Below are 107,996 nucleotides of genomic sequence, written 5' to 3' on the forward strand. Positions count from 1 at the left end.
TACTTGCTGATAGCCGTATGTGGGAAATGGGGACTGACCCCAAACAATTTATTTCCCTTATTGTTTTTGAGTAAAACCCCAGAAGGAAGCGGGAATGCAATCGGTTCGAATCACTCCTTTTCGCAAAGTTATACATTTTCCGAAACAAAATTCACAATGTTTTTGTCGAAAGTACAGCGTTTATAGCATTTCTTATCAAATTTCCCCGGAAATTTTTCCGAAAAAATAGCTAGAAAACGAATATCTAGGTTATAACTACACAAAATAACCCCGTATTTTATTTAACGGAGGTATACATTTTGAATCCAAATCAATCGAATCAACCAAACCCGAATCAAAGCCAGCAGCCAGCAGCAACTAACAGTCCCGAATTCATCCATCAAAACATGCAAACTGGTCAAGTACCTGCTCAACTCAACCATGGCGGTCATGAGATGTTTGATGTTCATGAAATGCTGAGTGGCATAGTTTCTACATTAAATCTATACACGATGTGCGGTGGTCACGTGCAGGATCCGGAATTAAAAACGATGCTGAACAGCCACTATCAGTATATTTCAAGAGAATACAATGCTTGTGTGCAGGCTTTTCAAACAGGAACAAATCCAGCTCACAAAACAGAGTCTTATATGATGAAGCAAGACAATGACTTTGTATACGGATTAAAGCCAGCGCAGCCTAAAAAACCGATTCAAAGCGTGACCGAATTAAATGATGAGTCTGTTTCATCCCTTATCCTAGGAACATTAAAGTCCAATGCATCTTTACGAGCGATGGCGACCTTAGAAGTTACCAATCCCGTTATGAGACGTGTTTTAGCAGACGGAATCCCGAACTGGATAGAGATGGCTTACGAGCTGTCAATCTGGCAAAATAAGCATCATTATTATCAAGTTCCACAGCTCAACCAACAAGATATGACGAGCATGCTGAACGCTTATGCCCCGTCACAACAGACACAACCACCGCTTCAATAACTCAATAATCATTGAAAACGAGCACCTTAAAAAGGGTGCTCGTTTTATATTGTCACGTAAACAGGGATATCATGAGTAGGAATAGAAATGTTCTTTAAAGTCGAAAGAACTCGACAAGGTGAAATGAATTTGCCATAGTAATGAGTGGACTTATTTTATGTATTGAAACTCCAGGGGGTTGGGCAATGAAAAAGGGAACGGACTGGCGATATCGAGTCTCAAACAAAGAAGCCATTATGGGTACTGTGCTCGCTATCTTAAACTTTATCTGGTGGTATGCGTTTGCTTACGGTCTAGGTGGACGTCCTGTTAAAGAGTACACATACATACTTGGATTTCCTGCATGGTTTTTTTACAGTTGTATTATAGGATTTATTGTTTTTACCGTTTTGGTATATATCATGGTGAAGTTCTTTTTCAAAGAAGTTCCGTTTGATACAGAAGATTCAGGGCCAAAAGAGGAGGGCGATGTTCGATGAACTGGGATGTGATCCTTCCTTTAGCGTTCTTTTTGATCCTTGTTTTTCTAGTTGGTATTTACACCTCTCGTCATATAAAAAGTGGACCTTCTTTTTTACAAGATTACTTTTTAGCAGGCAGAGAACTTGGCGGCTTTGTGCTCGCTATGACGATGGTGGCCACTTATGGTAGTGCTTCAAGCTTTATTGGAGGGCCAGGTGCTGCTTATCAATTAGGGCTTGGCTGGGTATTGCTCGCTATGGCGCAGCTTGTGACAGGTTATTTTACACTAGCCGTCCTCGGAAAAAAGTTTGCGATAGTGGCTCGTAAGATAAACGCAGTTACACTTATTGATTTTTTAAAAGCGCGTTATGAAAGCAAGTGGGTCGTCATATTGTCAGCGTTAAGCATTGTTATCTTCTTGTTTTCAGCGATGGCTGCCCAATGGGTGGGCGGAGGAAGGCTAATCGAGTCGTTCACCGGGTTATCCTATACAACAGCCCTATTTATCTTTTCGGGTTCTGTCCTCGTTTATGTTATCGCAGGTGGATTTCGAGCTGTCGTGATTACAGATGCGATCCAAGGCGTTGTCATGGTGATCGGGACGGTCATCATACTAGCAGGAACGATTATAGCAGGTGGCGGAATCGAAAACATTATGAGTGAGTTAAGAGCGGAAAACCCAAATCTCATTTCGCCGTTCGGATCTGATCAATCCCTTACACCTCTTTATGTTTCATCATTTTGGATTTTGGTTGGTGTGGGTGTCGTAGGATTGCCGCAGATCTCGGTTAGAGCGATGAGCTACCGAAACGCAAAAGCCATGCATCGAGCGATGATCATCGGAACATTCGTTGTGGGATTCATTATGTTAGGCATGCACTTAGCTGGTGTGTTTGGAAGAGTAGTCCTTCCTGGTATCGAGGTGCCGGATAAAGTAATGCCTTTATTGGCACTCGAGGTACTGCCAGGGTGGTTGGCAGGGATCGTTTTGGCTGCGCCGCTTGCTGCCGTTATGTCAACGGTTGACTCTGTGCTACTGCTCGTCAGCTCAGCAATTATAAAGGATGTTTATATCAATTACATCAAGCCAGATGCAGAAGAGCAATTTGTAAAAAAACTAAGCTTCGGTATCACAGCTGTAGTCGGATTAAGTGTGTTCGCGATGGCCATTCATCCGCCAGACTTGCTGATTTGGCTCAATCTCTTTGCATTCGGTGGATTAGAAGCAGCCTTCATTTGGCCAATTGTTATGGGGCTGTATTGGAAAAGAGGAAATGCCAACGGAGCGATCGCATCTATACTCGTCGGAGTTGGCTCTTATATGTATCTGCACCTGAACTATCCGAACCTATGGGGCATGCATACGGTTGTAATGCCAATCGTGCTATCCTTCTTTGCCTACATTGTGGGGAGTTTCACAAAGGGGGACAGACCCCAGACAAATACATTCTAAACGACATTGTCCACTGGAGGTGGACAATGTCGTTTTTCTTTTGTTCTCAAATGAAATTCTAAAAATGGGATTTAAAAAATTACCCAAATAAATACCTCCAATACAAAACCTATAATAGAATCTTTAAATAAAATCCTACTAAAATGAAAATTTAGTAATAACTTACTAAATACCCATTTACAGTGAATGGAGCTGGTGGTAATTTAGTATCAGAATATAATTAGATAGTGTGGAGCTGTGAAGGTTGTTCTGTATGTGGGCGCTTGGGACAACTGAAGCTAGTAGCGCAACCGACCGCTTTCTTTATGAGTTCTATATATAAAGGAAGGGGTATTTTGTTATGGAAATCTCTCGAAAAGAAAAATTCAGTGCAAAGAAAAAGGCAGGAAAGAAATGGCCTAAAATTGTTTTAGCATCCACTTTGGCATTAGGCGTGGGTTCAACATCTGCATTTGCTGCAAAGCCGGAACTTGCTGATTATCTCTACAACCAGATCGTTTCGTTCACTTATAAGCCAGAAATAGATCAAGCTCTTCAGGATGAAGAAAAGTCACTATTGAAGAATCTAAGCACAAGCATTGCTTCTATCTTCTCAGGTGCTAAACAAGAGCTAGAAGATGAGAAACAAAAGATTATCACAAACAAAAAGACTGAAATACAGTCCCACTACAACAGCGAAATGGCTGAAGTAACAAAGAAGAAAGAGGAAGCAATGGCGAAAAAGAAACAAGAAATGAATGATGCTGCTACTAAGTCAACCACTGACATAAAAGCTAACATTACAAACGAGATTGAAAAAGAGATTGAAAAAAACAAAAACACCAAATAAATTTCCAAGAGCGGAGTCTTCATTCTCCGCTCTTTTTCTTTTTCTGATATCCTAGAATATAGAAATAGATGAACGGAGAGAAATCTATGAAAAAACTATTTTTAGCACTTAGTATTATTTTTCTCGTGTATGCAACGGCTATGCTCATCCAAACGACCAACATGGACATGGGTTTGGCGGTTTTCTTCCTTTTAGGTGCGTTTCTTTTCATCATCTATTATCGACACAATACGGCTATGAAACTTTTTCAAACCTATAAAAAAACAACTGTGACAATTGTGGTGCTTTGCCTGCTTTTTGCCGCCACTCTAGAAACTCTTATTCTGACATCTGCTAATACTGACCCGGGGAAGGTCTCAGGAAAGATAGACTCCATCCTCGTTCTTGGCGGCGGGACAAAGAACAACCGACCTGGTGCTGTTCTTAAAGGAAGGCTGGATCAAGCGCTCGCTTATGCCGAGAACCATCCAAATGTTAACTTTATCGTGAGCGGCGGGCTTGGATTCGGAAAAACAACGAGTGAGGGCACGATCATGAAAAACTATTTAGTAGAGAATGGGATTGAGCCTGAACGCATACAGATTGAAGAAAAAGCCACCAGTACGTACGAAAATCTTTTATATACGAAGGAAATGATTGGTGCCGATCATCAATTGTTAGTCGTTACGAGTGATTTTCATCTTTTTCGAACAAAGATGATTGCAAAACGTGTTGGAATTGAAGCTGAGGGTCTTGGATCACCGCTCAGAATCTCATCAGTTCCTCAAGCGCACGTGCGGGAATATATGGCGATCATAAAGAGTTATTTTACCGACCGTTAAAGGAATGAGGCTAACGATTATGGATAAAAGTAAGTATCATTGCTGCGCGACATGTTTAAATTTCAAGCCGGAAAAAACGAGCCAAGGTATGCGTTATCACTGCGTACGTCTTGGTTTTGAGACAAAACCACAGTACCAGTTCAATTGCTGGGATCCGAAACCTCATGTGGTAGAGCTTATGAAGAAAGAAAAATAATATTGGAGTTATTTTACACAAATACCTTGCAATACAAGTTAGTTCTGCATATACTATTGGTATATCTTGTCATGCAAGGCATTCTTTTTTGTTCAATACCCTTGTAATACAAGGTAGTGAAAAGAGGTGCACCTATATGTCAAACACTCAAATGTTAAAAGGGATTCTCGATGGATGTCTGTTAGCTATTATCCAAGAAGGTGAAGTGTATGGCTACGAATTAGCTGAAAAGCTGGAGACTTACGGTTTTCAACAAACGAGTGAGGGAACCATCTATCCGCTATTAATTCGGATGCAAAAAGAAGAACTCGTAACCACAACGTTAAAGAAATCGACGGCAGGTCCAAGGCGAAAGTATTATTCACTTACGAAAAAAGGTGAAGAAGAGCTAGAGGCTTTTATTGAAAGATGGAGTCAGTTAAGCCGATCAGTGGATCAAATTTTGCAAAAGAAAGGAAGCGAAAAATGAATGCGCCAAAACATACGTTAACGGCAGAAAGTCAGGATTTTTTAGATAACTTAAGACTTTATTTATTCTCAAGTGGTAAAAAGGACGACGAGATTAATGAAATCGTAGAAGAATTAGAAGATCATCTGATGGAAGCGGAAAAGCGCGGCAAATCCGTTCAGCATATTGTCGGAAGCTCGCCAAAAGTATACATGAAGCAGCTATCAGAGGAGATGTCGTTTGATTTCAAATGGTTATCGTATTTTCCAGTGATCGTACTAGGGGTCTTTGCTTATGTGCTGTTAGGAGATGCCATCAGAGGCGGAGTGCAATATTCGCTTCTTCAAGTCATCGGATATCCTGTGGCATGCTTGCTTCTAACTCTGTTATATATGAAAACCTTCAAGTTCTTAGCTAGCCGAGAGCTTTCTAAAGTTAAAAACGGAGTAATTTTTTTCTTGTTAGGAAGTTTTCCATTCGCTCTCTTTTTAGGACTTTTGCTGGCAAACAAAGCATACAATACGCCATCAGTAATTGACCTAGGAACAACAGGAAATATTGTGGCAGCAATACTTGCAGCTGGAATTTTTATCGGAATCGCTTTATGGAGCAAAACGTGGTTTACGATTGTCATACCTGTCATTTTGTTTGTACCTGAATTTCTGATTGGTATGACTTCATTTGAAAAAGAAACGAAGGGAATCATGACGTTATCGATAATGGTTGTGGTGTTCGCAACTTACTACGCGTTCACAGTGAAAAAATCTAAGGAAACTTCATGATTTGAAATGAGAGCTGATTCCTTTTGATCAGCTTTTTTTGTGATGCAATTGCACTTGCATGTTTACCATCAAACACGCCACTTGCACTGAAAAAGCTTACAATGTTACATTGTGTAAGGCTTTACACAGCTAATTAGTGGAAATACTGTTGATAGATAAGGTGATCTTGAAACAGATCATCGAAATAGAAAGGATTTTTGATATGAATCTTCAAATTCCGATTGAAATAAAAGAAAAGCTGCAGAAAGAGGCGACGAAACGATTAGAAAACTTGCCGGATGTATATAAAGAATTGATTGGTGAGCGCGGCTACACAGCGCCTGACGCTTCACTTATAGAAGATGCTGTGATCGCACTGGCATTAGGAAAAAATGTCCTGTTAAAGGGACCGACTGGTTCGGGTAAAACGAAGCTAGCCGAGCTGCTTTCAAACGTGTTCGGACAGCCGCTTCATCAAGTGAACGCTTCTGTTGACTTAGACGCTGAAGCTCTTCTCGGCCACAAAACATTAAGCTACAACGAGGGAAAGCAAGAGATTGAGTTCATTCCAGGACCTGTAACGAAAGCGGCAATGAACGGACACTTTCTCTACATCGATGAGATCAACATCGCAAAACCAGAAACGCTCCCGATTCTAAACGGAATGCTCGATTACCGCCGTACGATTGCAAATCCGTTTACTGGTGAAGTGGTAAAAGCGCAGCCTGGATTCAATGTCATCGCTGCAATTAACGAAGGGTACATCGGAACGGTGCCGCTTAATGAGGCGTTAAAAAATCGCTTCGTTGTGATCGAAGTGCCTTATATTCAAGGTGATACATTAAAAGAAATGCTTAAAAACCAGTCTCAGCAAAAAGACGAAGACGTTCTCTCGAAGTTTGTCCAGCTTTCATCTGACCTTATCGGTCAGGCGAAAGCCGGCCATCTGTCCGAGGACGCCGCATCCATCCGCGCACTGCTAGATGCGGCCGACCTCTCCGTCTACTTGCCGGCGAAGCGCGCCATCCAGCGCGCTATCGCCGACAAGCTCGAAGATGCCCGCGAACGCGCCCTCGTTTCCAACGTGGCTGCGACACTGTTTGCGTAAGCTGGGAAATGGGGTCTGACCCCACACAATTTATTTCCCACGACGATTTTGGAGGTTTTCCCTAGATGAAATTCCTAATATTTGCGGATACAAAGATCGATTCTTTTGTTCACATGCAACTGATCGATCTTTCACGCTCACTCTCAAAAGTGGATAAAATGGATGTTTCGTTCTCGTACCACTCGTACCTTGAACGAAAAAGCGGCGTCACTCACGTCAGCCAATTCTGGAACCCATACCCGCGCGACATTCAGCTGGAAGGCTGGAAATCGGACGTGTATTTGCGCAGCTACGGAACGCAATTTCATACGGATGACCACGTGATTTGGAACACGCTTCAGCAGCTGAAATCCCATCCGCACCGGGAATTTCTCAAGCAGGTCCTTCTATTCGCGGAAGACTTCCGATTAGAACAGATCTGTACATATGACCGGCCGGGGATGATACATGCGTTTAAGCTGCGTAAAGAAACATTCCAGGTGCACTACAATCGGGAGTACCGAAAACATATTCAGCAAAAGCGTGAACTCGACGCGCTTTTTTGTCATATCATCCTTTTAGCCAATAAACGCTTTGTGACGGTGCCGCAAGAAACGCAAGCACTCTACCAAGAGCTGCGACCGCTGCTCACAAAACTAACGACAGCTCAATCAACACAAAACATTGCTGCAATTATCATCCAAATGGCTGAAATCATACAAGCATACACTGACCTGAAAGACATGAAAACCGCTTACCGCAGTTTCAGCGATCAGTCGAAACACACAGATACAACTCAAGAAAACGAACAGGATTTTGACGACCTAACACGCAACAACGAAACAAAAACGAAGAAAACAATTACTAAAGATGATGATTCCGAAAAGGATGAAGACGATCAAGAGAAAGAATCACACTCGTCCTGGCACGATGAAACATCTGACCCCCAGGATTCATTTTTACAAATGGATCTCGATCAAGGGACAAACACGGATTTATTAGGAGAAGGTGCGAGGGAGGCCGAAAGTGGAGATGCGGTGTTTGGATCGGTCCAAACGAGCGCGCAGTCGACGGACAATAACGACTTCAACACCGAAAACGAACACGAAGCCGAAACCGACAACAACCAAACTGGTTCCGACTCTGTCAACCATTTTCCATACGGGGAAGTAAACAAAAACGTAACCGAACACTTTGTTCCTGCAAAACAAGCATCACCAGACGAAATTGCGCAATACGATGAATACAACCAAGAAATTGCTCCGTTCGTCTCGCAGCTCAAACAAAACTTCTTAAAAACGATGGAGCACAAGCGAACAGCACCAAGAGAAGATCTGCATTTTGGAAGACTTGGGAAGAAGCTTACAAGACTAGCAACCGACAAGAACCCAAGACTTTTCCGAAAGAAACAAGAATCTCAGCATGAACTCGACACAACGTTCACGTTGCTCGTAGACTGTTCAGCGTCCATGTTCAACAAGATGGAAGAGACGCAAAAGGGTATCGTTCTTTTTCACGAAACGCTAAAAGCGCTCAGAATTCCGCATTCTGTCGTCGGTTTTTGGGAAGATGCTGCTGATGCTACAACGAACGACCAGCCGAACTACTTTCATGAGGTGATCTCCTACCGAAATTCACTTCATCAGTCAGGGGCATCCATCATCCAGCTCGAGCCGCAAGAAGACAATCGTGACGGCTATTCGATCCGGCGAATGGGTGAGGAGCTCACAAAACGGCTGGAGCAGCAAAAAATTCTGCTCGTTTTCTCAGACGGTGAGCCAGCTGCCTTTGATTACGAAACGCACGGTGTGCTCGATACGCACGAAGCGGTTACTCGAACTCGAAAACTCGGAATCGAAACGATCGGCATGTTTATAGCAAACGGAGAAATAACAGAGGAAGAAGAGAAGCTGATGCAGAACATTTACGGTCCGCAAAACGTTGTTGTACCAAGTGCTGCGGAACTTGTGGACTACCTCATGCCTGTACTGCGTAAATTGCTTTTTAAATCTTTATAAAACACCAAAAACGCCAGGGGCATCACAACCCCAGGCGTTTTTTTATGTATGTATTAATACTCTAGCAGCTTCAGCCAAGCAAAGATCACGCCAACAAACCCCGTGTAGCTAAAAATCCTGACAGACCACTCTGGTAAGGCTGTTCGAAGCAGGCTTGAGAATATGCCGACAATAATAAAAGCAGCCAGCAAAATATAAATTGAAATGATATCAAACGGAATCCGAAAAGACAGCCAGTGTTCCATCGCCAAACCTCCCCTAATATGGATAATATCGGTCAAAATGCCTTTACATTAAGAAAGAAATAAAAATTAGCACCCGAAATCCAGCATTCTAAACAGTTAAATCGGGCACCGGAACTAGGGCAAACGCATATTGTATGGTAGATATCAGGGTGTGAGGAGTGAATGGTTTGAACCAGCGTGTAGTAGACGTCATTTTAGCAGAAGCAGAAGAAGAATACTTAGCGAACAATAAGGACGGTGCAACGTTTGCAGCTGAACTCGCCTTACTTGCATCAACGCTAGTAACTGCCGGTGATTTCCTGGCAACTTTTAGTGCTGCCATCGCGCTAAAGCAAATCTACATCGATCAAGCGCAAGCTCAAAAAGATCAGCAAGAACAAGAAGCGCAGATGAAAGAAATCCAAGATCAGTTGACTGCACTCAAAAACGAAATCAAAATGCTAAGGGGGAAAAGGTAGCTTTACTTTTCCCTTTACTTTTTTCCTAACAATCAATCATACTCTTTCTTCTTCCACTCATCCTCAGGCATCTCAAACTCGTCGCTCGAGAAACGCTCCTCCTTGAACGGGTCACCGTACATATGAAACCCATTCTGCTCCCAAAAACCAGGCTGATCTTCCGCTAAAAATTCAAACTTTCGGATCCACTTTGCACTTTTCCAGAAATACAGATGAGGCACAATAAGACGAAGCGGGAAACCGTGCTTGTCTGTCAGCCGTTTACCTTCAAACGAGTGTGCGAGCAGTACATCGTCACGCAGCAGATCTTCAAGTGGCACATTCGTTGTATAATCGTAATCCGCGTGGACCATCACGTACTTCGCTTTCGGATCCACATTAAAGTGCTTCAGAAAGTCTGTAAACTTTACGCCCTCAAACGCATTGTCGAATCGTGACCATCTCGTTACACAATGAATATCGCGTACGACTGTCGTTTGCGGCATCTTCATGATGTCTTCAAAAGTAAATTCGACATGTTTCCCAACGAGTCCTTCTACAGATAACGACCATTTTTTCATGTCATAAACAGGCACGTCACCTTCATGCAAAATGGGAAACCGTTCCGTCATGACTTGTCCAGGCGGCAACCTGCCTTCAAGTTTTTCATCAACCTCAGGAACGCGCATCTTCTTTATGCGATCGGCTTTATTAAGACCCATAAATCACATCATCCTCTCTAATAAACTAAAAAACGCCCTCTTTTAAAAAAAGAGGACGAATGATTCCGTACAATCCTCTTATCTTTCAGTTTTGTAAACTGTTAGATGTAGCACCGTGCCTATAAAATAGGTGGTTGCCGGGCTTCATAGGGCTAAATCCCTCCGCCTGCTCGAAATAAGAGACCGAATAAATCGGCTGAAACGTTATAAAAGTTACACCTATTATGACATAGGGGCATGAAAAATCAATGACATTTCTTTAGATATTCCAAGATACAATACGACAATTCCGAAAATCGCTGTGCTGATCAAGAAAAAGTACACAATTTTTTCTTCTGCTTCTTTTTCGCTCTGTCTTTTTTCAACCTCAGTCGATTCGCTCTTGCCAGAACCTTGCGACGTTCGTTTCTTTTGCTTACCAAAACCAAACATAGGAACAACCTCCGCTCTTAACACGTTTCCTGTTAACAGTTTTTCATATAAAAGCGAATTTTAAACAAGATAGTTTTTGCAAAGCTTTGTTGCTCTTGGAAGTGTTGATTTTCGCTCCAGGCTGCTCGCTTTCCGCGGGGCAGGCGGTGAGCCACATTTGGACGTTTCACTCTTAAGTGTCTCACCTGCCCGCCTGTCCCGCAGGAGTCTCGCAGCCTTCCGCTCCAATCAACATATCAAAGAAGTAATTAGGACAAACCACCTTAAAAACCACATTCTTTTAGGATTTTAAACAAAAAACCCCTAGAAGTCTTATACAAAAGACTTCTAGAGGCTATGAAACAACTTTTCACAAATTATTGCTGTACGGCTTTTGCGGCATTAACACGGCCGTTTTGGAACAGCGTGCCTGTGCCTGTTACAGGATCTGCCGTATCTTCAAGCGCTGCACGGATTTGTGAAGCATTTTTACCTTGAGCGGCGAGAAGTCCAGCTACACCCGCAACAACAGGTGATGCCATGGAAGTACCTGAGAAACTCGCATACTGATTGTTTGGTGTTGTCGAATAGATGGCAACTCCAGGAGCAGCGATATCAACCCACGTACCAAAGTTAGAGAACGAAGCTTTTTGATCGTTTTGATCAGTAGCCGCTACCGCGATCGCGTTCGAATAGTAAGCAGGGTAGCTAGGAAGGGCTACACCAGAGTTGCCAGCCGCAGCTACAACAACGGAACCTTTATTCCAAGCATAGTTCACCGCATCTTGAAGCGTCTGCGTACCTACCGATCCACCAAGACTTAAGTTAATAACCTGCGAGCCTTGGTCAGCCGCATAACGGATGCCTTGTGCAACATCATCCAATGAACCGCTGCCTTCTGCGTCCAGCACGCGAACAGCTAGAATAGAAGCTTTAGGAGCGAGTCCTGCGATACCAACACCGTTATTCGTGTTCGCAGCTGCGATTCCGGCAACGTGAGTTCCATGTTCGTTCTCATCGATCGGGTCGTTGTCATCATCAACAAAGTCAGCACCCTTAATTACTTTTCCGGCTAGATCCGGGTGGTTATAGTCAACGCCTGTGTCAATCACGGCGATTTTTACAGATGACGCACTTTGCGTTGTGTCCCAAGCTTGCTCGGCACTAACTTTTTGAGGAGCGTATTGCTGCTTGTATGCAGGATCGTTCGGAACATAACTTGCATGAAACGTGGCATTTGGCTCAGCGTATTCAACCGAGTCAAGGTTCTCGAAATTCTTAACAGCTTCTGCCACACTGCCATCGACTTTTACAACGGTAAAGTCTTTCGTCACATCCACCACTTTACCGCCAAACTTTGAAACTGTATTTTCAACAGAGCTTGCAGCTGAAACAGAATCTTTAAAGTGTACGATAATTTCCTGAGATGCAGCTTCCTGCTTAGCTGAAGGTGTAAACGAAGCTTCCTTCACTCCTGACTCAGCAGCTGAAGCTGGAAGAGCCAAAGAGACGACTAGTGGTACTGATGCGGCAACTGCCACGAAACGCTTTAACATAAAAATCACTCCTCAGATGTATTTACCAAGCGACTTGGCTTTGGTTAGTAAGGAATTCAACAGCATTCTACAAAACCCTCTATTGTTATCTGAAAATAATTATAACTTACTACAACGCTGTCGAAAGCGAGACTTTTTATCTATGGTTAAAGCGTAACACGTGTAACCATTTTATTATCTTAAGATAAAGTTACGATAGTAAACATTACATAACAACTCTGTAAAGGAAGCGCAAATACGTGAACTGAAACAGAATAATGTGACACTTTGGAAAAATCATGTAAGCTTAAAAAGAAGTGTATATAAGGAGGAGGATAAAAAATGGCACGGTTACCTGAAGTGAATGTTGAAGGAACACCATTTAAAAAAGCCCTTGCTAATGCGCCGGGAATTCTTGATGCTTTTCAGCAAATGGACAAAGCACTGAACAACATCCTGGAACCAGAACTTATGGAAATGCTCCGCTTGCGTGCGGCCTCAAACAACGGCTGCGATTACTGACAAAGCATGGACTACGGGACTCTGGACGAGTCCACTCGACAAACAGCGATGAAACAAGGAAACTCTGAACTATCAGACCGCCAGCGGCTAGCTTTAGAACTTGCAGACCACATCATGGCTTATCATGGACAGCTGCCAGATGAACTTTACGGCCGATTAACTCAACATTTTACCCGCGAAGAAATCATTGCGCTCTTTTTCCAGATCGGAAGTAAAAACGGAGCAAACTGGTTTATTATCGCGATGGGAATAGAAAATAAATAAGGAATAAGAAAACGTCCAGAAATGAATCTGGACGTTTTTATGTATTATCTATGTTGATCTACAAGAATAGGATTTCCGTCTGGGTCTTCAATCGTGAAACTAGCGGGCCCTGTGCTCGTTTCATCGGCTTCCGTAAGCAGCTTTACTCCTTGTTCCTTAAGGTGCTTTTGAAGTTCGCGAATATCTGTAAACTCATCAAGGCTTTCGGCGTTTTGATTCCATCCTGGATTAAACGTTAGGATGTTCTTTTCAAACATGCCTTGGAAAAGACCGATTACACAACTTTCATTTTTCATGATCAGCCAGTTTTGAGTAATATCCCCGCCTAATGCTTCAAATCCCAGTGTTTCATAAAATGCTTTTGATTTGTGAATATCTTTTACATTTAAACTTACCGAAAATGCGCCTAGTTTCATAAGTCCTCCTATTGGAAAAAAGATACTTTAACTATAAATGTGAATTTCCACAAATACAATAAGAACGAAACTTTACCTGGAAAAAACCGTATTAGTCGAATAGAGGAGGTTGAACACAATGTATGAAATTCGGCCGAAACTTAAAATTCCTAAGACATTGCTCGAAAACATTCTTGATATAGTGGCGATTTGCTTGTTCATAGCATGTACCGGAAGTCTAATTATGCAATGGCCGTCCATCCCAGACACCGTTCCAACTCACTTTAACGCAGCGGGTGAACCAGACGGCTGGGGAAGTAAAATCAATCTTTGGATTTTACTCGTAATCGGATTGATGACATGGATTCTTCTTACGGTCGTTGAAAAATTTCCGCACATCTACAATTATTTTAATCTAACTCAAGAAAACGCAGAGAGACAATACAAAAATGCCCGTCTGATGCTGAATATGATTAAAAACGAGATGCTATTGTTCTTCGTTCTTATGAGCTGGGTGAGTACAGGAGTGGCACAAGGAGCTCAGGAGGGGCTTGGTGTATGGATTCTGCCGGTTTTTATTATCGGAATCACTGGAACGATCGCCCTTTTCATTGTAAGGTCGATAAAATTGAAGTAAGACAGGGGTGTGAACTCGATTTGTTGAGGGAATGCCTCTTTTTTTGTGATCCGTGTCCAGAGAGGATATTTTTCGATGAATGTATGTTTTAGATGTAGGTCACCTGAGAATTTCACGGTAACTTCAAATAATTTCACGGATAAAATATTTTAAACGATTTTCGACAAAAACCGCTAACTTTAGGATGCGCCACATTAAAAACGACCCAAAAAGGTAAAAATCACCTTCATGGGCCATCGGATTGGCTAACAAATCATTGATTACTGATCTTGATGATTGCGAGCACGCGCTTCATCAGGGCTTTCCATCTTAGCCGCGCCTGAATACTTCAAATCTTGATCACGGTCAGATTCAACGCGTCCAGACTCTCTCAGTTTCTTCTCTTGTCTGTCTTTTCCCATTCTAAAAACCTCCATTTCACAATGATTTTTCATAGTATGAGGAGTTATCCCAACTTTTATGTAAAATGATTGTTTATCCTGATATGGCGTACCCAAACGTTTATCTTTTAGAGAAAAGGGAATCCCCATACTACGAAAAAAATTATTTGAAGGAGGACTCAAAATGGAACAAAGTGTAAACACTAGAAACGGATATGAAAGCGGGTTGTACCAAGAAAATACGTATGGCACAGCTCAAACAGAACGAGTGGCAAACCCGCAAAACAGCAAACTTTTAAGAGGAATCATAGTCGGTGGGATCGTTGGCGGAGCACTTGCCTTAATCGACTACAATACGCGGACAAAAGTGAAAAACACAGCAGTAGGGCTGAAGGACAGTTCGAGCAAGATGATAACCGAAGTGAAACAAAACCCGGGTGAAGTGAAGGATCAGATGATCAGCCAGTTCAAGACTGCAACAACTACCTTAAAAGATGCGATCAGTGACGCGCAAGTTTTATACGAACGCCTCAATAAAGATGTATTTGGCAATATCAATACGTTAAAAGAAATCTCGAACGAGGTGCTCTCCACGGCAAAAGAAACAAAAGGGGAGATCGGCAGCATCAGTACAAAACTAAAAGAAGCGGGAACAGAACTAACGGAAAACCCGATCGGAAAAGATAATCTGCAAGATTATTCTTCTGGATCAAATCAAACCGCGTATACTACTGAAAACGATCAAAATGTGGTATCCGTTGGCGTGACATCTCAAAACAATCGTAAAAACCTTTAATACAACCAAAAAAACAGCTCTCTTGTTTTGTTCAAAACAAAAGGGCTGTTTTTGCGTATATATCGATTTAGCTTTTTACCACTTGACGAATATCATTTAGGCGAACAACTTGCTTTGCATCTTCAAAATGCTCGGTATAATTTTCTGTTACGGAAAAGTCCACAACAGCGGTGTTGGTCAACAATGAAGTAATTTCTCCTTTTAAGCCGTCGAACGTTTCAATAATGTCACCGATTTTAAATTCCATGCCTTTTCCTCCAACTATTTTATGTTTGTACTATTTTACCATAATTGTAGCATAATTTCCTTTTATTTTAAAAAACTTCTATTTGTTAAGCATTATATCGAAAACCCAAAATCATTACCATAAAAAGCGCTGTAATAAACCGCTTCCAAAATGATGCAATCGATAAACTTATCCCCCTATATATTGAGTTATCCAGAGGTTATCCACATTCGCTTTTAAAATAAACTTATCGTCAAATCTATCTATCCACTTATTTATCCACATTATCAACAATATCCACAGGTAAAATAAAACCGCCTTCTAAACTAAATGGTTAGAAGACGGTTTTTTACGGTCGCTATTTACTCGCTTTAAAACTTACAGCGTAATCTCGCTCACTTCACGGTCAACGATACGCGCACCTTTTTTGCTCGTATAATTTCCGCCTGATGAAGTGAAGATGTTTTGGGCGATTACGGTGTCCATCGCTGCGTTTACAGCTGCAGGATCAACCGGTTCAATTGGAGCATCCAAGCGGATGGTTACCGTTTTGTTTTCCTGGTTAAGAAACTGCAATTCAAGCACTTTGGCCATTGAAATCCCTCCTTTCTATTATATTTTCCTCACGACTCCTTCTTAAGAGTGAATCGCGAAGGAATCATTGCGGTTGATCATCAGAAGTGGATAAACTTGAAGTCCTGTCAACGCGCTTGCTACTGCATAAAGCTGGTCAGGGGTAGCAGAAGTCTTTACGTTTGCAAAGCTTTTATACTTCACCACCGGTTTCAAGTCTGCATCCAGACCTCCGTCAAACTCTAATCGCATCGAAGAACCAATCAAAGCTGCTGTTGCCATGTGCCTCACCTCCTTTCACATCATAAATTCCAGTGGATGAGTAAAAGGAGGCATGGTGGTAAAAATTTTTTTGAAGGTCTTTTGTTAATGCTTTGTTTAAAAAGCTCTTAACTAAAATAGTGCTGCTTTTAAGTAATTTTGGTCTTCCTCTTCGTTGACAAGTTGATAGGAGTGCAAGGTGCGAGACTCCTGGGGGACGAGTGGGACAGGTGAGACCCTTAAGGGCGCGTAGCGGCAAGAGGCTCACCGCCCGCCCCCCGGAAAGCGAGCAACCTGGAACGGAAATCAACCACTTCCAAAAACAACAGTAATTGCATAACAGCACTTATCCACAAACAGCTTTCTTTTACTCAAAAACAACACCCGATTTTTACGAAATTGAGCATTTCACACAAAAAATATGTAGATTTTCGTGATTTGACACCCATGCTGTGGATAACTTTTCAAAAGTTTCCCTGCAACTTTTATCTTTTTGCATACTTTTTGAGTCAACTTTTAAAGAGTGAGACTTTGTTTTACAAAACCACTCCAACCTATAGTGAGGGTACCGCGGAATTCCCAGAATGTGCGCACATTCCATAAGGAAGTATTCCCATGAAAAACATGCCCTTTGAAGAAGTAGCAGCCATGTTTGACCCTCTCATCAAGTCCCGGATCAAGCGGTATCATCTCACCACTCATTTTGATCAATACTATCAAGCTGGTTTACTCGGACTCTGGAAAGCTTACGAAACGTTTGATCCTGAAAAAGGGCAGTTCTCTTCCTACGCCTTTCTCCTTGTTCGAGGACGTATTTTACAAGAAATAAGAAAAGAAGCGATGCGGCTAGAAAAAGAGGTGAGCCATGATCCGCATGAGTCGCTGACGTTTCAGCATCTGACCTATCAAGATCACATCCCGTATTTAGAAGACGAAACGCTGAATCTATATCTAATGCACCTTACGGAAAATCAGCAGCGGTGGGTCATCCAGCGGATTTTTCACATGAAGAGTGAAGCCGAGATAGCGAATCAGTTTGGGGTTACGCTATACGCGGTGAAGTCTTGGAGGAAGGCTGCCATCAAGAAGCTTCGGACAGTTTTAATTACCCAATAAAATCAAACTTTCTTACTATGTGATTTGATGGATATAATTCTAGAATTAGGGTATAGTAGAAAACTGTGGGCGAAAAAATTCCTTTTTTACCCATAAAAGCCAATAGAGAAAGAAGCTGCTATTTTTTTAGAATAACAGTGTAATAAGTTGGTAGGACAAAGCTTATATATTTATTAAGAGGGGGACAACCAAACGATGGAAACACAAGTTAATCAGAGTACTGGAAACAAGAAACGACCGTTGATCATTGGGCTTGCGATCATTGCAGTGCTAGCGATCGGAGCAACTGCTTATGCCATGTTTATTGATCTATCTCCACGTGAATTGTACTTAAAATCAGAACTAAACACATTTAAAGCACTAAACGAATCTTTTGAAGACAGTTTTGGAGATGCACTTGCTCTTCAAGAGAAACAGCGTGAAGAAGCGTATAAGTCTGAAGCGCGCGTAGGTGTAGAAGTAGATCCTGCAATGTTTGGAGCAGGCGGAATGGAAGCGATGATGATCGGCTCTATTCTATCAAACAGTGAAATTAAAATGACAACACAGCACGACCCTAAAAAAGAAGAAGGATCTGCGGGTGTCTCGTTAACGATGAACAACACAGATCTAGTAAAAGCTGATTTTTACCAAAACAACAAGCAAACCGCAGTGAGTGTTCCTGCTGCATACGACAAGAACGTTTACTTTCCAAACAATCAGTTTGGCGACGTAATGCGTAAGTTCGACCCATCATACGAAGGCATGGAAAAGCTTGAAAACTTCTTTAAAGCGATCGAAGGCGACGTAAGCGAAGAAGCGCGTGACGAAGCGTTCCAAGAGTTTGCAAAAGTATATGCCGATAGCGTTAAAGATGAAAACGTAACAATGAAGGACGATGTTGACTTTAAAGGGGAGAAGCTTCGCGAACTAACGGTTTCTCTATCTGAAAAAGAAACAAAAACAATGCTTGTGAACTTTATTGAAAAGATTGAAAAAGACGACGAGATCCTAGATGCGATCGCTGAGCAAACAGCATTGCAAGGCGGACTTCAAACAGGCATGATGGCACCTACAGGCAACATGAGCAAAGAAGACGCAAAAAAAGAACTGAAAAAAGTTTTAGCTGATGCGAAAAAAGGGATTAACGATGATCTGCAAATCCCTGGCGGCATGAAGCAAGTTGTAATCATCGATGGAGACGATAAAGTAGTAAGCCGTGATCTTTCGATGAAAATTGGCGCTAACGGTGAAGAAGCGGTTCCGATGAACTACAAGTCTGAAAGCTGGACGAAGGGTGACGTAACGAACTCTTCTTGGGTTCTTAACGCAGGTCCAGAAGGCGAAACATTGCTTGTGGACGTGAAAATGGAAAGTGAACCAAAAGGCAAAGACGGCAAGAAACGCGACATTAAAGCGAAATTTGAAATGACGGAAAACGGTACAACAGAAGGAATTGGATTCCACATTAAAGGTGAAGGTACGGATAAAAAATCCAAGTGGACAGCAAACCTTGTCCCAGCTGGCGATGCACCAATGGAACTTCCGGATATGACGATCGAAATCGAGCATACAGGTGACCAGAATCTTGATAAAGATTATGCGAACCACGATTACAAAGTAACATTGACTGGCAACGACGCAACAATGGGCGACATCAACGTTGGACTGAACATCAAAACAAAAACAACGTTTGGTGAGAAGCTGAAGTTCCTTGAGTTATCAGAAGAAAAAGCAGTAAACGTTGCTGAGATGAGCGATGCTGAAATGATGGGCATGATGAGCGAAATTCAGCGTAACATCGAGCAGTTTGTAGGCGAAAACGCTTCAATGTTCCAAGGATTCTAAACTAGATTTATAATAAGAAGGACAGAGATAACTTCAAACAAAGTTGATCTTTGTCCTTTTTTTAAACTCATAAGGGGTATGTAGTGGAAGTGGGCTGCGCAAAAATTGTTGAGGATTGTAGACTCGTGGATATCTGGCCAAAACTTCTGGATTGAATGGCAAAATTCGTGGATAAACAGCCATAACTTCTGGATTAAGCACATGAATTTCTGGATTGAAACAGCAGAATACCCCGCAATGTATATGTTCTGACCAGTTTCGGGTATCGAAACTGAACAAATTTTTAAGCGAAAGGAACGACACTATGAGGCAAACGCTACTCATTGCCCATCTAACGGTAAAATGCTGGCTAAAGCAGCCGTTTCCGCTGTTTGCCATGATGCTGTTTCCGATCCTTTTGCTCGGAATCACGTATCTGGGACTAAAACCGCTGCTCGAAGATAAGCAGTGGGTCGAACCTTTTGCCGTCGCGATCGTGGATGAAGATAACACCTTTGAAACAAAACTGCTGATGAAGCAGTATGAAGAATCAGAAGAACTGCAAAACGTTCTTGTCTTTGAAAAAACAGATGCAGCGGCAGCAAGCGAGCGTTTAGCCGCGAACGAAATTGCAGGCGTGGTCATCGTGCCTGATGGTTTCACAAAGGGCATACGCCGTGGCAAGAACATTCCCGTTGCTGTGATCGGAAACCCAGAACGCCCTTTTCAAGCTGAACTGCTGAAGCAAGTGATGGTGTCTAACTCGAACTTGATTTCCTCTGCCCAAAGCGGAGCGAACGCAGCTTTTCACTATTTACGGAAGATGGGCTTAAGTTCTGAGGAATTCGCGAAATATCGCGACACCATCATTACCGATTTCACTCTTCAGGCTTTAAATCGAAACAAAATCTATGAAACCGAAACACTGAGCGAGTTCGGCGGTATCACGACGGTTGAGTTTTACAGTCTGTCAGGCGTGCTGATTTTGCTTTTAGTCGGCGGATTGTTCGGCATGAGCTTAACGGCAAGAAGTGAACAAACAGCGCTGCGAGAAAGACTAACGCTTCAAGGTGTAAGGTCGGGCGTCTTCTTTTTTAGCAACATTCTGTCCGTTTTCGCTCTGCTTGTCATCCAAAGTATTATTCTGATATCCCTTTTTTCCAGCGTGACCAAAACGTGGAGCCTGTCCGCGACAATCATCACTTTAGCCTACTGTATAGCGGTATCCTCCATTTTCGCACTCGTTCAAGAGCTTTTTCAGCGAAACGGAGCAAAGTGGGGCGCGGGTATCATACTCGTCGTAAGTATGGCTGCCACGAGCGGAAGTATTTTACCATTATCCTATCTGCCGGAAATGTGGCGCGGTGTAAGCTTTCTTAATGTGGTGCACCACGCGCACAGCGGTTTAGTAGAATCGCTCTTTGTCGGCGATGATTCTTGGATGCCGGTAATCGTGTTACTCAGTATTTCTGTCATGATTTGGGTGGCAGGGTTATTACTTATTACAATAAAGAAGAGGTTGCCATGGTCTGGACAATTGCCATTACACGTATAAAATTATTGCTTCAAAGTCCGTTGAGCTGGATCGGCTTGTTGATTCCCGTCCTCTTGCTGAGTTTTTTAAGCATGTCTGTTGAAAAGACGGCAAACGCAACAAAAATCCCTGTCGTCATCGTGGATGAGGATACAACAGAATACTCCAAAACCGTTATTGAAAGAGTGAGTAAAAATCCGGCGATTGCTGTAAGTATGGTTACCGACGACGAAGCCCGTCTACAAATCGAGACGCAAAAAGCGGCGATCGGTTTTCTTATACCAAAAGGATTCATGGATCAAATCCAGAAAAATGATGAAGACGGACTCGTGACCATGTGGCTCTCAACCGGAACCATTTCACACGGCTTAGTGCGCGAAATTTTTGCAAGCGAAGTGAAGCGTTTGTCGAGTAATTCGTATGGCGCGAACACAGTGTTAAAAACGTACGGAAAGAGCAAAAATCTCAATGCCGCAGAACAAGCATCCGTCTGGAAAGATGCTTGGGCGTTTAGCGACAAACATTGGGAGCCAAAACCGCTCATGACTGTTGACTACAAAGTCGGTGTCACAAGTGAAAAAGCCGAAGCAGCAGAGAGCGGATCACCTTCAATTTATATACCAGGAATGCTCGTCCTCTTAATGTTGTTCAGCTTTTTATGGAACAGCTGGCCGATCAAAGACCGTGATTCAGGCATGCTCTCAAGAGTCCCATATTCGGTGGGCCGATTTTCTGTGTATTGGATCAGCAATGCCCTCGGTGTGCTGATTTTACAGATTGTGCTTCTGGCCTTGTTATGTGGTTTTGGCTGGTGGAAAGGTGAACTCGAGGTAAACGGAGCGGTGATTTTGTCGCTCGTTGGTTACGTGCTGTTTTTAAACGCGGTGTCCCTGAGTTTCGCTTATTTTGTTCACGCCAACCGCACATGGCAGGCGATCACACTCTTTGTGGTACTTGCCACATCGCTTTTAAGCGGAACGTTTTTTCCAAGTGATGAACTTTCAAGCTTTTTAGAACGAGCCGCACAATGGACGCCTCAATATTGGGTCATATCATCACTGCACCAGGATACACTGCTGATACCACTTGTATTTGTCGGAATCAGCATCATCTTATACGGACTTTCAACCATAAAGGCAGGTGACAGCGCTTGATTGCAGCAGAAAATCTAACAAAGAAATTTGGCAAAAAAGAAGTTTTAAAGAATATCAATTTCTTGATCCAAAAAGGAGAAACCGTCGGCGTTGTAGGCCCGAACGGCGCTGGAAAGTCTACATTGCTCAGAATCATCGCAACCATCATGAACGCCACGAACGGAACGGTTAGGGTCGATGAATTGGATGTGAAAAAAGAGAAAAAGGCGATCCGTCAGAAGATCGGGTATGTACCACAAGGGATTGCCGTGTATCATGAGTTAACAACGCGAGAAAATTTAAGATTTTTTGGAAAGTTAGCGAAAAATTCATCTGAAGAAAGATGGATGAAGCGGTGTGAAGAATGGCGGCTTGCTGAGCATCTGGATAAAAAAGTGAAGCATCTGTCTGGCGGTAACCAGCGAAAACTTAACATCTTAATTGCGATGCTGCATGATCCCGAGATTTTGATTTTGGACGAACCAACAGTAGGTATCGATATCTCTGCGAAACAGGAGATCGTGAATGATTTGCGCGAGCTCGGAAGGGAAGGGAAGACCATCCTATATTCTAGCCACGACGCACAAGAGCTTGAAACATTATGCACCTCCTTTTTGATTTTAAAAGAAGGTGAACTGCTGTTTTACGGATCTAAACAAAAAGTACGGCAGTTTGGGTCGATTGCGCAATCTAAGAACTTTGCGGAGACGCTTGGGGAGATAGTAGGTTAATAATTTGGCAGAGGATTATTCTCATAAGTGAGAGTAATCCTTTTTTTATTTTAAAATATCAAATAAAGCTCATTCGACTTAATTTGACAAGATGGACAAATTTCCTATTTTCCGTAACTCAACCGTAAAACACAACCTCTTTTTTATATAGTAGGATAATAATAGATTACTTGGAAAATTAAAGGGGTTAGGGATAAATAATGAAAAAATGGATAGCAACATCAGTTTTAGGAGCAAGTTTATTATTGTCGCCGCTTCAGGCGTTTGCAAATATCGGAGATCAAACACTTCGTCCAACGATGACTCATTCAGATGTGAAAACATTACAATCAATATTGCGCGATAAAGGATACTTTACATATAGCGGTTCATATACATCGTATTATGGATCCTACACAAAGAGTGCCGTAGTAAGTTTTCAGCGTGCTAAGGGCTTAACAGCTGACGGTATCGCCGGCCGCAACACGTTTAACAAACTAGGAGTCTATAACGTTAACAACTCTTATTTAGTAGAATACGCAAAACGTTATCAAGGCACTCCTTACAAATGGGGCGGAACAACACCAGCTGGTTTTGACTGCTCAGGCTACATCAACTATGTATTTAAAAACTCACACAACATTACGCTCCCACGTACAGTAAAAGACATGTGGGCAAACACAGGATACAAGGTATCAACACAAGCGGTAGGAGACCTTGTATTCTTTGAAACGTACGAGCCAGGCGCATCCCATATGGGTATCTATATTGGGAACGGCAAGTTCATCCATGCCGGATCTTCAACAGGCGTAACAATCGCAGATATGAACAATTCATACTGGGGACCGCGTTATTACGGAACAAAGCGTTTATAAAAATTAAAAGAGGGTGACCCACATATGGTTGGGTCATCCTCTTTTTATGTTTATAATGAAAATTAGTAAACCAAATCTCTCTTTTTACTTCTATTATTTAATACTGTTTTTCTTTTGCCCTCGGTTATTGTTTGATCCGCGTCATAACTTAACTCTGAAAAGAAACAAAAGCGAGTAGCGGTATGTGGATATGACAACTGATTTAAATCAAGACCTGTTGCACGAAATACCTCTTGTATACAATCTAAAGCGACACTTTCTAAACCTTGATTGACTACTTCTTGCATATCTTCAAAGTCTGTCATTCGGGATATGGTTGTTCCGTTTCGGTAATAGGTAAACTTCACTCCAACTTGATTACTCATAAAAAATACCTCCGTCGTTAAAAAGTAAGTGTAAATTGCGATTACTACAGATAGACATGTTAATCATGGTGAATATTGTATAAAGTACGGGTTAGGTATTGTGCAAACGAATATTATACAAAAAATAAAAAAATTACTAATATTATTTCATTTAAACCCTAACAATGTAAATCTTCTTTATCTATTATCGGCTGTAATACAGTACTTTCCATTAAAAAGTAAGATATTTTTTAAAAAATCAACATAGGGATTGTTTTCAAATAAAAATATATCAGAGGAATTTTAGACTGGGGTCTCATTAAGGAGTCTGAAGCATTCAAACAAATAAAATAGTAGCCCAAATTATGGGCTACTATTTATTTTAACTAACAACCCCAGAACAAGATTCTTGCCCAAGGATCGTAGCAGCAATGATGCTTTTTCTTTTTAACTTTCTTGCACTTCAAGACCTTAGAGCTTGAAGAGGAAGAGGAGGATGAAGATGAAGAAGATTCGCACTTGTGATCATGCTTTTTCTCTTCTTTCTTCCAAGACTTCTTCTTCTCTTTCTTATACTTGCAGTGATCGAAGTTACCACACTTGTAACACATTAAACTTTCACCTCACAAATTGATACCGATTTCCTATCTGAATTCGGTTTCTTTATATCATATGTAGGTGGAGACAAGTTGCTTAGACGAATGATGGGGGTTTGAAAAAAATGGGGTCAGACCCGGGGTCTGACCCCAAACAAATACAAAAACTTAATAATGTTCTCTCCAGAAAAACACTTTATAAAGATCAGCCGCTTATGATCTAATTAAGTTAACATACAAATATTTACCAATTTTTATAGAGGTGGTGTTCACATGTTAGCAACGCAGTATAAAATCACGTTGCCTAGTAATTATGATATGAACATTATTAAAGAGAGAGTTAAAAATAATGGCTATAAAACGGATGGCTTTGATGATTTAACATTTAAATTGTATTTAATAACAGAAAAGGGAATCCATTCTAATTTACAAAACAGTTATTGCCCTTTGTACCTTTGGAATGGAAGTGATGGTTTAAATAAATTTTTATTCTCGGGTTTTTTTGACAATATTATTCAATCATTTGGATGGCAGCGAGTGAACGTTGGAATTCCGCTCATTGATACTACTTCCTCAAAATTTACAGAGTATAAATATCTTTTTCAGCTCACTAGAGACATACAACCTCAAGAAAGTCTAAATCACTTTAAAGACACAGTACAAGCAGAAGTCCCAACGATTGATCATACAGAGTACATCATTATTTATAATCCCGATCAGTGGAAGTATGATATATATTACTTTTTAAATGATGTTAGCTGCATAAAGGATATGAACGGAACCCTCTATAGCATCCTGCATATTTCTCAAGGCGATCTTTCTTCTTAGACGGATTGTTCGTACAAAAACCCCACAAAAAATAACGTGCGTTCACACGTTATTTTTTTGTTTACTATTTATTTTTTAGGTTCCTGAATGAACATGCCTTCCTTAGCAAAAGCGAAATGAATAGCGTGCTTCAGGTTTCTAAAGTATGTACTTTCTCCAATGGAGTATTGGTGCTTTGTTACTTCCATACTCAACTCTGGTGAGATACCTACTAACAACGTCTCCATACCAAACAACCGGGCAGAGGATACGAGCTTGTTCAGCATATCGACCATCTCGGAATCTATGGATTTTATACCAGTCAAATCCAGAATTACAAACTTAGCACGATGTTGAGGTAGAGAAGTAAGAGTGTGTTCTAACATATCTTTGGAACGCAATTCATTATATTTACCGATCAGCGGGATAACCACGATATTATCGGTTACTGGAATAATAGGCGAAGAAATCTCGCGGATAAGATCAGTTAACTCGCGCGTGCGATTTTCAACCATTGCCTCAAGCTTCATAATCTCATTTTGTTCTTCACGCTGAACAAGTTCACGAATATTATCTTTTGGCGTAATATTTGATTCTGTTATTCGTATTTTTAGAAAATCAGAGGTAAGATCATGATCTAACACTTCGTACCACATGTTCGTATCAAACAGACCTGTAAATACACCAGCCCAATGACCAGGTAAGAAACAGCCCATACGATTGCTGTTTTGTGCCTTCTTAACTTTTGTTTCCCACCCATTAGAGATGGTAATAACAGCTTCTTTCTTTTCCACATCTACATTTATAAACGTCTTCCCCCAGCCTGCAGTTGCGTATATGTTAGGCAATGATTCAAAAGACGTTTCGATATTAACCATTGATTTTTTATAAAAATCGCTTACGACAAGTCCAGTACGATATCCAGCCGTTTCAAAAACAAGATCAGCCGTTCCTTCGCCAGTAATCTCTTCAATTGAGTCCAGAAATACCTTGAACGCTGAATCAGTCCAAAACAGCAAGACGTCGGCGCCTTCAAATTTAAAAATACCTTTTTCTGTGTCCCAAAGAAAAGATGAACCATTAACATCAATACTTGTTTGAGATTTCAATAATTCATTCGGCGTCTGATTCATAAACAAATCCTCCATAGGCAAAAAAATAATAGACACTCTATTCCTTTTCCCTATTGAAATAATTCTCAAACTGATTTTCAAAAAAAATTTATTCATTCAAAGTTAAAGTATGTCCTATCAACTTAAGCGATGAGACATACTTTAACTAGTTAAAACCTATTTATTTACTAAACTTGTTTGATTAGACTTAATGGCATTAAAAAATGCATCAGCTATTGCTTGATATCCTTCAGCACTTAAGTGAATATCATTTGGATTTGGAAGATAGTTTACATAGTTTGCTTGCACAAGATGTGCGGTTGGGACAAATGTGACATTCATAAATGAAGCGATTACCTCTACAGATTGATTGTATTGTTGAAGGGCGTATAACAATGTTGGAACATATGGTGCGTATAAAGAGTTAGGGTGTGGAAATGGATTATAATACCCCATTACATATACTTTAGCTTTTGGATTTATAGTCTTTATAATCACTAATATCTTCGCAACATTATTTACAGTGTTTTTAATATCAGCATGGGTTATCTGTTGTCCTGCCTGCATTTTAGCAAGAACATCAATTGCTCCAATATCTATAGTAACAATATGTGCCTTTCGTAAAGCTTTTTTCATTGGATTGTGATTTGGGCGGGATGGATCTGTTAGATCTTGAATAACATCTGATGAGGTATAACCCGGAACGCCAAAATAGGAAGGGTTTACGTTGCCTTGTGACTTTAGCAACTCTGTTAAATAGTGAGGATATCCTGGTCCAATGCTTTTATAAGGAGTAATACCAGCTGCTAAAGAATCGCCTAATGATACGTAATTAATGGCACTTTGTTTGGATGAATTTGCTGAAACAGTTAGTGGGGTTAAAGAAAAAATTAGTAAGAAGAAGGAAAGAAAAAAAGCTAACGGTTTTTTAAACAGTTTCATGTACAACCTCCTCGTATAATGTTCTTTTATTAGAACTTTTAGTTCTTAATAAAGTATAGTATATAGGTATTAAAATGTAAACAAATGTTAAATTGTTTATGTAGGAGGGTGTAAATGCATTCGACTAAAAGAGAATAAGAAGCAAACAAGTAATAATAATAAATGTTCTGTTACTAATAATCACAACCATCTTTTTATATTGATTTATTTTTTCGACGTATCGTTCGCAACGTTTTTTCTCATTCTTGGAGTGTACAGGTTACTGAAGGGGAATTCTACTAAATGGGATACATTTGGAGCTTGATAGTAAGTCTTCTTATGTTTTTACAAGTTTACTTGCAGAGAAACACTGATCATCTTCTTCAATATGAATTTAAATGAGCGAACCCTTTTCATCGTTAGGTTTGAAAAACTACACTTGGAAATCCAACGTTAAATCTATTATGCTAGGTATTTCTTTTAGTATGATACTATCGGTCGGCACCTTTTTTATATCATTATCAAATATTAGTCAAACAAAAAAACCACCTATCCAGGTGGTTAGTTTTGTTTATTCTTCCATTTATTAAATTCCAAGAACTCTTTAAATTGCTCTTTACTCACACCAGATCCCATGGCTTCTTTTACTAAATCCGCCCATTCTTGGTCAAGGTTTTTCGTATCAACTTCTGGCTTTATCAAGTGATCAACTGAAATATTCAAAACATCTGCAATCTTTTCAAGAAGCTGAATAGACGGATTCTGTTGAATGTTTCGTTCAAGTGCACTTATGTACGATTTAGCTACCCCTGCTTTATCAGCTAAAGCAGTAATGGAGAGCCCTTTTTCAGTGCGATACTTTTTAACTCGTTCACCAATCATCATTTGTTATCCCCATTTTAAAAGTAATTTGCCTTTATTATATCTTTCTACAATAGGGAAGTAAATAAATTCTGAGTCCTACTTACTACTTAATTTCCTTGTAATTGATATTCACCCAATACTAATTGGGGATTCTTTAAAAAACTCATAATTTCTTCTTTAGTGAAACCTTGATCTCTCGCTTCTTTCATTAATTCAATCCACTCGTGATCTAACATAAAAGTATTCTCCACTAAAAAATCCCTCCAGAAAGTAAGTATTGTCCAGGTAACCCGGCGATCATAGCTCGAAAGCTTTAGATCCGTGGCTTTGCGCCCATTTCTTTCGAAGATGTTTGCCCTTGACTGAAGGATCATTAGGTATATGTCCCTAACACTAATTGATTATATACAAGAAAAAAAGAAAATGTTGTCAGAAAATGACTGTAACGGAAATGTAATATTAAATATTTTATAGCAACCCCATAAAACGATATAGAGGGATTTTTGTAAGGATTATTGAACAAGTATGTGAATGGTTTTATGATTTCTAACTAAATAATTGAGAGGATGATCGTACTTGAACAACAGTTTACCTATAAAATTGTCGAATCAACTCATTTTACCTGTCATTAATGCACCTATGTTTTTAGTATCAAGTCCAGATATGGTAATCGAAAGCTGCAAGAACGGTATTATAGGAACCTTCCCTTTATTGAATGCAAGAACCTCCGATCTTTTAGAGAATTGGATGAAGCATATTAAAGAGGAACTCGAGAAATCACAAACAGAAGATCCATCTGCTAAAATAGCACCTTGGGGAGTAAACTTAATCGTACACCGCACCAATAAGCGATTTGAAGAAGACTTAGCGCTCATTAAGAAGTATGAGCCACCTGTCGTAATTACGTCTCTAGGAAATCCCAGTGATGTAGCTAAAATTGTCCATGAATATGGAGGACTTGTATTTTCTGACGTAATCTCACTTGATCATGCTCGCAAGGCAGCAAAGACTGGAATCGACGGATTGATTCTAGTATGTAGCGGTGCTGGAGGCCATGGTGGTACGTTAAATCCATTTGCTTTTTTAAAGGCCGTAAAAGAATTCTGGGATGGATTGACGATTCTAGCTGGGGCGATTTCTACGGGTGAAGAAATCCTTGCAGCGAAGATTCTTGGAGCGGATCTCGTCTATATGGGCACCCGTTTTATTGCGACACAAGAATCATCTGCCAGCGAAGAATACCGACAGATGCTGATTGAATCTACGCTTGAAGATCTCGTTTATACCGACGCAATAAGCGGAATCAAAGGGAATTATCTGCTTCCATCACTCCAAAAAGCGGGATTCGATGTAGAGAACTTAATGAAACAAGATTCTATAGATCTTTCATTCTCTGAAACGAAAGCAAAGGCATGGAAAGATATCTGGTCTGCTGGACAGGGTGTAGGTAGCGTTAAGAAAATTTCAACTGTAAAAGAAGTAGTGGATGACTTGAAAAGTGAATATCAGAAGGCACTAGATTCTAAGGAAGCTATTAGCACAGCTACTTAAAGGATAGTCCTTTAGAACTAAATCCCCCAAATAAACTGTGGATAAACGTGGTTTTGGGGGATTTTGTTAATTTTCTTTTTTATAAAGCTCAAGATTGGTTTCTGTTTGTAAGCTGATATCATAATGAGTTTTCCAATCCTGTATAATTAGCATTTGCTGAGATTTCTCTTCATAATAGAACTTTGAAGAAGTCTTCTCTAGAAATGGTTTGCCAAGTTGGTTTACCCAATTTTCTACATAGGCTCTATCTAATGTTTTGAAACCAATGTAGCTTACTTTTCCTTTTTTTCCTGGTTCGCTAATTTCTAGATATAACTCGCTCTCTTCTGCAGCATTTTTAAAATTCCAACTCGCATAAACGGGTGAATGATAATCTTGGTCATTATAGTTGTCATAAGGTCCTAACGTTTGAAGAGCTTCTTCTAAAGTAACTCCAAGCGTAATGTTATTCACATAAAATAAATCATTTTTATTCGTTACATCTATGTTATTAAAAGGCGTTCTTTTTTTACCATATTGCTTCTCGAGATCTTCAATGGATTCTTTAGCTGTTTGGTTTACTTCTTCAATGTCTTCTTGTTCTGTCTTTTTATCTTGATTAGTTGAAGGTGTTTCTTCTGTTTCGTTTTCTTCAACGACTAGTTTATCCTCGGTATCTGGTTCTTTTACTTCATTTGTATTGAAAGTAATATCATCAATAACAAAAGAGGTTAATGTTTTTGTCTTGGTGTATATTTCTACTTCTATAGCGTCCTTAAACGTGTTTTCATCAACGATACCTAGTTCTACAGTGACTACTTTTTCGAATGAATAAGGTTCGTCAGGCTTTAAGAAATGATTAGGTGGAACATCAAGAGTTAAGCTCTTGGTACCTAAAGCATCAGCGACATCTTCATTCAATATGTTAACTTTCGCTTGAAAGGGCTCACTATTATAATCGGTAGTATTGTTAACGGTTCCCTTAATTGTAAGTTCGCGTGTGCTCGCCTCAAAAGTCAGCATGCTAGAAGCTTGGGTTAATTCCTGAGCATAACGGACTTCTGGTTTTTCAATTTCCGTCGCTGTTTCTGGCTTTAAATAGTTATCCATCAAATGGTATGAGGTAAAGATGACACCAGCGAATAGTGCAGCTGTAAGAAGTCTTGGAACAAAAGTGTTCTTTCGCTTTGTCGTTTTTCTCGTTGATTTGTCACGTATAGCGAGCAATATGTTTTGTTCATCTTTATTTGTAAAAACAGGAGTACTAGACATGTGTTCGTCCATTGTACGATTTAAGTTTTTTAGTTTATTTTCCATTATCGCTCACCTCCTAGTTGGATATAGTGATTCTGAAGCACTTTTCTTGCTCGGCTTAACCTCGTTTTCACTGTGGACTCATTCATAGAAAGCAGTTCGCAAATTTCACGTACAGAAAATTCCTTATAATAGTGCAGCAATATAACTTCTCTATACTTAAGTGGTAATGAAAGTACAGCAGTATACAGAAGTTGATCTTCGTTTTTTGAAATCATTCCTTCTTCAACAGAATGGGCACTCTCTTTTTGATTAATTGTGAATTTATCTGTAAAAGCAAGCTTCCGATAGCTCCAGCTTTTTAAAAAGTCTTTTGATTTATTGATAGCAATGGTGTAGATCCAGCTTCTAACAGAGGAATCTCCTCGGAATGTATCAAGTTTTGTATACAAGGAGAGATAAACTTCTTGTGTAATATCTTCAGCGTGCTGCCAATTCTTAACGAACGTGTAGACAAGACGCTTAATCTCTTCACCGTAACATTTCATTAAATAAACGATAGCGTCTTCTTTGGTCATGCCATCAATACTTATGGATTGCTTCAATTCTTCGCTTTTCACCTAGTGTCAGCCCTCCTTAAGTTGCGTATCCGTTAGTAAGACGAAGCAACCTCAACACAGGTTTCATATATAGGGGGTCTGACCCCAAACAAATACAAAAGTACTAAATTCGTCCATCAGGAAAGGACACGGTATTGCCGTGTCCTTTCCTGTAAATTTTTTATTGCTCCATATTTTCATTGGAAAGAGGAGAAGAGAAGAATAGAGCGAAAGTATAAGTATTATCTTTATGTTAAGAAACCGTGTAAACTGTAAGGAATTGATTACAACATATATATGTATCGAAATTTTGAGTGGAGGTGTTACCATGAATTTATTCTCATCCATTACCGAAGAAACTTTTAACTACTTAATACGTGATTATGGATTCTCTGAACCGGCCGATACAGATGGGAGCTGGAAGACAACCTTCTCTTATGTAAACGATCAACTGGAAATTGAGATTGAATTGAATTATAGAGATATGGATACTTTTATCTTCTTAAGAAGTTTAGAAGATAAACAGGATGAACCGTCTGTTCGCATGCAGTTAGAAGAAATTATTGACACTGAGCCAGTTAAAAGTAACGGCGATCAAACAACAATCGAGGAGTTTGAAGAAGCCATTATAAAAAAAGCTGCGCTGCTAAAACAAAATCTCCACCAGATCATGAAACAAAAAGAAAAGATATTTTAATAAGGACCAAAAAAGATAACTCCAGACGCGAGTTATCTTTTTATATATTTATGAAAAAGTAAGTGCTAATACGATTGAAATACTGAGATAACCAGCAAACATTAAGACCGCTAAGAAAGCTCCTTTTCCACTTGTACCACCGCGTTTGCGAAGTTCGTGCATCTTCTCCTCTTCACTAATGGAAAGCTGATTAACTTCTTGTATTTGTTTTTCTGCGTGTTTTCTATAAAACATATTTCCTGTAATACCTAAAGCCCCCGATAGACCATATCCCAAACCTCGATTGATGAACGTTCCATCAATACCAATTAATAAAGTAATAATGTCAATTGCTAAAAACCCAATAATAATGTAGACAACCGGCTTGAGCATTTTTCTGTATCCGAGCCAAAAAATGGTTAACAAACAAGCGGCCCAGTTCCAGCTGTTGTCTTTTTGCCATTTTCTTAAATAAAAGTCTTTCTTCTTTTCTCCAACAAATTCAGCGAGTTTAGATTCCTCACCAACATTAATCGTTCGGTCAGAGCTCGGTAAACTTGTGCCTGTTTGGGTGAATTGATTCAAGCCACATCTCTCCTTTCCATAATATTTAATGAACACCCCACTGAAGTCTAGCATCTCAACAGAGTAGAAACTAACCATTATATTCCATTTTCCGTGTATCTCTAAACCTAGTAAATGTCATTCATACAAAGTGTACTTTTTAAAGAATAGATTATTGACAGTAACTAATTGACCTGCTATATTAAAAACAAATTAGTTCTATTTAAAGAACAAAACAACTATAAAAAGAACAACACACGGTGTTTCTGTTTTTTTTTACCTAAAACGTTCTTTATAAAGAACATAACTTTTGTTGGATTGGAGTGATTAAAAATTCGTATCCTTTTATTGTTTATTTGCTCTTTATTAATCATTACTGGCGGCATCCATCAAGAGGAGAAAAGAATGGTTAAGAACAAAATCCAATCCCACAATGCAAGAATTTCAAATGTCGATACTCAACCAAAAACCATCATTCAGAGACCGCACCTGCAATCCCAACCGCATTCACAATTACAATCACAACCTAAGCCACGTCAAGGTCAATGGCAATTGATCTGGAACGATGAATTCGGAAATGAATTCTCCTTTAAGGATTGGAACCTTCAGGATTGGCCTTCTGATAAAAATGGTGAATGGCAATATTACACACCTGAAAATGTAAAAGTTAGTGCAGGAAACCTCGTAATAGAAAGTAAGAGAGAGAGGTTCAAGGGGAGAGAATACACTTCTGGCGCACTGACTACTGAAAATAAACTCGAATTCACTTATGGAAAGATAGATATACGAGCAAAACTTCCAAAAGGACAAGGAGTGTTCCCTGCATTCTGGTTAGTTAACTCTATGAACGGAACGTGGCTGCCAGAAATTGATATGATGGAGAATTTAGGAAATGCGCCGAACGAACTCTATTTTGTCGTTCACTGGCAGGATGCAAATGGAACGAAAAAGAGAGATTTCACACACTTTGTTAGTAAGGATGTAGATTTTTCAGAGGACTTCCACCTATACAGTCTCATATGGGAAAAAGATAGAATTGTTTGGTTAGTCGATCATCAAATCGTATTCCAAACAAAGCAATTTTCTCCCTCTACACCTTTATTCCTCTATTTAAATACAGCAATCGGTGGTAACTGGCCTGGACCACCAAGTCAATCAGAACAATATCCTAAAGAAATGCTAATTGATTATGTACGAGTCTATCAAAAACATGACGGGAGTGGACATTAATGCTGTTTACTTATATTTCATTGGGAATCTTCATGGCTTTTGTTGTATTTCAGTCCCTCTATATATTCATTCCACTATTCAAAAACGAGAGAAAAAAGTTAAAAGAAATCAACAAGAACTATACGTTTTCTGTCATTGTTCCTGCCTATAATGAGGAAAAGGTGATGCGGCATTGTTTGATCGGGTTTCTGTATTCAAAGTACCAACGTGCAGAGTTAATAATCGTAAATGACGGATCAACGGATAACACGCTGCACTATTTAAACAAACTATTAGCTTTTAAGATATGTAATAGAACAATAGACAAAAAGTTGAGTTATCAGTTTGTGAAAAATGTGTATCAATCGAGAAAGTTTCCAAATATCTATGTAATCGATAAAGTGAATGGCGGAAAAGCAGATGCGCTGAATGCCGGAATTGATTTTAGCAAAAACGAAATCGTAGTGACGTTAGATGCAGATAGTTATTTGGAAAAACATGCTTTAACTGAAATGAATGCAAAATTTCAAGAAGAAGACGTGATCGCGTGCGGAGGAAACGTGCTAATCGCGCAGGCATTTACAGGTGATTTTCAAAACCTGAAACCCACTTTTAAAATTAAAGGTGTTATTAAGTTTCAGTTTTTGCAGTATTTAACGGCATTTTATCTTCATAAGAGAGCACAAGCTTCCGTTGGTGCGATTACGGTTATTGCAGGAGCATTCGGTGCTTTTAGAAGAGGGACACTTTTTAATATAAACGGGTTCAGGAAAACAATCGGCGAGGATATGGATATCACACTCAAACTGCACAAATACATTAAAGAAACGAAAAGTAAGAAAAAAGTGGCGTTTGTGCCGACAGCTCTTTGTTACACAGAGTGTCCAAGCACGCTAAAGGATATGTTTAAACAAAGAGTGAGATGGCAGAAAGCTTTTATCGATTGTCTGGTGCATTATCGAACATGTTATTTTCATAAATTTTCGATTCGTTTTTCTCTTTTTTTCTTAGTCGATCAATTTATTATTGGCACATTAAATGCTTTTCCCTTTGTGATATCTCCCATCTTACTCATATACAACCAAAGTAATATGATCTTATTGTTTTTGCTTGGACTTGGGGCTGTATTTCTCTTTATGTATCAAAGCCTGACAACTTTATACGTCTCCTCCTTACATGGCATTAAATTTTCAAAGGCAGATCTTGCAAGAGTACTATTATTTCTTCCCTTTGAGATCTTTGTATATCGAATGATCAATCTTTCATTTGTCGTATACGGAACGGTATCTTACTTCTATAAATCACAATCGTGGGACAAGTTAGAGAGATCAGGAAATGTCGCATGGAATGGAGTGAAGAAAGCGTCATGAAGGAACTCATTTCTAAGTTTTCCGTTGCGTCAGGTTTTCTTATTCTACTGTGTGGTTTAGGATGGGGACTTGGGTTTGTTATCAATGAATATGAAATCCTTGCAAAAGAACACGAAGGGCTATTGCCTGCTAGTCAGCAAATTTCGTTAGAGAGCTGTGAAAATGGATCGGAAAGAAAGGTAAGGACTTTTGCTGTTGATGGACAAGCCGCGAGAGATATTCCCGTTTTAACGTATCACCGCATTATTGATGATAAGGACATTGAAGAGCGGCATTATATAAAAGGGGAATTAAACCCGATGATCGTTAAGAAAAGTGATTTTAAGAAACAGATGAACTATTTGAAAAAAGAAGGATATGTTACCTTAACGCTCAATGAACTATATTCTTTTTTATCAAACAAGATGCCCATTCCAGAGAAAAGTGTGGTCTTAACTTTTGATGATGGATATAAAGATAATTATGTGGAGGCTTATCCAATATTAAAAGAGTATGATTTTAGAGCAGTGAACTTCTTAATTACAGGTACAACTACGAACAGAGTCCACACATATACGCCTGAATATGTTCAATATTTTAGCGCGAAGGAGTTACGAAAAGGGTGTGATGTGTTTGAATATCAGAGCCACACATATAGTTACCACAAAAAAGAAAAAATCAGCGGAAGAGCTAACAAAACCCCTTATTTACTATCAAAGTCCAAAAATGAAGTAGCAAAAGATTTAAAAACGAGTGTCTTTCAACTAGGCGGCGAAAAATTAGGATTTGCTTATCCGTACGGTGAATATTCACCAGAAAGTATTGAGATCTTAAAAGGCGCTGGATTTAAAATGGCTTTCACAACTGAAGAAAGACTAGCTAGCAGCAAGGATCATCTTTTTGAAATCCCTCGATTCCAAATTTTCTCGAAAACGACATTTAAAGAATTTAAACAATATGTAAAGTGAATAACCAAAAGAGGTCGGAGGGGTAGTCATGATTGGTACGAGGATACGGAATCTAAGGATTGAAAAAGGGATGACCTTAACTGAACTTGCGGAAAAGGCTGGAATCGCGAAATCCTATCTCAGTAATATTGAAAGAGATCTTCAGAACAATCCTACTTTTGAATATATTAATAAGGTTGCAAAAGCTCTAGATATTGAACAGGAACGATTATTGATTGGTACGAAGTGTACTGCGGACAATGAAGAATCTCACAGTGATTTTGCTATTTTTAGAAAAGCAATAGTGCGCATGGATGATAGCCAATTAGAAGAGCTCATTGAATATATAGAATTTACGCTCTGGAAAAGAAAACAAATAAATTAAAGAAAACCCCACTGCTCTCTGCTCTTATAACATTTTACAATTCAAATGCGCCGTAAAGGGTTCCAATTTTCTAAAAAATATTGTAAAATAATTTGAAAATGAGGTTTCGTTTTATCGGAATTGGGGAAGGAGAGTATATTTGGGGATGAAACATATTACATCAGGGTTTGGGTTTGCGTTTATCTTCTTGGCCGGATTATTTGCTTTAGGATTGTATCAAACAGTGATGGTATGGGGGAATATTAATTTGTTCTTTGAACGAATTATGGGTCTGACTTCAACTTCATTTATTTCTTCCATACTTCTATTCTGGTCCATTACGAGTGCGTTCTGGATTCTTAGCTTGAAAGTGCTGGACATCGCACACAAAACTGAATTGTACAACACGAAGAATGCGATCTTTGGAATGTTGTTTTTGTTCTTTGCAGTTCCACTCGGAATTTGCGTACAAGTGTATCATGCGCTTAATATTAATGGAGGCGTAACAACACTCACTACTGCAATGTTCGTTATGACAATTGTGTCATTCATCATCGGATTTGTTTTTAAATTTAGAAAAACGGCGCGTTAAATCAAAGACTAATACTCCAAATGTGAGTATTAGTCTTTTTTTGTGTAAATACAAAGTAAAGATTTTGTGAATTTTTTATTACAAAACAGGTTGTAAAATTCTGATAATTTTGTATAATGGAAGTAATCGAATATGGACGGGAAGAGACCATGAGAAGAAACCCAATTTGTAATCCTTTCTTTTGAAAGGGTTTACATTGGTATTTCTTCTCTTTTTTCTTTGCCCGAAAATCGATCATAAATTTATAGGGGGTTGAACAATGAAAAGGTCTTTATCGATTTTTACTTCTTTAATTTTAATGATGAGTATACTCGTGCTCACGGCTTGTGCAGGAGATCAAGAGTCTGGAGATGGCGGTGGTAAAGGGAAGATTACGTTTTATTCTCCAGAAACACCTGATATGACAAAAGAACTTGGGCAAAAATTCGAGGAGCTGCATGGTGGCTCTGTTAACGTGCAATATGCGGGTACGAACGTACTTGTAAACCGTATGATGGCGGAAAAAGATAATCCACAAGGTGACGTTTGGTACGGCGGCGGAGGAATCCTTCCGTTTGAAGCAGCCGTCGACAAAGGCATTATCGGAAAATACATTCCTGACTTTGCAAAAGATTGGGATACAGTAGAAAACGGAATTAAAGTAAAGCATCAAGACGGCAAGTATGTAGGTGTGGAAGTATTCGTACTCGGTTTTGCTTATAACACGGATCTTGTAAAACCAGAAGAAGCACCAAAGACTTGGGATGATCTTCTTGATCCAAAATGGAAAGGCAAAATTCAGTTCTCCAATCCAGCGGCATCTGGTACAGCAACGCTTATGGTATTGAACCAAATGATGCAGCGCGGTGAGGCAGAAGGTTGGGACTACTTTAAAAAGTTAGTGGATCAAGCAAACTCTATGCCGGATTCAGGATCTGCTCCAACGAAAGCCGTATCTATGGGTGAAGCACACATTGGTGTTGGCTTCGACTTCATGGCATACGAGCAAAAAGCAAAAGGGGAGAGCGTTGATTTCGTTGTTCCTGATAAAACGCCTATCCTTGTTAACCCGGTTTCAATCGTTGAAGGCGGACCGAACCCTGAAGGCGGAAAAAAGCTGATCGATTTCTTGCTCTCTAAAGAAGGACAACAGATTTTAGCGAACTGGTACCATATCCCGATCAATCCAGATGTGGAATCCAAGACTCCTCTTACACTTGATAAAGTAAAATCTCATGCTGTCGATCTTGATATTGATTGGGTAAATGAGAACTACGACCGCGTAAGAAACGAGTGGAAAGAGAAATTTCAGTAATACACATTAGGGGTGGTAGAGAATGGGTTCAGTTAAAGTTTCACAACTAACAAAAGAGTTTTCTGGTGTTCATGCCTTGAAAAATGTAAACCTGGATATCCAAGAGGGCGAGTTCTTCGCTCTTCTTGGACCATCAGGTTGTGGAAAAACAACAACCATGAGATGTATCGCGGGCTTTGAGCAGCCAACTTCAGGAACCATTCAAATCGGAGAGGCAAAAGTCAACCATATTCCTCCGAACAAAAGAAACTGTGGGATGGTGTTCCAAAGCTATGCGCTATTTCCGCATATGAACGTATTTGAAAATGTCGCCTACAGCTTGAACATTAAACAATTAAATTCAAGCAACATCGCGGCAAAACTGCCAATCTACTTAAGACTTCTTAATAGAAAACTAGGAAGATATCCGAAACCAATTGAGCAAAAGGTAATGGAGATCCTTGAATATGTTGAACTGGATAAGCACGCAACGCGACTCACGAGTGAACTATCAGGCGGTCAGCAGCAGCGTGTGGCACTGGCAAGAGCGCTTGTCATGGAGCCGGCTGTACTTTTAATGGATGAACCGTTATCGAACCTGGATCAAAAGCTGCGTCACTCGATGCGTAACACGATCCGCCGCATTCAGCAAGATCTTGGGATCACAACGATTTTTGTAACACATGATCAAGAAGAAGCGATGAGTATGGCAGATCGAGTAGCCGTTATGGACAGCGGGGAAGTGAAGCAGATCGGAACACCGATTGAGCTCTACAGCAGGCCTTCTACACCATTCATTGCGAATTTTGTCGGTACGTCGAACGTGTTAAAAGGAACGGTTGTTGGTCAGGAGAATGGCTATTCTGTCGTAAAAGGACACGGCTTCCTTATCAAATCGACAAACCATGTCGATCAAAAAGAAGTGAACGTGATTGTTCGTCCAGAAAACATTAAAGCGTTCAAACCAGGAACGATCAGCTCTGACGAGTTAACCAACATTATTGAAGGAACAGTACTCGTTTCGACGTATCTTGGTTCAATTGTTCGGTACGACATTAAAGTAGAAGAATACCAGCTGGTGGTGGATACAACGTTTGTTCCAGGCGAGGCGATCCTGACAGAAGGAGAGAAGGTGCAGTTAACAATCGATCCTGAGAGGGTGTTGTTAATATGAAGAACCGTCTCAGGTCTTTTAACGGACTTACGCTTGTAAAAGTGTTGATCTATCTTTTCTTTGGAGTTTTCCTGCTGCTGCCGCTCGTTTCTGTATTCTTAGTCAGCTTCACCGGCCAGCCTATCAACTTGTTGGGTTCTATCACTGATCCTAACATTTTGAATTCAACTATTGAAAAGTTCAGTTCAGCCTCATTTGATAACTATGAAAAGATTTTTACGAACAAAACGTACTTTTCAGCTGTTCAAAATAGTTTAGAGCTCGCTATTTTAGTTTCTCTAATCGTTATCGTGATGTGTATTCCGATCGCATACGGAATTGCACGTACGACGATGCCGTTAAAAAAGACGATCGCAGCACTATGTACGATTCCACTTATCGTTCCGACGTTTATCTCGGCATACGCTATCATCATCATGTTTGGCCGCGCCGGCTGGGTGACGTATATCTACAACTCACTTGGCGGGGAAGGGATGCTGCTGAATCCTTACTCAATGGCGGGAATCGTGCTCGTTCAAGTGTTTTTCTTCTTTCCGTACGCACTTTGGCCGATGGTCGCAGCGTTTAAAGTGAGTGACATCTCGCTTGAGGAAGCATCACTGAACTTAGGTGCAAGAAACTGGTTCACGTTCATTTTCGTTACGTTTCCGCTCGCGATTCCTGGTGTGATTTCGAGTGCTCTCTTAATTTTCACCGTCTCGTTCTCAGACTTTGGTACACCGATTATCCTTGCACCAAAAGACCTAAACTTGCTGGTTGTTGAAGCGTACCGTGAAATTGCGGGATTCTTTAACTGGGGTGGAGCTGCAATTCTGACCGTCATCATGGTACTCGTTGCAGCGTTCTTCTTTTGGCTGCAGCACCTTTTTACAAAAGGAAAGAACTATGGCTCTGTTTCTGGTAAGCCGAAACAGCAGAAGCTTAACGATTCTAAAGGGTTAACGCGTACGCTATCGGTTTACTCGCTCGTACTTGTGATCATCCCTGTGCTTGCCATGTTATCCATAGTCCTGCAATCTCTTGCGACAACGTGGGGGAAAAATCCGCTTCCAAACGGATACACATTATCACACTATCAAACCATTTTCACGAGTTCGATGGGTAACATACAGAACTCCATTGTCCTCGCACTTGGAGCCTTAATTCTAAGTGTAATCATCGCGACATTTGTTTCGTATTTTGTAGTCAGACAGAATTCTTCTAAGCTTGATTTCATGACGTCCATTCCGCTTGTTGTACCAGGTATCGCGTTTGGTATTGCACTTATTCAAACGTTTAACACGGCACCACTTCACCTAACTGGAACGGCACTTCTGTTGATTGTTGCCTACACAATCAGAAGACTCCCTTACATGGTTCGTTCGACGATGGGTACGATGCGTGCCATTAAACAGGACATTGAAGAGGCAGCGGTTAACTTAGGGGCAACACCGTTAACAGCGGCGATTACAATCATCGGACCATTGATGCTGCCTGGAATTGCAGCGGGATCGATTCTTGTTTTTATCACCGTTATTAAAGAAACGAGTATATCTATATTATTAGCACCAGCAGACTGGGCACCGATGAGTTTAGCGATTTTCCAGAACATTTTGCGCGGTGAATATTACACGGCAGCGGCCATGTCGGTCGTTCTCGTAATCATCGTTTTAATTCTGCAAGCCATAGCAAACCGCATTTCAAAAAATCAACTATAAGATGGATGGTGGAGGAAGAACATTGACTAGAGGGTTTATTTTTGATTTGGATGGAACGGTGTATTTAGATGAAGAGATGATTGAGGGAGCGGCAGAAGCGATTGCCGCCCTCAAACAGCGGGGAGATAAGGTCGTTTTTTTAACAAACAAATCCATATCCACCCGCATGGACTATGTACAAAAACTTAGAAAACTAGGCATTGAGGTCGAGCTAGATGAAGTGATCAACTCCAACTTCATTACGGCAAAATTTTTAAAAGAAGCACTAGAAACTGGTGAAGCGGCACTCGTAATTGGAGAGCAGCCACTTATTGAAGAGCTGGCTGATGAAGGTATCCCGATGACGTATGACGCGAAACAAGCAAGGTTCGTCGTACTAGGATGGGACCGACAATTCAGCTATGAAAAAATCAATCTAGCTTTTCAAGCATGGCTAAACAAAGCGACCATTATCGCAACAAATCCTGACCGAACGTGTCCTGTGCTAGGAGGAGAAATCCCGGACTGCGGTGCCATGATCGGTGCACTTGAAGGTGTAACGGGTCAGCGAATTGAGTCCATTACAGGAAAACCTTCCAAATGGATGGCTGAGTATGTCGTTTCTCAAGTTTTAAAGCTAGATCCTTCTCAATGTTACATGGTCGGTGATAGGCTTGAGACCGATATCCGTATGGGAATTGAGAATGGTCTGCAATCTGTACTTGTTATGACAGGCGTTACGAATAAAGAAATGTTAACAAAATCTTTATACAAGCCGTCCTATGTTCTTGATAGTATTAAAGAGGTAGTAAATTTATAGATCAAATTTCCACATGCGCGGATCGCCAGAAGACACAGCGAGCGCGCCAGCTTCAAGTGCTAACAGAATATCCTCTTTTTCTTGAATAAGACCGCCAACGATTAGAGGAAGCTTGAGCTGGCGCGACAGCTGGTCAATCACTTTTGGCATCAAACCAGGCAGCACTTCTACCGCATCTGGCTTACACGAGCTGACCATTTCAATGCCTTTTTGAATGGCCGCACGATCGATTAAGAAAATTCGTTGAATGGTAATTAACCCTTCTTCTTTCGCATATTTAATCATGTTTATTTTTGTTGTAATAATGCCAGTTGGTTTCCAAACGTCCGCAATATATTTAACTGCACTTCTGGAATTGGACAAGCCCTCCATAAAGTCGAGATGAATGAAAATATACATACCTGCTTCACGCAATTGATTGATATAGTTTTCAACTGTCGAGATGTCCCCTGTTAAAAGAAAAGCGATGTTAGCTGAACTTTTAATCGCCTTATCAATATCTTTCTGATCCTTAATCGAAGCAATAATCTGTGATTCTACCATATTAACAAGTTCCATTTCTGTGCACACCTCGTTTGTATTTTTTGAATATTTATACGATTTCTCTATGAAAAGTTTACCATATGTTAGCAGAAATGCACGGTACTGATGACTTATTTAAATTCTTTTAAGGAGGTGATCTAGGTCTTTTTGCTCATTGTTTCACAAACTATTATTTCAGGAGGGTGTTTAATAACGTGAAAACTCATTCATTGCGTCATCTAGTTGTAACGTCTGCCTTAGCACTAAGTCTTGTGGTTCCACAAGTATCAAGTCCGGTAAAAGCGAATGACACGGTTATCGTAAACGAATCTTTTGATGGTATAAGTAACGGAGCTCTTCCGAATGGCTGGAAAGTGGTTGAAGGAGATGGGAAGGTGCAGGATGGAAAGCTTGTGTTGACTTCACCAGCAACGAACAAACCTGCACGTATAGTGGTACCCCTAGCTGATGATAATAACGGAAACTATGTGTTTGAAGCCGATATGACCTTTGTGTCTGCTGTCGAAAATTCACGGTGGGCATCGATCATGTATCGTGTGCAAAACGAAAACTATCCGTATTATCAGTTTGCGGTTAGACGCGGAATGACCGCGCTAAATGGACTGGAATTTGCGGAACGGACCGAAAAGAACGCCTGGAATGTTACCGAAACGAACTTTTATAGGGAGGACTTTCAGTACAATAAAAGCTATCGTCTAAAAGTAATTGCGAGCAAAAATCGTGTGCAGCAGTTTGTGAATGGAGAATTGGTAGTAGACACGGCTGGAGCATCAAAATGGCTGGATGGAGATATTGGTTTTCAAGCACAAGGTTCTACTGTTCAATACGATAATGTGAAGTTGACTTCATTCAACGGTGAACTGCCGCCGGTTCCGAGTTCAGGCGTCCTCCTGCCAGATGAACCACCAACAAATATGATCAACGCGCCGACTTTAATTGAAGGACCAAGAGTTGCGACTTACAATGATCAGACTGGATCTGCTTTATTAAAAGTTGAGTCTAGAGATGGGACTTTGTACGGAAACGATAAATTGTTAAAAGACCAGTTGAATAACCTTAAAACAAAAAAGATTCCAGTTTTACATATTGAACAGACTGGGATAGAAGAAGCTGTAGTTGCCGCTTTAAACGAGACGTCTACAACAGATGTGCAAGTCGTTTCAAGTAACACGGACATTATTAAAACGATTAAAGAGATAAACCCTAAGATTCGCGGTGGTCTTGTGTATGATAAAAGTGCACTAAACAAACATGACCTGCAGCAGATCGTGGAAGAAGTTCACGAAAGTGGAAGTAAGATGGTGATGATTCCGCTTAAGAACCTAACGGCGGATAACGTTTATTACCTGCATAACCGAATGGTTTCGGTTTGGGGTGTTGGCGGTGACACGATGGCTGATACGCATGAACTGCTTCATCTAGGTGTTGACGGAATAGTAACGAACCAGCCAGCTTATGCCGTTACCGCTTTTGGTCAGTATCCTGAAAGAACCATTATTCAACGTCCGATTGTTGCAGCTCACCGTGGTGTTCCATCACTTGCACCTGAGAATACGATGGTCGGCTACCGAATGGCCTATGATCTAGGGGCAGACCAGATTGAAACAGATGTTCAGATCACGAAGGACGGACATCTAGTCATTATGCATGATAATACAGTTGATCGAACGACGAACGGAACTGGAGCGGTTGATCAGTTAACGTTAGAAGAAATCCGTGCTTTGGATGCAGGGATTTATAAGGGAGAAGAATTTACTGGTGAAAAAGTACCGACTTTTAGAGAATTCTTACAAGAATTTAAAGGCAAAGATGTTGTGCTTTTAGTTGAACTAAAAGACCGTGGAATCGAACAGCAAGTAATCGATGAGATCAAGAGTGAAGGCATGATGGATCAAGTTTCGATGCAAAGTTTCTATCTCGACAGCATGCAGCTGATGAACGAGATAGCGCCAGAGCTGCCGATTGGGTATTTGTTTTCAGCTGCTGAGCCAAAAACGTTAGATGCAAAACTAAAGAACGCCAAAAAGATGGTGGACTATGGAACAAGGAATGATGTGACGTTGAATGCTAGCTATGGAACGGTATATGCAGAGTTCATTAAGTACATGCGTCAGCGTGGACAGATGAGCATGCACTGGACGTTCCGAGCAGAAGCACCATTCGTGGACAAGCTGAAGCAAGGGTTGATTGGACCGATCACAGACTATACACAATGGCTGACAGCATCACCGATTCAGTTGGAAACACCTTTAAAGAAGCTTAATCTGAATGTAGGGAAAACACATACGGTGAATGCGAAGGCGAAAGTGAGTTATCGTGTGGATCAGCGCGAAAATATTGAGACTGAGTTGTTCGTGGCAGATAATAATGGAGTAGTGCGCGTAAATGGGAACACAATTGAAGCTGTTGCACCAGGTAAAGCACAAGTTTTTGTTAAACATACGTTTGAAATGTTGGGCGAAGAATGGAATTTGGTCTCTGAGCCAATCGAAGTGACGGTAAAATAGCATAATAGTGAGGAGCTGTGCCTCTTAGTGAGGTTTTCAGCTCTTTTTTTATAGGTTTTTTATTATGAAAGTCAAAATTAGTACTTAACTGCGTGAGAACAGCAGCAACCTGTGCGCAACTAAGCTCGAAGTGCGGGCAACTTAGGCTCAACCGCGCGTGAAATTAATTCAACTACGTGAAAAACATGTAATCGTGCACGGATGTATAACAATGATAAGAACACTACCGTAAAATATAGCCCTCCTTCAAAGAGAAGGAGAGCTGAACTATTAACCATCTTTCACTCAAACCATACTCTTAATTATGATGTTCTGAACAATCAGAAGCACTCCATTCACTGACCAGTAAAAAGGCAGAATGGCAGGACTGCTAATAGACACCATAAAGATAACAATGGGGGATATAAGCATCATCCATTTCATGTTAATTGGACTACTTGTACTGGTCGTAAACTGACTACTCTTACCCTGAAAATAGTAGATAAACCCAGCTATCAAAGCTAAAACGATACTTGTCTCAGTAAAATTAAACATTAAAAAGTAATGATTTGAAACTTTAGCTAACTCGATAACCGCCCAATACATTCCCATCACAATTGGTAGCTGGATAAGCATAGGAAGGCACCCGGTAGAAAAAGGATTGATCTTATACTTCCCATAAAGTTGAACCATTTCCTCTTGATGCTTCTTTATTTCCTCAGGTTTTTTCCTATCTCTATATTTCTCTTTTAAGCCTTCTAACTCTGGCTTAATCAGCTCAAGTTTATGGTTGGTTTCTTTTTGTTGTTTAGCTTGCTTAATAAACAGTGGAAATAAAATGATCCGTAAACCCAATGTGATGGTGATTACTGCTAATCCATAACTGCCATTAAATAAATCTGCAACAACATGTAATAACTGACTGAAAGGAAATACAATGAACTCAAAAATACTCAAAATCTCGTCTCCTCCTCTTTTTTATTCGTTAGAGAAGGAGTGAACAATCTTCAAGATCATTGTTCGATGAGTATTTAATCTTAAGCTTTCGAAGGGTAAAAATGAAAATTCTTATATGTAAAACACGGCTGCGTAGTTTTATTACGATATTTGTAGTTACTTTAATACATTGACAAGAACACAAAGTTTTCTTGCCAACATAAGAAGTAACAGCAGGCAGCTGATAAATAGTTAAGAAAAGTAATAGAAGCGTAGAGATAAAAAAGTATTGTTCGAGTAATACATTCAATTCAGACATGTTTTTATCTCCTTGAAGGTTTTGAATGTAATACGATAATTATAAAAAAAAGTTCCAAATAAAAAAGGTAGCTATCCACAGCTACCCATTAAAGCTATAACATTTATGTTTTTGAGACAAACAGGTGTGAATTTCTGATGAATGCTTTTCCATTCACAACAACTAATTTTTCATTAAAATCATCGATATACCCTGAGTCAACGGTCATCTTTTCTTTCGAACAAACCACGTCCACTTTCACCATCAAATAACGGTGATTATTAAAATCATAATCACTTTGAATTGAACTGCCGGTTGGAATAATATACATCGACCGCGCTCCTTTAAAACAATCTAATGTAATCATATTATGGAAAATATTAACTGTAAAGAAATATTTATCTTATAGATCTCTTACATTACCTAATACTTCTACTCCATATCCCCTCATCAGTTGATTGGTTTCTTTGTCATAATACCAATCGATGCCCATTTCACTTTTATGATAGGGTTCACCTAAATCGTAAATATATTGTAATAAAGAATCAAAATTCAACACTGAAAATACCATGCGAATTTATAGTTCCATTAATCAGATGTTAGGTAAGTTGCTATCAAGCTATTGGTTTCATAAGGTTAAAGTTTCCTCGATTGATATCTCCAAAGTAATAACATTCCAAAAATAAGTTCTTAATAATGAACAACTTATATTTAATAAAATACAATATTGTATGTAAATGGAAGAAAATTAAAGATACTTAGTACAATTATACGATAAATAGAACAAAATCGTTTTAAATAAAGGTTTTTAACCTAGTAAAATCGTTCTATAATAACGGTGTAAGTGTTCTTTAAATAGAACAAATTTGTATCCTGATCCTTATGAAAAAGGAGGGAATCCACATTAGAGTGAAACGTCTACGCAAATTTAGAGATAAAAACTGGGTTTATGTTTTTAGTCTCAAAATCGGTCTTATCTTTTATACTTTTGCTTTCTCAATTTTATACCTAACAGGAAACACGGCTGCGTATTTTAATGATACTAAGAATGTGAATGGAGAAATTAAGGTAGGAATTTGGTGGGATCAAAGCTCACTATCTTTTATAGCAAAACAACAAACTGTGAATAAAGGCCAATGTATACCCGTTGTCACCACCATTAAAAATGGAGGAGACAGGGATATGCAAGGTTCGGTCAATTACGAAGTATGGTGGGCTGAAAAGGGAAACCCAAAAGATGGAATGAAGATCAGTGGTGGAGAAGTTAAAGCATTAAAAACAGGAGAAAGCTTTAACCTATCTTATTCCTCAAATAAAAACGGAAATTATAAATTTAAAGCATATCAAAGAACAGGTCATCCAGGTCAAGGCGAGCTTTGGAGTGATGAAATAAATCTGAATTGCACAGATTCAAAGGCGGTTGAAGAAGCAAAAGAAAATAAAAACAGTCCTGAAAAAGTAGAAGAGGTTAATAAAACCCCAGAGCAAGAACAGCAGCAGCAAATTGAACCTGTTACACCGGAGACAGCACCAGAAGCCACAGAACAGGCTCCTTCATCTCAAACGAGTGAAGTAAAAGAAGAGGAAAATCCAGAAAACACCACGACAACTGATCCAAACACACAAGAAACTTCAAATACACCAATAACGGAAGTAACCGAAACTACTTCAAATCCTCAGCCTATAGAACAAAATGAAACGCAAAAGGATGATTTGGAATGAAAATGATAATGGTGAAAAGATGGATTAGCAACATTGTCACTACAATATTGTTTCTCACGTTAATTTCTACTGCTTTTGTTGTGATTTCCTCAAAAGCTTCAGGTGGAGAACCTACTGTAATGGGTTATCAGCTAAAAACAGTTCTTTCTGGATCAATGGAACCTGGTATACAAACTGGATCAGTCATCGCAATAAAACCAGGTGAAGATCTAACACGTTTTCAAAAGGGTGATGTCATTACATTTAAAGAATCTGAGACAAAGTTAATTACTCACCGAGTGCATGAAGTCAGAGGAACTGGTGAAAGCACACAATATATTACAAAAGGCGACAACAATGATGCGGCTGATTTACAGCCAGTCCTAGCAGCTAATGTCGTAGGAGTGCATAACGGTTTTACAATTCCTTATATCGGTTACCTTCTAAATGCTGCGCAATCGCCAATGGGTTCTGCTTTACTGCTGATCTTACCAGGTGTTCTACTACTTCTATACTCTGCAGTTACAATCTGGAAAGCAATTAAAGAGGTTGAAGTAGCGAAAGAAACAACTACGACTTCCAATTAATGTTGTGATTGAAACTCCGTAATGATACTAAATCTTTACGGATTCAATATAAAAATGTACATACCCAAAAAAGGGTGAAAGGGAGGAAGTTTGATATGAGTTTAAAGAAGAAATTAGGTCTTGGGGTAGCTTCAGCAGCACTAGGTTTGTCGTTAGTTGGTGGGGGAACTTATGCGTACTTTAGTGATACAGCAACAACGAACAATACTTTTGCGGCTGGGACACTTGATTTAGCTGCAAATCCAACTAAAATATTTGATCTTGATAATCTTAAACCAGGAGATTCAATGTATCGAGAATTTGAACTTCAAAATAAAGGGACCTTAAACATCAAAAATGTAGTAATGAATACTTCATACACTATCAAAGATGCTAAGGGAGACAACAACGGTGCAGATTTAGGTGAACATATTAAAGTACATTTCATGCTTAACTGGGATAAAACTCCAATTGGTAATCCGGCAAAAGGACTCGTTGTTTGGGATACTACGTTAGCGGAATTGCAATCTATGTCTCCAAAGGCTGTAGAAGAAAAATTCGATAAGATCTTTGGGGATGATAGATGGGGAACAGAGGGCTTAGCTACAGGTACTAGCGATTGGCTTGGAGTGTATATGGAATTCGTTGATAACAAACAAGATCAAAATGTCTTCCAAGGCGATACATTAAAACTTAAGTGGGAGTTTACAGCAAATCAAACTGATGGCGAATTAAGATAACTAAAGTTTATTACAGAGAGGTGGGAACGCATTACTCCCACCTTTTTTTGATAAAAAGTACCTCTATGATAAAGATTGAGAGGTGAATCTATGAAACTTAACTCAAACAAATTTAAGTTGATTCTAATCTATAGCTGCATTATCCTTATTGCCACCTTCTTCATCCCGATCGGCAGCACCGGTGCAGACACCAGCACACCAGAAATCAAAATAGATACTCTACCAGAAAAAGTACTTTTTGATATTGATAACTTTAAACCTGGTGATTGGGCACCTCGTGAACTAACGATTCAGAACAATGGTAATCAGGACTTTTCTTATAACATTCAATCCAAGATGAAGTCGGGATCCGAGAAACTTTATAATCAATTTCAACTCAAAATAGAAGATAAGTCAGGTATGGTTTACCAAGGTGATCTAAAAGACTTCAAAGGACTTGATCCACGTCCTTTAGCTGCTTTTTCAGAAGAAAAATTAACCGTAACGGTTGAATTTCCATATATATCTGGAAACGAGTTTCAAGGATTAAATACGGAAGTTGAATTGATTCTCTATGCAGAAGGAAAGAACGAACCACCACCGCCAGATACGGAAAAACCTGATGAAGAAGATAATGATAGCACTCCACCTGGCAATGACAGCACCAATCCGCCTGAAAAAAACACGGGCACTCTTCCGCAAACAGGGGAAGACAATCCAATTTTCATTATTTTGTCTGGATTATTTATCTCGATGGCTGGTCTCGCATTATTGCTTGTAAAAAAGTCGATTCTACAAAACCCTTTTAAGAGAGTATAGGAATGAAGCGAACTGTTTTAAGGTTAACTACTAGTCACAATGAAAGTGTTCACAATTATTAGCTAGCTGTTGGACGGTATACTGCAGGGATAATGCAGATACCTCAATAGCTAGTTTATTTTTGTGCAATCAACTGTATACAAATCAGCGAATTACCAATCTATCACTCTCAAAATCGCAACATACAAAAAGACCTTCGTTCAGATGAACGAAGGTCTTTCTCATCCCAATTACTTACTGATCTTTATTAATCCAGCAGAGTTGTCTGATGCTTCTCCTAAGATTGTAAACTTTAGGCCATACTTCGGTAGAATCTTACCTGCGTCATCAATTTTGCCATCTTCTAACGCGCCGTTGTAGTCTTTGTTATCAATATACGTTACAGAGTCGTTGAATACTGGTACTCCGTTTTGAGATTTGTAATCAAAGATTCCGCGGCTTGGCGAATTGATATACCAGCTCGGTGTTTTATCAAATGAGAATGCTGCATCCGCAATTTGATAACGAGTAGAATCTTCAACCGTTGGCTTACCATCCTTCGTACCTACAATTGCTTTAGGGTGTGAGTCAACTACGCCGATAAATCCTTCACCAGGGTGAATACCTGTCCAGTTGTCGCCAAAGCTATCATCACCATACCATACAACCATTCCCGTGTTGTATTTAACGCCACGGCTTGATTGAAGTGCCATATCTGATCCTGCAGTATTTCTCCACTCGATGTAGTAGTAGTGTTTCGCATAAGAGATACCATCCGTTACTACTGCACCATCTAAAGTAAGAGATGGTGTTCCTTCAGCGCCATCAGAATAGACTTCTTGTCCATCTACTTTTAAGGAGAGATTATCAATAGCAACTCCATCTAAAGCTAAGCCGCCATCTGTTACATACTCAAATTCTAAAGAAATTTTTTGTCCTATAAAGTCTGATAGATCATGTGAGCGATCCACCCATTCGCCTTTAGATGACTCTGCTCTTGCGTCTCCATCAGTGTCATCATCACCAATTGTATCTAATACAACTTTTGTACCGTCTTCTTTAACAGCTTTGATATAGAAGTAATCGTAATCAAATTCTACGTCATAATAAGCTTTATAGTCAAAAGAAGCCGAAGTCGCGTTGGTCAAATCGAACTGAGGTGTCTTCATCGTTGTGTGAATCCCATCACCCTTAGTACTGTAATAATATTTGCTACCAAATGCAGGTTCAATTCCTTTTACCGGTTTGTCTGGTAAATTCACTTTTACAATTCCTGGATTCTTAGACTTCGTTACGGACTGATCAATTTTCACTAATTTTCCGGAAGAGTTAAGATCCTTTAAATCGATCTCCGTGATATTAGCCCAGTTTCCACCCATCACCTTTTGGAAATACTCCTTGTTTTGAGGTGAGAAACTTGTTGGCTCAGTACCTGCAATTTTTCCATTCCAGCTTCCGCCGCTCATGATGGACCAAGAAGCAACAGGTTCACCGTCACCAGAGTATATCGTGTCGTACTCATCTGGTAGACCTAGATCATGTCCGAATTCATGAGCAAATACGCCGACTGCTCCATCTTCTGGTTCAATCGTGTAATCAAATGCAGCCATTTGTCCGCCCCAATAAGGTACCTTCGCTGTAGTACCAGGAACTCGGTATGGAGCGTTTCCAACAACCCAGCGATGAGACCAAATTGCGTCATCTTTTAAGCGGCCACCACCCGCTTCTTGGCCTACACCTGCATGAATAACCATTAAATGATCTACCAATCCGTCTGGCTCGTTCATATTCCCGTCACCATCAAGATCATAGATATCTAGTTCATCAAAGTCTGCTAGATTTACGCCGCTAGCTGCAGCTGCGTTAAGAGCATCTTTTACAAAATCGCGAGGGCCTTTAGGTGTTAAGTTATCGTGTCCACCTGCTGGATTGTCATCCCCATACTCTTTAGCTGTTCCAGGGACTGTCAGCCATTCCGTAACGTGGCCGTCAACCGTGTAGCTTCCTCCAGATTGTTCTTCATAATATTGCTTAAAAGTTTTTACTTTAGAGCCATCGAACAACTCAAAGTCTTCATCGCCGAACAACATTTTCTCATAGTGTTCACGATTAAAGTCTTCAGAGTACATGTAACCAGGATCTTGATCAATATTATTATGTTTAAAGTCAGAGAACTCGGCTAAAAGCACGAGTACTTTATCTTCGCGAACTCCACCTTTATACCTCGCTGCCTTTGCAGGATCTACATTCATAAATCCGCTTCCAGACGTTAAAGTTTGCGTGTTGTTTAACTTTTTAGAAAGCTTTTCTTTTTGGTTGCTCAAAAATTCTTTTGATTGTTTGGAAATATCTTTTGCATGCTTCTCTTTTGTTTCGGTAGATACAGCTGGTCCCTTTTTGCTTTTGAGTTCAATGTACTTTTTAACAGCTTTTTCAGTTTGGGTTTTTGTAGCATTTTTAGCAATAATTCCTTGTTCTTTAAGCGCTTTTGCTAGACGATCTTGATCTACTAAGTGCATATCAATAGGTGCGGATTCTAAGATGGCGGATGTTTTTGAATAGGATTTTTCCAATGGCATTGCTTTACTCGTTGTGAAAGCAGATGGTGCTAGTAAACTCATAGAAATCCCCGTCAGCATTAAAGAAGTGCCGAGCTTTTTACTCCATTTTCCCATTTCTTCTCCTCCTGATTTTTCATTGTTTTAGACAACCGAAAAGCTATAAAAGTAACTGAACATCATCTCCTTATGTAAGTTCGATAAATAGAACAAACAGTTCTATAATTAGAATCATACGAAAATAGTAAACTTTTGTAAAGCTAAATTAAACAATTTAATAGAAAAGTAAAACTGTACGGTATATAGAACTCCGTCTATTGACTTTCGTTGAAATTTAAAAAATTTTGGATTCTTTTTTTATCATTTATTAAGTGTAAGAAGATAAATTGAATGTATTTTGTAGGATTTTGTCGACAAAATTAAGAACAATTTGTTCTTAATATTAGTTGACAGGTTTTAGGTGGTAGTGTAAATTGTTAATCAGAAAGTGCTTTATAACGAACAAAGGATGTGTTGGAATGAACAAAACGATTTTGAAAGTCATATCAAGCACAATCGTGTTCTGTATTCTGCTCAGTATTTGTTTTCTTTTATATATCACCTATCAAGCTAGTAAAAATCCAGATGAGATTCCTTCATTTTTTGGCTACAAACCTTTTACGGTTCTTTCAAATAGTATGCAGCCATCCTTTTCAGCCGGCGATATGGTCTTTGTAAAAAACAAACCAGCATCTGAAATTGCTGTAAATGATGTAATTACATTTAAAGAGGGAGATCGTAAATTAATTACTCATAGAGTAGTAGAGCAGACTGAACGAGGGTTCGTTACAAAAGGGGATAACAACAACGTAAATGATGATGAGATTGTTACTCCAGATGATGTAGTAGGAACGCACGTCTTCACCATTCCAAAGGCTGGTTATGTTTCTAAGTTTGTAAGCAGTCCGGTTGGAATAACACTTCTTATATTAGTACCGCTACTAGGATATTTACTTTTAGAAATCTATGATTTGATTTCAAAATTTTTACTGAGAAAAGAAAAAGCTAAAGCTTTATAAAATACTTTATTCATTTTAGGAGGTGGGGCTATTCAGTTAGTTGATAGGGGAGTGTTACATAGCTTGGATGAGAGAAAAAATAAAAACTAATTTATTGGAGGCAATAATAATGAGAGTAGCAAAGAAAGCATTTTTAGGAACAGCACTAGCTGGAGCATTGGTAGTATCTGCAGGATTTGGAACATACTCTTGGTTTACAGATGTAAAAACGGCTAATGGGACAATCGATAACGGGACATTAACACTTGGCATGGATACAGAGTTATTTAAACATACAAATTTTGCTCCTTCTCAAATGCTAGTAAGTGATTTCAAAAAAATAGATAACACAGGCAGCTTGGATCAAACCCTAAGAGCTTCCTACACACATTCAGTAGATAAGGCGTCAGTTAGGAAATATAAAGTTGGCTACCTGGCGGTTAAATATGCAGAAAGACCGAACGAAACGGTTTTAAAAGATATGGCAATCGCGTTCCAAAAAGGTTTTGATAAAGGTGAAACAAACCCAGTTGTACCAAATGGAAAGTCAAGAACAGCTGCAAGTTATGAAGTAGAGGGCGGCTTGTTATCAGCGGATGAAGCAAGCGCAATGAAAGCACAAGCTGCTAACCATGAAAAGACAATCCATTTTGGAGAAGGGAAGTTCTGGAAACTTAAAGATAACCAAAATATTGAAATCATGTTCTTTGTAAAACTTCTCGATAGTGCGGGCAATGAATATCAAGGTGCTCACTATGATGCAGAGTTTAAAGTAGAAGCGAAGCAAACAGATGATGGTGCTGAGTTTGGTCCAGCAGCTGGTACAGAAATGGAACCTGCAGCAGAAGCTAAATAGTTATAAAAAGCGGGCAGTCGATTTTGTCGGCTGCCTTTCATATAGCTTCAGATCAGTAATTGTTTTAAAGCAGGAGGTGCTATTTTGGAACAGGCCAGAAAACGAAAGAAGAAAAGACATATAATTATTTCTTTGATTATCATGAGCTATTGCTTACTCTGCATGGGTTCGAAGTATGATACGTTTGCTTGGTTTACCACACAATCTTATGCAGAAGGCAGAATTACGAACGCTATGACTGCCGATCTATTGAAAATTGATCTAGGCAAGGTCAAGTATCTGGAGAACTGTCAAGTGCAAAGCAGTCTGAAGATCACGAACATCTCTAACATCGATATACCAATTAAGCTAGATCTTTTGAGTGACAGCCAAAGTAATCATTCAAAATCAAAAGTTCTAAAACCTGGTCAATCGATCGTAAGTGCGACAAAGGATACAGATTATCTGCCTTCGTGTGAATCTACAGAAATTAAATACCATCTATTCGGTTTTCAGGGTTATGTGGATGAAGAGATTGTGATTCCGCTTGATTCAGCAAAAATGATTAAGCCAGTTGAACTGCCGCAAGAAGAAAAAGTTGAAGAAAACAAAACTGAAGACCAAAAGAATGAAGAAAAGCAGCAACCAGAAGTGAAAAAAGAAGAACCGGTACAGACTGAACAACCAGCAACACCTGAACAACCAGCAGCACCTGAACAAACGCAGCCAGAAACAAACACTCCCGCACCACCAGCAGAGTCAACACCCACACCACCCGTTGAAAGCCCAGCAACAACCAATCAAACAACCAATACAGAAAACAATCAACCTGCTGCTCCCACCACTCAAACGGTAGAACCACCTGCCACTGAGAGTAAAGAAGACGCTCAAAAAGATGCGTAATAGAAATGTATGTATTGATCATAACTATTTGGGAGTGGAGGTGTAGTTCTATGTATAAAAGGAAGAAGATTCAACGGATGATAGTTGGAATCATCTCCGTATTGATAATTGGAATCCTCTCTTTACAATCTGAAAAAATTTATTCTTTTAGTAATAGCAGTTATGGACTTGAACTAACACCTTCCGAATTTCATATGGAAAATATGCGTCCTGGTTATGTAGAGGACCATATACTAACTGTCAAAAACACAGGAAACCAGATTGTGAAATACACGGTAAAATCGATGTTCAAGTCAGGTGAAAAGCTTTTTAACGAACTCAATGTAACCGTAAAACACGAAAATACAGAATTATTTAAAGGCAGATTAAAGGATTTAAACATTGCACCAAAAGTCTTGCCAGCCAGCACCAATCATCCACTAACATTTTCAATAGGGTTACCTGGTGAAGCGGGAAATGAGTTTCAAGGATTAACCACATCTTTTGAAATCCAAGTTCAAGGTGAGGGAGAAGACCCACCTACTAATGGAGGAGATCCAGGAGAAGACGACGGCAATAACCCACCAGGAAGCAGCACACCTCCACAAAACGAAAACGGCACACCGACTAGCCCGCCAACGAACGACACAGGATCGCTTCCACAAACGGGTGAAGAGAATCCGATGTTCTTAATTCTATCAGGGGTGTTCATGTCAGTGGCTGGCTTAGTATTATTACTGATTAAAAAATCTATGTTAACGAACCCGTTTAGAAGAGGGTAAGTGATGAAGTGGCTTGCATACTTATTGATTATTATAGGGATTACGACTATGTCGTACCCAAAAGCCAAGAGTATGTACTACTCGTATCAAGAAAAACAACTGTTGGAGAACTGGGAATCTGCTTCGGCAGATTCCCTCATTCAACAAAGTTCACAGCAGCTCGATGATGTTTTCTCAGAAAAGAAACGTCCTAAGAATGATGAAAAACAAGACAAAGTTAAAAGCTCTATTATCGGTAAAATGACCATCAATAAAATCGACTTAACCATTCCAATCATGGAAGGCGCGTCAATGCAAAATTTAAAAGTGGCAGCAGGACACATGAACGGTACAGCGCCAATAGGTGAAACAGGGAACGCAGCCATTGCGGCCCATAGAAGTTATACGTACGGAAAACAATTTAACCGTCTACCAGAAGTTGAGTCTGGTGACCTGATTCAAGTTGAAACCACTCAAAAAATCCTAACTTACAAAATTACGGAAAAGCTGCTCGTTCTACCTACTGATCTTTCCGTTCTCAAAAACAACAAGAACGAAAGCATTCTTACGTTAATCACGTGTCATCCAATGAAAAATCCAACGCATCGCTATATCGTAAAAGCTGTCCTGTACAAAGAGGAGGTTTTATAGCAAAGGAAGTTGTTAACTGTGAACAAAAAAATAGGAAAACAAATTAAAAAATACCGTTTAAAAAAATATATAAGCTTATCAAAACTTGCCTCGATTGCAGGGATCTCAAAAAGTTATTTGAGCAGCATCGAGAATCATGAGACAAACCCATCTGCGAATATGATTCAGAAAATAGCTAAAGCACTGGAGGTTCCCGTGGAAAAATTACTATATAGTCAAGTGGATTCACTTGATGCTGAATGGGTTGAACTCGTCTCACAAGCAAAGGAGATGGGCATACACCAAGAAGACATTCGGGGATTTTTGGCATATGAAGCTTGGAAGCGTTCTGAAAAGGAAGGAGTTTAGACGTGATCCGATTAGGAAATGGTTTGTATGTTTGTCATCTCAACGGCCACGTATTGAAGATCGTGTACAAAGGAAACAATGAATGTGAAATCTATTTAGGCGACGAATTCCAGGGAAGAGCACCATTTGATTATGTCAAGAAGAAGCTGACTCTTATGGAGAAACGCTGGAACACTTCTAAGATCATGAAGTATCAATATAAAGAGTTTAACCCTACAATTGACCATATCATATAATGTCAGCCGATACTTTCATTAAGTATGGGCTTTTTTCTTTAATCAACAATTACATTAATGTTTATTAAACATAAGTTTAACATGCTTGGTGAAAAATTAGGTTTAAGTTACAGTAAAATGAATTATGAAAATGCCTTCTACATAATCATTTTGCGACCTTCGTGAGTATGTATTGTATCCGTTTTTCGTGATAATCTATTTTGTTTAACAACGTTGCTTTTAATTCGTGATCGATAGAACTCTTATAAAGAACTAAAAAGTACTTGAACATCATTCTATGGTATTTCATCTTAATCATAAGCAAATTGCACCCCGACAATAGACGTAATTTTAATATGAATATCGACGTATTTGTGGTTCGTCTAAATAGTTATTAAGAATTCATTTTATAAGAACAAGACTAGATCCTTTGTACCTGTAAAAAAGTTGATGAATGAATGATGTAGTTCTTTGTAACTATTAATTTTAATTATAGATGTTATATTACGGTACTTGTTCTTACATATTGTATATCTATTTCTTTTGAGGTTGTTTTCTCTTAAAATGCCACGTGTTTCCCACCACTACTAACTTTAGCTCGCAGAAAAAGTTTGCAGATCGAGTTCTGCAAACTTTATTTCTACAAGATTTTTGATACTTATCCGTTAACAACCTTACCACCATTAATATGAATCATCTGCCCTGATACATAAGAAGAATCCTCACTTGCTAAATACACATATGCTGGGGCAAGTTCTTCCGGCTGTCCTGGGCGACCCATCGGAGTATCTTTACCGAACTGCTCAACTTTATCCGCTGAAAACGTAGAAGGAATGAGCGGTGTCCAGATCGGGCCTGGTGCGATTCCGTTTACACGAATTCCTTTCTTCACAAGATTATTTGACAACGATCTCGTAAACGAAACAATCGCTCCTTTTGTAGAAGCGTAATCGATCAACTCTGGATGTCCTTGATATGCCGTGATTGATGCTGTATTGATGATGCTGCTTCCTTGCTTCAAATGGGGAAGTGCAGCCTTTGTTAAATGGAACATGCTGAAAATATTCGTACGGAACGTTTTCTCCAGTTGTTCGGCTGTAATATCCTCAAAGTTCTGCTGTGGATGTTGTTCGGCTGCGTTATTCACCAGAACGTCCAGTCCGCCAAACGAACCGACAACGTCTCGAACCGTTTGCTCACAGAACGACGCATCTCCAATATCGCCTCGAATCAGCAAGCACTTTACACCTTCTTGTTCGATCTGACTCTTCGTTTCTTCTGCGTCACCAGTCTCTTCTAAATAAACGATGGCGACATTTGCCCCTTCTTTTGCAAACGCGATAGCAGCGGCTTTTCCGATTCCGCTGTCACCACCTGTGATCAGCGTCGATTTACCTTTTAATTTTCCGCTTCCTTTATATCTTGGACTTTCTGATTGGGGTTTCGGTGTCATTTCTGATTCTACACCTGGCTGTTGGTTTTGATGCTGTGCGGGTTGACCTGTTGGATGACTTTGATTAGACATGTAATGAATCACTCCTTATTATTGTTTCATAACTCTTTTCTTCCCATCTCACATTGGAATAAACATCGTGGCATGCTTTAATTAAAAAAATTTCTCCGATGGCTCCTTTTCACTGCTTCCAGACATTTATAGGATGAGTCAATGAAAAGGGGGAAGAAAAGATGAGAGCAGGGAATATTTATCAGTTCAAACAGTTGAGTAAATTTCATAGTGTGGCTGAGTTTAACAGACATAAAGAGGTGTTTTTGCAAAGGCACCCTGATTTATTTACGCATTCAGAATTTATCGCATTCGAAGTTTTAAGTCAGTACTGTGTGGTAGTGCCAGGGGTGGCGAATGCGAAAATCGCGACGCTTGTATCCGCTTGCTCTGCCAAACAAGGAGGAATTTCACGAGCTACCTTCGTACGAATGCTGCGAAAAGCGAAGAATGCAGGAATGTTGAAAACGTATAAAACGTATCGATCAAGTGGAGGATTCAGTCATAATATTTTTGTTTTTCAACCATTTGATTTACCGTGTGATACGCAAATGACACAATGTGATAATCAGGAAACCGCTTGTGGCAGTAAGGGAGAAGGGGAACAATTGACTGAGGAAACTGAAAAGCTCTTTATAAATCTTAAAAATAAAGATCTAAACATACGTCAGGAAAAAGAGGTTCATACATTACACTATGATAATCTATATTCATCAAAAGACCTTGATTACACCTTCGTACCGAATACTGTGCCGAACATCTTTATACATACAGTAAAACCATTCTTTGATGGAGCGAATGAAATCTACACCTTCTGGCAAAAAGCACTTTTGGCTTATAAGAAGTTCAACTTCAATACACCTCTAGAACATATGACAACGATTGTGATCGAAGCATTCAAAACAACAGTCTTTTATTACAAACATCGCAATATCAAAACAACGTTCGTCCAATACTTTTATGGGACATTAACGGCAATGTTAAGTGCAGAAAAAAGAAGAGAGCATGCTCAATATAGCTCGAAACCGCGATACAATTGGCTAGATGTTTAGTGAATCGGACATTCACACGTGCAAAACAAAAAAGCTCTCTAAAGATGTTTCTCTCTAGTGAGCTTTGAAAGTCTATGAATCACGGGGCATTTTGCAATTCTCCTTGCGCTTTCTATCTTTATCCATAAAGAGTATGACGATGAATGCGAGGGCTGCAGTCGTGCTATGCATCCATACGAATTCCCATTCTCTTGTGACTATATGATAGATGGTAAGGAAAGTTCCTAGAAAACCAGTCGCGAACATTAAATAGGCCATTAGATCGGATGATGTTATCTTATCTCTCATCTTTATTACTCCTAATCGCTTCCATTACTAATTGGTTGAATTCTTCATCCGTAATCTGGTTCATGAGCTTTGCTCTCACTAATTCATCATATTTCGGTAATATTCTTAAACCTTCTGCTTCAATACTTGTCTTTGCTTGCTGCATCGCTTTGTCGATATTTTTCATTTCGATTTTTCACCGATTAAATCAATTTCTATTAGATCCCATGCTGTAATAATACCAAGTGGCTTTTCAAGTGGTGAACCTGTTTCTGTTACGATGACCGCTTCAAGTTTCTTATGATTTTGAAAAGCTTCTTCGTACATATCCTCTAGCTCAAAGATATCTATATTTCTGCCGACGAATGCCACGTTGTGCTCTTTTTCATAATTTTGAATGTTACATGCGGTATGTCCAGTTAAGGTAATCGTTTCGTTATGAATAGAAGAAGCAAGCCAGCTCGTTAGTCCATCTTCTGTAAGGAGAAATACGAATACACCATTTTCATAAACGGGAAGCTGGTTATAGGAAGACTGATGCATGAGTTGAATAACCTCTTCAATGGTTGTAGTAAGGTCAATCGTAGTAACAGACTTACTTGCAATGTTTGTAACTGATGGCGGCTTAATTAATAGGCCAGCAATTTTCTCGATCAGTTTAACAGCATCTTCGCTCGGTGTAGCGATATACGTTTTTACTTTGAGTTTTTCGTGAACCAATGCATTTCGCAGCTTGGCAAATTGTCTTAATTCGTAAAAGAAGTTCTGAATATAACGGTGTTTCTGACTAGTTTCGGTTAACAGCTTCATAAATGCATCATTATATTCATGCGGATTCATGCGCTTTAACACACCATGAATCTGGTTAAATGCAACTTCAAACCTTTCAGCCAAATGGTGTGTGAGTTCTTTTTCTTTATTCGTCATTCTTTTTCCCCCTCAACACTATTTATCGACAAGCCCTACCACATTTTCATTTATGTTAAATAAAAAAAGCCAGCTTCTATGCTGACTTTTTATTACTTCCATTTTTTCATTTTTTCTTTAAGATAATCTCGCACTTCTTCTGCTTCCGTGCGATCAATGCTTTGAAATTGACCATCGTGTTTAACGATAAAAAAGCTGTCACGTGGTTTTTTCTTTCCATATGTAAGTTCATAGCCGTTATCGACATTACACACAATCTTAAATGGAGAGCGGTAAAAAGGCTGCAAGTCAAGTGGACCGTTTACGATGGTTTCGAACTCTTTAAGATCATTATCAATTGAGACAATGGACGGTCGTTTAGATGGTTCAACCATTAACACCGATATTGTAGACAAAGCGGTTCCTCCTCATTTTATCCTACTATTATCATGGTATCATATCCCTGTAAAAATGGTAATGGGTGTAAAATGAGAGTTTTTGTCGAAATAGTTAAAAAATTATCATTTTGGCAGGAAAATATAAATTCTAAAATTCACCTTTTTTTATACAAGTTTCAACAAGATATGACACAGGATTATTACTTTAGAAAAGTATAACAAAAAACCAGGCCTTTACAAGACCTGGTTCCAATTACCTATTATTTCAAATATTCTTTTAATAGATTTTGAACTCTTTCTTTTTCTGTATCGTCAACGATTCCAAAGTAAGTACCGCTGATCATCTTACCTGAACTCTTAATTTCTGTGGATTGTATATTGTGGCGCGCGTTTTTGTAGTTCTTTTGAATATCTTTCATTTCCTGGAATGTCATGTTTGTCTTCACATTTTCGCTTAAGATATCAATGATGTTATCAAATTTAGTTATGGATGAAACACGTGCGCCTTTATCAATAATGGATGTAATCACTTGTCGCTGACGATCGTTACGACCTAAATCGCCTTTAGGATCTTGGTATCTCATTCTTGAATAGGCTAATGCTTCTTTTCCGTTAAGTTCTTGATAACCCTTGGGGAATGAATATCCACCGTCTGAAAAAGCAAAGGGGTTATTCACTTCAACGCCGCCAACAGCGTTCACAACGTCTCGAAAGGATTCCATATTTACTTTTACATAATAATCGATAGATGTATCCAGAAAGTTCTCGACTGTATCCATCGCCATCTGTGTTCCACCGAACGCATAAGCATGATTAATTTTATCGTCGATCCCTTTACCAATTATCTCAGTACGGGTGTCACGTGGAATGTTAAACATGAGCATTTTGTCTTCTTTTGGATTAACAGCAATAACCATCATCGTATCTGAACGTCCACTGTCACCTTCTCGCTCATCAACGCCTAAAAGCATGATGGAGATCGGCTTTAGATCTTCTTCGTTACCAGTCACAGTTGGTTTTGGTTGATCGGTTTCTACTTTTTCGTGCATTTCATTTACAGCATCTTTCGTAGAGTCATAAAGATAATACGCATACCCGCCGATACTAATAACAAATAGTCCTACTATAATCCCCAAAATCATCAAGAATTTCTTCATTTATAAAATCTCTTCTTTCTTATTAAAATAAATGACACTAAAAGGAGTATACCATGTGCTTGTTTGATTGAATAATCTAAATTTATATTTAAATTACAGAATGAAATAATTATGTTACTATAATGTTATGTTTCAACCAGGTTTTACAAAGTTTTATAATATAATCCCTAAATTTACAAATAAATGTGCTATAATACAGCGAAATTAAAAAACTATTAATACATAGATGGAGGCACTTATGGAAGAAACGATTTCACTAAAGGATATTGCCCATACTCTGCGAAAACGGATCATGCTCATTTCTCTAATAGCAGCAGTAGCTGTTGCAGTAAGTGGCATTATCTCATATTTCATTCTAACCCCGGTGTATCAAGCATCTACTCAAATTCTGGTCAATCAGAAAACAGGTCAACAACCAACGCTTGATGCTAACCAAATACGAACAAATGTAGACATTATTAACACATACAGCGTCATTATAAAAAGTCCTACCATCTTAGATAAAGTGGTTGAAAATTATAATCTGCAACAATCAACAGAGTCATTAATGGGTAAGATTACTGTTAACAGTGAACAAAACGCTCAAGTCTTTAATTTAACGATACAAGATGAAGACCCTGCACAAGCCGTATTAATTGCGAACGCCATCTCAGAGACGTTCAGCGAAGAAGTTCCCACTATTATGAACGTAGACAACGTAAAAGTTCTCTCTCCAGCTGTTCTAAAAGATAATCCATCACCGATTAAACCGAAACCACTGCTTAACATTGCCATCGCACTAGTTGTTGGAATAATGGCTGGAGTGGGGATCGCATTTTTACTTGAATACTTGGACAACACGATTAAGACGGAAGAAGATATTCAAACCGTGCTTCAGTTGCCAGTTTTGGGAGTTATACCGAAAATAATGGTTGAAGATGAAAAGGCTCCATTAAACAGAAAAGCTAGTAAACGGATGGGAAGTGAAACCCTTGAGTCGTAATCGCAAGTTAAGAAAAACCATTCAAGACTTAACCCAAAGAAGTTTAATTACTCATATTAATTCAAAGTCTCCAATTTCTGAACAATACCGTACGATTCGTACAAACATACAATTTGCATCAGTAGATAAAGAGCTTAAGACGTTAATGGTTACTTCGTCAGGTCCTGGGGAAGGGAAATCAACGACTGTCGCAAACTTAGCTATTGTACTAGCTCAACAAGGAAAGCGTGTATTGTTAATTGATGGAGATCTGCGTAAACCAACTGTTCATTATACGTTTAAAGTAAGCAACATTTATGGAGTAACAAATGTTCTGACTCGTCAAACGACACTTCGAGATGCAGTTGTTTCTACGAAGATTCCTGATGTGGATGTACTGCCAAGCGGACCCGTTCCTCCAAATCCTTCTGAATTAATAGATTCCAAATCTATGGATCATTTAATTGAAGAGGCGAGTGCATTGTACGATTATGTATTATTTGATACACCGCCGATTATGGCCGTAACGGATGCTCAGTTGCTGGCTCATCGTGTGGACGGTGTCATTCTTGTTATTTCGAGCGGAAAAACAGAGATTGAAGCTGCTATAAAGGCAAAGGAATTGTTGGAGCATGCAAATGCCAAAATTCTAGGCACAGTCTTAAATGCTAAAGAGATGAGAAAAGAAAAGTATTATTACTATTACGGTACTAACTAATAATTAAGCAACAAAATTCATGAATATTCGACAAAAAAAGACGGTTGTAAAATATGGTACCTATGGTAATATAACGTTAGATTTCCAAATTTGAGAAAATAGAACTAGTTTTTTAAAAAACTAGTTCTATAGATTGAAAACGGGTTAGGGGACTTGTCATGATTGATATACATAGTCACGTTTTACCAGGTATAGATGACGGCGCTGAAACGATAGAACAGGCCGTTGCAATGGCAAAAGTCGCTGTGGAAGAAGGAATAACCCATTTGTATGCTACCCCACATCATCGGAATGGAAGATATGAAAACGAAAGAAGTGCGATATTGGAACATGTGGCTCACTTAAATACAGAACTGCAGCAGAGAAAAATACCACTTCAGATCTTGCCCGGACAAGAGATTCGGATCTACAAAGAACTAATTGAGGACCTTGATCGGGATGTTTTCACTCCATTGCACCACGAGTTGAAATATTTACTTATAGAACTTCCTTCAAATCATGTCCCAGCATATGCCGCAGAAATTTTCTTTGAACTCAGTCTAAGAAACTACACACCTATCATTGTTCATCCTGAACGAAATAGCGAGATCATAGAAAATCCAGATATCCTTTATGAGTTTATTATCACTGGAGCGCTTACCCAAATAACCGCAAGTTCAATTGCAGGGAAATTTGGAAAGAAAATTATGAATTTCTCTAATGACCTGATAAACGCTAATATGGCACACTTTATCGCGTCTGATGCACATAACACAGATTCTAGAGGTTTTCATTTAGTGAAAGCTTATGAGCGTGTTCAAAAACAGTTTGGAATAGACATGAGATATTATTTGCAAGAAAACGCTGAGTTGGTCAGTCAAGGGAAGAGTATATTCACCCCTCAACCCTCATATATACGTAAAAAGAAATTCTTGGGAATCTTTTAAAAGGAGGACATACTTTGAAAAAAGTTAAAAAAGCCATCATTCCAGCTGCTGGATTAGGAACACGATTTTTGCCAGCAACAAAAGCCATGCCGAAAGAAATGCTGCCGATTGTAGATAAACCAACCATTCAATACATTGTGGAAGAGGCCATCGAATCGGGCATTGAAGATATTATTATTGTTACAGGTAAAGGCAAGCGTGCCATTGAAGATCACTTCGATCATGCGTTAGAGCTGGAACAAAATCTGTTTGAAAAAGGGAAATTAGACTTATTAGAAAAAGTAAGACACTCTTCAAAAATGGCTGATATACATTATATTCGTCAGAAAGAACCAAAAGGTTTGGGTCATGCGGTATTTTGTGCAAGAAAATTTATTGGAGATGAGCCTTTTGCCGTACTACTAGGAGACGATATCGTTCAGGCAGAAAAGCCTTGTCTAAAACAATTAATTGAGAAATATGAAGAGACTACTGCTTCTATTATCGGAGTACAACAAGTTCCGGAAGATCAAACACATCGTTATGGAATTATCGATCCACTAAGCAATTTTAATAATTTATATGGTGTGAAGAATTTCGTTGAAAAGCCTGCACATGGTACAGCGCCTTCTAATCTAGCTATTATGGGCCGTTATATCTTAACTCCAGAAATTTTTAGTTACCTAGAGAAACAGGAAACAGGTGCTGGGGGAGAAATACAGTTAACCGATGCGATTCAGCAACTGAACAAATTCCAAAGAGTATTTGCGTATGACTTTGAAGGAACGAGATATGACGTTGGTGAAAAATTAGGCTTTATTATGACGACTATTGAGTTTGCACTGAAAGATCAAGAGATCAGCAAACAACTGCTACCTGAACTTGAGCGTTTGTTAGAGCAAGTGAAAATATCCAATTAAGCTGTATGCTCATATAAAGCTTATCCAGAAGTTAAACAAAACAGAACAAGAGTTAACAAAAATTTAATACCCTAAGAAAAATGAACACATTTTCCTTAGGGATTTCTTTTGTAAAAATACAATGAAAAGAAGGGATTTCACTTGAGCTATCAAAAGCGAGTATCGATGCTGATTCTACTAGATTCGTTAATTGTATTGACGTCTATTTATGTAGGTTATTACACGCTTCATCCATACTTTAATATTTATAACTTTCCCATGCTTGTTATTAGCTCTATTGCACTCCTTGCTAGTCATCATTTATTTGCATTCAGATACCGTTTATATCAAAGGGCTTGGGAGTATGCAAGTGTAGGTGAAATGCTGGGAATCGTTCGTGCCGTTACGTTATCGATTCTTACGGCAGGAGTCATTCAACTTGTTGTGAGCGGCAATGTGTATGTAAGAGTGCTCGGAATCACATGGATGCTTCATGTAATTTTAATTGGAGGATCACGTTTCTCCTGGAGAATGTTTAGAGATAATTACATAAGTCCTCAGATCGAAAAGAAGAGAGCTTTAATTATTGGTGCAGGTTCTGCAGGTTCTATGCTTGTTCGTCAGTTGAAGAAGAGCAGCGACTCTGATTTATATCCAGTTGCTTTTGTAGATGATGATCCCAAAAAACAAAGACTTCAAATCTATGGAGTTACCGTATCTGGCAAAACGAAAGATATTCCAAAGTTAGTTGAAGAACTTAGCGTTGAAAAGATCATTATTGCGATTCCTTCGTTAAGTAAAAAAGAAATTCAAAAGATCTATCAAGAGTGCAGTAAAACTACAGCAACTACAAAGATTATGCCAATGATTGAAGACATTGTGTCTGGTAAAGTATCCGTTAATCAATTCCGTGAAGTTCAAGTAGAGGATCTACTAGGTAGAGACCCTGTACAGCTTGATATTGACAGTATATCAAAGACAGTGACAGGTAACACGATACTCGTAACAGGTGCTGGTGGATCAATTGGTTCAGAAATTTGTCGACAGGTGAGCAAATTCAAACCAAAAAAACTTCTATTATTAGGTCATGGTGAAAACTCCATCTATCAAATCGATATGGAACTTCGAAACAAACACGGTAAAGATTTAGAAATTATTCCTATTATTGCAGATATTCAAGACCGTGATCGTATCTTTGAAGTGATGAGTGTACATGCACCAGATGTTGTCTACCATGCGGCTGCACATAAACACGTTCCGTTAATGGAGTACAATCCGAAAGAAGCTGTAAAGAACAATGTAATCGGTACGAAAAACGTAGCTGAAGCAGCGGATATGTTTGGAGTAACGACCTTCGTACTCGTTTCATCTGATAAAGCCGTTAACCCTACAAATGTTATGGGATCAACAAAACGAATCGCAGAGATGGTTATTCAAAATTTGGACAAGCAAAGCCAGACAAACTTTGTCGCTGTGAGATTCGGAAACGTGTTAGGAAGTAGAGGTTCTGTTATACCACTCTTTAAAAATCAGATTCAAAATGGTGGACCAGTAACCGTTACTCATCCTGATATGACCCGTTACTTCATGACAATTCCAGAAGCATCACGACTCGTTATGCAAGCGGGTGCGTTAGCTCGAGGTGGAGAAATTTTCGTTCTAGATATGGGTGAACCGGTTAAGATCGTAGACTTGGCTAAGAACCTTATTCAACTGTCAGGTTATAACCTTGATGAGATCGGGATTAAGTATGCTGGTATTCGCCCTGGTGAGAAGATGTATGAAGAGCTTCTTGGAGAGAATGAAGTGCATAAAAAAGAGGTTTTTCCTAAGATTTTTATTGGGAAGACTGTGGAGTTTGACTTTGATAGAGTGTCTAATTTAATTGAAAATCATCACTCATTTGCTGCTCATTATTTATCGGATTATGTTTTAGAGTTAGCGAATAAGAAAGAACAATTGCTAGTGAAGAATGTTAACTAAGAGTTAACACGAAGTTAATAAGTTAGAGGGGTCCCTTTTATTAAGGGCCCCGCTTCTATGTTAAAAGGTACGAGGAAAGTGGCTTCGAGCTAAAAATAAATGCTGAAAATCTTGGTATGTAGTAAAAGTTGTTTGATTGAATGGTATATATAATAGTAGAAACTCGGTTTTGTAATGAATTTTCGTGTTTACTTATTAAAAATAAATGCATTATTAGTGGTTTAGTAGTTGGTTGGAAACAATTATTTTTAATCAAGTCCTAATCTACTAAAGCATTAACCTTACTTAGGAAGGAAGACTTGAAGATGGCAACTACAAAAGTAAACGATAGAATCTTTCTTTCATCACCACATATGAGTGATGAGGGTTATGAAATGCAATATGTACAAGAAGCATTTGATACAAACTGGATTGCTCCCCTTGGTGAAAACGTAAATGGATTTGAAGAAGAATTAGCTGAAAAGGTTGGATCAAAGTCTGCTGCTGCACTTTCTTCAGGAACAGCTGCTATACATTTAGCATTAAGAGCATCCGGCGTTGGAGAAGGAGATATTGTTTTTTGCCCAACACTTACTTTTTCTGCAACTGCAAATCCAATCATCTATCAAAGTGCTATACCTGTTTTTATTGATAGCGATTATAAAACGTGGAATATGTGTCCGAAAGCTTTGGAAGAAGCGTTTAAAAAATATCCAGAAGTGAAAGCAGTTATTGTTGTTCATTTATATGGTTTGTCTGCAGATATGGACAAAATTATGGAGATCTGTAAGAAACATGATGTAATGGTTATTGAAGATGCTGCTGAGTCTTTGGGTACTTACTATAAAGGTAAACATACTGGAACTTTCGGTGACTATGGTATCTTCTCTTTTAATGGGAACAAGATTATTACTACTTCAGGTGGTGGAATGCTTGTTTCTGATAATGAAGAACGAATTGCCAAGGCGAGATTTTGGGCAACTCAATCCCGAGATCAAGCAAGACATTATCAACATAGTGAATTAGGATTTAATTATCGGATGAGTAATGTGGTTGCTGGGATTGGTAGAGGGCAGCTTAAAGTGTTAGATAAAAGAGTTGCCAAGAAGAACTACATTTTTAATTTCTATAAAAGGGAGCTCGGAGGGCTTGAAGGCATTGAATTCATGCCTAGCAATGAATGGGATGAACCAAATTATTGGTTAAGCTCGATAACTATTTCTGGTAAAGTGAGACCTATTGATATATTTGATGCATTGGAAGCTGAGAATATCGAGTCAAGACCAGTATGGAAGCCGATGCATATGCAGCCATTCTTTGAAAAATACCACTTTGTTGGTGAGGGTGTTTCGGAGAAATTGTTTGAGAATGGTGTTTGTTTGCCGTCGGATACGAAAATGACGGATGAGGACTTAGAGAGAGTTGTTAAGACTATTAAAGGGTTGTGGTTAGAGTAATGAACAATCCAAAAGATGGTATTTATAGAAGATTTGTAAAAAGACCGATGGATTTCATGCTTTCATTAATCGCCATTACTGTTCTTAGTCCAGTACTTCTAGTAATTGCAATTCTTGTTAGAATGAAATTAGGTAGCCCTGTTCTATTCAAGCAAAAGAGACCTGGGCTTAATGAAGAAATTTTTCTGATGTATAAGTTTCGGACTATGACGGACGAAAAAGATGAGCATGGTGAGTTACTTCCGGACAGTGTGAGATTAACGAAGTTTGGAAAGTTTCTGCGTTCTACATCATTGGATGAACTTCCGGAGCTTTTTAATATTCTTAAAGGAGATATGTCAATTATTGGTCCTAGGCCCTTATTGATACAGTATCTGCTCCTTTATAATGAACATCAAAAACGACGACATGATGTTCGGCCGGGGTTGTCTGGATTGGCTCAGGTGAGTGGTAGGAATGCTATTAGTTGGGAAGAGAAGTTTGATTTGGATTGTTATTATGTTGACAATGTTAGCTTTAGAGGGGACTGGAAGATCATACTTCTTACTATTAAAAAGTCTGTAATTAGAGAAGGTATTAATTCAGAAACTGCAGCAACTATGGAAGCATTTATGGGAAATAAAGAAACGGAGGATTAAATTATGAAAGATATAATAATTATTGGTGCGGGTGGATTTGGACGTGAGGTAGCCTGGTTGATTGAAGATATTAATAAGGATAACCCAGAGTGGAATATATTAGGCTTTGCAGATGACAACAAAGAAATTCATGGAACAGAAATGAATGGCTATGAAGTATTAGGTGATATTGAATGGCTGAAATCTCAAGAGTTGAATGTGGTTTGTGCAATTGGAGATCCAATTACTAAAAAAAGAACAATCGAAAGGTTAAAAGACAGTAATATCTCTTTTCCTGTTCTTATTCATCCAAGCGTTATTTACTCTGACAGAGTGTCGTTTGGGGAAGGGTCTATTATTTGTGCAGCAAACATTATAACAACTGATATTAAAATTGGTAATCATGTAATAATTAATTTAGACTGTACAATCGGACATGACGCGATTTTAGGGGACTACACGACAGTTCTTCCAAGTGTGAATGTCTCTGGTTTCGTAGTCACTGATGAATCTGTAAGTGTTGGTACAGGATCTGCCATTATTCAGGGAGTGAAAATCGGGAGAAATACTGTTGTTGGTGCTGGTTCTGTAGTCGTTAAGGATTTACCTGATAACTGTACAGCTGTTGGGGCTCCTGCAAAGCCGATAAAGTTTAACAATTAATGAAGGGGTTTAAAGACATGATAGCTGTAATTGGATCAGGAACAATGGGCAAAGGGATAGCGATAGAATTGGCTAGAAACGATCTGGATGTATTACTAATCTCTATTGGTCGTAACTTAGAGGCTACAGAATTAAAAACTGAAATTTTAAAAGTTGCAGAAAGATTTAAAGTCGAAAATGTTGAAGAGGTTGCAGGTAGGATAGGTATAGCAGATAATTTTGAACAATTACGCCATTGTAATTTAATTATTGAAGCTATGGCAGAAGATTTAACTCTTAAAAGAGAGATCATACAAAAAGCTTGTATGTACACTGGAACACTATCGACCATATTTGCTACAAATACTTCTTCCTTATCTATAGCTTCAATATTTGAAGGCATCGTTCCACTTCAAAAAGTTGTGGGATTACATTTCTTTAATCCAGTTCAAGTAATGAAGCTCGTCGAGATTTCATACTTGGAAGAAACAGAGGATATAGTGATCTCCTACGTTAAAAAGCTTGTTACCACAATTAATAAGGAGTACGTATTAGTAAAGAACTCACCTGGGTTCATTGTAAACCGTTTATTAATACCCATGATTAACGAAGCCGTAAAGATTGTGGAAGAAGGAATAGCCACCCCTGAAGATGTTGATAATGCAATGAAATTAGGTGCGAATTTTCCAATTGGTCCATTGAAATTATCAGATTTAATTGGAAATGATATTACATTATCAATTTTAAAAGAATTTCAAAGTTCTACTACTAACCTCCATATTTCAGGTATTCTAGAAGAATTAGTAACAGAAAGGAAATTGGGAAGAAAAACAAAAGAGGGATTTTATTCTTATAAATAACTTTAACTCTTCCAGTACCCAAGAATTTTATGAAAACCAAACTACTAATAATTAGAGTTGGCCACGGCAAAGTAGTTAAAAGTTTTGTTTGAAATTCATTGCGAGCCACTTAGAAGGCACGATCAAAGTTGGAAAAGGAATAATGTTATGTATCTTACTTGTAGTAAATAATTAAATATATAATTAACCGGTGCAAAATGGGTGCAGGTTCTGTTGTGGTCAAAGGTATAACGGTTCTTGGAATTCATGTTGGTACTCCAGCAAATAGCAGACGGGAGAGTTAAAACTGAAAATATTATATGTTACAACTATATCAAATACAATAAACGCATTTTTAATTCCCCATATAAAAATGTTAGTTGAACAAGGGCATCAGGTTGATGTTGCTTTTAATAAAGTTCAAGAAGTGAAAAGGGAAATTGTTGAGTTAGGCTGTAAAGTCTATAATATTGAATTTCAACGTTCTCCCTTGAGTAGAAAAAATATCTCTGCATATAAGCAGATTAAAAGTCTAATTATAAATCAAAAATATGATTTGGTTCATTCACACACACCTATAGCCTCGGCTTGTGTCAGGTTAGCCTGTCGAAAAAAGAAGGACATAAAAGTGGTTTATACTGCTCATGGATTTCATTTTTACAAAGGAGCACCACTACCGAATTGGGTGTTATACTATCCAGTTGAAAAGTGGTTATCTAAGCATACAGATATTTTAATTACGATCAATAAGGAAGATTATGCAAGAGCAAAGGCTTCATTTAAATCTAAAACAGTGAAATATGTTCCTGGCGTGGGGCTTGATATTAAAAAGATTCAAGACGTTATTATAGAAAAAAGTGCAAAACGTAAAGATTTGGGGATTCCCGATGACGCATTCTTAGCCCTTTCTGTCGGAGAACTTAATAAAAATAAAAACCATGAAACGGTAATTAAGGCGATTGCTAAACTAAATGATCCAAAAGTATATTATTTAATCTGTGGGCAAGGTCCGTTGGAGGATTATTTGAGGAAATTAATCTTAGAATTAGGATTGAACAATCAGGTGAAATTGTTAGGTTTTCGAAAAGATATTATTGAACTTTGTAAAGTTGCGGACATATTTGTTTTTCCTTCTTTTAGAGAAGGATTGTCAGTTGCATTAATGGAAACTATGGCTTGCGGGCTGCCGGTGGTGTGTTCGGATATAAGAGGGAATCGGGATTTAATTATAGATGGGCAGGGTGGATACCTTGTAAAACCAGATGTTGAAGAAGAATTTATAAATGCTCTTCAGAAGGTGTTTAGTAATAATTCCTTGCAAAGTACTTTTGGGGATTTTAATAAACAATCGATGAAGAAGTATGGGCTAAAAAGTGTGACAAAGGAAATGAAGAAAATATATTTTGAGGTGAAATGTTGAAGAGTTACTTAATGACATTAGTAAAATTTTTTAAGCCGCTATACTCAATGTATTATACGATAGGTTCATTTAGTCTAAATATACTTAAGTTGTTTGTGAAATCAGACGATCATGTTATTCTTTTTATTAGTTTTGGAGGTAAGAAGTTTGATGATAGTCCTAGAGTGATTTACGAAGGGATGATTAATGACAGTCGCTTTGATAAGTATGATTTAGTATGGGCTTTTCATCATCCCGAAAATTTTAAAATCCCTAGGGGAAAGAAAATTAAGACGGATTCAATTAAATATTTTATTACGGCGTTAAAAGCACGTTGCTGGATTTCTAATTCAACAGTAGAACGTGGATTAAGTTTTAAAGGAAAGAAGACATTTTATTTTAATACTTGGCACGGCACACCAATTAAGAAAATGGGAGAAGATATTTCCATTGAAAATAAATCTTTTGGGTCAAGCGCCAAATGGAATGTAGACATGATGACTTCACAAAGTAAATATGAGGCAGATATTTTTTCAAGGGTTTTTAATATAGATAGGGATAAATTTTTGGTGTGTGGGTTACCAAGAAATGATAGTTTAGCTAATGTTACTATAAAGGCAAAACATGATATGATGCGAAAAATTGGGTTGCCAATGGATAAAAAGGTAATCTTATATGCACCAACATTTCGAGAATACGAAAGAGATAAGAAGCTTAATTGTGTTTTAGCGCCTCCAATTAATTTCGAGAAATGGAAAAAGGAGATTGGTGATGAATACATTATTTTACTTCGAGCCCATTATGAGGTTGCACAAGTTCTAAATCTAAATGCAAATGATGGGTTTGTATATGATGTATCAAATTATTCAGTTTTAAACGATTTAATGATTGCAGCAGATATTTTAATTTCGGATTATTCTAGTATTCTTTTTGATTATTCTATATTAGATAGACCTATGATTTGTTTCACATACGATTATGAGAAATACATGCATAACAGAGGATTGTATTTTGATATTCGAAAAGAAATTTTAGGAGGATCTAACTCCGAAGAAGAAATATTAGATTTAATTAATAACTTACCTTTTGAAAAGGCAAGTGATTTAGTGAGGAACTTTCGAAGAAAGTATGTTGAAAGTTATGGAAATGCAACGAAATATTCATTAGATGCAATATTTAAAAGTATAAATTAGAATTGAGGTTTTGGGATGAAAAGGGTTATTACTTATGGGACTTTTGATTTGCTTCACTATGGTCATATAAACTTATTAAGGCGTGCTAAGGCTTTAGGTGATTATCTAATAGTAGCACTATCATCAGATGAATTTAATAATGGACAAAAAGGAAAAAGAACTTATTTTACTTACGAAGAAAGAAAAAAGTTATTAGAAGCTATTAGATATGTTGATTTAGTGATACCCGAGATAAATTGGGAGCAAAAAGTAAAAGATGTTCAAGAATATAAGATTGATGTATTTGTAATGGGTGATGATTGGAAGGGGAAGTTTGATTTTATTAAAGATTATTGTGAAGTGGTTTACTTGGAACGTACTCCAGAGATTTCTACAACAAAAATAAAAAGTGATTTATTCGCAAGCCACATAGGTTAGTATTAAAAAATTAAAATAGTAATATACTAGGGACTATTTATGTTGTTATTTTATAAAGGATTTATCCCCTATGACGATGATTTAAATTTTTGCTATGGAGTGTAAGGATTATAATCGAATCCCAGATATGCTCAAATTAGGATTAGGGGTAAGATAAAACTTAACAGCTTATAAAATAACTTAAAAAAGATTTTCAAGAGAATTAAAAAACTACAATAGTGTTAATATTCGTTATATAAACATAGATACTTTTTTGATAAAAAATAATAACTTCTCGGTATTATTATAATTTATAAAAAAAAATGAATGTTTTAAAACTGGGGGATGTCTGTGAAACTATTATTTAGCTATACAGGACCGCTTATTAAAGATAGGGATGGTAATTATTATAGCAGGACTATAACTGATGAATTGTTATCTCGTTATGGCGTCATTGCTGATGAAATAACTATGTTAACTCGTGTAAGAGTAGTTTCAAATAAGGAAGAATTGAGAAAGTACTCAAAGATAAATAATAAGAACTTTTCTGTAATTGAATGTCCTAACCTAGCCTCATTAAAAGGGCTCCTTTTTAATATAAACGTAGCAAAGCGAATTATAGTTAAAGCGGTATATGAAGCAGAGAAAGTAATAATACGTTTGCCATGCATTATGGGAAGTATAGTAGCAAATGAGGCGAAAAGGCAAAAAAAGCAGTATCTTATTGAAGTAGTAGGATGCCCTTGGGATTCTTTATGGAATCATAGTAACAAAGGTAAGATAATTGCTCCCTATTTATGGAGAAATACTAGAAAGGTTATTAATAAAGCACCCTATGTTTTATATGTAACAAACGAGTTTTTACAACGGCGATATCCATCCAAAGGAAAAACAATGGGGTGTTCTGATGTGGTTATACCAACAACTAAAATAGAGGTACTAGAACAACGCTTAACTAAAATTAAAAAAAAAACTTTTAATTCGCCAATTATACTTGGAACAACAGCCGCGTTAGATGTTCGTTATAAAGGGCAAGAGTATGTCATAGCAGCTATTGCAAAGTTAAATAAAGCAGGGAAAAATTATGAATACCACTTAGCTGGTGGAGGAAGTAAAAGTTATCTAGAATCTATGGCAATGAAATTTGGTATCTCTGATAAAGTCAAATTTTTAGGATCTTTACCACACGAACAAGTATTTGATTATTTGGATAATATTGACATTTATATTCAACCAAGTAAAACAGAAGGTTTGCCTAGGGCATTAATTGAGGCAATGAGTAGAGGTTGTCCTACTCTTGGGTCTTCAACAGGGGGAATTCCTGAGTTAGTCAATGAAAAGTTTTTATTCAATATTGGATCAGTTGATGAAATTACTAGGTTACTTGAAGAAATGGATAGTGAGATGACGGAGGAAGTTAACCGTAGTTTTGAAACGGCAAAAAAATATGATAAAAATCTTCTACAAGAGATGAGAAATACATTTTATGAAGATTTTATTAAGGCTCTGGGGATAATAAATGATTAAAGTTTTACATTGTGTAAATGGAATGAATCGTGGAGGTTTAGAAACATTCATAATGAATGTTTACCGTAATATTGATAGATCTAAGATACAATTTGATTTTTTAGTTCATACAGATAAAAAGTGTGACTTTGATGATGAGATTATTGCTCTTGGGGGAAAGATTATTAAAATACCCACCAGAAAATATGGCTTTCTAGCAAATCGTAAAGTATTAGAAGAATTTTTCAATGAATATAAAGATTATAAAATTATACATCAGCATTTAAGTTCACTTAGTTATATCGTACCATTAAAGACTGCTAAAAGACATAGTGTCCCTGTGCGCATTGTTCATAGTCACAGTACTCGAGAGGGAGGTAGTTTTCTCCACAATTTTATCCATAAATGGAATCGAGTTTTTATTAATTCATATGCTACTCACTATTTTAGCTGTTCTGATCTTGCAAGCAAATGGATGTTCAATAAGCAAGTTCTTAATTCAAATTCCTATAGAATAATAAATAATGGTATTCAAACATCCATTTTTTCATTTAACAAAGAAAAAAGAAATATGGTTAGAGATAACTTAGGGTTGGATGAGAAGTTTGTTGTAGGACATGTAGGTCGGCTTACTTACCCTAAAAATCATGAATTTCTTATTGATATCTTCAATGAATACTTAAAAACAGAACCCAATTCAGTGTTACTTTTAGTGGGTGATGGAGAATTAAGAAGTCAAATAGAGAAAAAGATAAAGGACTTAAACCTAGAAAATAAAGTAATATTAACTGGCAAGCGAGATGATATTTCAGAATTACTCCAAGCTATGGATGTCTTTATATTTCCTTCCCACTTTGAAGGATTGCCTGTTACTTTAGTAGAAGCACAAGCATCAGGATTACCATGTATAGTGTCAGACAATGTAACAAAACAGGTTAAAATTACAGACAATATAGCCTATGTTAAATTAGATAATACAATATCTACTTGGATTGAAACCATTTTTGAATTTAAAAAAAGGCATATTAGAAGAGATAGAAGTGAGTATATTATTAAAGCAAGATTTGATATAGAAACGATTGCACAAGATTTACAGGATTTTTATTTGAACTGTTCCCATAGTAAAATGTAGCTGAAGGGTTAGTATAATATATGAAATATCAAATAAGTAAAAGAAATTATTTTGCAGTAATTATTCAATTATTCTTTATAATTATAGTTGGTCTATTATGTGGGAGTTTAATAATAACCAATAAATATATCTTTTCACTTAGTGGAGATATCTATTTCTTTAGTGTTTTGGGAATTTTCTCATATGTTTTGGCATGTGTTTTATGGAAAAGAACTACCGGTGTATTATATTCTCCTTATATTATGTTTTTGACCTCATTTGTTATATTTCAATTTGGACAAGCAATTTTGTTCGTGTTTGGACTAGAATATGAAAGATATAATCTTTTTAATCTTTATAGACCTGAAGATATCTTAAAAGCCATAATTTATACTCTTTTGAGTATCTCAATGTTTAATTTAGGAGCATTACTTACTAATTTAAAAAAGAAATTATTTGATAAAGAAAATGTATCAAGAGCTAAGCAAGTGGCAACCATTAGTGCAATGAAACAAGTTGGGCTTTTTCTGGTAACTATTACAGCCCCATTAACAATTTATTTTAGTATTTATCGTGCTGTTATGGCACTTAAATATGGGTATGGAATTATATATAGTTATAACTTTGGAACCAATGATGTTACACAACTACTTGAGTCTTTATTCTTACCAAGCATGTATATGTTTATAATAGCTAATACTTCAAATAAGAAATTGTGCAAATTACTTTGTTTAATATTATGCCTATATGCACTATTAACATTATTAACTGGTTCGAGAACTATATTTATTATGATTATTTTAAGTGTTTTGTGGTTATGGAACATATTAATTAACCCTTTTAAAGTGAAAAGTATATTAGGGCTATTAATCTTTGGATTTTTTTTGGTAATCTTAATCCCTTCAATAGCTGAATTGAGAAGTATGGATAATAAATCGATTAGCAACTATTTTGATGCTTTTAGTAACAGTACTAAGGAAAATCCCGTCGTTAAAACTGTTGGTGAATTAGGGGGATCGATGGGTGTATTATTAATGATTAAGCAGTTTATGCCAGAGGCTGTATCTTTTCAATTTGGACAATCATATTTTTTTGCTATATTTTCATTGATTCCAAATTTCTTTAATTTTATGGGTCCAATTCATCCAAGTAGAGAACATGCAATGTTAGATCTTTGGTTACAAAATTATCTGGGGTTATCATACGGTCCTGGGTTTTCAATGGTTGCTGAGAGCTACTATAATTTTGGCTGGGGTGGTATATTCTTGTTTGTTTTTTGGGGGTTTCTTTTTGGGAAAATATTGGGTTATAAAAAATATGAAAATCTCATAAACCATCCACTTAAACTATTTATAATTATATCAGTTATTTCTACTTGTTTTACTCTGCCGAGAATTCATACCTTACTTTTTGTTAGAACAATTATTTATTATGTATTAATTCCTTGCTTAATTATTATCTTGGTAAGGAATAATAAGCTAAATAAAAAACTTAGAAAAAAATCACTTTATTAGTTTTATATTTTACACGTATCTGTTATTACTATTTGCTAACTTCTGAATATTTGATAATGAATAAGACTTCCAGATATGACTCTCTAATGCAATCATAAATTAATAGAGATGTAGTTGAATTTATAGATATTTTCTTTTATCACAAATAGATATAAGGACGGGATATGATTGTGTAACTATATTATTGAATTTAAATACAAAAGTAGTTTTAACGCTGGTTCTAAAGCAAGAGATGATGTTAATTACTTTTTAAAAGATAGGGGTTTTGAATTATTAGAGATCACCTTAGCAAATAATAAAATTAAAAAGCTTTATCAACTATTAACTTTAAAATCGAAAATAAAATCAATAAAAAATGACAGTACTGTGTTGATTCAGTATCCATATAACAATAATAATTTATATCTACAATCAATTTTAAAAGTTCTTAAATTAAAGAATGTGAAAACTATTTGTTTAATTCATGATTTATATAGTTTGCGGTTTAATAAAGGAAAAACAATAGTATCAAAGGAGATAAATATATTAAATAAATTTGATGTTGTAATTGCTCATAACGATTATATGAGTAAATGGTTATATAGTAGTGGACTTAAAAAAACAATAATTAATCTAGAATTATTTGATTACCAAACAGAAGATTTTCAAATTGACTCAAAGGTATTTGACAAGAATTGCATAGCCATAGCAGGTAATTTAGTCAAGGAAAAGAGTGGTTTTATTTATAAATTTAATAAACAGAATTTAGGTGAAACAAAAATAAATTTATACGGAAATGGGTTTGAAACTAAAAATAGTATTGAAAACATTTCTTACTTCGGTCCAAAACCTCCTAGTAAACTACCCGAAGAAATAAAGGGTGGATTTGGATTGATTTGGGATGGTCCTGAATTGAATGAGTGTGTAGGGCATTATGGAGAATATATGAAGTATAATAATCCACATAAATTATCACTTTATATAGCGGCTGGTTTGCCTGTCATAGTTTGGGATAAAGCTGCTATTGCAGAATTTGTTAGAAAAAATAAAATAGGAATTGTTGTAGATTCGATTAACCAGTTGGATAGTATTGTAAATAGAATTGACCAAGACAGTTATACAAACTTACAAAAAAATGTTCTGAAAATTAAAAGCAGAGTTAATGAAGGATATTATATAAAGAAAGCTGTTACTAAAAGCTTTGATTTCTTTAAGGATAAAAATCAAAAATAAAATTTCGGAATCAGACGATTTAGAATTTTATTGGGGGAAATATATAATGACTTATGATTATTTAATTGTTGGCGCAGGTTTATTTGGTAGTACATTTGCTTGCGAAGCTGCCAAACGAGGAAAAAGAGTAAAAGTGATTGATAGACGGGATCATATCGCAGGAAATATTTATACAGAAAATATTGAAGGTATGAATGTACACAAATACGGTGCACATATTTTTCATACAAATAATAAAGGAATATGGGAGTATGTTAATCAATTTGCTGAATTTAATCGTTATACAAATAGTCCGGTAGCAAACTTTAAAGGTGAAATTTATAACATGCCTTTTAACATGAATACTTTTAATAAATTATGGGGTGTAGTAACACCAGATGAAGCCAAAGCTAAAATTGAGGAACAGAGGAAAGCAGCAAATATCGATAACCCAATTAATTTAGAAGAACAGGCTATATCCTTAATTGGTACTGACATTTATAAGAAATTAGTAAAGGGTTATACTGAAAAACAGTGGGGGCGTAAAGCTACAGAATTACCCGCATTTATTATCAAAAGATTACCAGTTCGTTTTACCTATGATAATAATTATTTTAATGACAGATATCAGGGGATTCCGATAGGTGGATATACGCAGATTGTTGAAAAAATGCTATCGAGTGATTTGATAGATATAGAACTAAACGTGGATTTTTTTGATAAAAAAGGTGAATATTTAAAAGAGTTTCCTAAAATTATTTATACTGGTATGATTGATCGTTTTTTTGATTTTCAATATGGAGAATTAGAATACAGAAGTTTAGAATTTGAAACTACTGTATTAAATCAAGAAAATTATCAAGGAAATGCGGTTGTGAATTATACAGATGCCGAAACACCTTATACTAGAATTATTGAACATAAACACTTTGAGTATGGTAACCAACCGAAGACAATTATCACAAAGGAGTATCCTAAAAACTGGAATTTAGGTGATGAACCTTATTATCCGATGAATGATAAAAAGAACAACGAAATTTTTAATAAGTATCAGGAACTGGCCAATCAGGTTTCGAATGTAATCTTCGGAGGCAGACTGGGAATGTATAAATACTATGACATGCACCAAGTCATTGGGGCCGCTTTATTAGTTGTTGAGAAAGAATTTAATTAGAATTCAGGAATTTACTTATGAGTATTGCTAAAAACTACTTTTATAATTTGCTTTATCAAATGGTAACGTTGATACTACCATTAATAACTATACCCTATATATCTAGAGTTTTAGGAACTGAAGGAGTAGGGATTAATGCTTACACTAACTCAATTATACAATATTTTATTCTAATGGGCACAATAGGTATTACTCTATATGGAAACAAAGAGATTGCTTATGTTCGAGATGATAAAGTTAAACTAAGCAGAACATTTTGGGGAATATTTTACTTAAAGTGCATAACAACGTTTATTTCGTATGTACTCTTTATGTTATTTTTAATTGTTGTTGGTGAGTATCATTTTATTTTTTTACTCCAATCAGTTTTTATTATAGCTGCGGTTGTCGATATTTCATGGTTATTTATGGGGCTTGAGGATTTTAAAAAAACAGTAATGAGAAACTTATTTGTAAAAATAATAGGTGTAATTTGCATATTCTTGTTTGTTAAGACTTCAAATGATTTATGGAAATATGTACTTATACTATCTATGTCTCAATTACTTGGACATTTATCACTTTGGTTTTACCTACCTAAAACAGTAAATAAAATTAAATTAAAATGGCAAGATATAAAAAGACACTTAATTCCATCTCTTGCTTTGTTTATTCCGCAATTTGCTATTCAATTATATATTATTTTAAATAAAACAATGCTAGGAATATTATCCAACTTAAACGAAGTGGGACTTTTTGATAATGCTGACAAAATCGTCAAAATAGTTTTAGCAATTGTAACAGCATTGGGTATTGTTATGTTACCGCGTATATCAAATACGTTTGCTAGAGGGGAAATAGAGCAAGTTAAGAATTATATATATAATTCATTCGATTTTGCAACTTATTTATCGGTTCCATTAATGTTTGGGCTTGGTAGTATTGCTTTAGAGTTTGCCCCATGGTTTTTTGGTCCAGAGTTTACAAAAACGGGTATTTTAATATGTATAATTAGTCCGATTATTGTTTTAATAGCATGGAGTAATGTGTTAGGGCAACAATTTTTAATGCCAGTAGGTAGAATTAAGGGCTATACTGTTTCTGTTATTGTAGGAGCAGTGGTGAACTTTACATTTAATTTATTATTAATTGGTCGTTTCCACTCTATTGGTGCTGCTATAGCAACCCTAATTGCTGAATTTTCTGTTACCTCAGTTCAGTTATATTATGTGCGTCAAGATTTACAAATAAAAAAATTATTACACTCAACTTGGAAATATTTAATTTCAGGTATAATAATGTACTTAATTGTACGTTATATTGGAGTAGCTTTAGATGGTGGAGTCAAATCTATAGTTATTCAAATTATTGGTGGTATTATATCTTACTTTGTCCTTTTGTTCCTATTAAAATCTGATTTAAATAAAAAGTTGTTTGGGGTAGGATTAATGTATTTACTAAAAGTAATACGTCGTTAGAAGTAAATATGAGGGTTGAGGTAATCAATATATAATGAAAATCCTAGTAACGAGCGGTGCGGGATATATAAGATTACATACATGTGTAGTATTTATTGGAAGCAGAACAAGAAAGCACGGGGATGGTTCTGAACCTAAATAGACACTAGGATTTTAGGCTGCCTCAGAGGCATGCGTCCGGTATTGTACCGGGTTCATGCCTTTTAATTTCGCTTTAATTTTTTATGATTATAGAAGTGGATGTAATCCTCAAGTTCTCGTTTACAGGACGTTATTGGGAGTGGCTTCACCATTGTATAGATCAATGACAGGGGAAAAATATAACTTCGCCATGCAAGTGGATTTCCTTCACACCCGTTACCCATTTCTCATGGGGCTTTGAAGCATAGAATCCCAACTAGCAGCCCAGCCAACATCTTTAAGATACCATCCGTTAGATGAACCTCCTACAATAGCATTAATTACAGGTAAAAATTACAGAATAAATTTATTCCTAATTGCTTAGTCAGATTAGGAATAGTAATATTGCTGCTTCCTGACTTAAAGGTTTCTCAGTTGAATCTTGAGCTATTTTTTTTCATGTCTTTTTGTTTATAGTTGTATGAATAGCTTTTACTGTAGCAATAGCAACTGTTTTTTCTTCAAGTGAATTTGTACCGGAAGCAGCTAAAATTCCTAAGATAAACTTTTTATCTTCTTCCGTTTTGCATTCATATCCATACTCAACTTCTTTCCCATAAAAAAGAACTCACCAATTTTGGAGAGTCTATTTGTTGCGCATAATGATCCGATTAATCATTACTCGGAAAGGTCTTTAATTTTTTTCGCAGGAACACCTGCATAAACGCCGTTAGCCTCGCAATCTTTGCTGACTACTGCACCTGCAGCTACAATGCAACCTTTACCTACAGTCACCCCAGGTAAAATCGTAGAATTTGCTCCAATCCAACACCCATCCTCCAAAACAATTGGCATGTATTTGTTTTCCCCTGCTCGTTTATCTGAGCTTCCGACTTCATGAGTAATTGTACAAATAAGGGTATTCATGCCAATATAACATTTCTTTCCGATGGTAATTGTCCCACCTTCAAAATACGATGAGTATAATTTTGAAAAGGAATTAACCAATGATCCCTCTCCAACGCTTATTTTATTGGAATTGAAATAACAATGCCTTTTAATCTCGGTGGTATTGATGTTTAACCCAACAATTCTATAAATATATTTACGCATAATACCCGGAATCCAGAATTGAGGAGCAATAACGTTTGTAACAAAATCAAATACCAATCTTTTTAAGTAATTACTCATAAATCCCATCCTTGCTAATGATATATCGCAAATATATCATGGAATTAAAAGGAAAGAAATGAGCAATTTCACATGAACACTCTAAAAATACCTGCATTGCAGCAGTCTGCACGTGTGCAAAAGCTCCTCCGGTAGACCTTTAACGGAAGCATGGGGACGTTTCTCGCGCTTCTTTAAATATAGTTCTATGAAATTCCCTAGAGTTTCCCACCCTGGCTGTTGTATGTATGTCAAGGTACTTACCAGGTTAAGCTACCATATTTACCAAAATACTTAAAAATCATTGGACAAAGTCACTTTGTATTTAATTTGAAATGAACATATCATTGTTTTGGAAGTAACGTTTATCAATATTGTTCCAATAAGTATCTTTCACGAAGGTCTTATGAGAAATGATCTTTCGAAAAGCTTCCTCCGCTAAAGGTTGATTGGGATTAAAGTGATAACCTTCTTTGAGATAAGCTATTAAATCTTTAATGTTTTGTTGCGTTAATTTACTTGTTTGCCTAGTAGCTAAAGAAAATAAAAATAATTTTATTTCATCATCTAATGGAGAAGAGTAAATGTGATTAAAGAGTTTTTCTCTTCCTAGAGATTTTGCGATCCGCTCGTATTGCGTTAAATTAGGGTTAAGCACATATTTAGTTAATACGGATACATCAACCTGTAATCGTTGTGCCAATTTAACTAAATTCCATTTTGAGTGGTGTAGGATGTAAAGGAGATAGTTGTTTATTACTTTCCAGTATTTATCACCATCTAATAATAAATAGTTTAAGGTTCGAATAAAACGATTCATTTTGTTATTATTAGGATAATGATAAGCCTTGCATTTTAACTTTTTGTTAGGGTTTACCATGAGGGTACTAAAAAAATATTTAATCTGTCCACAGACAAAATACTGACCATCCATCTCCTCTACTTTAATATAGGAACCTGTAATACTGAGTTTGTGATAGTTCTCTAATGCTGATTTTTTAGTTAACTTGTAGTCGAAGTCGTATTTAATATCTGACATTTTAATTTAAGGAAAATATATGACTGCCATAAAATCATCCTGTAGGTATTTTGACCTATGTTATGTGAAGAGAAGTTTGTCTAATTCCCAGAAATAATATATGAACAAGTTTTTTTTGTTAAAGGTAGCACTGGGGAAGGTTCTCGTGCTTCTTTTTTCATTCTTTAAACGTGTTGTACTGATATAATTAATTGGCTAAGAGTAGTCGTTAAGGAAGTTTAATATAAACAAACTTTCCTATTTAAGTGGTATAATTTAACAGATGAATTATATTATAGGAGATGAAGATTAATGACGGCTATAATTGGTTATTTGTTTGAAGGTGGGGTTTTTGTTGCCGCAGATACAAGAAGGATATTTGAAGTAGATAGAAATAAATATAGAACTGAAGTTAGTAAAAAATTCGAGGGAATTATTACAAGGAAAATTCATAAACTAACTGATAATATTGCTATAGCAATAGCAGGAAATGCAAGTGAGTTTGGTCCCTTACAAGAACTTCAATGGTTGATAACAAATGATATGGATAAGGATACAATTAAAAGTTTAATAACAAAAGTTTTTCAGAAGTACTCTAGCGCAAATACCATTAACCAAATGCTTCTTTTTGGGATGAATGATGGTAACAGTTTTATGGTACATATCGATGAGTATCTAACAATGACTGAAATGAGTAGTAAATCTATAAAGGGTATTCCTGAAGAATCATTTGAGCTTATTGCAAAACACAAAAGTAGTGGTAGTGCATATATGGGGATTCTTAGATTAGATATTTGGGCAAAAATTAGTTTTAACGAAATCATAAATAATCTTCTTCCTGAATTGGCTGTTAAATTGCAAGGTATTCAAGATCCAGAAATGACAAAATCATCAGTAGCATATCCAATTGATATGGCGCTAATTAGAAATGACGGAAAAGGTTTTACATGGAGAGGAATCAATAATCAAGAAAATAGTGAGGATGTTTATGATCAATTTAAAATAGGAGTAGACATGGACTTAGAGGATGATGATGATAAAATATTTAGAATCTGAGGAAACTAGCACATGAAAACAACGACGTAAAATCCCTAATAACAAGGGTGTAAAAATTCACCGATAATAACGGATAATTTTCTCAAAAACAACTTGGAGTGTAGAGAGATAATGATTAAGGATGGGGAATTTTTTATGATTACAGAGTATCACTCAGAGAAGCACGGGGACGGTTCTCGAGCTACCTTCATATGCACGTTTACTCGATTAATTAGGACAATATGAAAAACATTGCATCTATTCATACATTTATAATCTCTAGGTCAAGGAGATTATAAATGTATTTTTTTATTTAGTTAATTACCATTTTATACAAAATTAATGATAAAATAGGCTTAATTCTTATTAAAGTTAAGGGGGAGATTTTCATAATGTTAAAGGATTTAAGCAAAGATTTACAAATGAAACTAAACAGCTACCTTCCCGAGAAAGTAGAAACACAACTTAATGAGGAGTATAAGGGTCTGATAGAGAAGAAAAAGGAAAAAGGAAATTTTATTCAGAAATATATAACGGGTAAAACTGCAATTATCATAGTATTTGTGTTTATTTTAATAATGATTTTATTTATTTTCTTTCAAAGAGAATTTATGGGGGATAATGGTCCTGTTGGTGATTTTATTAATGGAGTAACTACACCTGTAATTAGCTTAGGAGCATTGATAGCTGCTGTTCTTGCTTATAATTCACAGCAAAAACAATTACGGGAACAAAAGATACAAATCGATAAACAACGCATTGAAACTCAATTTTTCCAGCTTATTAATTTACATAACGAAATTGTAAATAGCATGCAATGTAATTTTGTAGATAAAGACCCATCAGATTCTAATTTATCATTAGCCCAAGGGCGGTCTTATTTTAGAGAAGTATACAAAAAACTTATGGATTTATTTAATGAATTCAGAGATAAACCAGAAAAGAACAGGTATTATTTGATCATACAGCAAATTGACAATGAGGAACATGATCAGTTATATCACTATTTCCGTAACATGTACCAGCTCTTTCGGATCATAGATAAAAATAATGGTTTGTTGGATGAAAAAGAACAAGAAGATTACATCAGTATCATTGATGCACAGCTAACTTATTTTGAGAAGCAGCTTCTATATTTTAATACGAGATACTTTGGTTCTGATGGCTTTTATGGAATACTTGAGAAGTATAAATTCTTTAGAGAATATGGAAGTGAAAAAGAAGGATCATCAGTTTTAAGTAAATTTAAAGATGATGCAAACATACGCTTTAAAGATAAAGATAAAGATAAAGATGAAGATAAAGAATCATCTTCCGAAGTATTGTTAAGTACCTGATCATTTTGAGGTGGGAAAAGTGGATAAATGTATGAAAGAAAACGTGAATTATCAAAGTGAATTATCAACATATGATCTGCTCAATGATCGCCTCAAATTAACTCTTGCTTTTAGCAAAAGATATCAAATGTCTACAGCTATATGTTATTTAAGGATGCATTTACCTTCTGTATTAGCAGACAATAAAGAGACTGAGATTGAAACTGCTCTTAGTTGCATTATAGTAACTAGATTAAAACGTTCTTTAAGAGATATTGATACGGTTATTCGTCTAAATCGAACTGATTATTTCTTAGCTATAGCTGACATTACAGAGGCTGATTGTAAAATTATATGTGAAAGAATTATGAATTCTATATCGGACACATACACCATTGAGTTTAACCAATTTAACATAAGCTGTAATCTGGGAGTATGTATGTATCCATATGGATCAGAGGACATTCAAGAACTCCAGAGTTTCTCCAAAACCCAGATGTATGAGGCTGAAATAATGGGTGAGAATGTATTCTCAATCTATAAAGGGAAGTTGAACGAAACAGCCTATCGAAGAGTAATGATCGAAAACGATTTGCCTTATGCACTTCGAAAAAAACAAATGGAAATCGTATATCAGCCGCAATACCATTTGAACGAACAGAGAGTGGTTGGAATAGAATCACTTATACGCTGGAACCATCCAATATTAGGAGTAATACCGCCGAATGAATTTATTCAGGATGCAGATAATGCAGGTGTGTTAAAGGATGTGTTTTTTTGGCTGTTAGATGAAGCATGCAAGAATATTGCCAATGATAATACATATAGCAACATTAAGTACTCCGTTAATTTGTCAGTCAATCAGTTATTATTAGATGGTTTTGTAAAAAAAGTTTCCCAAGTTCTTCTTAAACATAAAGTCTCAGCCAATAAGATCACCTTAGAATTAACGGAGGAAAATGAGATTTACAAAGACATGTTTAAGCGGGTAAGCAAAACATTATCAGATTTAAAAGAAAAAGGCTTTACCATAGCGCTTGACGATTTTGGAAATGGTTATTTCTCATTTTATAATTTTACAAATCTTCCGATAGACAGTATCAAACTAGACAGGAATTTGGTATTAAGTTTGATTAAAAATAAGCACCATAAAAACGTCATTGCACCCATTATCATGATGGCCCATAACTTAAAATTTCAAGTCATCATAGAAGGCATTGAAGATATCGATCAGTTGGAGGATTGGAGAAAAATGAAGGTTGATGTCATTCAAGGTTATTTTATAAGTAAACCCGTTCCATTCTCCAAACTACAAAAAGCTATAAATGATGCTGAAAAGAGATTATCTTACAAAAATATAACCTAAACAAAAGTCGGATTTTTCTGGCTTTTTTGCAAGTAGGTCGAATTACGAATAACCCTTCTTTTCCCATATCGTTAAGAATAAACTCAATAAGAGGAGTTATTTGGAGGAGGTGAATTCTATGATAGTAGATGAATTTATTCAAAACCACCGTTATTTTTCTACCTATCAGAATGGAACGTATACTCTGAAACAAGTAATCCATGAAGGAAAGGGTCTAAATTTTTCAATTGTTCTTAACGTGAATGTACCTAAAAATAATAAAAAGATTTTTGTTGCAGGTAAAATAGAAGGAAATGATGGATCTCTATTCATCCCTTTAGACGATCGTAGTCCACGGCCCAAATGGATAGAAAAACTGGTAAAGACCATAAATGAAGGAATAGCAGAAGTTCATTTTCTTCAATGGGATGCAGCAAAGTTTGTAAAAGATATTCCTTATTATAATTGGGAGCAACAGAGAAAAATTAGGGATGAAAAGGAATCAAAGATTAACAAGGAAATTACTTGGATTCTTTCTTCGATGGACGGTGACGAAGTAGCAAGCCAGCACTTGCATGCAGAAAGGTTTAAAGAGACTGTTCATTTTTTAGGGTTATTAGTGGATGCTTCATGTATTAAGCTGCCGACTGAAATAACAGATCATCTTGACCTCTTAAAAGAGAAAGGATTTCAGAATCAATTATGGAGTTCAGTAAAAACGAGTGTTCAGAATCAAGTTTGTGATGAACATTTAAAGGATATGTTTTTTGCTATATTCGCTGAAATCATTTGTGAATTCGATAGTGAAAAATTAAAGTTTATCACGAATGTACATAAATGGAACCATGATACCTTTAAGGCGATTAAGTCACACCAAAACCAAATTCGTACGGCATGTCCTGTGCCTGATAGGCACCGTTTCTTGGAAAAAGTTACTTTAGCAGCCCGAAAACGCATAATCGAAGACGATAAACAACCCTTGGAAGATCGAATCTATCTAGTGATGGATACCTATCAAAAAAGAGAAATAACGCTAGAAACCGTTCATCGTTACCTTTACTCCTGTGGAATCTATTCATCACCAGAAGCAGTTATTGAAAGAAGTTTAGAGGAGAAATTCAACAAGTGAAGCGCGGGAAGCGCGGGGGACGGTTCTCGCGCTTCTTTTTTTAATTCTTTTAAGATTTTTAAATCTAACTAATGGATGATTTTCTAGTGGCAGCATGGAACAGTTCAATAGCTGGACAGATGATAGTTAATAGGTTCTAGGTCTCTTACTATTTTGTAATGATAGTTTCAATTTTGGTTTCTCAAAGATTCTTTACTAACCAGTTCAATGATTCTAGCAAGATTAAGCTGGTATATCAAAATTAAGCTAATTACTTACTGTAATATACTTAACAGAATTTTTCCGATTTTTACTGGATTATGTTAGCAAAATGTTAGCATCATTTTAGTAAGACTCTAGAGGTGAATACTGGTTTGAAGAGTAATTCTATGGATGTGATACTACTCGAAAATTGCTTCTTCAAAATCATCATCGTATTTTGAATGATTACTCCTTAAATTAATCATATAATATTCTGTTCTCCATTTTTTAAAGGTTAACAACCTTGATGGTGCTTGTGATGATTCCTTAGTATTTAGCCCTGATAATATTAGATTATCTACTGTAAAAAATATTCTTTGATTAAAATCTATACTATCTTTATGTTGCACATAACCAAATAAAATAAATTTATAGTTTAATTCTTCAATATTTCGAAATGAAGCTAAGGGCTTACTCCTAAATTTATTAAAATCAATTACATAGTTTAAAGAATCACTAAAATTGAAATTACTTTTGGTGTTTTGTGATTTATACTTAATTATTAGTTTTTTATCTATTTTTTCTTCTAATAAAATATTCCCTCTAGTTGGATTCAAAGGATCGAAAAAATCCAGTCTGATTTTTTTTATGATAACTTCAAAATTATTTATTGGATTACCGTGACCTAGTTTAATAAATAAATTAAATATATTCTCTTTACTTTGTTGCTCTTTATCTAACTCTATAGAAAAATCTAACTCATTTGCTATTAATGGAGTTATTGGGATACCATTTTTATTTTCTACATCATAAAAGTTGTTAGGTTCTTGTAATCGATCATCAACTTTTTTTATTGAGTTAAGATCTTTTATGATATTTGCAAAATAAAATAATATAGAATTCGCAACGGACAAAATTAATAAAATACATATAATATTAAAGTTTAAATCCGATAAAAAACTCCAAATACTATTAAAATTTAATTTAGACAAACTATATTTTGGCCAATAATTTAGCACAAAGATTGTAGTCCAAGTCAAAATAACAAACCATATCGTTACCTGTGCTATAAATATAATTCGTCCTATGTAATTAGTTCCTGGATTGAAGGCAACTGAGTAGTTATTAATTAACCTACGTAATTCATTCGCTATTGCCACGTTATCCGATTTAAACTTATGTTTAGTATCAACCATTTCCCAGTACAATTCTCTACATCGTTGGATATTATGTTGTGTGTTGAGTGATATGAAAATAGCGATTAATCCCATTAATGAAAGTATAGCTGCAGTGATAGCTAAACTCTCAGGGAAAATATTAGAAAAATTTAATTCAGTCATCTCTAAGATAAAATTATTTTTTTCTTTAAAATAATTCAATAGGACCCATATCGATAATATTATGTTTATGTATATAAGAACAAAGAAAAAAAGTTTTAAAGATTGGAGTTTATTTTTCACTTATTCATCTTCCTTTTTGTGGGCAGAGATTTTTTTGATTATATCAGTATAATAATTATCTTTATGTGAATCGAAAGCATTTACGTAAACAACATTTTCTGAATCATCCATTATAATATTTTGTTCAATACTATCTTTTTTTACAGCCAACTCTTTCAGTGATTCTTCACTTTCTTTAATATCTATTAATGTTTTTTCACCCATATTAATTAAACAATGTGGGATCGCATTCATTCTAATAGGCTCACAACCCCATCCTTCAATAAATCCCTCAATCTGTGACAATTGGTAATAACAAGGTTCTTCATAATCATCATCGAGAAGATAGTAAGCAGGTGATACACAAAAGTCCATAGTTCTTACTGGCCTATTACTTTTATTATAACCGTCTCTATTAGCAATCCATATTAGATATTCATTATTACTTATTGATTCCATTGAAGAATTATTTATTTCTTTTTGAATAATTGCAATTATACTATCTCGAGCAGTTCTTATATCACCAAATGCTTTTTTTAGTACCTCTTTATCAAAACAATAACCTTGTGCAATTGATTCAATTAATCTAATATCAACTTTATCCAAATTAACTTTATTAATCACTTTGAGCTCTCCCTAAAAATAATAATCAACTAAATAATATTTTTAAAATTATTTAAACTACCATATCCAAATAAAACTCACCCTTAACTATTTCGGTTCAGTTTTTACCCCCTGACTAAGGTGTAAAATTCAAATTAAAGTTTAATATGAATCTATTAATATGAATCTATATGAAATACTTTATAATTATACCATTTTTTAGAAAAAAGGCATTTCCGTAAATGGCTAAAAGTTATAATTAATGAAGTGTTGCAGGCTAGGTATCAGCTATAATTGTAAGGGAATTTTAATTAATAGTATGGAAGAATGAGGATAAGTTTTCGTGCTTCTTTTTAAATTATATACAGGAAGTCCACTAATCAAGAAGGAAGGTTGAAGCGAGAATTTACACATATTGCACGCACGGGGACGTTTCTTCCGCTTCTCTTTCAAAGTTTAGGATCAATTTTGTTTAAACTGATATTAACGGCATGATGCAAGGATATTAAGGAATACGGCTAATTTTGTGTTTATGTCGTAATAGTGGAAACAGCAGAACCGTCCCTGTGCTCCCCTTTTTAAATTCTTATATGACTTCTAAACTAACTATTTGACGATATTCTAGTGGCAGCATGTACTGTTTAAAAGCTGGACTGCAGGAGAAGGGGCAGTGAAAATGCAGCAATGGAGCTTTCTTTAGTGAATTGGCAAAACATTTTCATCGTTTAGAAGACAGCCAGATTGAAATTGGGGAGACAGAGGCTCTTATGCAATCCGAGAAAAATACAGGACCTAAATGGTAGGAGAGGTAAAATGCTAAAACGAGGTTTGAGTCTGTTGCTACTACTATTCATTTTGCAGGGGTGTAATGGTATGTCACAGGAAGAAGAGCAGGAAATTGTACAGAAAGCCACGCATTCAGCTAGAGCATACTTTCAAGAAGAAATGGGATGGGATGTTGTGATTGAGAATCATAAGTTCACTTCCCACAAAAATGGAACTGAAGTCTTCCTCTATGGCCACCAAGAAGGGGACAAAGAAAATAAGATAGAAGCGATGGTTGATTTTTCGAAGGATTATGAAGTGGAGTCTGTAGGGTTTGATAAAGAGTAGGAGAAGTTGAGGGGGAGGTTACACAAGGAATAGGGGCCGGTGTAACGTATTATACCGTCCACTTATTCATCGTTACTGTCTCCTTAAAAAGTCAGTAAAAATAAAAATTAATTAATAAAAAAAGCTGAAAGAACACGTGGTGTTATATGTTGCAGAAAATCTCATAATTAGGCAGTGTTTAGAAGGTTCAACCGAAACTTTTTATCTATTTGAGCGTATAAAATAAATACAAGCTATTAACGATTTATACCTGAAAAGATAGAAGGTTTTTTTATGACACGAAAGAATAAAATAGCAAAGATCTTTTTATGGGGTATCTTATTATCCCTTCCCATATGGTTGATTGTCACCTTAGTCATCGTCACCATTTGGATTATATTTTAAGGGAAGCACGGGGACGTTCCTCGCACTTCCTTTTTTGATGTGACTTGCTCGTAATGGAATTATTTGTTTAACAAATAACGTCAGAAGAACAATCCCATTGCTTTTTAATTTGATATCTATCTGGAATAATTGAGGCAATTCAAGCCATTTTCTTTAGTTAAGGTAAGTTTAGTTCCACCTTTTAAGTGCGGCCTCAGCTTCGTTCGCACAAACTCACGAGTAATACCAGTCTCGTAAACAACTGAATTCCTAATACAATTTCACGTTGCGTTAGGAATGCTTGAACTTCAACTTGAGAGAAATAATATTTATTAAATAAAATTAAAAAAATAGAGATGAGTACCCCATATACTTGTGGACCTCTCTATTTCTTTAACGCATTTCTCCACCTAACAACTTCAGAACATTATCTTCAAATCCTACAATATAACTTACTTCATAATAAGAGGTTCTTTCACTTTCATTTACATATTCTTGTGCTTCTAATGATATATCTACTTGGAATGTGCCGTCACCGTTTTCGTGAAATGAATAATCTGTAATAATAGAACTAAGGGTAAACTCATAGCCTGCTGCAAATTCCTCTAGAGAAGGAGTAGTAGTTTTCCAGTTACCTCCAATAAGATTGTAAGCTTGTTCATAATCACCACTATTTACGTAATCGTAATATGTGTAAACGGTGGCTACTGCTTCATCTGCTGTTAATCCCTCTGCATATGGACCTTCTTCATAATAATCTTCTTCATAAGGTTCTTCTTCAGAATATTCTTCTTCAATATCATAACCTTCATCAGTACCATACTCTTGGCTATAATCTTCATCACTGTCTTCATCATCATAATCCTCTGTAAGGTCACCTTCATAGATTGGAACTTCATAATTATAATCTACTTCGTTATCTGAAAGTTCCATCGGATGTTCAGACCACTTATTTAGTGTTGGTAGTACGGTATAAATCGGAATGCTGAAACCGATATTCTCATTTACATATTTAACAGAGTTTATTCCAAGAACTGCCCCGTCTATGCTGCTTACAATTGGTCCACCACTGTTCCCAGGTGATATCGGAGCTGTGATTTGATACATATTTTCATATACAAAAGGATCTAAGGTAAATAAGCGATCTAAACCACTGATGATACCAATCGTAACTGTGTTCTGTAATCCAAGAGGACTGCCTAATGCCACCACATCGTCACCAAGTTCGGATTTAGTTGACTTCATTTTAAGTGGAGGTTTATCTGCTAATTCAGGTACACGTACTAAGGCAATGTCGGTTTTGTCACTTCGGCCAATGACTTTCCCTTGATAAGTTTGTTCATTACTCATCCTTATCGTTACGTTCACTTCATAACCCACTACATGGGCGTTCGTTACAATGTCCCCTTGTTGGTTATAAAGAAACCCCGATCCCAATCCATTTGAAGTCTCAATTTGCACTACCTTATCCTGGGTGGCTTTAATGATTTCTTTTAAGTTCTTTTTATTAGGTACTTCAGCAGGGACTTTTACTTCCTTTGTAATGATTTCCGTTTTAGTTTCTGTAGAAGTCGGTAGTGCTTGCTGTGAAGGCATAAAAGTATATAAAAGGTAAGCGAGACCCATGCCTAACACAAGCACGGTCATCACAAGCAGTGCGGGTAAAAGGGCTTTTTTCATTGTAGATATTCACCTCAAGTTAAAACTTCCATATTTTTATATCGGTTGAGATAAATGGATTTTGTAGTTAGATTCGCAAAGTTTGTACTGAACTTAATCAGCTGTTAACTTTATTACATATATATCCAATTTAATAATAAAGGATGATGAATAGTATGAAAATATCTTCCTGGAATATTTGTCAAGGAGGCAGCCAGCAGCGACTTCCCAAAATCAGACAGAAAACTGATTCGGGGAATTCCTTATTATATTTTTAAGGATATTAATAGTAAAAACCTCCCAGCAACATCGTTCATTTGATGTTGTTTTTTTGCTTTTTATGGGTATATATCAAGTGTTAGGAAATAATATCTAAATTTACAATAAAATAGAATGTGTTATTGAATGTATTCTCACCAACCAGGGAGGTTACTACATATGTTACACACAAAAAAGATGGGTATGATTACAGCTTCTCTTCTAGGCATCATGCTACTCGGGGGCTGTATGAAAGGGGAAGCGGAAAAAGTGAAAAAGGAAGCGAATCCACTAGTAAGTGTCGAGGATTATACAGGCGAAGGATATGACTTGCCAAATGGAAAAGAAAACGACAAGATTGCTGAAGCTAATCGGGATAAAATCATTTCATCGACGGAGAAATTCTTTTTAAATACATACAAAACAGAAGTAAAAGTACATAACATTGTGGGCAACAAAGATGGAGCTACTGTATTTGTAGAGTCTATAAATGAACCACGTTTTCATACGTTTGCTGTAATCCCGATTGATAATAAAGGCAAAGTACGCCCGGAAGGCATCTGGACAGAAGAAGGGCAAGTCGAATTATCAATTAAAAGTGGTCTGTATGGAATGATTTATCAGGAGCAGCTAAAAACGCTTGATACGTATCTAGAAGAGTTCCTAAAAGAATACCCCGTTGTCGGAAAACAAAAAGAAGCCATTCAAAAAACTTCTTCAACGGGGTTTACGACACCTTACTATTACATTTCTATAGCAGGGGAAAGTCTAGATGGTCTTTATGAGGAATATATGAAAGATCCTCAAAAAACAAAAGAAGATTGGCAAGCTGAAGCGAAAAACCTTATGTCACGCCCGGAAGACTTCTTAATCACAATTCAATTATTTATGAAAGATAAAGATGCAAATCCTGATCAAAAGCTTTTTAATCAATTAGTATCTGATATTGAAAGGATGAAGGGTTTATCGCCTGGTTCTTACAGCGTATTTCTTAACGATAACACCATCAATAAAGGCAGTGCCAACAATACAAAGGAAAATAAACTTGAACTCAATTATCCTAATGAAATTATAAAGCCTTAAGGATAGGAGGTTTACAGGATTCATGATCAAGACCAAAACAAAAATAAAAACAGTTACTGATCAAGACTTAGTAGAGATTTCGGGATTTCACGCATACCAAGAATATGAAATAAACCAAGTTGTTCAAGTCAATGGAAATTCGTATCGAGTGTTAGATGTGAAAGAATCAGAAGTAAATGGTTTAAATGCTCTAACACTTGCCTCAAACGACTCAAAAGAAATTATTGTCGCTTACACTGGTACCGACACGGGTGATAAGAACGATTTAAAAACCGATCTTCAGCTGTTAAGTGATAGGGTGCCTGTACAAGTTGAAGCAGCACGTGAGTATTTTGATGATATGGAAAAAAAGTTTGGCAAAATCTCATATGTCTGCGGCAACTCGCTTGGTGGTGGAAACGCGAATGCAGTTGGTGTGGCGAACCCAGATGTCAAAACGGTCACGCTTAAACCCGCCATGCTTCCGGAGGGTGTTGTGGATTACGATAAAGAGTACACAAACATTACAAACTATTTTGGACGATATGACGTTTTGACTAGTTTGGAAACAGGTTTAATGCTCGGGCATCGCATACCCGGAAAACAAATCGAGATCAATCATGGAATTCCAAATGCTTTGCATTTTGTAAACAATCACACAGGATACATCGGTAAGGATGAAACGAGTAAGCTGGTTTATGTGATCGGAGAACCTGGACAGCCTGGTTTTGGTAAGATTTATTTTGATGAGGCGGACTCCAGCGTTGTGTCGAGCATTTGGACTGGACATTCTCTTCACACAGGAAGTTCCGAGCGGATTGATCTGAATACCGAGAACATGTTCAAGCTTTCCAAGTCTTTAGACAGTTATATAGGCAGTCGTATGGCCCACGTTCATTCGTATTTACAGAATTCTGCAGAAATCGTTGAATATGAAGGAAGCCGTTATTATGAGCGGCTTCATACTCTGCAAGAACACTTCCGTGATATGTTTGAGGAGGCTGCACAGAATCCTCTATTTGTTGGTATTACGAGGACGGGCAACATTATTAAAGCAGAAATATATCATCTTATTACACTATTAGATACCGCTGAATCAAGAGCCCAATCGTTAAATTATTTTTTGAATTCTCCACCTGCTGAGCTCGTAGAATTTGTATTCCATCAAGATATAAACGTAGAATCGCTTTTTGGTGATGCTAGAAACTTTCTCTATAGCCTTCGCTCAAATGTTGAAGACTTAACCGATCTATTGCCAAGTCTGATATCGCAAAAAATACCGGAACTCTTTGAAGGTGGAACAGATCATTTTACCGATGCCGTTGTCGGTGAGTTTATGGCTCATTACAAAATACTGAGCAAGAACAATCTAACGGTTAAAAAGCACATGGAATCCTATAGCACAGATGTTACGGCAACTGCAGAGAATTTTAAAGAGAGAGATCGGCTGTTGGCAAGCGGCATTTCAACGGGTGTGCCGCAGTCGATTCTTATACCGAATTTCGGCTCAGCAGAAAATTATAAACTTCTAGATTCTCCTTATTTAAAAATGGGGATGAAAATGCTCGATATGCAACTCGAACTAGCCATTGCAGCCTTCGGAGATGTCACGCATAAAGCTTTGCTTCCGCTACTCGTTACACTCGAAGGAATCACCTCCGTTTTGGAAGGAATATTAGAGGGAATATCCCATGCGATTAATGGTGCCGTGTTCGTCGTTCTAAACGGCAGCTTACCCGTTAAGTTTGCTGGTATGTTCACGGATTTTGATGATAAGCTTCGTGCCATGGTAAACGACGCTCTCGAACCCATTGAAGAACTAGCTGACACCTTAGAAGGTCTCAGGCGCGGACTCGACAACCTCATTGTTTTCTTTCCTGTCCTCATCCAAAAATTTAAACCATACCTGAAGTCCGCACTGTTCAGTCAATCCAACTATTTCAATATCTACCTTTATAACACTGCGGCAACAGGAATCCTTGAAGAGATGGATCTACTTTTCAAAGACATTGTATTTCAGCTGACCCACAACAAAGGACTCGCCATTGATGCCTTAAGTGACATTTCTCAACATGTAAAAAACAATTTACTCATGATGCATGAGCAGACAGAACGGGGGACGTTTGGATAGATTCTAAGATATTTTTATTGCTTTGCTGTTGCTTTTAACAAGAAATAAGAAAATATGGTGATTACATTAGAAAAGAAAAATCGCAAATGAAATATACTTTCAAGTCTGGAAGTCTATGCTAGAGGAAGAAACCGTTAAACACTAAAGATTTTGTTTGCATAGAAATTTGATTTACAATATGAATTCAACAAAAAAGAAGGGCTTGAATAATCAAGTGGAATGACAGTGACAAAACGAATAATAGTTTGTTATATCTTAATAGAAAGCATCCTGCAATTTGAGCAGGATGCTTAATTAAAACTAACTAATTAATTTTTGTTTAGCTTTTATAAATTCTTCTTCTGAAATTATTCCTTTATCTTTTAACGAAACAAGCTCAGTCAATTCTTTGGTTAAAGAGGGTGTATGGTTAATAGGTTGAGAAGTTAATATTTGCTCGTCTTGTTTGAAATTCTTAATGATGTTTAAAGCTCTAACGGCTTTATTATATCGTTCCTGATAATATACGTCATGTCTATCTTTTGCAAATTCAGCTGCCAAACTAAAATGATAGTAAACAGAAAATGAACTTTCTTCGTTTTTACCAATAATATTTAAGACTAGACTTTTAATTTTCTGTGTACTCCCTGAAAAAGTAGTCTCTACTAATTCTACATCAATAATATCTTCACAATCGATTATACCTGTTTTCAAATCTGTTTTCCCATGAATATAACTGCAATATGCAATCTTTTTTAAGTTAGCATCTAGCGTTAACTCCTGACAATTTGAATCATTGGTATAATAACTGCCTGAAAAATTATATCTATCTTTATATTCCATAAAACCCATTTGGGTTAAATGATTGTAAAATTCATATTTTTTATCAAATAGTTCATCATTATTTTTATCTAGTTGTTCAGCTACTTTTTTCTTTCTTACAACAATAATAGTGATAATAATACCTAATAAAATAAGCCATTTCATCTTGTAAAACCCCTGTCTTTTTCTTTTACTTCGTACATCCGGATAGCTTAAAGTAGTTACTTGCATATACTCCCTAAAATCTAAATTATTTTATAAAGTATTCTATTAGCTCTGGGACAGGAGTTTGATCATTTGTCCCAGTGCTCTTTATATCTGAATCATTCAAAATAGTATACAAGTCATCAGCGGTAACTGAAATATCAGGATTTGATTGAATTAATTCATCAAGGTACATTAATTGATCTCTAGGACTCATCTCCAAGTAATCTTTATAACTTAAGTTCACGAAATTTATATTACTGCCAGAAGAATTACTATTTTCGGTATTAGAAGAGTTAATATGCCCTTCGTCAACATCTGCTTCGTCGTCTTTTGTATATACCCAACCATGAGATGCGATGGTCTTACTTCGTTGGTAATTAAATAACTGGGCTAAATAAAAATAATCGTACTCTTTGCCACTTTCATCAATTTGAAATCCTACCGCGGAACTTTCTACATCTTCTTCAGTTAGATTAGGAAAGACCAATGTGGATTTTACATCTAAGTTAGGATCGATTAGATAAATATGAGGCACATCATCTGATTCGTATCTAGAATCTGTGATGGCATAGAAATAACCTTGTCCAGCATGAACCGTTTTTAAACCATATGTTTCTAGTTCAATAAACTTGTCGTTTGCTCCATCATATAAAGGTTCACCAGAAGGCGCTGATAGCTGAACGATTGAACCGAAATTACCTTCATTTTTTTCTACATACCATTTTTCATTTTCTAAATCGATAAATACAATACCATCACTTATCTTATGCTTGTCAATTATTTGAATAGATTTATTAGGTAGGGTTTGTTCTGAAAGAAGTGGCTCAATTCTATATTGGTTATCGTCTTTGATAACAGCCACTTTTCCAATTGTTGATTCTACTACTTGTATGTAATTCTTATTTTCTAATCTTTTTATAACTTTTAGATCTGATAATTTTCCATCCTTGATTTCTATCTCTTCAATAATCAGTATGCTAGAGGGTTCTACATTGCTATCACCCCGTGTGGTCCTTTGAGGAATTCGAATGTTCACATATCTATAAATTTTATTTCCTTCTAAAAAAGTTGAAGCTCCAGCTAAATCATCCTCACTATAAGAACCAAATCCATTATCTGCACTTAAATGTCCAACATATGTTTCAATTTCAGGAAACGTTACTTCTAGTGTCTTTAATTCGTTATTATCTGAGTTATGTACGGTTAATTGTCTTATGGTATGGTTTGGTTCTTCCACATCACTAGGTTGATCATAGTGCAGATAATACTTATAATCTTTAGCCACCGATACATCTAATAAAGAATTACTTTCAAAATTCTCTATGTCATCTGATACTTTGAGCTGATCGTGATTATTATCTAGTGGGATAAAGTCGTATCCCGTCCCGAATTTTTTAATATGTACTTCATTTGTTTTTTGTACATTACTTTTTTTAGAATCTTTTGATGATGTTTTACTAGCTACTTTAGGTTCGTTTTCGTTAGAAGTTGTTTCGGAATCTTCTTTTCCGCAAGCCGTTAAAAGTAAAAGAAATACAATAGTAATTATAGGTAAAAAATGTTTCAAAGTTATTCTCCTTTTTATGTGTACTAAGAGTGCTAACAATCTTCTCCTTTCAAAGCAACTCGCTCTCAATGTCATGTCGATTATAATACTATAGACGCAGGTAATTTGGAATATATTAATGTTTTTGGGAATAAGAGTAAATATATTTGTATCTGCTAAAGCTGTACCCTGAGCTACTCCAACCCTTAAAATTCATTTTTCTACACTAATACAACAGCTGCAACTGAATAGTCATGGTTGAATACAATTCTCTAATTAAGATGATTTGTTTTAACATAAGATCCTTTATTTCTGTCTGTACTTTTATCCTTTTATTTATCGGCTATAGCATTAATTTCTTACAGGGTTTTTCTACAATTTTGATGAAAATGCCGACAAAAAAATTCAATTAATAGTTAATCAAAGTGTACAAGTATAAGTCATGTTATTCACTGGATGATCTTAATAGCTGTGTTTATTGCTTATTTTTTTTTTTTTAAAATAGATACTCTACTCTTGAACATTTAAACATTCCGAAGATGGCATAATAAAAATTATAATTTTTCCAAAAAACTACGTGGCTTTTTTATTTAAATGGTATTTTTTATTCTTGACTTGCATAGCAATGTCATATGTCTTTCTTACTAAAAAATGTGTTTGAAATTTAGGTAAAAAGTCTTTTTGAAAAGAACTGGGTATGGTATAAATGTTATATTGGTAAAAAATGATAAAGGAGGTGAAATATGAAAGTTTGTTCGGGGTGTCATAAAAAAAATGATGATGTGAAGTTTTGTGTTTTTTGCGGAACTGCTCTTAGTAATGATCTTCCAATAAGTGGTATAAATGATTCTGAAGAAATGGTTCGAAATGATATTTCTATAGTTAAGGATAAGAGGAACTATAAAAAGATCGTAATATGGGTTCTTACTGTTATGTTGCTAACTGTCAGTATTTTCTTTATAGGCAAAAGAATGTATGATCCACATAAAGTTGTAAAAGAGATTGAACAAGCATACATAGAACGTGACGCTACTAAATTATCCAGTTATTTTAAGGTTCCAGAAAATACTGAGAATAAAGATTTAATCCTAATGATAAATCTATATGGTTGGGATAAATTCGAAAGTTTATTAAATGAAGGTATTAATTCTCTTGTTGAATCAAACTCAAATAGTAAAGTTATCACGGATAGTGTAGGACTCGGATTTATTACCCTCCAGAAAGAACCGAAAGTCTTTGGAGTTTTCCAAAATGTGAAAGTAAATATTAATCCTGTTGAGTTTTATGTAGTAGCACCTTATAAGGGTACCCAAATTGTGATAAATGACCATGAAATCATTACGGATGATGCAAATAAACCAAAACTAGCAGGACTATTCTTGCCTGGAGAATATAATCTTAGTGCGTTGTATAAAAGTCAAATGGGAGATTTTAAAGTAGAGTATCCATTTTCCATAAAGCCAGATCATTCCAGCCCTTTTGAAATTCAATTTGCGGAAACCTCTGTTGCTGTTAATTCAGATATAACTGATGCGACATTATTTGTTAATAATGAATCTACTGGACGGTCCATTGAAGAAATTCAGTATCTTTCTCCAGTTCCAGAAAACAGCAATATTGAAGTGTATGCTGAATTTAAAGATACAGATGGAACGGTTTATAAATCTTCAGTTGAGAAGCTTAATGGTAGTCAAGTGTATCTAAGCTTCGATGACTATAAAAATAAGCAGCAATCTTTAGAATTACATGAGGAAAGAACAACACAGTTAGTGAATCAATTCCGTCTTGATTATTTAGATGCAATTACTGCTGCAGATTTTAATTATGTTTCATCGTATTTTGAAGAAGGATCACCTATCTATAAGGAATATAAGAAGTTTGTTGAAGATCACTCTAAAATAAAGGAATACTCTTATGATTTTTTAGAAAATGATATAACATCCTTTATACAAATAAGTGAAAAAGATTTTGAAATCGAAACTTTTGAAACATTTAATTATAGTTCGGTGACAGATGGTAAGTATTATTATGAGAGAAAAAAGAAATATTCAATTACATTGGATAACAATCAATATTTTGTAACTAAAATTGAGAATTTAGATTCTAAAAAAACAAAACAAGAATAACGAGGTGGATGGGTTGAGGCAAATACATGGTGTTGTACTTTCTGAAGGCGAGACAGTAATTCGGGAATATGAAGCTTCCTATATAGAAAACCCTAAGACAGAAGGATATTTGGTTGCTACAAATCGACGATTAATATTTACAGGTAGTTCAAAAAGTATGATGGGAAATAGTTTACTTGTTCGAGAAACTAAGGTGGATCAAGTTACTGGAGTAATATCCCAACTATCACGAGGTAAGAATATAGGTCAAATTATTTTTGGAGCTATCTTATCTTTAGTAGGATTATTTACCGTGTTTAATGGTGATGGCTTCGGATTTATATCACTCTTTGCACTGATAATTTTAGCATGGGGACTTCATACATTATATAAGGCTTTTACCCAATCTGGCGTTCAGATGTATCTAGGTATACAAACTAGTGGCCAATCAAGTAGCGCAATTCAAGTTGCTGTTGAAGCAAAAAGTGGAATTCTTAGCAGATTCGGACTTGGTGGCGATACGGCTTGGTTATCTGTGGCAGCATCTGGCCCAGGGCGTCATACAGAACAAATGATTAGAGAAGTCGGAGCATTAGTTCAAGATATACAAGTAATGGGCGATTTAGCAATTGATAAATGGGTAGGTCAGCCAATGAAAAATTCTCCTGTGAGCATTCCAGTATCAACAGAAGAAATGGGAGCGCAACTGACTAACACTTTTAGTAAAATTAAAGATACAGCAACGGCTGCTAGCCATAAGATTAGCCAACAGGTTCAGGAAAAGAAAGAAAGTTCACAAAATAGAATACAAGACGAATCAACGACATGTGAATGTGGATCTACAATTTCATTAGGCGCTGCGTTTTGTGGTGAGTGTGGTTCTTCTGTAAAGAAGAATGCAGCTGAAGCTAATTACTTTGGGTAAATTCATAGTTTATAAAAATATACACTAAAACCCAACTTTAATTTTTGGGTAGACAATGGGGCTATCGAGTCATAATGACTTATAAGGTAGCTCCATTATTAATATACTACTAATTTTAGAAGCTGGTAGTACAGGATGGAAGATTAAAAAACTGGCAAAAGATTAATTAAAATATGAGGAGTACTTACGATGAGTTATCTTCGAAATAGTTTAATAGAGGGGCAACTTTTAGCAGAACTTAAACCTAGTGAAGTGAAATGGTATGGTAAATCTAAAGTTGGAATTAAGGGTAATAACAACACAGGAATCGTCATACATAACCAGCTTTTGGCACGCCATATACTGTGTATGGGTTCAATAGGAAGTGGTAAATCTGTCACTCTTTATCACATTATTGACGCGATTAGAAAAAGTGCAAATAGAGACGATGTATTTATCTTTTTTGATGCAAAAGGTGATTATTTAAATAATTTTTATCATTCAGGGGACTATGTTATTTCAAATGAGATAAATCCCCCCGAGGGAACTGTATACTGGAATATTTATGAAGATATATTAGCAACTACGCCTGAAAAGAGAGATGAAACCATTAGAGAAATAGCTACTACACTTTTTAAAGAGGACATTGAAGGATCAAGTGCACCTGTTTTTGCTACTGGTGCTCGAGATTTATTTGCCGCTATATTAAGCAGTCAAGTTCGTAATATTGAACTTAAGGGTGAATATTGGAATCACCAAAAATTAGTAGAGTGGCTTCAAAAAGCAACGGATACATCAGTTCGAATTCTCTTGAAAGAATATGAGGATTTAAAATGGGTACGTAACTATATTAGCAAAGAAAGTAGTACCTCCTCCAAACAAAGCTTTTTTATGCATCTGTATCAAAATATCTTTAATATTTTTTCAGGTGCATTCGCAAAATCAGGGGATTTCTCGATAAAAAGATCCATTAATCAAAAAAATGGAAAAGCAATTTTTTTAGAGTATGATATATCAAATGGAAATAATTTGAATCCTGTTTATACATTGATGCTAGACTTAGCTATGAAGGAAGTTTTAGGGCGATCGGAATCAGAAAGTAAAGGGAACATCTACTTTATACTTGATGAGTTTCCTTTAATCCCAAAATTGAATTATATGGACAATGCACTTAATTTTGGACGGTCACTTGGTGTAAAAGTAATAGCAGGTATACAAAATGTTAGTCAAGTAGAGAACACCTATGGTCCATCATTAGGTTCGAGTATAATAACTGGATTCGGTACTGTTTTTGCTTTTAGATTATTTGATGCAGCTAGCCGATCATTGGTCGTAAATAGGCATGGAAGAAATAAAAAATTGATAAGTATAGGTTCTTCTAACGCAAGTAAAGGTGTGCAGGATATGATAACCGATGGGAATGTTATAGAAGATTGGGATTTGACTAGTTTGAAAATAGGCGAATGTATTGTATCACCTTTTAATGGTGAACCGTTCTTGTTTCACCCTATAAATTATTAAGGCGTTGTTATTCAAAAGGCCAAATAAGGACAACACCTTATTTGGTTTCTTTTTAAACTATTATGCTAAATAGGTAGGTGTCTAAAATGACAAATGAAATAAACTTAATAGCTTGTGGTCGTAATTTAGGAAAAATAATAAAGGAAAATGAAGATTACTTTGCAATAGGGTCTTCCGATTATCTTGAATTTTTAAATATTGATGAATACAAACAATGGGATAATCTAATGGATTCAGAAAATACGGAAAATTGGAAAAAACAGTATCTAAAAACCCGTAATAAAAAGGAATTAGAAACTGGAATAGAATTTCTAATTTCGAAAGGACTGGCTTTTGATAAAGACGATAAGAGTGTTTATGATAATTTAATCGTATCGAGAAATGGTCAAGCGATTGGTTTATTAGAGGGGCAAACATATGGAGTTAGAAGAGTACATAAAGAAAAAAATATTCTAATGACTAAGGAACAGTACTTAATTTGGATATCAGCTACGGGTACAACTTCATTAACTCAAGTATTAGAAAATATAAGAAAGTTTTTAAATTGTAGTCAAAGTTTTGCTGAAGAAAGGTTATGGGAAAATGTAAAGGTTTTTTTAAAAACAAGGCTCTGGATAATGGAAAAATATTCAAAAACTTTACCTGAACTAAATGAATTAAATCAAGAGAATCTGATAAATAACAATAATCTAGCATTAAATTCTGTATTCATGCCAGTTGGTCAAACGGCTGGATATATAGAAGAAAATAATATACTTCACGAAGGCTTCTATATTTCAATTAATAATAATTATGTAAGAATAACTGCTCTTCAACATTTAGTTTGGTCAGCTATAGGGAAATCCAAAATCATATTAAAAGACCTATGTGCATTTTTAGAAAAGGATCAAAAAGAATTAGTTAAAGAAGTTATTAATCCACTATTAGAAAAGCAGCTAATAATTTTTAACGAGTTAGAAAATTATAAAGACTCCCTTCGTTTTTTGAGGAGAGGTATAGCCTTGAAAAAAGTAGAAGATAATTACTACTTTACGACTTTATCTTCTGATAAACCAGTTGGACTTCCTGATATATGTTTTATAGTGTGGTCTTTATTAGATCAAAACAATAGCTTCCAAGATATTGTAACATTAGTGGTTGAAAATAGCGGAGCATCTTTTAAAGAAACAGAAGTTATTGTAAAAGACGCTATCTTTCACTTATTACAAAATGATTTAATCTCAATATTGTTTTTAGAGGACCTGTGAAATGTGGGGAAAACGAGTTTTAGATATTAACTTTAATAGCAAAGCTATGAAAACAGGCTTTTGGATTGCAGGTTTAGGTGTAGGAATTTTAACAGGTGGAAACCCAGGAGCGGCCATAGCAGTTGCTGGATTAAGGAATGCCGGTGTTAAATTACAAGAGGATATTAGAAGACTCGAACCGAGAAGTGGACTTGACTTTTTATCAAAATCATTTCAGACAATGTCTTGGGCTGGTTGGAAAAAAGAAATGAACGAAGTGGGTACTCTTGCAAAAGATGAAATTATAAAAGGATTATCTGGGGATACTCTGGCAGGTCTAAAAGATGCAAAAGAAGGTTTAGATATTTTATTTGAAAAGGAATTAGAAAAAGAAAGTGAAGAAAATAAATTAGAATCTGAAGAGGATCTGCAAGAAGAGCAAGAGGAACGAGAAGATAAAAATGATGAAAAAGATGAAGATAAAGAAGACGAAACTAACGAAGAAGCTGAAGACGGAGAAGGCCAGGAAAAAGATGAAGTTCGTAATGAAGATGAAGAGGATGAGGTAGACGAAGATCGCGAAGTAGATGAGGCAGACGAAGATCGCGAAGTAGATGAAGCAGACGGGGAAGAAGAAAATCGCGATGAAGTAGATGAAGAAGAGGAAGACGAAGAGAACAAAGAAGCCGAAGAAGACGAAGATGACAAAGAGGACGAAGAGGGCGAAGATCGCGAAGAAGAAGACGAAGAGGACGAAGAAGACGAAGAAGACGAAGAGGACGAAGAAGACGAAGAAGACGAAGAAGATGAAGAGGACGAAGAAGACGAAGAAGACGAAGAGGACGAAGAAGACGAAGAGGACGAAGAAGACGAAGAAGACGAAGA

Annotated in this window: 110 protein-coding genes, 2 pseudogenes and 3 riboswitches; of the genes and pseudogenes, 75 read left to right on the forward strand and 37 right to left on the reverse strand. The window is 36.9% G+C overall.

Annotated elements, in window-relative coordinates:
• The first annotated feature begins 386 nt into the window (after positions 1–386).
• The 9 genes from P8610_RS12205 (at position 387) to P8610_RS12245 (ending at position 9,052) form a co-directional block, all read left to right on the forward strand.
• A complete protein-coding gene (locus P8610_RS12205) occupies positions 387–977 on the forward strand; it encodes a spore coat protein (protein WP_394604705.1) in 591 nt (196 codons plus the stop codon).
• Between the two features lie 185 nt (positions 978–1,162).
• On the forward strand, positions 1,163–1,456 hold the full coding sequence (locus P8610_RS12210) for a YhdT family protein (RefSeq protein ID WP_394604600.1): 294 nt from the start codon (positions 1,163–1,165) through the stop codon (positions 1,454–1,456).
• Positions 1,453–2,892 carry a sodium/pantothenate symporter gene (panF, locus tag P8610_RS12215; RefSeq protein WP_394604601.1) on the forward strand — a complete coding sequence of 480 codons (1,440 nt, stop codon included), beginning with the start codon at positions 1,453–1,455 and terminating at the stop codon, positions 2,890–2,892. The genes P8610_RS12210 and panF overlap by 4 nt, the downstream gene beginning before the upstream one ends.
• Before the next feature lie 222 nt (positions 2,893–3,114).
• Positions 3,115–3,197, forward strand: a riboswitch (cyclic di-GMP riboswitch).
• 35 nt (positions 3,198–3,232) lie between these two features.
• A complete protein-coding gene (locus tag P8610_RS12220) occupies positions 3,233–3,721 on the forward strand; it encodes a hypothetical protein (protein WP_394604602.1) in 489 nt (162 codons plus the stop codon).
• Positions 3,722–3,807: 86 nt separating this feature from the next.
• A complete protein-coding gene (locus tag P8610_RS12225; RefSeq protein WP_394604603.1) occupies positions 3,808–4,542 on the forward strand; it encodes a YdcF family protein in 735 nt (244 codons plus the stop codon).
• Between the two features lie 332 nt (positions 4,543–4,874).
• Positions 4,875–5,207: a PadR family transcriptional regulator gene (locus tag P8610_RS12230; protein ID WP_394604604.1), complete on the forward strand. Its 333-nt coding sequence runs from the start codon at positions 4,875–4,877 to the stop codon at positions 5,205–5,207.
• Complete coding sequence (locus P8610_RS12235) at positions 5,204–5,968, forward strand: HAAS domain-containing protein (RefSeq protein WP_394604605.1); 765 nt, start codon at positions 5,204–5,206, stop codon at positions 5,966–5,968. The genes P8610_RS12230 and P8610_RS12235 overlap by 4 nt, the downstream gene beginning before the upstream one ends.
• Positions 5,969–6,170: 202 nt before the next feature.
• Entirely contained in the window at positions 6,171–7,055 is an 885-nt protein-coding gene (locus P8610_RS12240) for an ATP-binding protein (RefSeq protein ID WP_394604606.1), read from the forward strand.
• Between the two features lie 65 nt (positions 7,056–7,120).
• On the forward strand, positions 7,121–9,052 hold the full coding sequence (locus P8610_RS12245) for a vWA domain-containing protein (protein ID WP_394604607.1): 1,932 nt from the start codon (positions 7,121–7,123) through the stop codon (positions 9,050–9,052).
• Positions 9,053–9,105: 53 nt separating this feature from the next.
• Here P8610_RS12245 and P8610_RS12250 read toward each other — a convergent pair whose 3' ends face one another.
• Positions 9,106–9,297: a hypothetical protein gene (locus P8610_RS12250; protein ID WP_394604608.1), complete on the reverse strand. Its 192-nt coding sequence runs from the start codon at positions 9,295–9,297 to the stop codon at positions 9,106–9,108.
• Positions 9,298–9,464: 167 nt separating this feature from the next.
• Here P8610_RS12250 and P8610_RS12255 point away from each other — a divergent pair, with 167 nt between their 5' ends.
• A complete protein-coding gene (locus P8610_RS12255; protein ID WP_289494140.1) occupies positions 9,465–9,755 on the forward strand; it encodes a hypothetical protein in 291 nt (96 codons plus the stop codon).
• Positions 9,756–9,787: 32 nt separating this feature from the next.
• Here P8610_RS12255 and P8610_RS12260 read toward each other — a convergent pair whose 3' ends face one another.
• The 4 genes from P8610_RS12260 to P8610_RS12275 form a co-directional block, all read right to left on the reverse strand.
• A complete protein-coding gene (locus P8610_RS12260) occupies positions 9,788–10,456 on the reverse strand; it encodes a sulfite oxidase-like oxidoreductase (RefSeq protein ID WP_394604609.1) in 669 nt (222 codons plus the stop codon).
• Between the two features lie 75 nt (positions 10,457–10,531).
• A riboswitch (SAM riboswitch) is annotated at positions 10,532–10,638 on the reverse strand.
• Between the two features lie 40 nt (positions 10,639–10,678).
• Positions 10,679–10,888 carry a hypothetical protein gene (locus P8610_RS12265; protein ID WP_289494143.1) on the reverse strand — a complete coding sequence of 70 codons (210 nt, stop codon included), beginning with the start codon at positions 10,886–10,888 and terminating at the stop codon, positions 10,679–10,681.
• 32 nt (positions 10,889–10,920) lie between these two features.
• Positions 10,921–11,073: a hypothetical protein gene (locus P8610_RS12270; protein ID WP_394604610.1), complete on the reverse strand. Its 153-nt coding sequence runs from the start codon at positions 11,071–11,073 to the stop codon at positions 10,921–10,923.
• A gap of 171 nt (positions 11,074–11,244) precedes the next feature.
• Complete coding sequence (locus P8610_RS12275; protein ID WP_394604611.1) at positions 11,245–12,423, reverse strand: S8 family peptidase; 1,179 nt, start codon at positions 12,421–12,423, stop codon at positions 11,245–11,247.
• Between the two features lie 321 nt (positions 12,424–12,744).
• Between P8610_RS12275 and P8610_RS12280 the strand changes: the two genes are divergently transcribed.
• Complete coding sequence (locus tag P8610_RS12280) at positions 12,745–12,924, forward strand: hypothetical protein (protein ID WP_394604612.1); 180 nt, start codon at positions 12,745–12,747, stop codon at positions 12,922–12,924.
• A 6-nt stretch (positions 12,925–12,930) separates the two neighbouring features.
• On the forward strand, positions 12,931–13,188 hold the full coding sequence (locus P8610_RS12285) for a carboxymuconolactone decarboxylase family protein (RefSeq protein WP_394604613.1): 258 nt from the start codon (positions 12,931–12,933) through the stop codon (positions 13,186–13,188).
• A 44-nt stretch (positions 13,189–13,232) separates the two neighbouring features.
• Here the strand turns inward: P8610_RS12285 and P8610_RS12290 are convergent, their stop codons facing one another.
• Entirely contained in the window at positions 13,233–13,604 is a 372-nt protein-coding gene (locus P8610_RS12290; RefSeq protein ID WP_394604614.1) for a VOC family protein, read from the reverse strand.
• Positions 13,605–13,722: 118 nt separating this feature from the next.
• Between P8610_RS12290 and P8610_RS12295 the strand changes: the two genes are divergently transcribed.
• Positions 13,723–14,220, forward strand: a complete 498-nt coding sequence (locus P8610_RS12295) for a DUF1648 domain-containing protein (protein ID WP_394604615.1) — start codon at positions 13,723–13,725, stop codon at positions 14,218–14,220.
• Between the two features lie 260 nt (positions 14,221–14,480).
• On the opposite strand, the gene P8610_RS12300 is transcribed toward P8610_RS12295, so the two are convergent.
• On the reverse strand, positions 14,481–14,621 hold the full coding sequence (locus P8610_RS12300; protein WP_289494150.1) for a YpzI family protein: 141 nt from the start codon (positions 14,619–14,621) through the stop codon (positions 14,481–14,483).
• A gap of 163 nt (positions 14,622–14,784) precedes the next feature.
• Between P8610_RS12300 and P8610_RS12305 the strand changes: the two genes are divergently transcribed.
• Positions 14,785–15,396 carry a hypothetical protein gene (locus P8610_RS12305; protein WP_394604616.1) on the forward strand — a complete coding sequence of 204 codons (612 nt, stop codon included), beginning with the start codon at positions 14,785–14,787 and terminating at the stop codon, positions 15,394–15,396.
• A gap of 67 nt (positions 15,397–15,463) precedes the next feature.
• Here the strand turns inward: P8610_RS12305 and P8610_RS12310 are convergent, their stop codons facing one another.
• From P8610_RS12310 to P8610_RS12320, 3 genes are all read right to left on the reverse strand, one after another.
• Positions 15,464–15,643 carry a DUF2187 domain-containing protein gene (locus tag P8610_RS12310; RefSeq protein ID WP_289494152.1) on the reverse strand — a complete coding sequence of 60 codons (180 nt, stop codon included), beginning with the start codon at positions 15,641–15,643 and terminating at the stop codon, positions 15,464–15,466.
• Between the two features lie 357 nt (positions 15,644–16,000).
• Positions 16,001–16,216: a DUF2922 domain-containing protein gene (locus P8610_RS12315; protein ID WP_289494153.1), complete on the reverse strand. Its 216-nt coding sequence runs from the start codon at positions 16,214–16,216 to the stop codon at positions 16,001–16,003.
• Positions 16,217–16,258: 42 nt separating this feature from the next.
• Entirely contained in the window at positions 16,259–16,477 is a 219-nt protein-coding gene (locus tag P8610_RS12320; protein ID WP_394604617.1) for a DUF1659 domain-containing protein, read from the reverse strand.
• A 594-nt stretch (positions 16,478–17,071) separates the two neighbouring features.
• Here P8610_RS12320 and P8610_RS12325 point away from each other — a divergent pair.
• The 6 genes from P8610_RS12325 (at position 17,072) to P8610_RS12350 (ending at position 23,630) form a co-directional block, all read left to right on the forward strand.
• Positions 17,072–17,572 (forward strand): sigma-70 family RNA polymerase sigma factor, encoded by a 501-nt coding sequence (locus tag P8610_RS12325; protein ID WP_394604618.1) that lies wholly within the window; start codon positions 17,072–17,074, stop codon positions 17,570–17,572.
• Between the two features lie 195 nt (positions 17,573–17,767).
• Positions 17,768–19,399, forward strand: a complete 1,632-nt coding sequence (locus P8610_RS12330) for a hypothetical protein (RefSeq protein WP_394604619.1) — start codon at positions 17,768–17,770, stop codon at positions 19,397–19,399.
• Between the two features lie 304 nt (positions 19,400–19,703).
• Positions 19,704–20,933 (forward strand): ABC transporter permease, encoded by a 1,230-nt coding sequence (locus P8610_RS12335; RefSeq protein ID WP_394604620.1) that lies wholly within the window; start codon positions 19,704–19,706, stop codon positions 20,931–20,933.
• Positions 20,903–22,066 carry an ABC transporter permease gene (locus P8610_RS12340; RefSeq protein ID WP_394604621.1) on the forward strand — a complete coding sequence of 388 codons (1,164 nt, stop codon included), beginning with the start codon at positions 20,903–20,905 and terminating at the stop codon, positions 22,064–22,066. The genes P8610_RS12335 and P8610_RS12340 overlap by 31 nt, the downstream gene beginning before the upstream one ends.
• Positions 22,063–22,776, forward strand: a complete 714-nt coding sequence (locus P8610_RS12345; RefSeq protein WP_394604622.1) for an ABC transporter ATP-binding protein — start codon at positions 22,063–22,065, stop codon at positions 22,774–22,776. The genes P8610_RS12340 and P8610_RS12345 overlap by 4 nt, the downstream gene beginning before the upstream one ends.
• Before the next feature lie 200 nt (positions 22,777–22,976).
• Complete coding sequence (locus tag P8610_RS12350) at positions 22,977–23,630, forward strand: NlpC/P60 family protein (RefSeq protein WP_394604623.1); 654 nt, start codon at positions 22,977–22,979, stop codon at positions 23,628–23,630.
• Positions 23,631–23,692: 62 nt separating this feature from the next.
• On the opposite strand, the gene P8610_RS12355 is transcribed toward P8610_RS12350, so the two are convergent.
• Positions 23,693–23,995 (reverse strand): hypothetical protein, encoded by a 303-nt coding sequence (locus P8610_RS12355; RefSeq protein ID WP_394604624.1) that lies wholly within the window; start codon positions 23,993–23,995, stop codon positions 23,693–23,695.
• Between the two features lie 848 nt (positions 23,996–24,843).
• On the opposite strand from P8610_RS12355, the gene P8610_RS12360 reads away from it, so the two are divergent.
• Entirely contained in the window at positions 24,844–25,398 is a 555-nt protein-coding gene (locus P8610_RS12360) for a DUF4865 family protein (RefSeq protein ID WP_394604625.1), read from the forward strand.
• Positions 25,399–25,466: 68 nt separating this feature from the next.
• On the opposite strand, the gene P8610_RS12365 is transcribed toward P8610_RS12360, so the two are convergent.
• From P8610_RS12365 to P8610_RS12380, 4 genes are all read right to left on the reverse strand, one after another.
• Complete coding sequence (locus tag P8610_RS12365) at positions 25,467–26,510, reverse strand: STAS domain-containing protein (protein WP_394604626.1); 1,044 nt, start codon at positions 26,508–26,510, stop codon at positions 25,467–25,469.
• A gap of 156 nt (positions 26,511–26,666) precedes the next feature.
• Entirely contained in the window at positions 26,667–27,431 is a 765-nt protein-coding gene (locus P8610_RS12370) for a GDSL-type esterase/lipase family protein (RefSeq protein ID WP_394604627.1), read from the reverse strand.
• 540 nt (positions 27,432–27,971) lie between these two features.
• A complete protein-coding gene (locus tag P8610_RS12375) occupies positions 27,972–28,292 on the reverse strand; it encodes a helix-turn-helix domain-containing protein (RefSeq protein WP_130293321.1) in 321 nt (106 codons plus the stop codon).
• Between the two features lie 89 nt (positions 28,293–28,381).
• Positions 28,382–28,510 (reverse strand): anti-repressor SinI family protein, encoded by a 129-nt coding sequence (locus P8610_RS12380; protein ID WP_394604628.1) that lies wholly within the window; start codon positions 28,508–28,510, stop codon positions 28,382–28,384.
• A 45-nt stretch (positions 28,511–28,555) separates the two neighbouring features.
• Positions 28,556–28,641, reverse strand: a riboswitch (cyclic di-GMP riboswitch).
• Positions 28,642–28,850: 209 nt separating this feature from the next.
• Between P8610_RS12380 and P8610_RS12385 the strand changes: the two genes are divergently transcribed.
• On the forward strand, positions 28,851–29,825 hold the full coding sequence (locus P8610_RS12385) for an NAD(P)H-dependent flavin oxidoreductase (RefSeq protein WP_394604629.1): 975 nt from the start codon (positions 28,851–28,853) through the stop codon (positions 29,823–29,825).
• 66 nt (positions 29,826–29,891) lie between these two features.
• Here the strand turns inward: P8610_RS12385 and P8610_RS12390 are convergent, their stop codons facing one another.
• Together P8610_RS12390 and P8610_RS12395 are read right to left on the reverse strand one after the other, a co-directional pair.
• Positions 29,892–31,121 carry a hypothetical protein gene (locus tag P8610_RS12390; protein ID WP_394604630.1) on the reverse strand — a complete coding sequence of 410 codons (1,230 nt, stop codon included), beginning with the start codon at positions 31,119–31,121 and terminating at the stop codon, positions 29,892–29,894.
• A complete protein-coding gene (locus P8610_RS12395; RefSeq protein WP_394604631.1) occupies positions 31,121–31,678 on the reverse strand; it encodes a sigma-70 family RNA polymerase sigma factor in 558 nt (185 codons plus the stop codon). The genes P8610_RS12390 and P8610_RS12395 overlap by 1 nt, the downstream gene beginning before the upstream one ends.
• Before the next feature lie 307 nt (positions 31,679–31,985).
• Between P8610_RS12395 and P8610_RS12400 the strand changes: the two genes are divergently transcribed.
• Positions 31,986–32,354, forward strand: a complete 369-nt coding sequence (locus P8610_RS12400; RefSeq protein WP_394604632.1) for a hypothetical protein — start codon at positions 31,986–31,988, stop codon at positions 32,352–32,354.
• A gap of 48 nt (positions 32,355–32,402) precedes the next feature.
• On the opposite strand, the gene P8610_RS12405 is transcribed toward P8610_RS12400, so the two are convergent.
• Positions 32,403–32,918 (reverse strand): DUF2628 domain-containing protein, encoded by a 516-nt coding sequence (locus tag P8610_RS12405; protein WP_394604633.1) that lies wholly within the window; start codon positions 32,916–32,918, stop codon positions 32,403–32,405.
• A gap of 327 nt (positions 32,919–33,245) precedes the next feature.
• On the opposite strand from P8610_RS12405, the gene P8610_RS12410 reads away from it, so the two are divergent.
• The 9 genes from P8610_RS12410 to P8610_RS12450 all read left to right on the forward strand — a co-directional run bounded on the left by P8610_RS12410 (position 33,246) and on the right by P8610_RS12450 (position 42,301).
• Positions 33,246–34,127, forward strand: coding sequence for a glycoside hydrolase family 16 protein (locus tag P8610_RS12410; RefSeq protein ID WP_394604634.1), 882 nt, complete (start codon positions 33,246–33,248; stop codon positions 34,125–34,127).
• Entirely contained in the window at positions 34,127–35,476 is a 1,350-nt protein-coding gene (locus tag P8610_RS12415; protein ID WP_394604635.1) for a glycosyltransferase family 2 protein, read from the forward strand. The genes P8610_RS12410 and P8610_RS12415 overlap by 1 nt, the downstream gene beginning before the upstream one ends.
• Positions 35,449–36,423, forward strand: coding sequence for a polysaccharide deacetylase family protein (locus P8610_RS12420; protein ID WP_394604636.1), 975 nt, complete (start codon positions 35,449–35,451; stop codon positions 36,421–36,423). The genes P8610_RS12415 and P8610_RS12420 overlap by 28 nt, the downstream gene beginning before the upstream one ends.
• A gap of 28 nt (positions 36,424–36,451) precedes the next feature.
• The gene (locus P8610_RS12425; RefSeq protein WP_394604637.1) at positions 36,452–36,787 is read left to right on the forward strand and encodes a helix-turn-helix domain-containing protein; all 336 of its coding nucleotides are present in this window, start codon (positions 36,452–36,454) and stop codon (positions 36,785–36,787) included.
• Between the two features lie 145 nt (positions 36,788–36,932).
• Entirely contained in the window at positions 36,933–37,358 is a 426-nt protein-coding gene (locus P8610_RS12430) for a hypothetical protein (protein ID WP_394604638.1), read from the forward strand.
• Between the two features lie 259 nt (positions 37,359–37,617).
• The gene (locus tag P8610_RS12435) at positions 37,618–38,652 is read left to right on the forward strand and encodes an ABC transporter substrate-binding protein (protein ID WP_394604639.1); all 1,035 of its coding nucleotides are present in this window, start codon (positions 37,618–37,620) and stop codon (positions 38,650–38,652) included.
• Positions 38,653–38,674: 22 nt separating this feature from the next.
• On the forward strand, positions 38,675–39,805 hold the full coding sequence (locus tag P8610_RS12440) for an ABC transporter ATP-binding protein (protein WP_394604640.1): 1,131 nt from the start codon (positions 38,675–38,677) through the stop codon (positions 39,803–39,805).
• A complete protein-coding gene (locus P8610_RS12445) occupies positions 39,802–41,502 on the forward strand; it encodes an ABC transporter permease (protein ID WP_394604641.1) in 1,701 nt (566 codons plus the stop codon). The genes P8610_RS12440 and P8610_RS12445 overlap by 4 nt, the downstream gene beginning before the upstream one ends.
• Before the next feature lie 22 nt (positions 41,503–41,524).
• The gene (locus P8610_RS12450) at positions 41,525–42,301 is read left to right on the forward strand and encodes an HAD-IIA family hydrolase (protein WP_394604642.1); all 777 of its coding nucleotides are present in this window, start codon (positions 41,525–41,527) and stop codon (positions 42,299–42,301) included.
• Here P8610_RS12450 and P8610_RS12455 read toward each other — a convergent pair.
• Positions 42,296–42,859 carry a glycerol-3-phosphate responsive antiterminator gene (locus tag P8610_RS12455; protein WP_289494210.1) on the reverse strand — a complete coding sequence of 188 codons (564 nt, stop codon included), beginning with the start codon at positions 42,857–42,859 and terminating at the stop codon, positions 42,296–42,298. The genes P8610_RS12450 and P8610_RS12455 overlap by 6 nt on opposite strands.
• A gap of 179 nt (positions 42,860–43,038) precedes the next feature.
• Here P8610_RS12455 and P8610_RS12460 point away from each other — a divergent pair, with 179 nt between their 5' ends.
• Positions 43,039–45,351 carry a glycerophosphodiester phosphodiesterase family protein gene (locus P8610_RS12460; RefSeq protein ID WP_394604643.1) on the forward strand — a complete coding sequence of 771 codons (2,313 nt, stop codon included), beginning with the start codon at positions 43,039–43,041 and terminating at the stop codon, positions 45,349–45,351.
• Positions 45,352–45,636: 285 nt separating this feature from the next.
• Here the strand turns inward: P8610_RS12460 and yidC are convergent, their stop codons facing one another.
• From yidC to P8610_RS12475, 3 genes are all read right to left on the reverse strand, one after another.
• Positions 45,637–46,287, reverse strand: coding sequence for a membrane protein insertase YidC (gene yidC, locus P8610_RS12465; protein ID WP_394604644.1), 651 nt, complete (start codon positions 46,285–46,287; stop codon positions 45,637–45,639).
• A gap of 28 nt (positions 46,288–46,315) precedes the next feature.
• Positions 46,316–46,585, reverse strand: a complete 270-nt coding sequence (locus P8610_RS12470; protein ID WP_394604645.1) for a hypothetical protein — start codon at positions 46,583–46,585, stop codon at positions 46,316–46,318.
• Between the two features lie 103 nt (positions 46,586–46,688).
• A complete protein-coding gene (locus tag P8610_RS12475) occupies positions 46,689–46,895 on the reverse strand; it encodes a hypothetical protein (RefSeq protein WP_394604646.1) in 207 nt (68 codons plus the stop codon).
• A 578-nt stretch (positions 46,896–47,473) separates the two neighbouring features.
• Between P8610_RS12475 and tapA the strand changes: the two genes are divergently transcribed.
• From tapA to P8610_RS12495, 4 genes are all read left to right on the forward strand, one after another.
• Positions 47,474–48,286 carry an amyloid fiber anchoring/assembly protein TapA gene (gene tapA, locus P8610_RS12480; RefSeq protein WP_394604647.1) on the forward strand — a complete coding sequence of 271 codons (813 nt, stop codon included), beginning with the start codon at positions 47,474–47,476 and terminating at the stop codon, positions 48,284–48,286.
• A gap of 2 nt (positions 48,287–48,288) precedes the next feature.
• Positions 48,289–48,852, forward strand: a complete 564-nt coding sequence (sipW, locus tag P8610_RS12485; protein WP_394604706.1) for a signal peptidase I SipW — start codon at positions 48,289–48,291, stop codon at positions 48,850–48,852.
• A 95-nt stretch (positions 48,853–48,947) separates the two neighbouring features.
• Entirely contained in the window at positions 48,948–49,571 is a 624-nt protein-coding gene (locus P8610_RS12490; RefSeq protein ID WP_394604648.1) for a TasA family protein, read from the forward strand.
• Between the two features lie 90 nt (positions 49,572–49,661).
• Positions 49,662–50,369 (forward strand): LPXTG cell wall anchor domain-containing protein, encoded by a 708-nt coding sequence (locus P8610_RS12495; RefSeq protein WP_394604649.1) that lies wholly within the window; start codon positions 49,662–49,664, stop codon positions 50,367–50,369.
• 230 nt (positions 50,370–50,599) lie between these two features.
• Here P8610_RS12495 and P8610_RS12500 read toward each other — a convergent pair whose 3' ends face one another.
• Positions 50,600–53,023, reverse strand: a complete 2,424-nt coding sequence (locus P8610_RS12500) for an immune inhibitor A domain-containing protein (RefSeq protein ID WP_394604650.1) — start codon at positions 53,021–53,023, stop codon at positions 50,600–50,602.
• Between the two features lie 401 nt (positions 53,024–53,424).
• On the opposite strand from P8610_RS12500, the gene P8610_RS12505 reads away from it, so the two are divergent.
• From P8610_RS12505 to P8610_RS12535, 7 genes are all read left to right on the forward strand, one after another.
• Positions 53,425–53,964 carry a signal peptidase I gene (locus P8610_RS12505; RefSeq protein WP_394604651.1) on the forward strand — a complete coding sequence of 180 codons (540 nt, stop codon included), beginning with the start codon at positions 53,425–53,427 and terminating at the stop codon, positions 53,962–53,964.
• Positions 53,965–54,073: 109 nt separating this feature from the next.
• The gene (locus P8610_RS12510) at positions 54,074–54,799 is read left to right on the forward strand and encodes a TasA family protein (protein ID WP_394604652.1); all 726 of its coding nucleotides are present in this window, start codon (positions 54,074–54,076) and stop codon (positions 54,797–54,799) included.
• Positions 54,800–54,883: 84 nt separating this feature from the next.
• Positions 54,884–55,681 carry a hypothetical protein gene (locus P8610_RS12515; protein WP_394604653.1) on the forward strand — a complete coding sequence of 266 codons (798 nt, stop codon included), beginning with the start codon at positions 54,884–54,886 and terminating at the stop codon, positions 55,679–55,681.
• A 50-nt stretch (positions 55,682–55,731) separates the two neighbouring features.
• Positions 55,732–56,442 (forward strand): LPXTG cell wall anchor domain-containing protein, encoded by a 711-nt coding sequence (locus tag P8610_RS12520; protein WP_394604654.1) that lies wholly within the window; start codon positions 55,732–55,734, stop codon positions 56,440–56,442.
• Positions 56,443–56,445: 3 nt separating this feature from the next.
• Positions 56,446–57,072: a class D sortase gene (locus P8610_RS12525; protein WP_394604655.1), complete on the forward strand. Its 627-nt coding sequence runs from the start codon at positions 56,446–56,448 to the stop codon at positions 57,070–57,072.
• An 18-nt stretch (positions 57,073–57,090) separates the two neighbouring features.
• Positions 57,091–57,420 (forward strand): helix-turn-helix domain-containing protein, encoded by a 330-nt coding sequence (locus P8610_RS12530; RefSeq protein ID WP_394604656.1) that lies wholly within the window; start codon positions 57,091–57,093, stop codon positions 57,418–57,420.
• A gap of 2 nt (positions 57,421–57,422) precedes the next feature.
• A complete protein-coding gene (locus P8610_RS12535; protein ID WP_394604657.1) occupies positions 57,423–57,656 on the forward strand; it encodes a hypothetical protein in 234 nt (77 codons plus the stop codon).
• 637 nt (positions 57,657–58,293) lie between these two features.
• Here the strand turns inward: P8610_RS12535 and P8610_RS12540 are convergent.
• Positions 58,294–59,160, reverse strand: coding sequence for an SDR family oxidoreductase (locus tag P8610_RS12540; protein WP_394604658.1), 867 nt, complete (start codon positions 59,158–59,160; stop codon positions 58,294–58,296).
• Between the two features lie 161 nt (positions 59,161–59,321).
• Here P8610_RS12540 and P8610_RS12545 point away from each other — a divergent pair, with 161 nt between their 5' ends.
• Positions 59,322–60,191: a hypothetical protein gene (locus P8610_RS12545; RefSeq protein WP_394604659.1), complete on the forward strand. Its 870-nt coding sequence runs from the start codon at positions 59,322–59,324 to the stop codon at positions 60,189–60,191.
• 72 nt (positions 60,192–60,263) lie between these two features.
• On the opposite strand, the gene P8610_RS12550 is transcribed toward P8610_RS12545, so the two are convergent.
• The 5 genes from P8610_RS12550 to P8610_RS12570 form a co-directional block, all read right to left on the reverse strand.
• Positions 60,264–60,479 (reverse strand): hypothetical protein, encoded by a 216-nt coding sequence (locus P8610_RS12550; RefSeq protein WP_394604660.1) that lies wholly within the window; start codon positions 60,477–60,479, stop codon positions 60,264–60,266.
• Positions 60,469–60,645 (reverse strand): hypothetical protein, encoded by a 177-nt coding sequence (locus P8610_RS12555; RefSeq protein ID WP_394604661.1) that lies wholly within the window; start codon positions 60,643–60,645, stop codon positions 60,469–60,471. Before P8610_RS12555 ends, P8610_RS12550 begins: the two co-directional genes overlap by 11 nt.
• Positions 60,642–61,385, reverse strand: a complete 744-nt coding sequence (locus P8610_RS12560; RefSeq protein ID WP_394604662.1) for a CBS domain-containing protein — start codon at positions 61,383–61,385, stop codon at positions 60,642–60,644. Before P8610_RS12560 ends, P8610_RS12555 begins: the two co-directional genes overlap by 4 nt.
• Before the next feature lie 92 nt (positions 61,386–61,477).
• The gene (locus tag P8610_RS12565) at positions 61,478–61,780 is read right to left on the reverse strand and encodes a hypothetical protein (RefSeq protein ID WP_394604663.1); all 303 of its coding nucleotides are present in this window, start codon (positions 61,778–61,780) and stop codon (positions 61,478–61,480) included.
• Between the two features lie 242 nt (positions 61,781–62,022).
• Entirely contained in the window at positions 62,023–62,919 is an 897-nt protein-coding gene (locus tag P8610_RS12570) for an LCP family protein (RefSeq protein WP_394604664.1), read from the reverse strand.
• 238 nt (positions 62,920–63,157) lie between these two features.
• Here P8610_RS12570 and P8610_RS12575 point away from each other — a divergent pair, with 238 nt between their 5' ends.
• From P8610_RS12575 to P8610_RS12660, 18 genes are all read left to right on the forward strand, one after another.
• A complete protein-coding gene (locus P8610_RS12575) occupies positions 63,158–63,901 on the forward strand; it encodes a YveK family protein (RefSeq protein WP_394604665.1) in 744 nt (247 codons plus the stop codon).
• A complete protein-coding gene (locus P8610_RS12580) occupies positions 63,891–64,598 on the forward strand; it encodes a CpsD/CapB family tyrosine-protein kinase (protein WP_394604666.1) in 708 nt (235 codons plus the stop codon). The genes P8610_RS12575 and P8610_RS12580 overlap by 11 nt, the downstream gene beginning before the upstream one ends.
• A gap of 158 nt (positions 64,599–64,756) precedes the next feature.
• Positions 64,757–65,524 carry a tyrosine-protein phosphatase gene (locus P8610_RS12585; RefSeq protein ID WP_394604667.1) on the forward strand — a complete coding sequence of 256 codons (768 nt, stop codon included), beginning with the start codon at positions 64,757–64,759 and terminating at the stop codon, positions 65,522–65,524.
• 14 nt (positions 65,525–65,538) lie between these two features.
• Positions 65,539–66,423, forward strand: coding sequence for a UTP--glucose-1-phosphate uridylyltransferase GalU (gene galU / locus P8610_RS12590; RefSeq protein WP_394604668.1), 885 nt, complete (start codon positions 65,539–65,541; stop codon positions 66,421–66,423).
• Between the two features lie 141 nt (positions 66,424–66,564).
• Positions 66,565–68,385, forward strand: a complete 1,821-nt coding sequence (locus P8610_RS12595) for a polysaccharide biosynthesis protein (RefSeq protein ID WP_394604669.1) — start codon at positions 66,565–66,567, stop codon at positions 68,383–68,385.
• 305 nt (positions 68,386–68,690) lie between these two features.
• Entirely contained in the window at positions 68,691–69,821 is a 1,131-nt protein-coding gene (locus P8610_RS12600) for a DegT/DnrJ/EryC1/StrS family aminotransferase (protein WP_394604670.1), read from the forward strand.
• Complete coding sequence (locus tag P8610_RS12605) at positions 69,821–70,459, forward strand: sugar transferase (protein ID WP_394604671.1); 639 nt, start codon at positions 69,821–69,823, stop codon at positions 70,457–70,459. Before P8610_RS12600 ends, P8610_RS12605 begins: the two co-directional genes overlap by 1 nt.
• A gap of 3 nt (positions 70,460–70,462) precedes the next feature.
• Positions 70,463–71,101, forward strand: a complete 639-nt coding sequence (locus P8610_RS12610) for an acetyltransferase (RefSeq protein ID WP_394604672.1) — start codon at positions 70,463–70,465, stop codon at positions 71,099–71,101.
• A gap of 17 nt (positions 71,102–71,118) precedes the next feature.
• The gene (locus P8610_RS12615) at positions 71,119–71,940 is read left to right on the forward strand and encodes a 3-hydroxyacyl-CoA dehydrogenase family protein (protein ID WP_394604673.1); all 822 of its coding nucleotides are present in this window, start codon (positions 71,119–71,121) and stop codon (positions 71,938–71,940) included.
• A 337-nt stretch (positions 71,941–72,277) separates the two neighbouring features.
• Positions 72,278–73,339: a glycosyltransferase family 4 protein gene (locus tag P8610_RS12620; protein WP_394604707.1), complete on the forward strand. Its 1,062-nt coding sequence runs from the start codon at positions 72,278–72,280 to the stop codon at positions 73,337–73,339.
• Positions 73,340–73,350: 11 nt separating this feature from the next.
• A complete protein-coding gene (locus tag P8610_RS12625; RefSeq protein ID WP_394604674.1) occupies positions 73,351–74,511 on the forward strand; it encodes a CDP-glycerol glycerophosphotransferase family protein in 1,161 nt (386 codons plus the stop codon).
• A 15-nt stretch (positions 74,512–74,526) separates the two neighbouring features.
• The gene (gene tagD / locus P8610_RS12630) at positions 74,527–74,928 is read left to right on the forward strand and encodes a glycerol-3-phosphate cytidylyltransferase (protein ID WP_394604675.1); all 402 of its coding nucleotides are present in this window, start codon (positions 74,527–74,529) and stop codon (positions 74,926–74,928) included.
• Positions 74,929–75,258: 330 nt separating this feature from the next.
• On the forward strand, positions 75,259–76,434 hold the full coding sequence (locus tag P8610_RS12635) for a glycosyltransferase (protein WP_394604676.1): 1,176 nt from the start codon (positions 75,259–75,261) through the stop codon (positions 76,432–76,434).
• Positions 76,427–77,545: a glycosyltransferase family 1 protein gene (locus P8610_RS12640; RefSeq protein WP_394604677.1), complete on the forward strand. Its 1,119-nt coding sequence runs from the start codon at positions 76,427–76,429 to the stop codon at positions 77,543–77,545. Before P8610_RS12635 ends, P8610_RS12640 begins: the two co-directional genes overlap by 8 nt.
• Before the next feature lie 20 nt (positions 77,546–77,565).
• On the forward strand, positions 77,566–79,038 hold the full coding sequence (gene wzy / locus P8610_RS12645; RefSeq protein WP_394604678.1) for an O-antigen polysaccharide polymerase Wzy: 1,473 nt from the start codon (positions 77,566–77,568) through the stop codon (positions 79,036–79,038).
• Between the two features lie 168 nt (positions 79,039–79,206).
• Positions 79,207–80,250 (forward strand): hypothetical protein, encoded by a 1,044-nt coding sequence (locus P8610_RS12650; protein ID WP_394604679.1) that lies wholly within the window; start codon positions 79,207–79,209, stop codon positions 80,248–80,250.
• A 46-nt stretch (positions 80,251–80,296) separates the two neighbouring features.
• Entirely contained in the window at positions 80,297–81,403 is a 1,107-nt protein-coding gene (glf, locus tag P8610_RS12655) for a UDP-galactopyranose mutase (RefSeq protein WP_394604680.1), read from the forward strand.
• 17 nt (positions 81,404–81,420) lie between these two features.
• On the forward strand, positions 81,421–82,860 hold the full coding sequence (locus P8610_RS12660; RefSeq protein ID WP_394604681.1) for a flippase: 1,440 nt from the start codon (positions 81,421–81,423) through the stop codon (positions 82,858–82,860).
• Positions 82,861–83,013: 153 nt separating this feature from the next.
• On the opposite strand, the pseudogene P8610_RS12665 reads toward P8610_RS12660, so the two are convergent.
• The 3 genes and pseudogenes from P8610_RS12665 to P8610_RS12675 form a co-directional block, all read right to left on the reverse strand.
• Positions 83,014–83,251 (reverse strand): annotated as a pseudogene (locus P8610_RS12665) (IS3 family transposase); the annotation flags it as partial.
• 407 nt (positions 83,252–83,658) lie between these two features.
• Positions 83,659–84,171 carry an acyltransferase gene (locus P8610_RS12670; protein ID WP_394604682.1) on the reverse strand — a complete coding sequence of 171 codons (513 nt, stop codon included), beginning with the start codon at positions 84,169–84,171 and terminating at the stop codon, positions 83,659–83,661.
• A gap of 304 nt (positions 84,172–84,475) precedes the next feature.
• Positions 84,476–85,084, reverse strand: coding sequence for a hypothetical protein (locus tag P8610_RS12675; protein ID WP_394604683.1), 609 nt, complete (start codon positions 85,082–85,084; stop codon positions 84,476–84,478).
• Between the two features lie 396 nt (positions 85,085–85,480).
• On the opposite strand from P8610_RS12675, the gene P8610_RS12680 reads away from it, so the two are divergent.
• The 4 genes from P8610_RS12680 (at position 85,481) to P8610_RS12695 (ending at position 89,993) form a co-directional block, all read left to right on the forward strand.
• Positions 85,481–86,224 carry a hypothetical protein gene (locus P8610_RS12680; protein ID WP_394604684.1) on the forward strand — a complete coding sequence of 248 codons (744 nt, stop codon included), beginning with the start codon at positions 85,481–85,483 and terminating at the stop codon, positions 86,222–86,224.
• A gap of 371 nt (positions 86,225–86,595) precedes the next feature.
• Positions 86,596–87,540, forward strand: a complete 945-nt coding sequence (locus tag P8610_RS12685; protein ID WP_394604685.1) for a putative phage abortive infection protein — start codon at positions 86,596–86,598, stop codon at positions 87,538–87,540.
• A 31-nt stretch (positions 87,541–87,571) separates the two neighbouring features.
• Positions 87,572–88,885: a putative bifunctional diguanylate cyclase/phosphodiesterase gene (locus tag P8610_RS12690; protein ID WP_394604686.1), complete on the forward strand. Its 1,314-nt coding sequence runs from the start codon at positions 87,572–87,574 to the stop codon at positions 88,883–88,885.
• Positions 88,886–89,003: 118 nt separating this feature from the next.
• Complete coding sequence (locus tag P8610_RS12695) at positions 89,004–89,993, forward strand: hypothetical protein (protein WP_394604687.1); 990 nt, start codon at positions 89,004–89,006, stop codon at positions 89,991–89,993.
• A 380-nt stretch (positions 89,994–90,373) separates the two neighbouring features.
• Here the strand turns inward: P8610_RS12695 and P8610_RS12700 are convergent, their stop codons facing one another.
• Together P8610_RS12700 and P8610_RS12705 are read right to left on the reverse strand one after the other, a co-directional pair.
• Positions 90,374–91,633, reverse strand: coding sequence for a hypothetical protein (locus tag P8610_RS12700; RefSeq protein ID WP_394604688.1), 1,260 nt, complete (start codon positions 91,631–91,633; stop codon positions 90,374–90,376).
• A complete protein-coding gene (locus tag P8610_RS12705) occupies positions 91,634–92,236 on the reverse strand; it encodes a hypothetical protein (RefSeq protein ID WP_394604689.1) in 603 nt (200 codons plus the stop codon).
• Between the two features lie 852 nt (positions 92,237–93,088).
• Here P8610_RS12705 and P8610_RS12710 point away from each other — a divergent pair.
• The gene (locus P8610_RS12710; RefSeq protein WP_394604690.1) at positions 93,089–93,328 is read left to right on the forward strand and encodes a hypothetical protein; all 240 of its coding nucleotides are present in this window, start codon (positions 93,089–93,091) and stop codon (positions 93,326–93,328) included.
• Positions 93,329–94,084: 756 nt separating this feature from the next.
• Here the strand turns inward: P8610_RS12710 and P8610_RS12715 are convergent.
• The gene (locus P8610_RS12715; RefSeq protein ID WP_394604691.1) at positions 94,085–95,371 is read right to left on the reverse strand and encodes a S1C family serine protease; all 1,287 of its coding nucleotides are present in this window, start codon (positions 95,369–95,371) and stop codon (positions 94,085–94,087) included.
• Between the two features lie 417 nt (positions 95,372–95,788).
• Between P8610_RS12715 and P8610_RS12720 the strand changes: the two genes are divergently transcribed.
• Positions 95,789–96,691, forward strand: coding sequence for a DUF1672 family protein (locus tag P8610_RS12720; protein ID WP_394604692.1), 903 nt, complete (start codon positions 95,789–95,791; stop codon positions 96,689–96,691).
• A gap of 22 nt (positions 96,692–96,713) precedes the next feature.
• Complete coding sequence (locus tag P8610_RS12725; RefSeq protein ID WP_394604693.1) at positions 96,714–98,801, forward strand: SA1320 family protein; 2,088 nt, start codon at positions 96,714–96,716, stop codon at positions 98,799–98,801.
• A gap of 300 nt (positions 98,802–99,101) precedes the next feature.
• On the opposite strand, the gene P8610_RS12730 is transcribed toward P8610_RS12725, so the two are convergent.
• Both P8610_RS12730 and P8610_RS12735 read right to left on the reverse strand, forming a co-directional pair.
• Positions 99,102–99,767 (reverse strand): SHOCT domain-containing protein, encoded by a 666-nt coding sequence (locus P8610_RS12730; RefSeq protein WP_394604694.1) that lies wholly within the window; start codon positions 99,765–99,767, stop codon positions 99,102–99,104.
• An 85-nt stretch (positions 99,768–99,852) separates the two neighbouring features.
• Positions 99,853–101,376 carry a hypothetical protein gene (locus P8610_RS12735; RefSeq protein WP_394604695.1) on the reverse strand — a complete coding sequence of 508 codons (1,524 nt, stop codon included), beginning with the start codon at positions 101,374–101,376 and terminating at the stop codon, positions 99,853–99,855.
• A 722-nt stretch (positions 101,377–102,098) separates the two neighbouring features.
• Between P8610_RS12735 and P8610_RS12740 the strand changes: the two genes are divergently transcribed.
• From P8610_RS12740 to P8610_RS12760, 5 genes and pseudogenes are all read left to right on the forward strand, one after another.
• On the forward strand, positions 102,099–103,481 hold the full coding sequence (locus tag P8610_RS12740) for a TcaA NTF2-like domain-containing protein (RefSeq protein ID WP_394604696.1): 1,383 nt from the start codon (positions 102,099–102,101) through the stop codon (positions 103,479–103,481).
• Between the two features lie 13 nt (positions 103,482–103,494).
• Positions 103,495–104,385: a hypothetical protein gene (locus tag P8610_RS12745; RefSeq protein WP_394604697.1), complete on the forward strand. Its 891-nt coding sequence runs from the start codon at positions 103,495–103,497 to the stop codon at positions 104,383–104,385.
• Positions 104,386–104,574: 189 nt separating this feature from the next.
• A complete protein-coding gene (locus P8610_RS12750; protein WP_394604698.1) occupies positions 104,575–105,885 on the forward strand; it encodes a type IV secretory system conjugative DNA transfer family protein in 1,311 nt (436 codons plus the stop codon).
• Between the two features lie 86 nt (positions 105,886–105,971).
• Entirely contained in the window at positions 105,972–107,132 is a 1,161-nt protein-coding gene (locus P8610_RS12755; protein ID WP_394604699.1) for a hypothetical protein, read from the forward strand.
• A 1-nt stretch (position 107,133) separates the two neighbouring features.
• Positions 107,134–107,996: pseudogene (locus P8610_RS12760) on the forward strand (hypothetical protein); the annotation flags it as partial.

It is taken from the genome of Fictibacillus sp. UD (assembly GCF_043558025.1).
GTDB lineage: Bacteria > Bacillota > Bacilli > Bacillales > Fictibacillaceae > Fictibacillus.

Excerpts from the sequence above, each read along its gene's own strand:
- P8610_RS12205 (WP_394604705.1), top strand. The coding sequence starts at position 387 with ATGCAAACTGGTCAAGTACCTGCTCAACTCAACCATGGCGGTCATGAG.
- P8610_RS12210 (WP_394604600.1), top strand. The coding sequence starts at position 1,163 with ATGAAAAAGGGAACGGACTGGCGATATCGAGTCTCAAACAAAGAAGCC.
- panF (WP_394604601.1), top strand. The coding sequence starts at position 1,453 with ATGAACTGGGATGTGATCCTTCCTTTAGCGTTCTTTTTGATCCTTGTT.
- P8610_RS12220 (WP_394604602.1), top strand. The coding sequence starts at position 3,233 with ATGGAAATCTCTCGAAAAGAAAAATTCAGTGCAAAGAAAAAGGCAGGA.
- P8610_RS12225 (WP_394604603.1), top strand. The coding sequence starts at position 3,808 with ATGAAAAAACTATTTTTAGCACTTAGTATTATTTTTCTCGTGTATGCA.
- P8610_RS12230 (WP_394604604.1), top strand. The coding sequence starts at position 4,875 with ATGTCAAACACTCAAATGTTAAAAGGGATTCTCGATGGATGTCTGTTA.
- P8610_RS12235 (WP_394604605.1), top strand. The coding sequence starts at position 5,204 with ATGAATGCGCCAAAACATACGTTAACGGCAGAAAGTCAGGATTTTTTA.
- P8610_RS12240 (WP_394604606.1), top strand. The coding sequence starts at position 6,171 with ATGAATCTTCAAATTCCGATTGAAATAAAAGAAAAGCTGCAGAAAGAG.
- P8610_RS12245 (WP_394604607.1), top strand. The coding sequence starts at position 7,121 with ATGAAATTCCTAATATTTGCGGATACAAAGATCGATTCTTTTGTTCAC.
- P8610_RS12250 (WP_394604608.1), bottom strand. The coding sequence starts at position 9,297 with ATGGAACACTGGCTGTCTTTTCGGATTCCGTTTGATATCATTTCAATT.
- P8610_RS12260 (WP_394604609.1), bottom strand. The coding sequence starts at position 10,456 with ATGGGTCTTAATAAAGCCGATCGCATAAAGAAGATGCGCGTTCCTGAG.
- P8610_RS12265 (WP_289494143.1), bottom strand. The coding sequence starts at position 10,888 with ATGTTTGGTTTTGGTAAGCAAAAGAAACGAACGTCGCAAGGTTCTGGC.
- P8610_RS12275 (WP_394604611.1), bottom strand. The coding sequence starts at position 12,423 with ATGTTAAAGCGTTTCGTGGCAGTTGCCGCATCAGTACCACTAGTCGTC.
- P8610_RS12280 (WP_394604612.1), top strand. The coding sequence starts at position 12,745 with ATGGCACGGTTACCTGAAGTGAATGTTGAAGGAACACCATTTAAAAAA.
- P8610_RS12285 (WP_394604613.1), top strand. The coding sequence starts at position 12,931 with ATGGACTACGGGACTCTGGACGAGTCCACTCGACAAACAGCGATGAAA.
- P8610_RS12290 (WP_394604614.1), bottom strand. The coding sequence starts at position 13,604 with ATGAAACTAGGCGCATTTTCGGTAAGTTTAAATGTAAAAGATATTCAC.
- P8610_RS12295 (WP_394604615.1), top strand. The coding sequence starts at position 13,723 with ATGTATGAAATTCGGCCGAAACTTAAAATTCCTAAGACATTGCTCGAA.
- P8610_RS12300 (WP_289494150.1), bottom strand. The coding sequence starts at position 14,621 with ATGGGAAAAGACAGACAAGAGAAGAAACTGAGAGAGTCTGGACGCGTT.
- P8610_RS12305 (WP_394604616.1), top strand. The coding sequence starts at position 14,785 with ATGGAACAAAGTGTAAACACTAGAAACGGATATGAAAGCGGGTTGTAC.
- P8610_RS12310 (WP_289494152.1), bottom strand. The coding sequence starts at position 15,643 with ATGGAATTTAAAATCGGTGACATTATTGAAACGTTCGACGGCTTAAAA.
- P8610_RS12315 (WP_289494153.1), bottom strand. The coding sequence starts at position 16,216 with ATGGCCAAAGTGCTTGAATTGCAGTTTCTTAACCAGGAAAACAAAACG.
- P8610_RS12320 (WP_394604617.1), bottom strand. The coding sequence starts at position 16,477 with ATGGCAACAGCAGCTTTGATTGGTTCTTCGATGCGATTAGAGTTTGAC.
- P8610_RS12325 (WP_394604618.1), top strand. The coding sequence starts at position 17,072 with ATGAAAAACATGCCCTTTGAAGAAGTAGCAGCCATGTTTGACCCTCTC.
- P8610_RS12330 (WP_394604619.1), top strand. The coding sequence starts at position 17,768 with ATGGAAACACAAGTTAATCAGAGTACTGGAAACAAGAAACGACCGTTG.
- P8610_RS12335 (WP_394604620.1), top strand. The coding sequence starts at position 19,704 with ATGAGGCAAACGCTACTCATTGCCCATCTAACGGTAAAATGCTGGCTA.
- P8610_RS12340 (WP_394604621.1), top strand. The coding sequence starts at position 20,903 with ATGGTCTGGACAATTGCCATTACACGTATAAAATTATTGCTTCAAAGT.
- P8610_RS12350 (WP_394604623.1), top strand. The coding sequence starts at position 22,977 with ATGAAAAAATGGATAGCAACATCAGTTTTAGGAGCAAGTTTATTATTG.
- P8610_RS12355 (WP_394604624.1), bottom strand. The coding sequence starts at position 23,995 with ATGAGTAATCAAGTTGGAGTGAAGTTTACCTATTACCGAAACGGAACA.
- P8610_RS12360 (WP_394604625.1), top strand. The coding sequence starts at position 24,844 with ATGTTAGCAACGCAGTATAAAATCACGTTGCCTAGTAATTATGATATG.
- P8610_RS12365 (WP_394604626.1), bottom strand. The coding sequence starts at position 26,510 with ATGAATCAGACGCCGAATGAATTATTGAAATCTCAAACAAGTATTGAT.
- P8610_RS12370 (WP_394604627.1), bottom strand. The coding sequence starts at position 27,431 with ATGAAACTGTTTAAAAAACCGTTAGCTTTTTTTCTTTCCTTCTTCTTA.
- P8610_RS12375 (WP_130293321.1), bottom strand. The coding sequence starts at position 28,292 with ATGATTGGTGAACGAGTTAAAAAGTATCGCACTGAAAAAGGGCTCTCC.
- P8610_RS12380 (WP_394604628.1), bottom strand. The coding sequence starts at position 28,510 with ATGTTAGATCACGAGTGGATTGAATTAATGAAAGAAGCGAGAGATCAA.
- P8610_RS12390 (WP_394604630.1), bottom strand. The coding sequence starts at position 31,121 with ATGGAAAATAAACTAAAAAACTTAAATCGTACAATGGACGAACACATG.
- P8610_RS12400 (WP_394604632.1), top strand. The coding sequence starts at position 31,986 with ATGAATTTATTCTCATCCATTACCGAAGAAACTTTTAACTACTTAATA.
- P8610_RS12415 (WP_394604635.1), top strand. The coding sequence starts at position 34,127 with ATGCTGTTTACTTATATTTCATTGGGAATCTTCATGGCTTTTGTTGTA.
- P8610_RS12420 (WP_394604636.1), top strand. The coding sequence starts at position 35,449 with ATGGAATGGAGTGAAGAAAGCGTCATGAAGGAACTCATTTCTAAGTTT.
- P8610_RS12425 (WP_394604637.1), top strand. The coding sequence starts at position 36,452 with ATGATTGGTACGAGGATACGGAATCTAAGGATTGAAAAAGGGATGACC.
- P8610_RS12430 (WP_394604638.1), top strand. The coding sequence starts at position 36,933 with ATGAAACATATTACATCAGGGTTTGGGTTTGCGTTTATCTTCTTGGCC.
- P8610_RS12435 (WP_394604639.1), top strand. The coding sequence starts at position 37,618 with ATGAAAAGGTCTTTATCGATTTTTACTTCTTTAATTTTAATGATGAGT.
- P8610_RS12440 (WP_394604640.1), top strand. The coding sequence starts at position 38,675 with ATGGGTTCAGTTAAAGTTTCACAACTAACAAAAGAGTTTTCTGGTGTT.
- P8610_RS12445 (WP_394604641.1), top strand. The coding sequence starts at position 39,802 with ATGAAGAACCGTCTCAGGTCTTTTAACGGACTTACGCTTGTAAAAGTG.
- P8610_RS12455 (WP_289494210.1), bottom strand. The coding sequence starts at position 42,859 with ATGGAACTTGTTAATATGGTAGAATCACAGATTATTGCTTCGATTAAG.
- P8610_RS12470 (WP_394604645.1), bottom strand. The coding sequence starts at position 46,585 with ATGTCTGAATTGAATGTATTACTCGAACAATACTTTTTTATCTCTACG.
- P8610_RS12475 (WP_394604646.1), bottom strand. The coding sequence starts at position 46,895 with ATGTATATTATTCCAACCGGCAGTTCAATTCAAAGTGATTATGATTTT.
- sipW (WP_394604706.1), top strand. The coding sequence starts at position 48,289 with ATGATAATGGTGAAAAGATGGATTAGCAACATTGTCACTACAATATTG.
- P8610_RS12490 (WP_394604648.1), top strand. The coding sequence starts at position 48,948 with ATGAGTTTAAAGAAGAAATTAGGTCTTGGGGTAGCTTCAGCAGCACTA.
- P8610_RS12495 (WP_394604649.1), top strand. The coding sequence starts at position 49,662 with ATGAAACTTAACTCAAACAAATTTAAGTTGATTCTAATCTATAGCTGC.
- P8610_RS12500 (WP_394604650.1), bottom strand. The coding sequence starts at position 53,023 with ATGGGAAAATGGAGTAAAAAGCTCGGCACTTCTTTAATGCTGACGGGG.
- P8610_RS12505 (WP_394604651.1), top strand. The coding sequence starts at position 53,425 with ATGAACAAAACGATTTTGAAAGTCATATCAAGCACAATCGTGTTCTGT.
- P8610_RS12510 (WP_394604652.1), top strand. The coding sequence starts at position 54,074 with ATGAGAGTAGCAAAGAAAGCATTTTTAGGAACAGCACTAGCTGGAGCA.
- P8610_RS12520 (WP_394604654.1), top strand. The coding sequence starts at position 55,732 with ATGTATAAAAGGAAGAAGATTCAACGGATGATAGTTGGAATCATCTCC.
- P8610_RS12525 (WP_394604655.1), top strand. The coding sequence starts at position 56,446 with ATGAAGTGGCTTGCATACTTATTGATTATTATAGGGATTACGACTATG.
- P8610_RS12540 (WP_394604658.1), bottom strand. The coding sequence starts at position 59,160 with ATGTCTAATCAAAGTCATCCAACAGGTCAACCCGCACAGCATCAAAAC.
- P8610_RS12545 (WP_394604659.1), top strand. The coding sequence starts at position 59,322 with ATGAGAGCAGGGAATATTTATCAGTTCAAACAGTTGAGTAAATTTCAT.
- P8610_RS12550 (WP_394604660.1), bottom strand. The coding sequence starts at position 60,479 with ATGAGAGATAAGATAACATCATCCGATCTAATGGCCTATTTAATGTTC.
- P8610_RS12555 (WP_394604661.1), bottom strand. The coding sequence starts at position 60,645 with ATGAAAAATATCGACAAAGCGATGCAGCAAGCAAAGACAAGTATTGAA.
- P8610_RS12560 (WP_394604662.1), bottom strand. The coding sequence starts at position 61,385 with ATGACGAATAAAGAAAAAGAACTCACACACCATTTGGCTGAAAGGTTT.
- P8610_RS12570 (WP_394604664.1), bottom strand. The coding sequence starts at position 62,919 with ATGAAGAAATTCTTGATGATTTTGGGGATTATAGTAGGACTATTTGTT.
- P8610_RS12575 (WP_394604665.1), top strand. The coding sequence starts at position 63,158 with ATGGAAGAAACGATTTCACTAAAGGATATTGCCCATACTCTGCGAAAA.
- P8610_RS12585 (WP_394604667.1), top strand. The coding sequence starts at position 64,757 with ATGATTGATATACATAGTCACGTTTTACCAGGTATAGATGACGGCGCT.
- P8610_RS12600 (WP_394604670.1), top strand. The coding sequence starts at position 68,691 with ATGGCAACTACAAAAGTAAACGATAGAATCTTTCTTTCATCACCACAT.
- P8610_RS12605 (WP_394604671.1), top strand. The coding sequence starts at position 69,821 with ATGAACAATCCAAAAGATGGTATTTATAGAAGATTTGTAAAAAGACCG.
- P8610_RS12610 (WP_394604672.1), top strand. The coding sequence starts at position 70,463 with ATGAAAGATATAATAATTATTGGTGCGGGTGGATTTGGACGTGAGGTA.
- P8610_RS12615 (WP_394604673.1), top strand. The coding sequence starts at position 71,119 with ATGATAGCTGTAATTGGATCAGGAACAATGGGCAAAGGGATAGCGATA.
- P8610_RS12625 (WP_394604674.1), top strand. The coding sequence starts at position 73,351 with ATGACATTAGTAAAATTTTTTAAGCCGCTATACTCAATGTATTATACG.
- tagD (WP_394604675.1), top strand. The coding sequence starts at position 74,527 with ATGAAAAGGGTTATTACTTATGGGACTTTTGATTTGCTTCACTATGGT.
- P8610_RS12640 (WP_394604677.1), top strand. The coding sequence starts at position 76,427 with ATGATTAAAGTTTTACATTGTGTAAATGGAATGAATCGTGGAGGTTTA.
- wzy (WP_394604678.1), top strand. The coding sequence starts at position 77,566 with ATGAAATATCAAATAAGTAAAAGAAATTATTTTGCAGTAATTATTCAA.
- glf (WP_394604680.1), top strand. The coding sequence starts at position 80,297 with ATGACTTATGATTATTTAATTGTTGGCGCAGGTTTATTTGGTAGTACA.
- P8610_RS12660 (WP_394604681.1), top strand. The coding sequence starts at position 81,421 with ATGAGTATTGCTAAAAACTACTTTTATAATTTGCTTTATCAAATGGTA.
- P8610_RS12670 (WP_394604682.1), bottom strand. The coding sequence starts at position 84,171 with ATGAGTAATTACTTAAAAAGATTGGTATTTGATTTTGTTACAAACGTT.
- P8610_RS12675 (WP_394604683.1), bottom strand. The coding sequence starts at position 85,084 with ATGGATGGTCAGTATTTTGTCTGTGGACAGATTAAATATTTTTTTAGT.
- P8610_RS12680 (WP_394604684.1), top strand. The coding sequence starts at position 85,481 with ATGACGGCTATAATTGGTTATTTGTTTGAAGGTGGGGTTTTTGTTGCC.
- P8610_RS12685 (WP_394604685.1), top strand. The coding sequence starts at position 86,596 with ATGTTAAAGGATTTAAGCAAAGATTTACAAATGAAACTAAACAGCTAC.
- P8610_RS12690 (WP_394604686.1), top strand. The coding sequence starts at position 87,572 with ATGAAAGAAAACGTGAATTATCAAAGTGAATTATCAACATATGATCTG.
- P8610_RS12695 (WP_394604687.1), top strand. The coding sequence starts at position 89,004 with ATGATAGTAGATGAATTTATTCAAAACCACCGTTATTTTTCTACCTAT.
- P8610_RS12710 (WP_394604690.1), top strand. The coding sequence starts at position 93,089 with ATGTCACAGGAAGAAGAGCAGGAAATTGTACAGAAAGCCACGCATTCA.
- P8610_RS12715 (WP_394604691.1), bottom strand. The coding sequence starts at position 95,371 with ATGAAAAAAGCCCTTTTACCCGCACTGCTTGTGATGACCGTGCTTGTG.
- P8610_RS12720 (WP_394604692.1), top strand. The coding sequence starts at position 95,789 with ATGTTACACACAAAAAAGATGGGTATGATTACAGCTTCTCTTCTAGGC.
- P8610_RS12725 (WP_394604693.1), top strand. The coding sequence starts at position 96,714 with ATGATCAAGACCAAAACAAAAATAAAAACAGTTACTGATCAAGACTTA.
- P8610_RS12730 (WP_394604694.1), bottom strand. The coding sequence starts at position 99,767 with ATGAAATGGCTTATTTTATTAGGTATTATTATCACTATTATTGTTGTA.
- P8610_RS12740 (WP_394604696.1), top strand. The coding sequence starts at position 102,099 with ATGAAAGTTTGTTCGGGGTGTCATAAAAAAAATGATGATGTGAAGTTT.
- P8610_RS12750 (WP_394604698.1), top strand. The coding sequence starts at position 104,575 with ATGAGTTATCTTCGAAATAGTTTAATAGAGGGGCAACTTTTAGCAGAA.
- P8610_RS12755 (WP_394604699.1), top strand. The coding sequence starts at position 105,972 with ATGACAAATGAAATAAACTTAATAGCTTGTGGTCGTAATTTAGGAAAA.